At 55.5% G+C, this 115,343-nt stretch carries 101 protein-coding genes (2 of these 101 running past the window's edge); 26 read left to right on the forward strand and 75 right to left on the reverse strand.

Annotated features, from left to right (window positions below; genetic code table 11):
- The 7 genes from ACFFSY_RS31580 to ACFFSY_RS31610 all read right to left on the reverse strand — a co-directional run.
- On the reverse strand, window positions 1–97 hold the start of the coding sequence (locus ACFFSY_RS31580; RefSeq protein WP_377501790.1) for a carbohydrate ABC transporter permease. It extends 740 nt beyond the left edge of the window; only the first 97 of its 837 coding nucleotides appear in the window; it begins with the start codon at window positions 95–97; its stop codon lies off the left edge, out of view.
- A gap of 4 nt (window positions 98–101) precedes the next feature.
- Window positions 102–995, reverse strand: a complete 894-nt coding sequence (locus ACFFSY_RS31585; RefSeq protein WP_377501792.1) for a carbohydrate ABC transporter permease — start codon at window positions 993–995, stop codon at window positions 102–104.
- A gap of 120 nt (window positions 996–1,115) precedes the next feature.
- The gene (locus ACFFSY_RS31590; protein ID WP_377501794.1) at window positions 1,116–2,435 is read right to left on the reverse strand and encodes an ABC transporter substrate-binding protein; all 1,320 of its coding nucleotides are present in this window, start codon (window positions 2,433–2,435) and stop codon (window positions 1,116–1,118) included.
- Between the two features lie 142 nt (window positions 2,436–2,577).
- The gene (locus ACFFSY_RS31595; RefSeq protein WP_377501796.1) at window positions 2,578–4,143 is read right to left on the reverse strand and encodes a response regulator transcription factor; all 1,566 of its coding nucleotides are present in this window, start codon (window positions 4,141–4,143) and stop codon (window positions 2,578–2,580) included.
- Window positions 4,136–5,896: a cache domain-containing sensor histidine kinase gene (locus tag ACFFSY_RS31600; RefSeq protein WP_377501798.1), complete on the reverse strand. Its 1,761-nt coding sequence runs from the start codon at window positions 5,894–5,896 to the stop codon at window positions 4,136–4,138. The genes ACFFSY_RS31595 and ACFFSY_RS31600 overlap by 8 nt, the downstream gene beginning before the upstream one ends.
- Window positions 5,897–6,344: 448 nt before the next feature.
- Window positions 6,345–7,835, reverse strand: a complete 1,491-nt coding sequence (gene araA / locus ACFFSY_RS31605) for an L-arabinose isomerase (protein ID WP_377501800.1) — start codon at window positions 7,833–7,835, stop codon at window positions 6,345–6,347.
- A 225-nt stretch (window positions 7,836–8,060) separates the two neighbouring features.
- Entirely contained in the window at window positions 8,061–8,252 is a 192-nt protein-coding gene (locus tag ACFFSY_RS31610) for a hypothetical protein (protein ID WP_377501802.1), read from the reverse strand.
- 148 nt (window positions 8,253–8,400) lie between these two features.
- On the opposite strand from ACFFSY_RS31610, the gene ACFFSY_RS31615 reads away from it, so the two are divergent.
- A complete protein-coding gene (locus ACFFSY_RS31615) occupies window positions 8,401–8,727 on the forward strand; it encodes a helix-turn-helix domain-containing protein (RefSeq protein WP_377501804.1) in 327 nt (108 codons plus the stop codon).
- A gap of 3 nt (window positions 8,728–8,730) precedes the next feature.
- Here the strand turns inward: ACFFSY_RS31615 and ACFFSY_RS31620 are convergent, their stop codons facing one another.
- Window positions 8,731–10,842 (reverse strand): sensor histidine kinase, encoded by a 2,112-nt coding sequence (locus tag ACFFSY_RS31620; RefSeq protein ID WP_377501806.1) that lies wholly within the window; start codon window positions 10,840–10,842, stop codon window positions 8,731–8,733.
- Window positions 10,843–10,956: 114 nt separating this feature from the next.
- Between ACFFSY_RS31620 and ACFFSY_RS31625 the strand changes: the two genes are divergently transcribed.
- The 4 genes from ACFFSY_RS31625 to ACFFSY_RS31640 are packed head-to-tail and all read left to right on the forward strand — an operon-like array spanning window position 10,957 to window position 14,703.
- Complete coding sequence (locus ACFFSY_RS31625; RefSeq protein WP_377501808.1) at window positions 10,957–11,682, forward strand: response regulator; 726 nt, start codon at window positions 10,957–10,959, stop codon at window positions 11,680–11,682.
- Window positions 11,669–12,535 carry a class I SAM-dependent methyltransferase gene (locus tag ACFFSY_RS31630; protein ID WP_377501810.1) on the forward strand — a complete coding sequence of 289 codons (867 nt, stop codon included), beginning with the start codon at window positions 11,669–11,671 and terminating at the stop codon, window positions 12,533–12,535. Before ACFFSY_RS31625 ends, ACFFSY_RS31630 begins: the two co-directional genes overlap by 14 nt.
- Entirely contained in the window at window positions 12,536–13,297 is a 762-nt protein-coding gene (locus tag ACFFSY_RS31635; RefSeq protein ID WP_377501812.1) for an RluA family pseudouridine synthase, read from the forward strand.
- On the forward strand, window positions 13,291–14,703 hold the full coding sequence (locus ACFFSY_RS31640; RefSeq protein ID WP_377501814.1) for a CapA family protein: 1,413 nt from the start codon (window positions 13,291–13,293) through the stop codon (window positions 14,701–14,703). The genes ACFFSY_RS31635 and ACFFSY_RS31640 overlap by 7 nt, the downstream gene beginning before the upstream one ends.
- 100 nt (window positions 14,704–14,803) lie before the next feature.
- Here the strand turns inward: ACFFSY_RS31640 and ACFFSY_RS31645 are convergent, their stop codons facing one another.
- Window positions 14,804–15,565, reverse strand: a complete 762-nt coding sequence (locus ACFFSY_RS31645) for a DUF3891 family protein (RefSeq protein WP_377501815.1) — start codon at window positions 15,563–15,565, stop codon at window positions 14,804–14,806.
- A gap of 225 nt (window positions 15,566–15,790) precedes the next feature.
- Complete coding sequence (locus ACFFSY_RS31650) at window positions 15,791–16,195, reverse strand: MarR family winged helix-turn-helix transcriptional regulator (protein ID WP_377502140.1); 405 nt, start codon at window positions 16,193–16,195, stop codon at window positions 15,791–15,793.
- A 214-nt stretch (window positions 16,196–16,409) separates the two neighbouring features.
- Here ACFFSY_RS31650 and ACFFSY_RS31655 point away from each other — a divergent pair, with 214 nt between their 5' ends.
- Complete coding sequence (locus tag ACFFSY_RS31655; protein WP_377501817.1) at window positions 16,410–16,577, forward strand: hypothetical protein; 168 nt, start codon at window positions 16,410–16,412, stop codon at window positions 16,575–16,577.
- A 13-nt stretch (window positions 16,578–16,590) separates the two neighbouring features.
- Here ACFFSY_RS31655 and gyrA read toward each other — a convergent pair whose 3' ends face one another.
- From gyrA to leuC, 16 genes are all read right to left on the reverse strand, one after another.
- Complete coding sequence (gene gyrA, locus ACFFSY_RS31660) at window positions 16,591–19,032, reverse strand: DNA gyrase subunit A (RefSeq protein ID WP_377501819.1); 2,442 nt, start codon at window positions 19,030–19,032, stop codon at window positions 16,591–16,593.
- A gap of 38 nt (window positions 19,033–19,070) precedes the next feature.
- Window positions 19,071–21,047, reverse strand: coding sequence for a DNA topoisomerase IV subunit B (parE, locus tag ACFFSY_RS31665; protein ID WP_377501821.1), 1,977 nt, complete (start codon window positions 21,045–21,047; stop codon window positions 19,071–19,073).
- A gap of 172 nt (window positions 21,048–21,219) precedes the next feature.
- Window positions 21,220–22,206 (reverse strand): ABC transporter permease, encoded by a 987-nt coding sequence (locus ACFFSY_RS31670; RefSeq protein WP_377501823.1) that lies wholly within the window; start codon window positions 22,204–22,206, stop codon window positions 21,220–21,222.
- A complete protein-coding gene (locus ACFFSY_RS31675) occupies window positions 22,199–23,215 on the reverse strand; it encodes an ABC transporter ATP-binding protein (RefSeq protein WP_377501825.1) in 1,017 nt (338 codons plus the stop codon). The genes ACFFSY_RS31670 and ACFFSY_RS31675 overlap by 8 nt, the downstream gene beginning before the upstream one ends.
- A gap of 44 nt (window positions 23,216–23,259) precedes the next feature.
- Entirely contained in the window at window positions 23,260–24,096 is an 837-nt protein-coding gene (locus ACFFSY_RS31680) for a GDSL-type esterase/lipase family protein (protein ID WP_377501827.1), read from the reverse strand.
- A 283-nt stretch (window positions 24,097–24,379) separates the two neighbouring features.
- Window positions 24,380–25,558: a formate-dependent phosphoribosylglycinamide formyltransferase gene (gene purT, locus ACFFSY_RS31685; RefSeq protein ID WP_377501829.1), complete on the reverse strand. Its 1,179-nt coding sequence runs from the start codon at window positions 25,556–25,558 to the stop codon at window positions 24,380–24,382.
- A gap of 109 nt (window positions 25,559–25,667) precedes the next feature.
- Window positions 25,668–27,500, reverse strand: coding sequence for an ABC transporter ATP-binding protein (locus tag ACFFSY_RS31690; RefSeq protein ID WP_377501831.1), 1,833 nt, complete (start codon window positions 27,498–27,500; stop codon window positions 25,668–25,670).
- Window positions 27,497–29,272 (reverse strand): ABC transporter ATP-binding protein, encoded by a 1,776-nt coding sequence (locus tag ACFFSY_RS31695; RefSeq protein WP_377501833.1) that lies wholly within the window; start codon window positions 29,270–29,272, stop codon window positions 27,497–27,499. The genes ACFFSY_RS31690 and ACFFSY_RS31695 overlap by 4 nt, the downstream gene beginning before the upstream one ends.
- 332 nt (window positions 29,273–29,604) lie before the next feature.
- The gene (locus tag ACFFSY_RS31700) at window positions 29,605–33,264 is read right to left on the reverse strand and encodes a dynamin family protein (protein ID WP_377501835.1); all 3,660 of its coding nucleotides are present in this window, start codon (window positions 33,262–33,264) and stop codon (window positions 29,605–29,607) included.
- 54 nt (window positions 33,265–33,318) lie between these two features.
- A complete protein-coding gene (locus tag ACFFSY_RS31705; protein ID WP_377501837.1) occupies window positions 33,319–33,588 on the reverse strand; it encodes an NAD/NADP transhydrogenase alpha subunit in 270 nt (89 codons plus the stop codon).
- 7 nt (window positions 33,589–33,595) lie between these two features.
- Window positions 33,596–34,273: an endonuclease III gene (gene nth / locus ACFFSY_RS31710; protein ID WP_377502143.1), complete on the reverse strand. Its 678-nt coding sequence runs from the start codon at window positions 34,271–34,273 to the stop codon at window positions 33,596–33,598.
- A gap of 163 nt (window positions 34,274–34,436) precedes the next feature.
- Complete coding sequence (locus tag ACFFSY_RS31715; RefSeq protein WP_377501839.1) at window positions 34,437–37,187, reverse strand: S-layer homology domain-containing protein; 2,751 nt, start codon at window positions 37,185–37,187, stop codon at window positions 34,437–34,439.
- 16 nt (window positions 37,188–37,203) lie between these two features.
- Entirely contained in the window at window positions 37,204–37,833 is a 630-nt protein-coding gene (locus tag ACFFSY_RS31720) for a GerMN domain-containing protein (RefSeq protein ID WP_377501841.1), read from the reverse strand.
- Window positions 37,834–37,843: 10 nt separating this feature from the next.
- The gene (locus ACFFSY_RS31725) at window positions 37,844–39,367 is read right to left on the reverse strand and encodes an N-acetylmuramoyl-L-alanine amidase (protein WP_377501843.1); all 1,524 of its coding nucleotides are present in this window, start codon (window positions 39,365–39,367) and stop codon (window positions 37,844–37,846) included.
- Between the two features lie 296 nt (window positions 39,368–39,663).
- On the reverse strand, window positions 39,664–40,257 hold the full coding sequence (gene leuD / locus ACFFSY_RS31730) for a 3-isopropylmalate dehydratase small subunit (RefSeq protein ID WP_377501845.1): 594 nt from the start codon (window positions 40,255–40,257) through the stop codon (window positions 39,664–39,666).
- Between the two features lie 33 nt (window positions 40,258–40,290).
- A complete protein-coding gene (gene leuC, locus ACFFSY_RS31735; protein WP_377501847.1) occupies window positions 40,291–41,712 on the reverse strand; it encodes a 3-isopropylmalate dehydratase large subunit in 1,422 nt (473 codons plus the stop codon).
- Window positions 41,713–41,872: 160 nt separating this feature from the next.
- On the opposite strand from leuC, the gene ACFFSY_RS31740 reads away from it, so the two are divergent.
- Window positions 41,873–42,772, forward strand: coding sequence for a LysR family transcriptional regulator (locus ACFFSY_RS31740; protein WP_377501849.1), 900 nt, complete (start codon window positions 41,873–41,875; stop codon window positions 42,770–42,772).
- 23 nt (window positions 42,773–42,795) lie between these two features.
- Here the strand turns inward: ACFFSY_RS31740 and ACFFSY_RS31745 are convergent, their stop codons facing one another.
- Window positions 42,796–43,593, reverse strand: a complete 798-nt coding sequence (locus ACFFSY_RS31745) for a carbon-nitrogen family hydrolase (protein ID WP_377502146.1) — start codon at window positions 43,591–43,593, stop codon at window positions 42,796–42,798.
- Between the two features lie 114 nt (window positions 43,594–43,707).
- Between ACFFSY_RS31745 and ACFFSY_RS31750 the strand changes: the two genes are divergently transcribed.
- The 8 genes from ACFFSY_RS31750 to mtnB all read left to right on the forward strand — a co-directional run bounded on the left by ACFFSY_RS31750 (window position 43,708) and on the right by mtnB (window position 51,724).
- Complete coding sequence (locus ACFFSY_RS31750) at window positions 43,708–44,157, forward strand: hypothetical protein (RefSeq protein ID WP_377501851.1); 450 nt, start codon at window positions 43,708–43,710, stop codon at window positions 44,155–44,157.
- Window positions 44,158–44,288: 131 nt separating this feature from the next.
- Window positions 44,289–45,485 carry a pyridoxal phosphate-dependent aminotransferase gene (locus ACFFSY_RS31755; protein ID WP_377501853.1) on the forward strand — a complete coding sequence of 399 codons (1,197 nt, stop codon included), beginning with the start codon at window positions 44,289–44,291 and terminating at the stop codon, window positions 45,483–45,485.
- A 371-nt stretch (window positions 45,486–45,856) separates the two neighbouring features.
- A complete protein-coding gene (gene proB, locus ACFFSY_RS31760) occupies window positions 45,857–46,957 on the forward strand; it encodes a glutamate 5-kinase (protein ID WP_377501855.1) in 1,101 nt (366 codons plus the stop codon).
- Window positions 46,958–46,998: 41 nt separating this feature from the next.
- Window positions 46,999–48,246, forward strand: a complete 1,248-nt coding sequence (locus tag ACFFSY_RS31765; RefSeq protein WP_377501857.1) for a glutamate-5-semialdehyde dehydrogenase — start codon at window positions 46,999–47,001, stop codon at window positions 48,244–48,246.
- Window positions 48,247–48,265: 19 nt separating this feature from the next.
- Window positions 48,266–49,147 carry a pyrroline-5-carboxylate reductase gene (proC, locus tag ACFFSY_RS31770; protein ID WP_377501859.1) on the forward strand — a complete coding sequence of 294 codons (882 nt, stop codon included), beginning with the start codon at window positions 48,266–48,268 and terminating at the stop codon, window positions 49,145–49,147.
- Complete coding sequence (locus ACFFSY_RS31775) at window positions 49,144–50,379, forward strand: 2,3-diketo-5-methylthiopentyl-1-phosphate enolase (protein ID WP_377501861.1); 1,236 nt, start codon at window positions 49,144–49,146, stop codon at window positions 50,377–50,379. Before proC ends, ACFFSY_RS31775 begins: the two co-directional genes overlap by 4 nt.
- The gene (locus ACFFSY_RS31780; protein ID WP_377501863.1) at window positions 50,376–51,077 is read left to right on the forward strand and encodes a 2-hydroxy-3-keto-5-methylthiopentenyl-1-phosphate phosphatase; all 702 of its coding nucleotides are present in this window, start codon (window positions 50,376–50,378) and stop codon (window positions 51,075–51,077) included. The genes ACFFSY_RS31775 and ACFFSY_RS31780 overlap by 4 nt, the downstream gene beginning before the upstream one ends.
- Entirely contained in the window at window positions 51,074–51,724 is a 651-nt protein-coding gene (gene mtnB / locus ACFFSY_RS31785; protein WP_377501865.1) for a methylthioribulose 1-phosphate dehydratase, read from the forward strand. Before ACFFSY_RS31780 ends, mtnB begins: the two co-directional genes overlap by 4 nt.
- A 183-nt stretch (window positions 51,725–51,907) precedes the next feature.
- Here mtnB and ACFFSY_RS31790 read toward each other — a convergent pair whose 3' ends face one another.
- On the reverse strand, window positions 51,908–53,275 hold the full coding sequence (locus ACFFSY_RS31790) for a DUF2515 family protein (protein WP_377501867.1): 1,368 nt from the start codon (window positions 53,273–53,275) through the stop codon (window positions 51,908–51,910).
- A gap of 192 nt (window positions 53,276–53,467) precedes the next feature.
- On the opposite strand from ACFFSY_RS31790, the gene ACFFSY_RS31795 reads away from it, so the two are divergent.
- Window positions 53,468–54,148: an SOS response-associated peptidase gene (locus ACFFSY_RS31795; RefSeq protein ID WP_377501869.1), complete on the forward strand. Its 681-nt coding sequence runs from the start codon at window positions 53,468–53,470 to the stop codon at window positions 54,146–54,148.
- 97 nt (window positions 54,149–54,245) lie between these two features.
- On the opposite strand, the gene ACFFSY_RS31800 is transcribed toward ACFFSY_RS31795, so the two are convergent.
- The 5 genes from ACFFSY_RS31800 to ACFFSY_RS31820 all read right to left on the reverse strand — a co-directional run bounded on the left by ACFFSY_RS31800 (window position 54,246) and on the right by ACFFSY_RS31820 (window position 59,693).
- Window positions 54,246–54,533 carry a stage VI sporulation protein F gene (locus tag ACFFSY_RS31800; RefSeq protein ID WP_377501871.1) on the reverse strand — a complete coding sequence of 96 codons (288 nt, stop codon included), beginning with the start codon at window positions 54,531–54,533 and terminating at the stop codon, window positions 54,246–54,248.
- Between the two features lie 74 nt (window positions 54,534–54,607).
- Window positions 54,608–56,656, reverse strand: a complete 2,049-nt coding sequence (gene recG / locus ACFFSY_RS31805) for an ATP-dependent DNA helicase RecG (RefSeq protein ID WP_377501873.1) — start codon at window positions 56,654–56,656, stop codon at window positions 54,608–54,610.
- Between the two features lie 5 nt (window positions 56,657–56,661).
- The gene (locus ACFFSY_RS31810; protein ID WP_377501875.1) at window positions 56,662–57,522 is read right to left on the reverse strand and encodes a fatty acid kinase binding subunit FakB; all 861 of its coding nucleotides are present in this window, start codon (window positions 57,520–57,522) and stop codon (window positions 56,662–56,664) included.
- An 11-nt stretch (window positions 57,523–57,533) separates the two neighbouring features.
- Complete coding sequence (fakA, locus tag ACFFSY_RS31815; RefSeq protein ID WP_512699698.1) at window positions 57,534–59,318, reverse strand: fatty acid kinase ATP-binding subunit FakA; 1,785 nt, start codon at window positions 59,316–59,318, stop codon at window positions 57,534–57,536.
- Between the two features lie 15 nt (window positions 59,319–59,333).
- Window positions 59,334–59,693 (reverse strand): Asp23/Gls24 family envelope stress response protein, encoded by a 360-nt coding sequence (locus ACFFSY_RS31820; protein ID WP_377501877.1) that lies wholly within the window; start codon window positions 59,691–59,693, stop codon window positions 59,334–59,336.
- Window positions 59,694–59,891: 198 nt separating this feature from the next.
- Between ACFFSY_RS31820 and rpmB the strand changes: the two genes are divergently transcribed.
- Window positions 59,892–60,080: a 50S ribosomal protein L28 gene (rpmB, locus tag ACFFSY_RS31825; protein ID WP_377501878.1), complete on the forward strand. Its 189-nt coding sequence runs from the start codon at window positions 59,892–59,894 to the stop codon at window positions 60,078–60,080.
- 148 nt (window positions 60,081–60,228) lie between these two features.
- On the opposite strand, the gene spoVM is transcribed toward rpmB, so the two are convergent.
- The 18 genes from spoVM to ACFFSY_RS31915 form a co-directional block, all read right to left on the reverse strand.
- Window positions 60,229–60,309, reverse strand: a complete 81-nt coding sequence (spoVM, locus tag ACFFSY_RS31830) for a stage V sporulation protein SpoVM (protein ID WP_148931365.1) — start codon at window positions 60,307–60,309, stop codon at window positions 60,229–60,231.
- A 202-nt stretch (window positions 60,310–60,511) separates the two neighbouring features.
- Window positions 60,512–60,814: a hypothetical protein gene (locus tag ACFFSY_RS31835; protein ID WP_377501880.1), complete on the reverse strand. Its 303-nt coding sequence runs from the start codon at window positions 60,812–60,814 to the stop codon at window positions 60,512–60,514.
- Between the two features lie 8 nt (window positions 60,815–60,822).
- Window positions 60,823–61,467, reverse strand: coding sequence for a ribulose-phosphate 3-epimerase (gene rpe, locus ACFFSY_RS31840; protein ID WP_377501882.1), 645 nt, complete (start codon window positions 61,465–61,467; stop codon window positions 60,823–60,825).
- A gap of 2 nt (window positions 61,468–61,469) precedes the next feature.
- Entirely contained in the window at window positions 61,470–62,408 is a 939-nt protein-coding gene (gene rsgA, locus ACFFSY_RS31845) for a ribosome small subunit-dependent GTPase A (RefSeq protein WP_377501884.1), read from the reverse strand.
- Window positions 62,389–64,545: a Stk1 family PASTA domain-containing Ser/Thr kinase gene (pknB, locus tag ACFFSY_RS31850; RefSeq protein WP_377501886.1), complete on the reverse strand. Its 2,157-nt coding sequence runs from the start codon at window positions 64,543–64,545 to the stop codon at window positions 62,389–62,391. The genes rsgA and pknB overlap by 20 nt, the downstream gene beginning before the upstream one ends.
- 5 nt (window positions 64,546–64,550) lie before the next feature.
- Window positions 64,551–65,309, reverse strand: coding sequence for a Stp1/IreP family PP2C-type Ser/Thr phosphatase (locus ACFFSY_RS31855; RefSeq protein ID WP_377501888.1), 759 nt, complete (start codon window positions 65,307–65,309; stop codon window positions 64,551–64,553).
- A 7-nt stretch (window positions 65,310–65,316) separates the two neighbouring features.
- Window positions 65,317–66,363 carry a dual-specificity RNA methyltransferase RlmN gene (gene rlmN, locus ACFFSY_RS31860; RefSeq protein WP_377501890.1) on the reverse strand — a complete coding sequence of 349 codons (1,047 nt, stop codon included), beginning with the start codon at window positions 66,361–66,363 and terminating at the stop codon, window positions 65,317–65,319.
- 130 nt (window positions 66,364–66,493) lie between these two features.
- Window positions 66,494–67,993, reverse strand: coding sequence for a 16S rRNA (cytosine(967)-C(5))-methyltransferase RsmB (gene rsmB / locus ACFFSY_RS31865; protein ID WP_377501891.1), 1,500 nt, complete (start codon window positions 67,991–67,993; stop codon window positions 66,494–66,496).
- On the reverse strand, window positions 67,990–68,934 hold the full coding sequence (gene fmt / locus ACFFSY_RS31870) for a methionyl-tRNA formyltransferase (protein WP_377501893.1): 945 nt from the start codon (window positions 68,932–68,934) through the stop codon (window positions 67,990–67,992). Before fmt ends, rsmB begins: the two co-directional genes overlap by 4 nt.
- A gap of 4 nt (window positions 68,935–68,938) precedes the next feature.
- Window positions 68,939–69,424, reverse strand: coding sequence for a peptide deformylase (gene def, locus ACFFSY_RS31875; RefSeq protein ID WP_377501894.1), 486 nt, complete (start codon window positions 69,422–69,424; stop codon window positions 68,939–68,941).
- A gap of 42 nt (window positions 69,425–69,466) precedes the next feature.
- Window positions 69,467–71,959: a primosomal protein N' gene (gene priA / locus ACFFSY_RS31880; RefSeq protein ID WP_377501896.1), complete on the reverse strand. Its 2,493-nt coding sequence runs from the start codon at window positions 71,957–71,959 to the stop codon at window positions 69,467–69,469.
- Window positions 71,956–73,170 carry a bifunctional phosphopantothenoylcysteine decarboxylase/phosphopantothenate--cysteine ligase CoaBC gene (gene coaBC, locus ACFFSY_RS31885; protein ID WP_377501898.1) on the reverse strand — a complete coding sequence of 405 codons (1,215 nt, stop codon included), beginning with the start codon at window positions 73,168–73,170 and terminating at the stop codon, window positions 71,956–71,958. The genes priA and coaBC overlap by 4 nt, the downstream gene beginning before the upstream one ends.
- A 115-nt stretch (window positions 73,171–73,285) precedes the next feature.
- Complete coding sequence (rpoZ, locus tag ACFFSY_RS31890; RefSeq protein WP_377501900.1) at window positions 73,286–73,495, reverse strand: DNA-directed RNA polymerase subunit omega; 210 nt, start codon at window positions 73,493–73,495, stop codon at window positions 73,286–73,288.
- A 13-nt stretch (window positions 73,496–73,508) separates the two neighbouring features.
- The gene (gmk, locus tag ACFFSY_RS31895) at window positions 73,509–74,126 is read right to left on the reverse strand and encodes a guanylate kinase (protein WP_377501902.1); all 618 of its coding nucleotides are present in this window, start codon (window positions 74,124–74,126) and stop codon (window positions 73,509–73,511) included.
- A gap of 14 nt (window positions 74,127–74,140) precedes the next feature.
- The gene (gene remA, locus ACFFSY_RS31900) at window positions 74,141–74,401 is read right to left on the reverse strand and encodes an extracellular matrix/biofilm regulator RemA (RefSeq protein WP_020615370.1); all 261 of its coding nucleotides are present in this window, start codon (window positions 74,399–74,401) and stop codon (window positions 74,141–74,143) included.
- A gap of 309 nt (window positions 74,402–74,710) precedes the next feature.
- Complete coding sequence (locus ACFFSY_RS31905) at window positions 74,711–76,561, reverse strand: bifunctional homocysteine S-methyltransferase/methylenetetrahydrofolate reductase (protein WP_377501905.1); 1,851 nt, start codon at window positions 76,559–76,561, stop codon at window positions 74,711–74,713.
- A gap of 23 nt (window positions 76,562–76,584) precedes the next feature.
- The gene (gene dapF, locus ACFFSY_RS31910; RefSeq protein WP_377501907.1) at window positions 76,585–77,421 is read right to left on the reverse strand and encodes a diaminopimelate epimerase; all 837 of its coding nucleotides are present in this window, start codon (window positions 77,419–77,421) and stop codon (window positions 76,585–76,587) included.
- Between the two features lie 171 nt (window positions 77,422–77,592).
- Window positions 77,593–80,397, reverse strand: coding sequence for a calcium-translocating P-type ATPase, SERCA-type (locus tag ACFFSY_RS31915; protein ID WP_377501909.1), 2,805 nt, complete (start codon window positions 80,395–80,397; stop codon window positions 77,593–77,595).
- Between the two features lie 157 nt (window positions 80,398–80,554).
- On the opposite strand from ACFFSY_RS31915, the gene ACFFSY_RS31920 reads away from it, so the two are divergent.
- Entirely contained in the window at window positions 80,555–82,357 is a 1,803-nt protein-coding gene (locus ACFFSY_RS31920; protein ID WP_377501911.1) for an Rqc2 family fibronectin-binding protein, read from the forward strand.
- Between the two features lie 80 nt (window positions 82,358–82,437).
- Here the strand turns inward: ACFFSY_RS31920 and ACFFSY_RS31925 are convergent, their stop codons facing one another.
- The 9 genes from ACFFSY_RS31925 to ACFFSY_RS31965 form a co-directional block, all read right to left on the reverse strand.
- A complete protein-coding gene (locus tag ACFFSY_RS31925) occupies window positions 82,438–83,289 on the reverse strand; it encodes a PHP domain-containing protein (protein WP_377501913.1) in 852 nt (283 codons plus the stop codon).
- Window positions 83,280–84,191 carry a selenium metabolism-associated LysR family transcriptional regulator gene (locus ACFFSY_RS31930; RefSeq protein WP_377501915.1) on the reverse strand — a complete coding sequence of 304 codons (912 nt, stop codon included), beginning with the start codon at window positions 84,189–84,191 and terminating at the stop codon, window positions 83,280–83,282. The genes ACFFSY_RS31925 and ACFFSY_RS31930 overlap by 10 nt, the downstream gene beginning before the upstream one ends.
- 94 nt (window positions 84,192–84,285) lie before the next feature.
- Window positions 84,286–84,723 (reverse strand): hypothetical protein, encoded by a 438-nt coding sequence (locus tag ACFFSY_RS31935; RefSeq protein WP_377501918.1) that lies wholly within the window; start codon window positions 84,721–84,723, stop codon window positions 84,286–84,288.
- Between the two features lie 196 nt (window positions 84,724–84,919).
- The gene (locus tag ACFFSY_RS31940; RefSeq protein WP_377501921.1) at window positions 84,920–85,186 is read right to left on the reverse strand and encodes a YlbG family protein; all 267 of its coding nucleotides are present in this window, start codon (window positions 85,184–85,186) and stop codon (window positions 84,920–84,922) included.
- Window positions 85,187–85,210: 24 nt separating this feature from the next.
- Entirely contained in the window at window positions 85,211–85,708 is a 498-nt protein-coding gene (locus ACFFSY_RS31945; protein WP_377502152.1) for a YlbF/YmcA family competence regulator, read from the reverse strand.
- 145 nt (window positions 85,709–85,853) lie between these two features.
- A complete protein-coding gene (locus ACFFSY_RS31950; RefSeq protein WP_377501924.1) occupies window positions 85,854–87,500 on the reverse strand; it encodes a helicase-associated domain-containing protein in 1,647 nt (548 codons plus the stop codon).
- Window positions 87,497–89,215 carry a DNA repair helicase XPB gene (locus ACFFSY_RS31955; protein WP_377501927.1) on the reverse strand — a complete coding sequence of 573 codons (1,719 nt, stop codon included), beginning with the start codon at window positions 89,213–89,215 and terminating at the stop codon, window positions 87,497–87,499. The genes ACFFSY_RS31950 and ACFFSY_RS31955 overlap by 4 nt, the downstream gene beginning before the upstream one ends.
- A gap of 172 nt (window positions 89,216–89,387) precedes the next feature.
- Window positions 89,388–89,828 (reverse strand): CBS domain-containing protein, encoded by a 441-nt coding sequence (locus ACFFSY_RS31960; protein ID WP_377501930.1) that lies wholly within the window; start codon window positions 89,826–89,828, stop codon window positions 89,388–89,390.
- A 98-nt stretch (window positions 89,829–89,926) separates the two neighbouring features.
- Window positions 89,927–91,117, reverse strand: coding sequence for a M20 metallopeptidase family protein (locus ACFFSY_RS31965; protein WP_377501933.1), 1,191 nt, complete (start codon window positions 91,115–91,117; stop codon window positions 89,927–89,929).
- A gap of 246 nt (window positions 91,118–91,363) precedes the next feature.
- On the opposite strand from ACFFSY_RS31965, the gene ACFFSY_RS31970 reads away from it, so the two are divergent.
- Both ACFFSY_RS31970 and ftsW read left to right on the forward strand, forming a co-directional pair.
- Window positions 91,364–91,708 (forward strand): YugN family protein, encoded by a 345-nt coding sequence (locus ACFFSY_RS31970; protein ID WP_377501936.1) that lies wholly within the window; start codon window positions 91,364–91,366, stop codon window positions 91,706–91,708.
- Window positions 91,709–91,723: 15 nt separating this feature from the next.
- Window positions 91,724–92,941 carry a putative lipid II flippase FtsW gene (gene ftsW / locus ACFFSY_RS31975; protein WP_377501939.1) on the forward strand — a complete coding sequence of 406 codons (1,218 nt, stop codon included), beginning with the start codon at window positions 91,724–91,726 and terminating at the stop codon, window positions 92,939–92,941.
- Between the two features lie 25 nt (window positions 92,942–92,966).
- Here ftsW and ACFFSY_RS31980 read toward each other — a convergent pair whose 3' ends face one another.
- The gene (locus ACFFSY_RS31980) at window positions 92,967–93,344 is read right to left on the reverse strand and encodes an Asp23/Gls24 family envelope stress response protein (RefSeq protein ID WP_377501942.1); all 378 of its coding nucleotides are present in this window, start codon (window positions 93,342–93,344) and stop codon (window positions 92,967–92,969) included.
- A 157-nt stretch (window positions 93,345–93,501) separates the two neighbouring features.
- Between ACFFSY_RS31980 and cax the strand changes: the two genes are divergently transcribed.
- Window positions 93,502–94,563, forward strand: coding sequence for a calcium/proton exchanger (gene cax / locus ACFFSY_RS31985; RefSeq protein WP_377501945.1), 1,062 nt, complete (start codon window positions 93,502–93,504; stop codon window positions 94,561–94,563).
- Window positions 94,564–94,684: 121 nt separating this feature from the next.
- Here the strand turns inward: cax and ACFFSY_RS31990 are convergent, their stop codons facing one another.
- The 5 genes from ACFFSY_RS31990 to ACFFSY_RS32010 form a co-directional block, all read right to left on the reverse strand.
- Window positions 94,685–94,972 (reverse strand): Fpa/YlaN family protein, encoded by a 288-nt coding sequence (locus ACFFSY_RS31990; RefSeq protein ID WP_377501948.1) that lies wholly within the window; start codon window positions 94,970–94,972, stop codon window positions 94,685–94,687.
- Between the two features lie 136 nt (window positions 94,973–95,108).
- On the reverse strand, window positions 95,109–95,351 hold the full coding sequence (locus ACFFSY_RS31995; RefSeq protein ID WP_377501951.1) for an HPr family phosphocarrier protein: 243 nt from the start codon (window positions 95,349–95,351) through the stop codon (window positions 95,109–95,111).
- Window positions 95,352–95,440: 89 nt separating this feature from the next.
- Window positions 95,441–96,556 (reverse strand): aminopeptidase, encoded by a 1,116-nt coding sequence (locus ACFFSY_RS32000; protein WP_377501954.1) that lies wholly within the window; start codon window positions 96,554–96,556, stop codon window positions 95,441–95,443.
- Between the two features lie 66 nt (window positions 96,557–96,622).
- Complete coding sequence (locus ACFFSY_RS32005; protein ID WP_377501957.1) at window positions 96,623–97,348, reverse strand: hypothetical protein; 726 nt, start codon at window positions 97,346–97,348, stop codon at window positions 96,623–96,625.
- 146 nt (window positions 97,349–97,494) lie between these two features.
- Complete coding sequence (locus tag ACFFSY_RS32010; RefSeq protein WP_377501960.1) at window positions 97,495–99,417, reverse strand: sensor domain-containing diguanylate cyclase; 1,923 nt, start codon at window positions 99,415–99,417, stop codon at window positions 97,495–97,497.
- 344 nt (window positions 99,418–99,761) lie between these two features.
- On the opposite strand from ACFFSY_RS32010, the gene rpsD reads away from it, so the two are divergent.
- Window positions 99,762–100,361: a 30S ribosomal protein S4 gene (gene rpsD / locus ACFFSY_RS32015; RefSeq protein WP_377501963.1), complete on the forward strand. Its 600-nt coding sequence runs from the start codon at window positions 99,762–99,764 to the stop codon at window positions 100,359–100,361.
- Window positions 100,362–100,437: 76 nt separating this feature from the next.
- Here the strand turns inward: rpsD and floT are convergent, their stop codons facing one another.
- Both floT and ACFFSY_RS32025 read right to left on the reverse strand, forming a co-directional pair.
- Entirely contained in the window at window positions 100,438–101,976 is a 1,539-nt protein-coding gene (gene floT, locus ACFFSY_RS32020; RefSeq protein ID WP_377501966.1) for a flotillin lipid rafts scaffold protein FloT, read from the reverse strand.
- Window positions 101,977–102,027: 51 nt separating this feature from the next.
- Entirely contained in the window at window positions 102,028–102,561 is a 534-nt protein-coding gene (locus tag ACFFSY_RS32025; RefSeq protein WP_377501969.1) for an NfeD family membrane protein, read from the reverse strand.
- 222 nt (window positions 102,562–102,783) lie between these two features.
- On the opposite strand from ACFFSY_RS32025, the gene ACFFSY_RS32030 reads away from it, so the two are divergent.
- Window positions 102,784–105,906, forward strand: a complete 3,123-nt coding sequence (locus tag ACFFSY_RS32030; RefSeq protein WP_377501972.1) for a transglycosylase domain-containing protein — start codon at window positions 102,784–102,786, stop codon at window positions 105,904–105,906.
- Window positions 105,907–105,992: 86 nt separating this feature from the next.
- On the opposite strand, the gene acsA is transcribed toward ACFFSY_RS32030, so the two are convergent.
- The gene (acsA, locus tag ACFFSY_RS32035; protein WP_377501975.1) at window positions 105,993–107,717 is read right to left on the reverse strand and encodes an acetate--CoA ligase; all 1,725 of its coding nucleotides are present in this window, start codon (window positions 107,715–107,717) and stop codon (window positions 105,993–105,995) included.
- A 274-nt stretch (window positions 107,718–107,991) separates the two neighbouring features.
- Here acsA and ACFFSY_RS32040 point away from each other — a divergent pair, with 274 nt between their 5' ends.
- Together ACFFSY_RS32040 and ACFFSY_RS32045 are read left to right on the forward strand one after the other, a co-directional pair.
- Entirely contained in the window at window positions 107,992–108,624 is a 633-nt protein-coding gene (locus tag ACFFSY_RS32040; RefSeq protein WP_377501978.1) for a GNAT family N-acetyltransferase, read from the forward strand.
- A 19-nt stretch (window positions 108,625–108,643) separates the two neighbouring features.
- Entirely contained in the window at window positions 108,644–109,822 is a 1,179-nt protein-coding gene (locus tag ACFFSY_RS32045) for an acetoin utilization protein AcuC (RefSeq protein ID WP_377501981.1), read from the forward strand.
- Between the two features lie 62 nt (window positions 109,823–109,884).
- Here the strand turns inward: ACFFSY_RS32045 and ACFFSY_RS32050 are convergent, their stop codons facing one another.
- The 4 genes from ACFFSY_RS32050 to ACFFSY_RS32065 all read right to left on the reverse strand — a co-directional run bounded on the left by ACFFSY_RS32050 (window position 109,885) and on the right by ACFFSY_RS32065 (window position 112,737).
- A complete protein-coding gene (locus ACFFSY_RS32050) occupies window positions 109,885–110,589 on the reverse strand; it encodes a 5'-methylthioadenosine/adenosylhomocysteine nucleosidase (RefSeq protein WP_377501984.1) in 705 nt (234 codons plus the stop codon).
- Complete coding sequence (gene ccpA, locus ACFFSY_RS32055) at window positions 110,589–111,593, reverse strand: catabolite control protein A (protein WP_377501987.1); 1,005 nt, start codon at window positions 111,591–111,593, stop codon at window positions 110,589–110,591. The genes ACFFSY_RS32050 and ccpA overlap by 1 nt, the downstream gene beginning before the upstream one ends.
- A 140-nt stretch (window positions 111,594–111,733) precedes the next feature.
- Window positions 111,734–112,117 carry a hypothetical protein gene (locus ACFFSY_RS32060; RefSeq protein WP_377501990.1) on the reverse strand — a complete coding sequence of 128 codons (384 nt, stop codon included), beginning with the start codon at window positions 112,115–112,117 and terminating at the stop codon, window positions 111,734–111,736.
- 176 nt (window positions 112,118–112,293) lie between these two features.
- Complete coding sequence (locus ACFFSY_RS32065) at window positions 112,294–112,737, reverse strand: VanZ family protein (RefSeq protein ID WP_377501993.1); 444 nt, start codon at window positions 112,735–112,737, stop codon at window positions 112,294–112,296.
- Between the two features lie 154 nt (window positions 112,738–112,891).
- Here ACFFSY_RS32065 and ACFFSY_RS32070 point away from each other — a divergent pair, with 154 nt between their 5' ends.
- The gene (locus ACFFSY_RS32070) at window positions 112,892–113,419 is read left to right on the forward strand and encodes a type 1 glutamine amidotransferase domain-containing protein (protein ID WP_377501996.1); all 528 of its coding nucleotides are present in this window, start codon (window positions 112,892–112,894) and stop codon (window positions 113,417–113,419) included.
- 13 nt (window positions 113,420–113,432) lie between these two features.
- Here ACFFSY_RS32070 and ptsP read toward each other — a convergent pair whose 3' ends face one another.
- Complete coding sequence (gene ptsP, locus ACFFSY_RS32075; RefSeq protein WP_377501999.1) at window positions 113,433–115,187, reverse strand: phosphoenolpyruvate--protein phosphotransferase; 1,755 nt, start codon at window positions 115,185–115,187, stop codon at window positions 113,433–113,435.
- A 2-nt stretch (window positions 115,188–115,189) separates the two neighbouring features.
- Window positions 115,190–115,343: the end of a glucose PTS transporter subunit IIA gene (locus tag ACFFSY_RS32080; protein ID WP_377502002.1), read on the reverse strand. 1,730 nt of this gene lie beyond the right edge of the window; 154 of the gene's 1,884 nt are visible here — the last part of the coding sequence; its start codon lies off the right edge, out of view; it ends in the stop codon at window positions 115,190–115,192.

A 115,343-nucleotide genomic window follows, 5' to 3' on the forward strand; every position in this document is an offset into this window, starting at 1 on the left:
AGCTCATAAGCAGCCAGATAACCGGATAGACCATCAGCAGAGCGCCGCCAGCGACAACGACATGATAGAGGGTCCACTTGAGCGGTTTGTAGCGCATGGCGTTAGCCCTCCTTCGATTCGTAATGAACCCAGAATTTCGAGGTGGCGAACAGAATCGCCGTGAAGATCGCGACGATGATCAGCATCACCCATGCCATCGCGGATGCATAGCCCATATCGAAGTACACGAAGCCTTGACGGAACAGATAGAGCGAATAGAGCAGCGTGCCATCGAGCGGACCGCCCTCGCCTTTGGAGATGATGTATGCCGGCGTGAACGTCAGGAACGCGCCGATCGTCTGCAGGATCGTATTGAAGAGTACAATCGGCGTCAGCATCGGCAGCGTAATGCTGAAGAACCGCCGCACCGGGCCTGCGCCATCGACGCCAGCCGCTTCATAGAGTTCGTTCGGGATATTCTTGAGTCCGGCAAGAAAAATGAGCATCGACGAGCCGAACTGCCAAACGGAAAGCGAGATGAGCATCCACAGCGCCGCGAATGGTTCGGCGAACCAGCGTACGCTGTCCAGGCCGAGGAAATTGAGCAGACCGTTAATGATGCCCTCGTCACCGTAGATATTCCGCCACATGATGGAGACCGCGACGCTGCCGCCGATAATCGATGGCAGATAATAGATGGTGCGATATAAGCCGACCGCCTTGGATGCCGTATTCAGGAGTAATGCGATCGCCAGAGCGAAAGCAAGCCGCAGCGGAACGCCCATGAAAACGTAGATCAGCGTAACCTTCAGCGACTGCCAGTATTTGCTGTCTTCAAAGAACATTTCCTTATAGTTGTCCAGCCCGATCCAACGGGGTGACGTGAACAAATCGTAGCTCGTGAACGAAAGATAGAGCGACGCGCAGGACGGAATGAGAATAAACACGAGAAAACCGATAACGAACGGACTAATAAAGGCATAACCGGTCAGCTGGTTCTTCCAGGCGACGCGCATGCTACCACTCCCAATCCCTGATTCTGACCTTCTCTAACCCGATTTTAAGGTATGGGAAAGAGAGCGGCTCGCCCCGATGACCGGCCGCCCTAACCCCATATATACGGTTTGCTAATTGTGCTATTTGTTCTTCGCCAGAATTGCGTTGGCTTCTTTACGGAACTGCTTCGCCGCGTCTTCCACCGACAGCTTCTGGAAGTCCATTTGCTCGCCCAGGCTGGAGAAGAGCTTGATGATCTCCGCCGTGCCAATCGGGTCTGGCGGGTCCATCGGACTGCTGTTCTCCTGCGCCCATGTGACGTAGTCGAATACTTGCACCTGCGCCGGGTCGAGCGTCGGCTTGATCGCGTCGGCTACCGTGGCGTTGACCGGCACGCCCCGGTCGCCTTTAATCAGCTTGTTCGCTTCCACGTTGTTCACCCAGAAGTCGATGAACTTGGCCGCTTCTTCCTTGTTCTCCGAGTTCTTGGATACCGAGAAGTACATGGATGGCTTCAGGTAGAGGCCTTCCTTGCGGCCCGGTCCCGGCATGTGCGCCATCTCGAGCGGTCGGTTCGCCACCTGCTGAACCGCGACGAATTGATTCGTCCACTGCCAAATGCCGACCTGCTTGTTCTTGACCATCATGTCGTCCTCAAGCCCTTTGATCTGCGCTTTGACATCAGGCGGTGGCGTATGGCCGTCCTTGACGAGCTTCGAGATCGGCCCGAAGAAATCGATGAACAGCTGGTCGTCTTCATAGCCGAGCGCCGTGCCTTCCGCGTTGTACAGATGCTGTCCCTTTGAGCGGAGGTAGTAGCCGAAGAACACTTCCGGACGGAAACCATTGTCGAAATAGAGTCCGGCATCCTTGGCCTTACTCGCCAGCGCGAAGTAATCGTCCCACGTCCAGTCTTCGCCCGGTTTATCGACGCCCAGTTTCTGTAACAGCGCGGGATCGTATTGGAAGTTCATCGTGTTGACGCCGATGTTGAAGCCGTACAATTTGTCGCCAAGCTTGCCGCCGGAGATTGCGTTCTCCGAAATGTTCGTCGTATCAATGCCGTTGCCCAGGTAAGGCGTCAAATCCTCGAGTTGGCCTTTCTGGCCGTATTGCGCGAGGTAAGAGATGTCCATTTGCACAATGTCCGGCAGTTCGTTCGCGGCCGCTTGCGGCGCGAGCTTCTTCCAGTAGTCGTCGAAGTTGGCGTATTCCGGTTCGATCTTCACGTTCGGATGTTCCTTCTGATACATTTCAATGACCTTCAGCGTATAGTCGTGCCGTGGCTGCGATCCCCACCACGCCATCCGAAGCGTGACCTGCTTGGACGAGTCCGCGGCGCCTCCGGCATTCGCCTGATTATCCGCACCGTTGTTCGACCCCGCATTGTTGCCGTTGCCGCAAGCTGCCAATGAAACTACGAGCGTAGCCGCCACCAAGAGCGTCGATAGCTTCTTCATCTAACGATCCCCTTTCATGCATGCGCTTAAATGTTAACCCTTACATTTACAATTGTAGCCGGGCGTAAGCGCTTGCGGAATGCAAAAAACCGCTCCCATTGTTTAAAAAACAGAGGTTTCGACATCGGTTTTTGACATTCGTCTACAGAGGCGAGCGTTTGTATTCCGAAGGGGACACCCCCGTGTATTTTTTGAACACTTGGGAGAAATATTGCGGGTTATCGCCGAAGCCGAGCCGCTCCGCCAGCTCGAATACCCGTACGTCCTCCGCCTCTTCGATTTGCGCGATCGCTTGCTCCATTCTTCTCTTCATGACATAGGAGGAGAATTTGTCGCCAATCTCCTTCTTGAACAGCTTCCCGAGGTAATCCGCGTTCATATAGAGCACTTCGCTGGCCACCCAATGGAGAGACAGCTGCGTATTCGCCAGATTCGTATCGATGACCTCCAGCATGCGCCGGATCATGTCGGAATGCTTGTGCTGGTAGCGTTCGAAATTAAAGCTGCACGCCTCCTTGGCCGCGGCATACATGAACTCGCGCACCGCGTGCAGCGTATCCATGCCTTCGAGCTTGCCGAGCGACGTCAGCCAATCCTTCATCCGATTCGGATCGCCTTGCCGCGCGACCGCGACGTAGACCGGGATCAGGTACGATTTGGTCATCGTCGTATCCATCCGCTGCTGCGCGAGCGAGTCGAAGAGCGCGACTAGCTCGTCCTCCGTCTCGCTCCAGCGTCCGGATTTCACCAGCAGACAAAGCCGTTCCTCGTCATACAGAAACGTCTCCTGCGCCGGCTGCTCTGCGTTAACGGCCAGATCCTGCTTCATGATCAGCGTCCCTTCCCCTACGTAGAACCGGTGCGCAAGACAAGCCAGCGTGTCCCGGTACATGCGCCTTGCGCCCGTAATGTCGCCTGGGTCGCTAAGCGCCGAGGTGACCTCTCTCTTATAGAAGCCTTTGAACGTGCGCGCGATCTCGGCGATATTCGCCTGCAGACGCTCCATGTCACCGAGGCTGGGCACGAGCAGCAGCACCTGCTTGCCGATCGTCGCCCCGAGCAGCGGCGCATCTTCGGTCAGCAGATCCTGCGCGATGTTCAGCAGCGCGAACAAGTGCTCATACTCCACATCCCCCTCAACCTGCATCAGCAGCAGGCGAACGGGCTCGTTCCCCAGCGTCAGGCCGAACAACCGCGCGTATTCGTCCCAGTCCCGCCTGCCGTACGTCTTGTTCGTCACCAGCTCCTTCAGAAACTGCGCCTTGGCATGCGGGATGACCTTGTTCAGCTCCGTCTCCATGCCCGACATGAACTGTTCGCGGTTGCGACGCTTGTCCAGCTCGCGGACGATGTCCTTCAGCGACTGCGCGATCGTCTCTTCGTTGCACGGCTTGACCAAATAATGCTTCACGCCGAAGCGCATCGCCTTGCGCGCATACTCGAAATCTCCGAAGCCGGAGAGGATGATGAAAGCTGGCGAATCTTCCTCGTTCTCCGTCACTTTCTCCACCAGCTGCAGGCCATCCATGCCCGGCATCCGAATGTCGGTAATGACGATGTCCGGCCGGTCGCGCTCAATCGCCGCCAACGCCTCCACGCCGTTGCGCGCCGTGCCGGCCAGCTTTGTGCCTGCGCCCTCCCAGTCCACAATCGAGGAGATTCCTTCCAAAATGATGCGTTCATCGTCCACCAGCAGCACGTTATACATGTTCATCCCTCCGCTCATAAGGCAGCGCCATCGTAACTTTCGTCCCGGCGCCGCGTTCGCTCTCTACTTGTAATCCATACGTTTCGCCGAATAACAGCTTGATCCGGTCGTCAATATTTCGCATGCCGACGCCCGTTCCTTTTGGCCGGATGTCGCCTGCCTTCAATTTGGCCAGCAATCCCGCATCCATCCCCGGCCCGGAATCTTCGACAGCAATCTTCAGCTGACCAGCTTCATGCCAAGCGCGGATGCGGATGCGGCAAGGCTCCAGCATGTGTTCCACGCCGTAATTCACCGCGTTCTCGACAAGCGGCTGCAGCGAGAGCTTCGGAATCATCGTCATCAGGAATTCGGCGGGAACGTCCAATTGAAAATCCAACCGCTCCTCGAAACGGATCTGTTGAATCGTGACATAATGGGACACGATATCCAGCTCGTCCTTCAACCGGATGAGCGGCTCCTTGATATTGATCGAACTGCGCAGCAGGAAGCCCAGCGACTCCACCATTTGCGAGATGGGCCGCTGGCCGTTCATTTTGGCCGTCCAGTTGATCGTCTCCAGCGTGTTGTACAGGAAGTGCGGGTTGATTTGCGCTTGAAGCGCCTTGAACTCGCTCTCCTTGATCGCGAGCTGCTTCACGTAATTCTCCTGGATCAAATCATCGATGCGCTGGACCATCATCCGGAAATTGCGGTGCAGCTGACCGGCTTCGTCCATCGGGATCTGCTTGTCGTCTTCGTCCTCCCAGGCGTCGAAATGGCCGAGCTGCACCCGTTTCATCTTCAGATTCAGCCGTTCGATCGGGCCGGTAATGCCTTTGGAGAATCGGAACGACAGAATAACGGCCATGACGAACAGCCCCCCGAGCAGCAGCAGCACCGCGCGCTTCACCGCGGCAATTCGCTCGAAGATGGTGTCGTACGGAATGAGCGTCATATAGGTCCAATTCGTATTCGAGGACGGCACGTAGGCGACGAAATATCGGTTGCCGTCCTTGCTTGCCGTCGTGTAACCCTGTCTGCCGGTAACGTACCGGCTAAGCTTCCGCTCTTCGCCCGTCTCAAGCGCCGGGAAGATCGAATGGCCGTCCTTCATAATATAAAGCTCCATCTTCTCCAGACCGCCCGCCTTGTTCAAATAATCATGAAACAGCCCTTCCATATCGATGCGAACGGTCATGACGCCAAGCGGCGCAAGCTCCAGCTCCTGGTAGGAGCGGATGAGCCGGGCCGAACTAAGCGTGCGATCTTCTTCATCCGGCAGTATCCACGTGTTGCCTCCTTGGTTGGGCGACGTTTCCTTCTTCAGCATACGGATGCGCTCGGGCGAGGAGGTCACCAGCTTCGTTCCCGCGGCGTACTCTTTGCCGTAATAATCGGACATTTGGATCGAGAGCACGTATTTCTCCATCCCGCCAATCTCCAGCATCCGTGTTTGAATATAGTCGGCGATCACGAAACGATCGTAATCCGTCCCGGCCTGCTTGATTTTGCGCAAATACGATTGCAGCGTGCCGTCGGTCGCGAGCCGGTAAGAGAGCCGCTCCATCTTCTGCAGCTCGCTCTCGATCCCCGCCGCCGTCAACCCTAGCGATTGGGCCGATTGTCGATACAACTCCTCGTCGTATTTATCGAAAGCATATTGCTGCACGATCAGAATCAGCAAGCAGACGAGCAGCATAACAGCCGTAATGAGCACGAATAGCTTGTACTTAATGCGAAGATTCATATAAAGCGCTTTCAACTGAACCAATGAGCCGCCGCCTCTCTGCTTTTAGTCCCGCGCCAGCGAAACATAGTGGGTCCATTATACATGAAATGTACGTACAAGAGGAGTCCCTCTCCCTTCCCCCTCCGCTGAGGGGAACCAAAGGGCTAAGCGTATGCTTCCGGAGCAGTTTTCCTCCGGAAAACCTTTACCTCTGGGCACCCTTTTCGTGCTGATACGGTTGTTCGTGGTCGGCGGTTGGTCTTGAGCGGAGCACGCTTTTGTCCTGGAGGACAAAGCTTCAGTTGGTTTTGAAGTGCGTCCCGAGACATCAATGTGCGTAGGCCAGTCAACTTAGGCCATCCATCATCGTTTCCCCACAATAAAAAAGACGTCCCGGAGAAGACCCGGGACGTGCTAATAATCGCCAGTGCGAGGCTGAAATTGCTTCACATGAAGTTCAAACTGGTCGCGAAGCGGCGAGAATTTCCAACTATTTCATCCGCCAATACATGTCGTTCAGACGAAGTTCGTTGCGGAACGCGTTCACTTGCGTAGCGTTATCAATAATGACGACTTCGACGCCAGCCAGCTCCGCCCAGTCGATGAGCTGCTCGGCCGTAATCGCGTACGAGAGCACCGTATGGTGCGCGCCGCCTGCATGAATCCATGCTTCCGCCGATACGTTAAGCGAAGGCTGCGGCTTCCACAGCACGCGCGCGACCGGAAGCTTCGGCATGTCGCGGTCCGGCTGTACGGCATCGACGACGTTGACGATCAAGCGGAAACGGTGCCCCAAATCGATCAGCGACGCATTCACCGCTTGGCCGCTGCGACCGTCGAAGATCATCCGTGCCGGATCGGCTTTGCCGCCGATTCCGAGCGGGTGAACTTCCAGGCGCGGACGGTTCGCCGCAATCGTCGGACAAACCTCCAGCATATGGGCGCCGAGAATCATTTCGTTGCCCGGCTCGAAGTGGTACGTGTAATCTTCCATGAACGATGTCAGTTTGTTGCCGGCCATCACTTTCATCAAACGCGTCAATGCGGCCGTCTTCCAGTCGCCTTCGCCGCCGAAGCCGTAGCCCTGCTCCATGAGGCGCTGCACCGCGAGACCTGGAAGCTGCTTCATGCCGTGCAGGTCTTCGAAGGTCGTCGTGAACGCCGTGAAGCCGCCCTCTTCGAGGAACGATTTCATGCCCAGCTCGATGCGGGCTTGCTCGCGGATCGATTCCCATCGATCGGCATCATTGCGAATCTCCGGCGCGATATCGTACGACTTCTCGTATTCGGCCGCCAGCGCGTCAACTTCCGCCTCGGAGAACGTCGCCATCCGCGCAACCAGATCGCCGATTCCGTAGCCGTTGATCGACCAGCCGAATTTGATTTGCGCTTCCACCTTGTCGCCTTCGGTAACGGCCACTTGACGCATGTTGTCGCCGAAGCGCGCCACTTTTAGCGAACGGCTCTCGACGGCCGCCACAGCGGTGCGCATCCAGCCCGCGATACGGCTTCTTGCTTCCGCATCTTCCCAATAACCGACGACGACTTTGCGCGCAACGTTCATGCGTGCGCCGATGAAGCCGTATTCACGGTCGCCGTGAGCAGATTGGTTCGTATTCATGAAATCCATGTCGATGCTGTCCCATGGAATATCGCGATTGAATTGAGTATGGAGATGAAGCAGCGGCTTGCGAAGCTGCGCAAGTCCGGCGATCCACATTTTCGCAGGCGAGAACGTATGCATCCATGTGATGATCCCCGCACAGTTTTCGTCGGCGTTCGCGGCCGCGAGCACGCTTGTAATTTCATCCGGCGTCGTCACGACTTGCTTGAATGCGACTTCGAACGGGATCGACTCGTCGCGGTCCAGCCCCTGCGCGATGACTTTCGAATGCTCCGCCACTTCAAGCAGCGTCTCAGGACCGTACAGATGCTGGCTGCCCGTCACGAACCAAAACTGATAAGGTTTTACGGTTAACATGAATATCTCCTCCTATAAGTCCAACTTGTACGAACAATCAAATCATTCATTTGCTGTACACAAGCTAATCGCAGCAATTGGTATTCGCTTCAACAGACAAAAGCTGCCTCGCTCAATTAACTTGTACGTACAACCAGATGAGTTCATTGTACGACTTCATCCATACTTTATCAAGAGAAAACTTCAACCGTTATCCGCCAACCAATAGCGGGTCTTTCGGACTAGTTAGTTACCCGCTTGCAGCCGATACGTCTCTTTACAAAACGTACACGCAAAAACGACGCCGTCTTCGCCGCGGCGCAGCGTCAACCGGTCGTCATCTTCGGATTCCAACCATTGTCTTCCATGTTCATCCCGATCCCCAAACGCATGAAAATCAACGCGATTGCCGCACTCGCACGTAAATACCAGAATCATGGCGTATATCCATCCTTTCTTTACATAATTTCGGCTAACGCACTTGACATTGATACACTCTGTATCATAAATTACTAGTAGTAGAGTATTACGCCCGCAGAAATCACTAGGTCTAGCAGGTCAGTACAGAGCGTAAGGAGCAAATAACATGACGATGGGAGATCGTTTACGAGAGCTGCGGCTGCGAAAGAACATTTCGCAGGAAGAAGTAGCGAAGCAAATCGGCATTACCCGTTCGGCTTACAGTCACTATGAGATCAACAATCGTCAGCCGGTCTACGAAACATTGAAGAAGCTGGCCGCTTTGTTCAATGTTTCGCTCGATTACATTATCGGCGGCGAACAACCGACCAAACCCGACACCCAGATGATGCCGGAAGCGCTTGAAATCATCCGGATCCTCAACAGTATGGATCAAGACAAACGCAAGCAGTCGATTGACCGCATGATGGCCGTCATCCGCCAAGCGGAGTAACCGCTACCAATCCGTCACCGGAAGCGAAAGCCATATCGTCGTTCCAACCCCCGGCTTGCTGTCGGCGCCCATCGTGCCGCTGTGCGCTTCGACGATTTCCTTGGCAATCGCAAGACCGAGACCGCTGCCGCCTTCCGCTGAATTACGCGCGGCATCCTTCTTATAGAACCGGTCGAAGATAAAGGGCAAATGCGTCGCTTCGATGCCTTCTCCCGTATCGGTAACCTTCACGATCGCCTCTTTGGCTAATGGGCTATAAGAAAAGGAAAGCGTTATCTTTCCGCCCGGCGCCGTATACTTGACCGCATTATAAATCAGGTTGGCCATTACCCGCTCCATGCGCTGCTGGTCTAATCGAAGCGTAATGCGGTCCGGATGCACGGAACCGTTCTCCCCGTCCGTCTCTGCGCTCTCTTCATACCGGCATTCAAACCCGATCTTTCTTGTACGTACATCCATCTCGTACTGCTCTCTTAACGATCCCATCCACTCATCCATCGTCACTTCCGTATAATGCAGCTTCAGCTGTCCTGATTCGAGCCGCGTCAGTTCGAACAAATCCTGAATGAGCCGGCTTAATCCTTTGACTTTGCCGAGCATCATGCGCACGTAACGGTTCTGCTGCTCTTCCGTGTTCACGACGCCGTCCCGCATCGCCTCGAGATATCCTTGAAGCAGCGTGATCGGCGTCCGCAGGTCATGGGAGATATTCGTCATTAACTGTCGGCGAGACGCTTCCGACCTTGCGAGCTCCCGGTTGGAGCAGGCCAGCGATTCGTTCGCGCTTCTAAGTTCCTCTGTGCGTTCCGCGATCCGCTCCTCCAAATACATGTTCAGCTCGCGCAGCTCGGCCGAGGCTTGCTCCACCCCACGCAGCGCATTCGAGAACCGGCTCGAAATAATGAACGATTGCATCAGCATAAAGAAGAAGAGACCGATCGGCACTAGCTGGGTATTCGCCAGCATTTCATTATAGAACAAAATGTCGTTCAGAATCGTCCCTACGAATACTGCTACCCCGGCGAGAATGAAACCCGCGCCCTCCCGCTTCCGGAACAGTGCGCGCCAGAGAACGAGAAGTATGTACAGGCTGCCCAAGACGACGAACAGCTGTATGGCTCCAACACTTTTGGAATAGATGATTGCCGGCGTGACAAGCACGAACGCGCATATCGTCACCCCGATGCCGATGACGACAGACCCGACCCGCCGGTGCATATCCTTCGGGAACAAGCCCCCGATATAGAGGATGCCCGTTACCGCGCTAAATCCGAACGATATGTACTCGATCTTCATTGCAGTCTCCCAATTGATCCCCGGAAACATTTGAATGAGATACATGTCGCCCGTCACGCTCGTACGCGCCGCGACGAACAAGCAGAGCAAGCCGAAATACAGCGTAAATTTCTCTTGGCGGCGAAAGGCGTACAAGCCGAGATGAAACAACCCGATAATGACCAGACTGCCCAGAATCGTCATCTCCTGGATGGTCGTCCGCATTTGGTTTTTGGTGATCGCATCGTTCGTCCCCAGCTTCAGGTCCACCCATATGCCGCCTTTCCGATGATGAAAGTTGGACACTTGTACGGTCAGCTGCAATTCGCTGCGGTCTCCATCAAGCGTTATGATGCGCGGCTGCTGGCGCGCTTCCGAATCGGCCCGGTTGCGCCCGACCTCCCCTTCGCGGGCGAGCAATCTGCCGTCGACCCACAGCTTGTACGCACTGAAAATATTCGGAACTCGAATGGCCAGCAGCTTATCGCTTGGCGCGAGCAGCACCTTGAGCCGGTAAGTCGCGTACCCTTCGCCGCTTTGCAGCCCGAACGATTCGGGATAGCTGTTCCACGATTGCGGCACAGTCGCGTATGCGACAGACGATTCTGGCTGATAGGCTGCCTCGACCGGTCCTAACAGCCGATGGCTGAACAATGCCCATTCGCCCGACAGATTGATGTTGCCCTGATCAACGAACGACCACCCGCTTAAGTCGATCACGCCGTTCTTGGCGACGGGCGTCGCTGCGGAAGGCTTGGCGGCACATCCGGATACCAGCGTTTGGGCGATTACGAGAATGAACAAAATAAGACGATAGCGGCGAATAGGTCTTCCCTCCATAAAAATCGTTCGTTGCTAGGTGCTCCTTCCATTCGCTATAATAAACGATGAAGCAGGACTATTGGCGCTAACCAAGCTTGCGCCGGACGCAATGGCCCTGGGGAGGAAACTGGAATGAACGGAAACAGAATATTGGTTGTCGATGACGAGCCGGACATTACCGAGCTGATAACCCTCTATTTGGAGAAAGACGGATTTGACGTAGACTCGGCGGATAACGGAGAAGACGCGCTGCGGCTGGCCCATACGGTCAAGCCGGATTTGATCATTCTCGACATCCAGCTCAAAAGCTTGGACGGCATCGAGGTATGCAGGCGTATTCGGAATGAATCCGGCGTGCCGATTTTGTTCCTGAGCTGTATGAGCGACGATACCGACATTATACACGGTCTGGAAGTCGGCGGCGACGATTATATCACGAAGCCATTCAGCCCGAGCCAGCTTGTGGCGCGGGTGAAAGCGCATTTGCGCCGCCAATCCAATCCGGACTGGCGCCCGGAGCGCAAACAGGGCGAAGTGCTGGCCATGGACGGACTCGTGATCGATATGATGGGCCGTACAGTGCGCGTGCAAGAGTCGGAAGTGAATCTGTCCGCCAAAGAATACGACCTCTTGCTCTGCCTGGCGCAATCGCCGAATAAGGCATTCCCGCTCGACGAACTGTATAATCTCGTCTGGGGTGCAGATAGCATGGGCGACACGCGCACCTTGATGGTGCATGTCAGTAATCTGCGCAAGAAGATCGAGCCGGACCCGGCCAATCCGACCTACATCGTAACCGTGCGTGGCGTCGGATATAAATTTCAACACAAGGAAGGAATTTCGCATGTATATCGCTGATCAATGGACCGACTACGAGCTGCTTGACACTGGGGAAGGAGATAAGCTGGAACGCTGGGGCAACTTCGTCCTCCGCCGTCCGGACCCGCAGGTCATTTGGCCGATCGTCCATGAATCCGCGCGTTGGCGCAATGCCGATGGCCATTACCACCGCAGTTCTGCCGGCGGTGGTCAATGGGAGTTCCGCACGAAGATGCCGGAGCGTTGGACCATCGGATACAAGGAGCTTAAGTTTCATATTCGGCCTACCAGCTTCAAACATACCGGCCTATTCCCCGAACAGGCGGTCAATTGGAGCTGGATGATGGACAAAATCCGCAGCGCGGGCCGTCCGATCCGCGTCCTCAACCTGTTCGCTTATACCGGCGGCGCTACGATTGCGGCAGCCGCCGCCGGCGCGGAAGTATGCCATGTCGACGCGGCCAAAGGCATGGTGCAGTGGGCGAAAGAGAACGCGCAGTTATCGGGTCTTGAGAATCACCCAATCCGTTACATCACGGACGACGTGTTCAAATTCGTGCAGCGCGAACAGCGCCGCGGACGCCAGTACGACGCGATCATCATGGATCCGCCGTCGTACGGACGCGGGCCGAACGGCGAAATGTGGAAGCTCGAAGAGAATCTGTTCCCGTTCCTGGAGTTCTGCACGACGATTTTGTCGCCGAATCCGCTGTTCGTGCTCGTGAACTCGTACACGACGGGCTTGTCTCACTCGGTGCTGCATAATCTGCTTCATCTGACGGTCGGCCGCAAATTCGGGGGGACGATCAACTGCGGCGAGATCGGATTGCCGATCACGGCAAGCGGACTGCATCTGCCGTGCGGGATCCTCGGTCGCTGGGAGGCGAACTAAATGAACGCGGACATGAATCGGGAGGCGGCAACGCCTCTCCTTCCCGTTCTTCACGAAGATAATCATTTGCTGGTCGTACTCAAATCGCCGGGCATTCTATCGCAAGCCGACGATACAGGCGAACCGGACATGGTATCGCTGCTCAAGGATGATTTGAAGGTCCGCTACAACAAGCCCGGCAATGTATTTGTCGGGCTTGTCCATCGTTTAGACAGACCTGTGGGCGGCGTCATGGTGTTCGCCAAGACGTCGAAAGCCGCGTCCAGGTTGTCGGAGTCGGTTCGCTCGCGGAATTTCGAGAAGATGTACGTGGCACTCGTACACGGAACGCCAGCCAGGGCAAGCGCCACGCTCCGTCATTATTTAAGCAAGGATGCGGCGCGCAATATCGTGACGGTCCATGAGCGGCCGACGGCGGATGCCAAGGAGGCCGTTCTCGATTATCAAGTAGCTGCATCGCGAGGTGGACTCTCACTTGTCGTCGTTCGGCTGCATACCGGCAGGCCGCATCAAATCCGGGCGCAGATGGCCCACATCGGTTGCCCCCTCGTGTACGACCGCAAATACGGCGCGCCGCCGGCTAAAGGCGAACGCGACCTTGCGCTCTGGTCCGCTTCGGTCGGCGTCCATCATCCGGTATCCAAAGAATGGATGACCTTCCGTGCTCTGCCGCCTCGGTCCGAGCCATGGAGCCAGTTCGCCGACGACGCATGGCGGCGCGCGGAATCGATGCTCGCGACGGACCAAGGTACAGCATGGTAACGCTGACTCGAGCAGCCGCATGCTTCTTCCTGGTGCTGACGCTGATGCTTTCCGGCTGTTCGTTCGAACAACACTCGCCTATCGACGGCAAGGAAGCGTCTAATCAGAGTCAGTCCGGCAGCTCGGCGACTGCGGGCAACCAAGAACAAGCCGCCCCCCCTTTCTCGAATGAAGGTCCAGCGACTGATCATAGCGCCGGCGGCTCCGGCGAAGATCTAGGCCAGACGGAGAGCGGCAAACTGCCCACCACGGGGAGCGGGGATGCAGCGCCTTCGGACAATCTCGGGGGAAGCGGAAATGAAAGTCCCGGCGCACCGCCTCCTGACGAGCCGGCTGCTCCACCGACCGACGCGACCTGGGTTGCGGTCGGCGATGTGATGATGCATATGCCGCAGCTCCCGGCTTACTATAATGACAAAACCAAGCAGTACGACTTCTCTCCTTACTTCGATGCGGTTCGTCCTCTCATCCGCGAAGGAGATTGGTCGCTCGCCAACCTGGAGACGCCGATCGCCGGCCAATCGCTCGGGTATTCCGGCTTCCCGCGTTTCAATGCGCCGACAGAGCTGGCGGAAGCGCTGCGCGAAGCCGGCTTCTCGATCGTGACGAATGCCAACAACCACTCGCTCGACCGCGGGGCGGAAGGCATCAGCCGCACGCTCGCCGCCTTAGAAGCGCAGCAGCTTGTTACGAAAGGGACGAACCGTTCGCGGTTTGAAGCGGAGAAGCTGACGATCGTGGAGAAGAAGGGAATTCGGATGGGGCTGCTCGCGTATACGTACGGGACGAACGGCATCGCGCTACCTGCCGCGATGCCTTACGCCGTTGACATCGTCGACGAGCAGAAGATGCTAGGCGACATCGCGAAACTGAAGGAAGCGGGAGCCGACTTTATTACGGTCGCTTTGCATTTCGGCACCGAATACCAGACGGTCCCATCGGAAGCGCAGAAGAAGCTGGCGCGCAAGCTTGTCGCAGCCGGTGCGGATATCATTGCCGGCGCGCACCCGCATGTCGTCCAGCCTTACGAAACGGTCGAGGTGACGGAGGTGGACGGCACGATCCGCAATGGACTTATCATCTATTCCATGGGCAACTTCATCTCCAACCAGCGCGGCGGAACGAAAGATTACGGACTGCTAATGAAGGTCGGAATCCGCAAGGACAACGTGACCGGCCAGACGACGATTCGGGATGTCGAGCCGATCCCGACGTGGGTGTATCGGTACAAGGTGGGCAAATTGAACCATTATCGGATCGTCCCTCTCGATGAGACGATCGCTAAGCGCACCATTCCCGAGCTCTCCAGCGCCGAATACGCCGCTCTGACGCGCGGGAAGCAAACCATCGACCAAAGACTCGCTTCGATGTCCGCAGCGCCTGTAACGGTGCCTGCAGCGCCTTAGAGAGGATCTGGCTGATCGGTCAGCAGCCTTGGGTCTCGATTTTTATAGGATATGAATAGCGAACGCCCCTTCCATTGCGGAAAGGGCGTTCGCTGTTTGTCTATGGCGAGACCCCTAGTTGAAGACGAACGCGATGCCGCTTCAACTCGGCCAGCTTGTAAGCTGCCAGGATGCCTTGCTTCTTCGCCTCGCTCTTAACGACTTCCTTGTATGTGATCACCGTATCGGCAGGTCTTGCGAACGGCCCTTCGCTTAATTCCACCACATGATTGCCCTGCCATTGCGCCTTGATCCGCTTCCCTCCGGTGCCGCACGGCTGCGGATGTGCGAATCCGCCTGCAAACCACTCGTATTGCCGAGTGGGCGTCCCCGGCGGTTCCATGCAAAGGAACAGCGACAGCTCGTCACACAACACCAACGCGCCCAAGTGATAATGAAGCGCTTCCAAATTCAAGCCCAATTCGGCTTGCACGCTCGTCTGCCTTCCCCTCTCCCGCGAGGCGAATGCGCGCGATTCCGGCGTATCCGCTTTCTCCGCCAGCATGGTGTACAGCAGGCTCGACAACAGCGCCGCGTATGGATTGACAAGCTCCAGCTCGTCAATTCCGAGCCGGTAGTGTAGAAACCGGATATTGGGCGGATAGTCGCGGAACGAGTACGGCCGCCCTGCCGCATCGTTCCAGATCGGATCCATATCGAGCAGTGTCCAGCTCCGGTCATGTTCATACGCCGCCTGAATGACGTCGGAGACCCGCTCCCCGAGCAGCTCTTCCTGCCAAGCGGCCATCAGATCGCCCGATATTCGCGCGTGGTCCTGCTGCGCAATCAAGATGAATGTCTCCTCTTTCTCGTACACGATCATGCTTTCGCCGCCTTTCTTCCACATCTAGTCTTACGATTATATATACACCTATTCCGAATGAAAAGGTGTAACGGCTGCGCCGACTTTTGAGGCGATGCGTGTTTCATTCCGTAGACATAGAGGATGATGTATAGAGCGAATCCTCTCTTGCCTATATGTGAAAAAAAGAAACACGGCCGCAGCACGACCCATGTTTCTTTCGATTTCACCCCTTGTACGTTCGCTTCAATTCGCCACTTTACCGAGTAAATAAACGAGCAGCTGCTGATTATGCGAGGAGATTTTGTCCAGCGCCTCGGTAATGTACGCATCGCGAAGGGCAAGTCCTCTGCGCGCCTCGGCTTCGCCCTTCTCCGTGACCGTCACCCACACGATCCGGCGATCGCCGTCGTCCCGGCTGCGCGCGACGAGTCCGCCCCGCTCCATCCGGTCGAGCAGCGTCGTGATCGCCGCCGGCGTCGTGGTCAAGTATGCTAGCAAATCGGAAGGCTTCATCGGTTGATGCTGCAGCAGAAGTTCCAGCACGTTCAGCTGCCCCTCCGTCAGCGCAGGAGATAAACCATCTTCCAGATGCGATTTCCAGTCTTTCGAAATCTTCATCCACAGTCTCGCAAATTCTGAAGAAACGATAGGGTCCACCCGCTTTCGATCCGAATTTCTTCTCTATCATCATTATACGAAAATCAATTGTCGAATGTAAGATTAACGAGGTTAATATTTTGTACCCCGAGTCGCTATAATACAGAACCATTTGACACGGTTAGACATAGGTTAATGATGAGGACTGCGAGGCATACTCGAATTCGCCCGAGACTCGAATGACCGGAAGGGGAGCGTGACGACAATGGACGACCGTAAAATCGAACTGGTGCGCAGGCTCAAGGATACCGCAATCGCAAAAGACCCACAATGGCTGGACCGGCTAGACGAACCGGCGCCATTGTGGGTTGTGCTGGACCTTATGCTTAGGCTAATGGAGCGCAGTGACGAGTCCCATATGCCTTTCGATTAACCCTACTTCATTCTCAGACGCCGCATCGTGGGAACACGGTGTGAATGGCGTCTTTTTTATCGACCGGAACGATCGCTTTGCCCGTCCCTCTACGATCTTCGATCGGTGCTTTCTCGGTCGAAGCCGACAGATGGGCGCCGGTTGCCGTCAGCATGACGAGCTCCTGCTCCTCTTTGCAATGGAAGGCGCCGACGATACGATCGCCGTTCGGCTTGACCCGCTTGCCTTCCTTGAATTCGAACGTCGAGACGCCTTTGCCGCCCCGGCCTTGAATCATATAGTCCATCAGCAAGGTGCGTTTCGCATAGCCCAGATCGGTTAATACGAGCACTTCGCCCTCATCGCCGGTCACAAGCTCTGCTGCGACCACCTCGTCTTCGTCCTTCAGCTGCAGGCCGCGCACGCCGCCGGCGACGCGTCCCATCGGATTGACTTCGCCTTCCGGGAACCGGATGCTCATGCCCAGCTTGCTGACGAGCAGCAGTTCCTTCTCGCCGTCGCTTGGAAGCACACGGATGATTTCATCCCCTTCGCTTACCTTCACCGCCGCGATAGCGGTCGAACGCGAGGATTTGTACTCCTTCAGTTCCGTCCGCTTCACTTGCCCCCGCTTGGAGACGAACACGAGCGAGCGGCCCGCTTCTTCGAAGTCCTTGACTGGAATGACGCTGATGATCGCGTCATCCTTCGGCATCGGAACGACGTTGACGACGGCCGTGCCGGTATCTTTCCATTTAAACTCCGGAATCTGATGGACCGGTAGCTGGTAATATTGCCCTTTGCGCGTGAACAGCAGCAGCTGGTCGATCGTATTGACGTCGACGAGGGTGCGGATCACGTCCCCTTCCTTCACGCCTGCGTTATTAAGTTCGCCGCCCGAGCGCGTGAACGACAGCTTGGAAGTCCGCTTAATGTAACCTTCGTGGCTAAGCGTCACGAAGACGTCCTCGGCCGGCACGATGACCTCCAGATTGACCTTCAACTCCTCGACTTCGCCTTGGATGTCCGATCTGCGGTCAATGCCGAATTTGTCCCGAATCTCGGTCAGCTCGTCCTTAATGACGCCGATTAGCTTCTTCTCGCTATCGAGAATGCCGCGCAGGTAAGCGATCCGCTTCATGATATCTTTATGCTCCTTCTCGAGCGTTGTAATCTCGAGATTCGTGAGCCGATACAATTGCAGCGTCAAGATCGCGTCGGCTTGCCGTTCGGTGAACCCGAATTTGGCAACCAAGTTGTTCTGCGCATCCTGGCGGTTCTTCGATGCTTTGATCGTCGCGATGACGTCGTCCAGGATGTTCAGCGCCTTGACGAGCCCTTCGAGCACGTGGGCGCGGTCCTCGGCCTTCTCAAGCTCGAATGTCGTGCGGAATGTGACGACTTCCTTCTGGTGCGCGATATAGGCGCTGAGAATCTCCAGCAGTCCGAGCTGTCTCGGCGCTTTGTTGACGATCGCGACCATGTTGAAGTTGTACGTTACCTGCAGGTCCGTCTTCTTGAAGAGATAGGCCAGAATGCCCTGCGCGTCCGCTTCCTTCTTCAGCTCGACGACGATACGCAGGCCGTTACGCCCGCTCTCGTCGCGCACCTCGGCAATGCCTTCGACCTTCTTCTCCAAGCGGATGTTCTCCATCGCCGTGACGAGCCGCGACTTGACGACTTGATACGGGATTTCGGTCACGACGATCTGTTGGCGTCCGCCCTTCATGTCTTCGATCGCGGTTTTCGACCGGATGTGAATACGGCCTTTGCCCGTCGTATAAGCGTCGCGAATCCCTTCTTCGCCCATGATGAGCCCGCCGGTCGGGAAATCCGGTCCCTTGACGATCGCCATCAGCTGCTCCAGCGTCGTGTTCGGCTGCTGCATGAGCAGAATGCAGGCGTCGATGACCTCGCGCAAGTTGTGCGTCGGAATTTCGGTCGCGAAGCCGGACGAGATGCCGCTCACGCCGTTGACCAGCAAGTTCGGATAACGCGAAGGCAGCACGACTGGTTCTTTCGTCGTATTATCGAAATTGTCTTTGAACAGAACCGTCCGCTTCTCGATATCCCGCAGGAGCTCCATCGCGATTGGCGACAATCTGGCTTCGGTATAACGCATCGCCGCTGCCGGATCGTCGTCTTGGGAGCCCCAGTTGCCGTGCCCGTCTACGAGCACGTGCGCCATTTTCCATGGTTGCGCCATCCGCACCATGCCCTCGTAGATCGAGGAATCCCCATGCGGATGATAATTGCCCATAACGTCGCCGACGGTCTTGGCAGACTTGCGGTATGGTTTATCCGGCGTGTTCCCCGCATCGTACATCGCATACAGAATGCGGCGCTGTACCGGCTTTAAGCCGTCGCGCACATCGGGAATCGCGCGATCTTGAATGATGTATTTGGAATAGCGCCCGAAGCGGTCGCCCACGACCTCCTCCAGAAACGCTGGCAAAAATTGTTCCAGGTTGCTCATGCCGATTCAAACTCCTACCCCTTATTTGCGGTGCTGTCCTACTCCTCGTACTCGGTAAAATCGACGTTCTCGACGATCCAGCGCTTGCGCGGGTCGACCTTGTCGCCCATCAGCGTGGATACGCGGCGTTCTGCCTTGGCAGCGTCTTCGATTTGCACCTGAAGCAGCGTGCGCGTCTCCGGATTCATCGTCGTCTCCCACAGCTGATCGGGATTCATCTCGCCGAGACCTTTGTACCGCTGCAGCTCGAACTGCTTGCCGAATTCCTTCAAATAATTCTGCAGCTGTTCGTCCGTCCACGCGTAACGCACCGTCTCCAACTTGCCCGATTTGCGCGTGATCTTATACAGCGGCGGCTGGGCAATGTAGACCCGCCCCATATCGATGAGCGGCTTCATGTACCGGTAGAAGAAGGTCAGCAGCAGCACCTGAATGTGGGCGCCGTCCGTGTCGGCATCCGTCATGATGATGATTTTATTGTAATTGCACGATTCCGGGTCGAATTCCGATCCTACGCCCGCCCCGATCGTGGCGATGATCGCTTTGTATTCGTCGTTCTTCAAAATATCGATGAGCTTCGCTTTCTCCGGATTCATCGGCTTGCCCTTCAGCGGCAGAATCGCCTGATGCTTGGAGTCTCGCCCTTGCTTGGCCGAGCCGCCTGCGGAATCGCCTTCGACGATGAACAGCTCGTTACGCGTATAATCCTTCGACTGTGCCGGCGTTAGTTTGCCGCCGAGATTGGAGCTCTCGCTCTTCTTCTTGCCGCTGCGGATCTCGTCCCGCGCCTTGCGTGCCGCTTCCCGCGCCCGCGAGGCTTGAATCGCCTTCTTCACCAGCTGCTGCGCGATCTGCGGATTCTCTTCCAGGAACACCTGCATTTTGTCCGATACGACCGCATCCACGGCGCTTCTCGCGTTGGCGCTGCCGAGCTGATCCTTCGTCTGGCCGACGAATTCGACCTCCGCCATCTTGATGTTGATGACCGACATCATGCCTTCGCGCAGGTCATTGCCTTCCAGATTCTTTTCCTTCTCCTTCAGCATCGCGGTCTTGCGCGCATAATCGTTCATGACGCGGGTGAACGCCGTCTTGAAGCCGGTCTCGTGCGTGCCGCCGCCGCGCGTCGGAATCGAGTTCACGAACGAGGCGATCGTCTCGGTATAACCGTCGTTGTACTGCATCGCGATTTCGACTTCGATCTCGTCGCGTTCCGCCGCGAAGTGGATCACGTCGTGCAGCACCGTCTTATCTTCGTTCAGAAACTGGACGAATTGACGTGCGCCGCCTTCATAGTGGAATACTTCTTCTTTGCCGGCACGCTCGTCCTTCACCGTTACTTTAAGTCCGGAGTTCAAGAAGGCAATCTCCTGCAGCCGCTCGGACAACGTATCATAGTTGATCGTCGTGTTGCCGTGGAACACACGCGCATCGGGCTTGAACGTGACTTTGGTGCCCGTCCGATTCGTATTGCCTGTCACGACAAGACCGGTCGTCGGTTCGCCGACGTGTTCCTTGCCCGCGTCGTCCACCCAATACTCGAACCGCTGCTTATGTATCTTGCCGTCCCGGTATATCTCGACTTCCAGCCATTCGGAAAGCGCGTTCGTCACCGATGCGCCGACCCCATGCAAGCCGCCGGATTTCTTATATCCGCCGCCGCCGAACTTACCCCCGGCGTGCAGCATGGTGAATACAACCTGCGGCGTAGGGATGCCGGTCTTGTGCATACCGGTCGGAATCCCCCTGCCGTTATCGCGAACCGTGATGGATTGGTCCTTATGGATCACAACGTCGATGGCGGAGCAAAATTTCGCCAAATGCTCGTCGACCGCATTGTCGACGATCTCCCAGACGAGATGATGCAGCCCCGAGGTGGTCGTACTGCCGATATACATCCCGGGCCGTTTACGGACAGCGGTAAGACCTTCCAGCACCTGAATGTCGCCTTCGTCATAGTTGCGATTGGCCGCAGAAGTCGCCTCCCCCGCAAACGTATTCAACTGCTCTGTCATACACGTCCCCCTTATCTGTTCAAAGCAGACAGGCATACCCCTTTGCGTCGGTGCGAGGACTCTGAGACCTCGATTCACCAAAAGCGCATCCGCGTCCGCTCTGCTTAAATGACGATGGCTGCGCCCGGCTTTCCCGCCTGGCACAGCTGTTCTACCGTCACTTCAAGCTATTTTAATTCAAAATATCCTGTTTCGTAAAGACAAGGAACGAAACGACGACGCTTATGGCCGCCCAAACCACGAGCACCGTTAGCGAAAACGGCAGCGACATCCCCGCGATCGGAGGCGGCGAACCGTTCATATATATCGTCAGATCGAGGTTCACCGAGAAGAAATATTTGGCGCTGTCCCACGACGACGCCATGTTGCCCAGAATCGTGCCCGTGATGACCGCCGCCATCATCGTCACGATGCTCGCGGCCGTGCCGCGCAGCAGCACCGACACCATGAGCGCGAGCAAAGCAACCGTCATCGAGGAGAACCAGATCAAGCCGCTCTGCATGATCATGTACTGCCATTGCGGGATGGCGTGTACGTTCGTGCTGTCAACTTGAGCCCCGGACACGTCGAAACCGGTGAACACGGGCGCATCCCAACCCGTATACCCAAAGAATGCCCCAGATATCAAGTAACAAAGCACAAAACTCGTCACGACAATCAGTGAGACGTAAAGCGTCATGGCCAAGATTTTGCTGAGCAGAATTTTCCACCTTCGGACCGGTCTCGTTAACAGCATCTTGATCGTTCCCGTCGTCCGCTCGCCGGACACGAGATCGGAAGCGATCGCCAACACCAGCAGCGGATAGAACAACGTAACGGATCCCGACATGAACCCTCTCGTGAACGTGATCGCGTCAGGCGTACTCGGATTGACGTCCCGGTCTAGATAATACTGAAGCTGCTGAACGGCGATTCGGCGGTACCGCTTCCATTCTTCCGGTACACTGTCGCTCGCCAGCGTGCTCTGATAATCGTTAATCTGGTTCATGACCTGGTTGCGCCAATCCTTGAAATTCTCGGCATTCGTCTGCGAAATCCGCATTTGGGCATAGGTAAATATCGGAATAAGAATAATTAAGACGAGAACGACGACGTAGAACCTTTTTTTCTTCCAAATCTTGAGCGTCTCGTTCTGCACAAGCGGCAGCAGCCTATCCAATGCTTTCTCCCTCCGTCATCCGCAAAAATAGCTCTTCGAGCGTGGGAGCGACATGCTGCACGGACCGGACGCCTATCCCCCCGCGCACCGCTTTGTCGACCAAATCAGCGATACGTTCGGCCGGCATGGAAGCAATGACGGGCTCCCTCATCGGGGCCAAAATCCCCTCGTCGATCTGATGCTCGTGATCTTCGACCAATCGAACGCCTTCTTCCATCAGCAGCCGTCTTCCCGCTTCGGCCCGTTCGAATTGCCAGACGACATAGCTGCCCGCTTGCTCGACGAGCTCGTCTACCGTTCCAACCGCCCTTACCCGTCCGTGGCTAATAATGGCGACGCGATCGCACATAAGCTGGATTTCGCTCAGAAGATGGCTCGAAATAAACAGGCTCATGCCTTGACCGGCCAACGACCGGATAAATTCGCGAAGCTCCTTAATCCCTTTCGGATCCAGGCCATTCGTCGGTTCGTCCAGAATGAGAAGTTTCGGTCTGCCGAGCAGCGCCTGCGCAATGCCAAGCCGCTGACGCATGCCAAGCGAATACGTCTTCACCTTATCGTGTATGCGCTGATCCAGACCGACGATACCGACGACTTCATCGATGCGGTCTTTCCCGATCCCTGCCTGCATGCGGGCGAAATGCTCGAGATTCTCCCAGCCGCTCATATATGCGTAAACTTCCGGATTTTCCACGATGCAGCCGACGTGCCGAAGCGCTTGCTCCGGATGTTGATGCACATTGTAGCCGCCGATTTCGATATCGCCAGCGGTCGGCTTGATCAGATCGACCAGCATGCGGATTGTCGTCGTTTTGCCAGAGCCGTTGGGCCCAAGAAACCCGAAGATTTCGCCTGCGCGCACGTCGAAGGAAACGTCGTGTATGATCATTTTGCCGCGAATGCTCTTCTTGATGCCTCTTACGGACAGAACCGTCTCCGGCTTGTTGCCGCCGCGGGCTGCCGGCTCGGTTGCGGCTTGATACGGCGGAGCGTCTGTAATGATGGTCATAGGCAGCCTCCTGTCATGAATGAATACGTTACGATGCCCGCCTGCTAGCGAAGCGATTGGACGATTCGCGTTGCAATCTGTTCGTAACCGAGATGATTCGGATGAAAATGATCGGACGAGAGGTAAAGGCTGCTCGCATTCTCGAATAAGTCGTACGTCGGTACGATCGTCATGTTATCGTAACGGTGCAAAATGTCATACACCTGTTGATTCCATTGTTGGATGTATGTGCTTCCGACCCGAAGATCCGCCACCTCATAGAAGGGATTGAATAGCCCTACATACACGACGTGCGCGTTCGGGTTCAGCGCGTGGATCTGCTCAATGACCGCTTCGAACCGTTTGATCCCAGCCGGCATGCCCGCTTTCAGCTTCTCAAGGTCGAACTGCCCCGTCGCTTCGCTTGCCTTCTCGCCGGTCACCGATTGGAACAGATCGTTGCCGCCGATCGTGAACAAGATGAGATTCGCTTGCTGAATCGTATACTGGTAGCCTTTGTTCGTGAGAAGCGATTCGGCCAATTCGTCGGCGCGCAGTCCGTTAACCGCCAGGTTGTTGTTCAGTCTGACCGGGATCCCCCATTTGTCCTTCAGCATGGCCACCACTTGTTTGACGTAACCCTGTCCCTCATCGTCGCCGAAACCCTTGGTCAGCGAATCGCCAACCGCCGTAATCCGGATCTCATTGCTCTCGGACAACGGTTTCTTGGCCGGCAGCTCGGCTTGCGGCGACTTTATTGCGGTCTGCGTCTGCTCCGGCGTCGGCCATACAAGATCCTTGACCGCGTAACCGAAGCCGGCGACAAGCAGCGTCGTCGACAAGATTGCCGCGATGCCTACAACCTTCCACAATTTATCGGAAGACGTTCGCTTATTCCCCATCTCTCTATCCCCCTTATGCCTGCCCCATGAAAAAAACGGTCAAAAAAACGAAAGATATGCCGAAAACAAGCAGTCTTGTCTTCTAAAATAATGCTTTCACAAAAAATTTGCAAATCGTTCCTGTTCAGGAAGGGCGGTTCATACCGCATGAACGGTCTAGGACTGAAAAAATCGCTTCCATGCGCGTTCGCATGACGATAAAGCGATGGCTAACATTGGCGTCGCGTCGAATAAAATAACATGAAAAAACAGAGCCCGCGCGGGACTCTGTCTCACACCTTGCTTATTCGTAAACGATACGGAGCGATTCTGCGGCCTGCTTGGCCGTCTCGCGCGCTTGTTCGGTCGTCGCCGCCGTGCTGAGGGCGACCGCCATCCGACGACCCGGCTTCGTGACCGGCTTACCGAAAACGCGCACCTGCGTGCTCGGCAGAGACAGCGCTTCTTCGAGGCCGGCGATGCGGAAGGTCTCCGAATCACGGTCCGCCTTGAGCGTATGCGATGCGCCTGGCGTCAGCAGCCTCACATTCGGAATCGGGTAACCGAGAATCGCCCTGGCGTGCAGCGCGAATTCCGACAGATCCTGCGTAGCCATCGTCACCATGCCCGTATCATGCGGTCTAGGCGACACTTCGCTGAACAAGACGCCGTCCTGGGTCAAGAACAGCTCGACGCCGTAAATACCATAGCCGCCCAGTTCATCCGTCACCGCTTTGGCGATCGTTTCGGCTTGTCCGACCTGCTCCTGCGTCATCTCATGCGGCTGCCATGACTCGATATAGTCGCCGTCCTTCTGCACATGCCCGATCGGCGCACAGAACGTGGTTCCCGATACCGAGCGAACAGTCAGCAGCGTAATTTCGGACTCGAAATAGACGAAGCCCTCCACGATCACCCGCTGCTTCTTCGCGCGGCCGCCGTCCATCGCATATTGCCAGCAAGCTTCGATGTCCGCCTCCGTCTTGCACACGCTTTGCCCTTTGCCTGAAGAGCTCATGATCGGCTTGATTACGCATGGCGTACCCAGTGCGGCTACCGCATCGCGCAGCTCGTCCAAGGAGTCTGCGAACCGGTATGGTGCGGTCGGCAGCCCAAGCGTCTCCGCCGCGAGGCGGCGAATACCTTCGCGGTCCATCGTCAGCAGCGCGGCGCGCGCGGTCGGCACGACGCGGAAGCCCTCCTTCTCCAGCTCAACGAGCGCGGACGTGGCGATCGCTTCGATCTCCGGCACGATCAAGTCCGGCTTCTCAGTCAGAATAAGATCCCGCAAGGCGGCGGCATCCAGCATGTCGATCACATAATGCCGATGAGCGACCTGCATGGCGGGCGCGTTGTCGTAACGGTCGACGGCGATCGTCTCGACGCCGAGACGCTGCGCTTCGATGACGACTTCCTTGCCGAGCTCGCCGGAGCCAAGCAGCATCATTTTGCGCGCGCGCGGGGAAAGCGGTGATCCGTACATAAAGAGAAGAACCTCCTGGAATGGCGTCCGAGCCGCATGCCTTGGTGGCGCCTGCGTCCCGGACGGCGTTTTCTTCCATTGTGGAGGTTCCCGCTGTAAAAATCAAGAATTATGCCGATAGAAAACGGTACTGCGCTTCAATTAATCCGTTGTACGTGCCGCCTTGTCTCATTAATTCGTCATGGGAGCCCTGCTCGACGATACGGCCATGATCGAGGACGACGATCCGGTCGGCGCCGCGAATCGTCGACAACCGATGCGCGACGATGAACGACGTCCGGCCAGCGAGCAGTTTCTTGAGCGCTTCTTGAATCTTCAGCTCGGTCTCGGTATCGATGCTTGCCGTCGCCTCGTCGAGAATGAGGATGCGCGGATTGGCCAGCAGCGCCCTCGCGAACGACAGCAGCTGACGCTGTCCCATCGACAGTACGTTGCCCCGCTCCTGGACCTCCGTGTCGTAGCCATCGGGAAGACTCATGATGAACGCATGGGCGTCCACCGCCTTCGCTGCTTCCACGACTTCCGCATCCGTCGCGTCAAGGCGGCCGAAGCGGATGTTGTCACGGATGGTGCCCGAGAAAATAAACGTGTCCTGCAGCACGACGCCAACCTGGGAGCGAAGGCTCTCAACCGTGACGCTGCGGATATCGGTACCATCGATTTTGACCGCGCCTTCCACCGGATCGTAGAAGCGCGAGAGCAGGTTCATAATCGTGCTTTTGCCCGAACCGGTATGACCGACAAGCGCGATCGTCTGTCCGGCTTTCACCTCAAGCGAAATGCCTTTCAGCGCGGGACGGCCTTGCTCATACTCGAAGACCAAATTCTCGAAGGAGACGTCGCCGCGAATCGTCGCCAGCTTGCGCGCGCCAGGTTGTTCGCCCACGGTCGGCTTCTCGTCAATATATTCGAATATCCGCTCGGAGGATGCCATCGCGATAAGGAGCTGCGCGTACATTTGGCCGAGCCGGTTGATCGGATCCCAGAAGTTGCCGATGTAGTTGGCGAAGCCGACCAGCACGCCGACGGTGATCGCACCCGACTGAATGAGATGGGAGCCGTACCAGAACAGGATGAGCGTGCCGACCGCAGACGTGACTTCGATGACCGGACCGAACGCCTGGTTAAGCGCAGATGCCTTGTTCCACGCCTTGATGTTGATGCTGTTGATATGGTTGAAGAACGCGAAGTTCGCCTTCTCCTGCGTATAGGCTTGCGTCACGCGCATCCCCTGGATCGACTCGTTCAAGTGGGAATTGATCCGGGACTGCTTCATCCGCACATCTTGCCAGGCGAACCGGATTCGCTTGCGCAGCGACGTGGAGACCATGAACATAAGGGGAACCGTGATCATGATGGCCAAGCCCAGCTTGAAGTTCCAGACGAGCAATATGACGACGATACCCGCCAGCTGCACGCAATCCATCAACAGGTTGACGACGCCGTTGGTGAACAAGTCTTGCAGCGAGTTGACGTCATTGGTTACGCGCACGAGCACGGAACCCGCCGGACGCTTGTCGAAGAAGCGGAACGAGAGCTTCTGAATGTGGCGGAACAAATCCTGACGGAGGTCGTAAATGACCCGCTGTCCGATAATGTTCGTGTACTTGATGCGAAGCGTATTCGCCCCCCACTGGACGATGTAGAGCGCGAGCATGATGCCTGCGTACATATACAGCTTCTGCAGGCTCGGTTCGCCGAACTCTGGGGAGATCGCCTCATCGATCGCCACGATGATGATGGCCGGAATAGCCAGCCTAGTGGCCGTGCCGAGCACCATCATGACGAGCACGAGCGGCAGCATCTGTTTGGCATAGGGCTTCATGTACCGGAATAACCGGGCAATCTGCGCCCAGTTAAACGGTTTCTCGATCGCATCGTCGTCTTTGTAAATAAATCGTTCCCGATTGTCCGACCTTGCGGACTGTTCGCGCGAGCTCAAGGCGCAACCTCCTTCCGGCTGTCCAAACCGGCGTTCCGGTTGGGTCTATCGGCATATTGAATATTGTACGTATCCTGATAAGGTCCCTGTTTGCGGATGAGCTCCTCGTGTTTGCCGCGCTGCACGATTTCCCCGCCGCTTAGGACGAGGATTTCGTCGGCATGGCGCAGGGAGGATATCCGATGGGCAATGATGAAGGTCGTTCTGCCTGCCATGACTTCCTTGAAGCCCGCTTGAATTTCGTGCTCGGTCTCCATGTCGACCGCGCTGGTCGCATCGTCCAGAATAAGGATTCGCGGATTCTTGATCAGCGCGCGGGCGATCGCAATCCGCTGCTTCTGGCCGCCGGATAAGCCCATGCCGCGTTCGCCGACAATCGTGTCATATCCCTCGGGCAGCTCCATGATGAAGTCGTGTGCTTTGGCCAGTTTCGACGCGTGAATGATCTCGTCCATCGTGACGTCTTTCACGCCATAGGCGATGTTGTCCCGTATCGAACAGGAGAACAGGAAGGTTTCCTGGAACACGGTCGCGATTTGCGAACGCAAGCTTTCGAGCTCGAGATGGCGAATGTCCATGCCGTCGATGGAAATCGTACCTTCCTGCGCGTTGTACGCCCGCATCAGCAGCTGGATGATCGTCGACTTGCCCGAACCCGTTCCCCCGAGCAAGCCGATGACCGAACCCGCAGGTGCATCGATGTTGATCTGGCGCACGGCAGGCGCCTTGTCCGCGTAGTGGAACGTGACGTTGTCGAAGCGAACGTGCCCCTTCAACTTGTTATCGCCAAGCACGACCGCCGCCTCCGTATCCTTGATGTGCACGTAGTGGTTAAACAGCTCAATGAGCCGTTCGCCGGAAGCTTTGGACTGCGTATAGTTGTTGATATGAAAACCTAGTCCCCACATCGGGCCGATAATGTACCAGATCATGCTGAAGAACGCGACCAGCTCGCCAAGCGTCAACGAGCCTTGAATGACCATTCGCCCCCCGAGCACGAGCAGAATGACAACGCACAAGCTGGCCAGCAGCTCCATAATCGGGAAGTATCGTCCCCATAAGTTCGAAGCGCCGATCTGATTTTGCTTGTACGCTTCGCTGCGGATCGAGAACTTGTCGATCTCGTGCGTCTCGCGGGCGAACGACTTGACGGTTCGCACGCCGGTTATGTTCTCTTGTACCGCCGTCGTCAGGTTGCTCATCGCCTGCCGCATTTCGCGGAATGCCGGATGAATCAGCTTCTCGAATCGAAGCGCGGTCAGCGCGAGCAGCGGGATCGTGATCATCGTCATGAGCGTCAGCTGCCAGCTGATGGACATCATCATCGCCGCGCCGAAGCCGACCATGAGGAACATATTCAGAATCTGGGCGAACCCGAAGCCGATGAAATTGCGGATCGCCTCGAGATCCGCGGTCAACCGGGACATCAAGTCCCCTGTGCGGGCCGTGTCGTAATATTGAAAAGACAACGTTTGCAGTTTCTCGTACGAAGCGTTCCTTAGCCGGAAAGCGACGCGGTTGCCGAGCCGCCCGCCGAAGAAACCGTGAAGAAACTGTAGACACCCTTTCAGGAAGACGACGCCGACGACGGTCAACGATAACGCTGGAACCCAATCGTATTTTTCCTGCTTAATGACATCGTCGATCAAAATCCGGAGCATGTTCGGGTAAACCAACCCGAGCGCGGTCGCGCACATCAAGCATACGATCGAAGCCAGCAAACTTCTGCGTTCCGCCCAATAATACGGTTTCAATCGCCTAAAAACGTCCAACTTCTCTCCCACTCCCCACTGCCATTATTATGAACATGAGTGAATCTTAACAGCATCATTCCGGCAGGGCAAACAACGAACAAACGCGAATAAATGGCAAAATCCGCTTACTTCCCCATCCTGCAAACGAGAGAGGGGGTATTCTTCGATATCGTCTTAAATCATATCCAACATGCCCGCATTGCTCCGTTTTTGCATATTCATCCCCGATTTTTGCACGATTCCAACACACCCAATTTTAACCTGAAGTGCCTCACTTCTTCCATGTAACAAAAAAGAGCTTTCGCGAGCGGCAACATTGCCTTCACGAAAGCTCTATTGGTATGAATCGATTAAGAAAGATTCGCCAGCGATTCGCCGAGCGCCTTCAAACGGCTGACGTCGGCATCGCCGCTAAGAGAATGCAGCTTGCCTTGCACAAAGACGTCAATGTCGCTGCGCGTCAGTCGTCCGCTGCCTGCCGTCGCCTGCTGCCACAGCTCGCGGTACCGGATCGCCCAAGCCTCCTCGACCACCTGGAACCATTGCGCAAGCGGAGCGGCCAGTTCCGCTTCGAGCGCTTTGCGCAGCTGTGCTTTGCCTTCGCCTTCGAAGAACTGGCGCGGCGACTTGAACCTGCTCCACAGCCACTTGCCCGTCACCGTATCCGCGCGCCATTCCTGCGGCTCATCCGGCGTTGGCGGCGCGAGCGGCTTGTATGCCGAAGGCGCGTAACCTTCCAACAGCTTGCCGATCTCCTCCGCCGTATCCAAATGACGCTTGGCGGCCAACCGATTCAATGCGTTGTCAAGCCGCAAGCTCGTCGCCTGCAGCTCCTGCGAGAGCTCGATCTGAAGCAGTCGCGCAAGCTCCAGCCAAGACGTCCAGATGGCTTTCTTCAAATCGCGTCCATCATCCTGCAGCGTGCTCGGATTGAATGCATAGTTAAAGTGGTCGCCGAAGCGCAAGCCCAGCCGCTGCTGGACGTAGAATAACAGCTCGCGCAGCTCTTGTTCCAACTGCGGATGAAGCCCGTTGTCCGCAAGGGCGTCCGCAAGCCCCAGAGACTTGGCGGCGCTGCTGTCGAGCCGCTGTCGCTCTGCTTCGCGCGAGGCCGCGTCGCCCTGCGCCGAACGGAGCCACTCTTCGATCGTTCGTCTCGCCCGTCGAATTTCTTCCTCCGCCGACTCGATCGCAAGCTTGCCCAGATCTCCCCTTGCGAAAGACAGGAACGATTGCTCAAACGCGGCTATGCCGGATTTGGCAAGCAGCCGATCGCTGCCCGTCTGCTTTGCTTCCAGCGCCAGCAAGCTGGATACCGGGAACATGCGCGGGAACCGGATGCCATGCTGCTGCAGATTGCGCTCGACATGTTCAAGCACGCCTTGCAGCTCTTCGTCGCTTGCAGCCAAATCCGCCGCATTGACGATGAAGAACATTTTGTCCAGCTCGAACTGGTCCTTGACGCGGCCGAGCTGCAGCAGAAATTGGCGGTCTGCCTGCGAGAACGCATGGTTATAGTATGTCACGAATAATATCGCGTCGGCGTTCTTGATATAGTTGAACGCCACGCCCGTATGACGGGCATTAACAGAATCCGCGCCCGGCGTATCTACGAGCACGATCCCTTGCGACGTCAATGGATTGGCATGATGGAGCACGATTTCGCTCACGAAGCAAGAACGGGATTCTTCCGCGACGTATTTGCGATACAGCTCGTTATCGACCGCCAGCTTCGTCCCGAGCAAGCCTTCGTGCTCCTGCCAGCCGCGCGCCGCCGCCTTGAGGAAGCTGTAGTGCGGCCGGCCTCCGGCGTGCACCGCGTCCGGAGACAGCTTGCCGATCGCTTGCAGAATCGCGTTCTCGTCTAGACCGTCCGCAGCTTCGCCAAGCAGCTTCAGCGAATATATCAAATCGCCAAGCATGGCCGCCCGTTCCTTCATGACGACCGTAGCCGTCCCGTGCGGACGCTCTTCGGTAGGCGGCACAATGCGGTTGACTGCCGCCGTCGTCGGATTCGGAGATACCGGCAGTACGGAATCGCCCAGCAAGCCGTTGGCGAGCGACGATTTGCCCGCACTGAACGCTCCGAATAGCGCAATGGTGAATTGGCTGCTGGACAGGCGCTCGGCTTTCTCCCGCATAGTCGCGACCGATGCGGCAAGCGCGGCGTGCGGAGCAAGCAGCTCAGCGGCCGCCAGCAGCCGCTGGGCTGCTTGACGCTGTGGACCGAGCGCATCTGCCCCATCGGCATAGGCCGGCATCGGAGCCCGGGAGGCTTGGACTTGGCCGGCGCCACCTACTTGGACCGCCGGCTCCTTCTTACTTTGAGCTGACTCTTCCAGCTCGGCCGCCTGCGGGTTCACCTTCGATTTCGCCGGTACTGGCAAGACGGGGCGTTCCGGCGCCTTGGGCAGCATCGACGCCAATACCGCTTGCTGCTCATTCTCCTGCCTCGTCAGTGCCGTTAATGCTTCAAGCGCCGACGCTTGGCCGGACAATTCACGCAAGCGCTCATGCAATGGAATCGCTTCAGCTTGGCCGGTCTCTGATGCCTTGGCTGCGAGGTCGTCGATCCATGGCAGAAGCAACCTGCGATACTCCGCCTTTACATCTGTCGCCAATTCACGGCTATAATTCATCGTATATTCGCCGCTGAACACGGCTCCCTGTTGAATGAGCCCGACAAGACGCTCCGCCTTCACCTCGACATGAATCGAATGCTCAAGCCGTTCCTCAAGCGTCGCGTCGCGCCATCCGAGCGCATCCGCCGATTTGCGCAGCAAGTCCTTTAAATGCCACTCGATGTTAGCCTCTACCTTGGCGGCAAAATCATCGCGAAACGCGGCAAGCCGCCGCTCCTGTTCGGCGGCGGTCTTAGCGCCAGCGAACAGCAGTCCCATCTTGAAGCCCGGCTTGCGGCTCTCGAGGAAGGACTGCGCCAAATCTCTGGTCGAAGCGGGCATGACAATTGCATTATCAAGCAAACTTTGCGCCTCGCCGAGCAGCTTCGAGCGGTACATATCCTGCCCCTCCCGAATATCGGCCAATCGGGCGTTCAATGTGTCGATCTCGGTTTTTACTTCCGCCGCTTCTTCTTCTCCGCCAGCCGCCTCCATGAGTGCTTCACGCTCGGCCATATGCTGCTCAGATACCCATTGGGCATGCGCGCGCAGCAGATGGGCAGCCGAATCGTGCACGCTGCACAAAGAAAGCTCGCGCCGCATCGGGGCGAGCTCGGCGAGCAGCTTCTCCAGCTTCTCCCATTCGGAGTGCGGATGATCCGGTTGGCGAAGCGACAAATAAATAATGCCGCTCGGCTCCAAATGCCAGTTGGCGAAGCCTTCTTCAACGCTCTGCCGGTACGCCGCGAACGACAGCTCGCGGTCGCGGTGCTTATCGATCTGATTCACGATTAAATAAAGCGGCTTTCCCCATTCCTTCAGCTGCTTCGCAAACGTGAAATTAATCTCGGACATGACATGGTTGTAGTCCATGACATAGAAGACGACGTCTGCCATGTGGAGCGCCGATTCCGTTGCCATGCGGTGGGCGTCGTCCGTCGAATCGATTCCCGGCGTATCGAGCAATACCGTATGTTCGCCAATACGCGGGATCGGATACGACAGCGCGATTGACCTTACCGCCTCGCCATCCTTGCAATAAGCATCCAGCAATTCCAGTGGCGCCTCTACCGTCTCCGTAATCCCGTCCTTCACGCGTTCGATGACCGCCTTCGGCTCGCCGCTCGTAATCGTGACGACGTTCGCGCTCGTCGGAATCGGACTGGACGGCAGCAAATTCGTGCCGCAAATCCGATTCACGAGCGTCGATTTGCCTGCCGAGAAGTGTCCGCAGAATGCGATGGCCAGCTTCCCATCCGTTAGCTTGCCATCCAAATCCCGCAGTTTGCCCGCGTGCTGGGCATCCCCCGCTTCGGCCATTCGCTGTGCTACCTGCTCAAGCGCGGCGCTCATGGAACCGACGTCCGGCTGAGCAACTTGATTGCTCATTCCTCTCTCTCCCTATCCATGCCTTCTGTTGCCCGTTAGGGCCTATTGTGTGGATTAAGCCGATTCTTCCGTCGTCGGAAGGCAAATCTCGAACACTTCGCCGTGCTGCAAAATCGTCACGTTGCGTTCTTTCTCCCGCATGACGACCACTTCGGGTTTCACTCGCATACGTTCAATATATTGCTCCGGCACTTCACCTGCGCCTGATACCGTCACGCCTTCGATCACTTTCTCTTCGTTCTCAGCTGGCGGCGCCTCCATAATTTCTTCATAGATATCGGAGAACAAACCAAAATCCTTCGTGTATACGGAAATGCATTTCATAGTGTACTCATCCTTTACTTGTTAATTTCTTCTTTTTAGTAACAGGTTTGCCTGTCGCGGCGCTCTTCAACCGTTGCTTGCCTTCTTTGCACACGTCCAGCAGCGGACAGACCGGACATGCCGGATTTTGCGCCTTGCAGTGGTACCGTCCAAAAAAAATAAGGCGATGGTGGGTCTCCGTCCAGAGGTCTCGCGGAACCAGCTTCATCAGCTTCTTCTCGACTTCCAGTACGGAATCGTCGGGCTTGGCAATGCCTAACCGTTTGGAAACGCGCTCCACGTGGGTATCCACCGCGATCGCAGGCACCCCGAATGCATTGGATACGACCACGTTGGCTGTCTTTCGCCCTACGCCCGGAAGTTTCGTCAACTCCTCATGCTCATGTGGGACTTCACCGCCATAATCGTCAATGAGCAGTCGGGATAGCTTCTGAATGTTGGCCGCCTTGTTACGGAATAGACCGATCCGGCGAATATCCCCTTCCAACTCTTCCAAAGGAACCGCCAAATAATCTTCCGGCGTGCGGTACTTCTGAAACAGCGTCGCCGTTACTTTGTTCACCGTCTCGTCGGTACATTGCGCCGAGAGCAATACGGCTATCGTAAGTTCAAACGGGTTGCTGTGATGAAGCTCGCAATGGGCATCCGGAAACATCTCGCCCACTACACGCAAAATATGATTCATTTTCTCCTTTGCGTTCAAGCAGCTCTCTCTCCCCACAATTGGGCTATCGTTTCAAAGTGTAGCGAATAATGTCACAATGCGCAACTGAAAAGAACGCTTACATCGTGATATTTCATAAAAAAAGCTGTTCCGCCACGAAGACGAAACAGCTTTTGGGTCACGATTATGAAACCTTGACAATTTCAAGAACTTTTCCTTGGTAGACATAGATTACAAGCTTGTTATCCGCGGCAAGCGATGACAGCGCGATGACGGCATCGCCCTGCGTCACCTTGGTCGCGGACGTGACCGCAAACGTGTAGTTGTTATCCGACAGCGAAGACAGTCTTGCGTATAACGTTCCCGTAGCCGAGTCGTAACGGTCAAATGTCTTGTTCAGTCCTGTAAGCGCGGTAATCAGAAGCGCGCCGTTCGCGTCCTTGCGGACTTCCACGCGGTCGCCGGCGGCCAGTACCGAAGCGCTGGCTGACGTGGTGCCGTTCTTCACGACGCTATAGCTGCTCGCAAGCGACTCCGTGTTGACCGCGCCGCTGTAGTCGGTGTAGGTAATCTTGTCGGCGGCAACGCTGGTCACTTTGCCTACTTTGACCGATACGAGCTGGGCAGACGCAGGAGTCGTGCCTACATAGGACAAGTTGACGATTTTGCCTGCGGCGAATGCGCTCAGATTCGCGTTCTCACCGGATTCACCCAGCAGCTTCATGGCCGTGGTCGAGACTTCGCTCGTCGTACCGTCATTGGCCTTGATCGTCAGCTTCTTCGCGGAATCCGATGCCGATACGACTTCTCCTTGGACCTGCTTATGCAGGCGAATCGAGAGGAACTGATTCTGCTCCGTGTTCAATACCCCTGTCACTGTATCGCCAACTTTAATGTCAGCGAGCGTGGCGTTCGTCTTGCCCAGGACTTCAACGGTATCGTAGGTGATCGGAAGCGTAAGCGACGAGTTGTTCCCAAGATCGAGTTTGACCTGCTTCGTCGTCGCGTTCACGGACAACACTTTGCCTGAGTATTGCGTGACGAACTGCACGAATACGGCCTTGTCGTTCACGTAGCCGACCGACACTTTGCGATTCTTGACCAGCATCGTCTTGGCCGCCGCAAGCGGAATCGTACTATCGTTAGACGTTACGCGGGTCGTATCGGTCAAATAAACGGACACGAGCGCATTCGTCACGGAATCGCGAACTTGAAGAGCATTGTAATCGGCATCGAAGCTCAGAATCGTCGCGCCGTTGACCACTTTAACGGACCGATTAATCGCCTTGATCGAGGTGACCTTCTGTTGGCCGTTCAACGTCAGTTGGATCTGGTCATCCTTCTGAAGGTCCGCAAGCGTCGCGCCGGTAAGCCCGTCGATTAGAACCTCTACATTATCGGCGACGTATTTCGCCTCCAGCACACCGTTACGCGTATAGTTGATCGTCATACTGGCTGCGTCAGCGCGAACGAAGCTTCCCGTAACACTTAGCGCGGACGTCTGCTGGACCGTAATCTTCGTCGCTTTGCTGTTCTTGACTTCCACCGTGACTGTGTCGCCGTTCTTAATACCGGCCAGCCCTTCAGCCACCAACGATCCTTGCCAGACAATAACGGCGTCGGATGCAACGCTGAATGTTGAAGAAGCATCCGTAGCCGGATCAACGACGGTAATGGTCGAGGTCGAAGCCGACACGCCGCTGACGACACCCTCTACGGTCTTGTTGACCGGAGCCGACTCCACTTCAATCGCTAACGTCTGCTGGGTGGCTCGGAATTTGTCCCGGGTCACGACGACTTTGCTGTCCTTGGCCAAGCTTGCGATCGAGACGACGCTACCGCTGCCATCTTTCACGGTCGTCTTGGCATCGTACGTGATTTTGACCGGTTCATCATTCACCCAGATCCAGACCGTATTGGAGCTTGGAAGCACACGGTCGACAACGCCGGAAACTTTCTCCACTTGCTGCTCATCGTTCATCTGTTCCAAATAAAGGACGTTATTATTGCTGTCCGCAATGACCAAATAATTGGTGTACAACGTTAATTTGTCCAGCGAAGACAATTGCTCGGAATCGTATCTGTAAATAAGCGTGTTCGACGTGATTTGGTATGTTTTCTCATTGCCACCGTCGTACAAAGCAATACCGTCTTTCGACAGCTTCGTGGCAATGCCGCCTGCTTGACCGGCATACTTGACGGTATACTTGGCCTCTGCGCGGCTGAAGATCGTGGCAATCGACGCTCGGGTGATAAAGCCCTTCGGATCGAACTTCTCCGCCGTAACCCCTTTGATGAGCTGCAGCTCAACGCCGGCGTTGACGTACCCCACATAGTTGGAGCCGATCTTAGCGCTATCCTGGAAGCTGGAAGCGGACGAAGCCAGACTTTCGGCGTTCTTTTGTTCATTGATTGCCTTGACGATCAATTTGGTGACCCATTCACGAGAAGCTTTCGCGGATCCCCATGCCGTGTCCGGGTTGTCCTGTGCCAGCTTGAACTCTTCGTCGCGATCAAGCAGACCTAGTTCGAACGCTTTCGTCACGTAAGGCTTAAAATATGTACTGACTTCGAACCCCGCTGCAAACACGACCGCACTGTCCGGATTCACTTCGGATTCTTTCCCAATGAAACGGATGGCCATGACGACCGCTTCTTGATGCGTGATGTTGTCGTTTGGTTTGAACTGGCCGTTAATGCCTTTAACGATGCCTTGCGAAGCGAGCTTGGCAATATGCTTCGCCGCCCAATGCGCAGCGGAAACATCGGAGAATCCTGCAGTGGCGGTTGCTTGGACATTGGCGGCAGTTGTGGATGTGGTGGAAGCCGCAGCCTCCACCTTCGTCACCCCGCCTGTCCATGTGCCTGTCGTCAGTAGCGAGAACGCGGCAGCCGCCGTGATAGTCCGCGTCGTCCATTTGGTCTGTCTCTTCATGCCTGCATGCTCCTCATCATGGTTTTACGATCGGATGATCCAATGTTTCATGTCCCATTAAACTATCTGCCTGCTCGCCGTCGATCAAAATATCAATGGAGGCCACGTCATCGAATTGAAAAAACGTTTTAGTCAAGGATTCGATCGCCAGCGACTCGCCTGGCGCGCCGAATCTCGCTTCGTCAGGGAGATGAATATCGAGTGTTACGGCTTGTCCATCCACGGATACCCGAAGCAGCTCCGCATATTTCCAAAGCGACACCTCGCCGTTATCTCCATCCTGCTGCAGCGCTTTGAACGCGGCTTCGAACTTCGACTTACTATCGCTCGCCTTATACACAAGCTCGCGAGTTCGCTCGGATAGTCCCGTCTGCTCCTCGTCCGTGTAATAGACGTTAACGGCAGCTTTCGCTTCTTCCACTGTCACTTGCGGCGCTTCTTGATCGGATTTGGCCGTCTCCTGCTGCTCTTCGGACTGTTCCTGCGCAGGTTGGGCTTGTTGTTCGTTGGTCGCTTGTTCGTTGCCAGCGGCTGTGACCGCATCAGGCTCGGAACTAACATCGCCCTTGGCTCCGCATGCCGTCAGCAGCAGCGAAGCGGCAAGAATGGTGCAAAGCAGATAGCTGGCGCCCATTTGACGTTTCATGCAAGCCCTCCTAGTTTAATTTCAAATATTCCTTAATTCCTAAGACGATTTCAGCAGCTAGTTGGTTTTGCTTCGCGTCGTTGTATAGAACCGACGAGTCGTTCTTGTTGGACAGATACCCGCACTCCAGCAGAACAGCTGGCATCGTCGTATATTTGATTACGCGGAAATTGGCCGTTCTGACTTTCCGGTCATTCAGACCGGTCCCCTTTACGAGATGCTTGTGCATCACGTCCGCGAAAGCCTTGCTGTTCGCCCGCGTATAATAGGTCTCTGCACCTGATGCGCTCGCGGATGCGGCGCGGTTCGCATGGATGGAAATAAACAAATCCGCTTTGGCGTCATTGGCGATCTTCACCCGGCCGTCGAGTTCGACGAACGTGTCAGTAGAACGCGTCATAATGCCTTTAATTCGCGTTTCTTTATTGAGCAGTGCCATGACCTTCTGCGCAACGGCGAAGTTGAATTCCTTCTCGTGCCTGCCGTTCACGCTTGGGGCGCCTGGGTCTTTGCCGCCGTGTCCAGCATCGATTACGACTTTATATACACCGCTGCCCGTATTCGGGGTCGTGATTGGCGGCGCGATGTCGCCAGGAATTGGATCCAATACGCGGATGACGACGGCTCCTGGTTCTCTTACTACCTCATAATTGGTCGCGGATGTAACATCCAACACGACTCTCACGGTAGCGGGCTTGTCCGAGAACAAGGAAAAGCGAATCTTCTGCAAGGAAACGTGCGTATCCACTGTAACCTCGCCTGTCTGTGACGCTGCATTCGTAAACGGTGTTGTGAAACCCGCATCGAACGCGGTATTCGGCAAGTCGAACACAATTCGCTCCGGACTATGCAGCAGCGTCGTCTTCAACTCTCCCATCGTTCCGTCGTAGGGCAAGTAAATGCTGTTCAAGCCGTCAAAATCGATTGCCTTCAGAAGCGCGTTCACTTGCATGCCGGCTTCAGCTCCGACATTGCTGCCATTAGACGCCGTATCACCTGGGTTCGCAGAACCGTTATCCGTCTGCCCGGATTCATTCGAACTCTCGCTACCTCCCGTCGAGCTTCCCGCGTCGACGCCGTTGCCGGCTCCCGCGTTCGGATCGCTGGTTTGGTACAAATGGACGGATTGCGCTGCTTGATCCCAATCTACGCCGAGCCCCAAATTCTGACTTACGAACCGGAGCGGCACGAAAGTCGTGTTCGACTCCGCGAACGGCGCGGAGTCCAGCTTGATTTCTTGATCATTCACGACGGCCGTGCTGCTGCCCAGCGTGAGAACGATCTTTGACGTACCATTCCCAACCTGAACAGTCGGACTCGTCCAATCGACCTGAAAACCGATTCCTTCTGATACAACCCTGAGCGGCACCATCGTTAGTTGGTTGACGACCTTCGGCGCGACGGACGACTGCAGCTCAATGCCGTTCAGGAACAGTTTGGGTAAAACCGCCGCTGCGGCACCGCTTGCGCCCACGCCCGAAAATACCGAAAAGATTAGCGACAACAGCATGACAGCGGATACTAACTTCTTCATCTTTCACCTCGATGACTGAATTTTGTGCTCCGTAAGCAGCGAGAAACAGATGAAGCGAACGCCTCGCATCCGCTTCATGGGCATGAATGCATACTTGCGAAGGCAACGAATTACGACGTGCATCACTCCGACATTCCGACACTTGTAGACGAATACATAGACGCATTTTGTCATAAAAAGTTGCGTGCGAACAGTTAAATTTGTCCTAGTATGTCTCCCTTTTTGCCCCTTGGCCTGTTCGTCATACAATAAAAAGCCCCTGCTAAAAGCAGAGGCGATTGGGAAAGTGAAATATTCTAGAATGCCACGCGGCTAGCTTCGTACGCGGCGATCTTGTCTTGGTGCTGAAGCGTAAGCCCGATATCGTCCAGACCTTGCAGCAGGAATTGGCGACGGTGCTCATCCAGGTCGAATTGGATCTCCAGCCCGTAGTTGTCGCTCAGCTTCTTGTTCTCGAGGTCGACGTTCAGCTCATAGCCTTCGTTGTTCTGCGTGCGCTGGAACAGTTCCTCGACTTGCTCCTCACTCAGACGAATCGGCAGGATGCCGTTCTTGAAGCAGTTATTGTAGAAAATATCGGCATAGGATGGCGCGATGACGACGCGGAATCCATAGTCCAGAATCGCCCACGGCGCATGCTCACGGGAGGAGCCGCAACCGAAGTTAGCGCGGGACAGCAGCACGGACGACCCTTGGTAACGAGGCTGGTTCAGGCTGAATTCCGGAATAACGTTGCCTTGTTCGTCCCAACGCCATTCGAAGAACAAGAATTGGCCGAATCCGCTGCGCTCGATGCGCTTCAGGAATTGTTTTGGAATGATTGCATCTGTATCGACGTTAACACGGTCTACGGGAGCAACGATACCCGTCAGTTGAGTGAATGCTTGCATAGTTTGGTAACTCCTCTCGATTCCGCCTGGGGCTTAGTTGAATACTTCGGCTTTGATGTTCCAATCGCGTACGTCCGTGAATTTGCCTGTAACGGCAGCCGCAGCCGCCATAGCCGGCGATACAAGGTGCGTACGTCCGCCGCGGCCTTGACGGCCTTCGAAGTTACGGTTGGACGTCGAAGCGCAGCGTTGTCCCGGTTGCAGCACGTCTGGATTCATCGCCAAGCACATCGAGCAGCCCGCGTCGCGCCATTCGAATCCGGCCTCCGTGAAGATTTTGTCCAAGCCTTCCTTCTCGGCTTGAATCTTGACGCGTCCGGAGCCCGGAACGACGATCGCGGTAACTTTATCGCTAACCTTGTAGCCTCTAGCGATTTCGGCCGCGGCACGGAGATCTTCGATCCGTCCGTTCGTGCATGAACCGATGAAGACATAATCGACTTCAATCTCGCTCATTGGCGTACCTGGCGTTAAGCCCATGTATTCAAGCGCCTTCTCGGCTGCTTTGCGTTCATTCTCGGTCGGCAGATCGGATGGATTCGGAACCGAAGCGGTAATATCCGTACCCATGCCAGGGGATGTGCCCCATGTTACTTGCGGAATCAACGAATCAACGTCGAAATCAACAACCGTGTCGTAGGACGCACCTTCATCTGTCGTAAGCTGGCTCCAAACCGCGACCGCTTGGTCGAACTTCTCACCTTGCGGCGCATACTCGCGGCCGCGGAGGTATTCATACGTCGTCTCGTCCGGCGCGATCAAGCCTGCGCGAGCGCCGCCTTCGATCGACATGTTACAAACGGTCATGCGCTCTTCCATAGAGAGCGAGCGAATCGCTTCGCCGGTATATTCGATAACATAGCCGGTCGCAAAGTCAGTTCCGTATTTGGCAATGACGCCGAGAATCAGGTCCTTCGCGGTTACGCCTGGTTTGCGTTGACCCGTGAAGCGGACTTCCATCGTCTTAGGCTTCGCTTGCTGCAAACATTGCGTTGCGAGAACGTGCTCGACCTCGCTTGTGCCAATACCGAACGCCAGAGCGCCGAATGCGCCGTGCGTGGACGTATGGCTGTCGCCGCAGACGATCGTTTTGCCGGGATGCGTAAGTCCTAGCTCAGGACCCATGACGTGAACGACGCCTTGATCAATGCTGTCGAGGTCGTACAGCGTCACGCCGAAGTCTTTGCAGTTCTGAGTCAGCGTATCGATCTGCTGCTTGGAGATGGGGTCGGTAATGTTGAAACGGTCCTTCGTTGGAACGTTGTGGTCCATCGTCGCGAATGTCAGTTCAGGACGGCGCACTTGGCGGCCGGTCATCCGAAGACCTTCGAATGCTTGCGGCGACGTTACTTCGTGCACCAGGTGCAGGTCAATATAAAGGATACTCGGTTTGCCAGCTTCGGAATGAATGACGTGGTTGTCCCAAATCTTCTCAAATAATGTTCTCTTCGTCATGGATAATCACCTCATAAGTTCGTTGAATCGCTCTGTTCATCTAATGAAGTCATCATAGCATTTCCTTCTTCATTGATCTAAGATATAATATCTATAACTGTAATAGCTTCAAACTATGAGTCATTCCACATTCGATTTTCGCAAGGGGTGCCCGCCTACAATGGAATTTCGCCAGCTCCAGTACGTGATCCAAATCGCCAAAGAAAAAAACTTCTCCCGCGCCGCGGAGAAGCTTCATATCGCGCAGCCCTCTCTCAGCCAGCAATTGTCCAAGCTGGAGAAAGAGATCGGCGTGCTGCTGTTCCGGCGCACGACCAACTCCGTCGAGCTGACTCATGCCGGGACCGTATTCGTTGACAAGGCGCAGACGATATTGGACAGCATCGAGCAGCTGAAGCAAGAGCTCGACGATCTGTCCCATATGCGTAAAGGCAAGCTTGTCGTCGGGTGTCTGCCGATGACCGGGTCGCACGTGCTGCCGCTCGTTCTTCCCGTCTTCGCCAAGAAGTACCCAGACATCGAAATCGTGCTCGTCGAAGACACTTCATCGCGGCTCGAGCAGTTAACGGCAAGCGGTCAAACCGACCTCAGCCTGCTTTCGCTGCCAGTAGACCCCACGCTCTCCTACGAAACCGTCATTGAGGAGGAAATTATTCTGGCTGTGCCGCCCGGTCACCGTTTCGCCGGCCGATCGTATCCGGTGCGGCTCCGCGAACTGGCGGAGGAGCCTTTCGTCGTCCTGAAGCAAGGGCAAGGTTTCCGCCAAATCACGCTTGACCTCTGTCAACAGGGCGGGTTCGAACCCCGTATCGTGTTCGAAAGCACGAACATCGAGACCGTCCAATCGCTCGTCGCCACCGGGATGGGGATCGCGTTCGTCCCGAAAATGATGACAAGGGCCAAATGGAGCGACTATACGCCGGTCTATCTCACACTAGGCGACCCTGCTCCGTCACGGACGCTCGTGATGGCCAGCCGCAAGGGGCGGTATCTATCCAAGGCGTCCGAAGCGTTCATCCATACGATGCAGACGACGCTGGAAGAACACTTCGGCGGTTAATTCCACTCCGGCAGTATGAATTGTTAATATAAAGTCGGTCTACGGTCTTCGAACACGGGAATGCGTCCACGCACTTCGTCAACGAGCGCAAGATCGATCTCTACGCTGATGATCGTCTCGGTGTCGTCAGCTTCCGCAATGATTTCGCCCCATGGATCGATTACCATGCTGTGACCGAAGAAGCTCGTCTCCCCGCTCGTGCCGCAGCGGTTGCACGCAATAACGTACATCTGATTCTCGATTGCGCGCGCCGTCAACAGCGTGCGCCAGTGATGCAGTCGCGGGTTGGGCCACTGCGCCGGAACGAACAGGAGCTTAGCGCCAGATAGCGCTAGTCTGCGAGCCAGCTCCGGGAATCGAATATCGTAACAGATCATCATGCCGGCCTTCTCGCCTGCCACGTCCAGCGTTCCGATGGCATTGCCTGCGGTCAGATGCTTTTCTTCTTCCATTAAACGGAACAGGTGAATTTTCGAGTAGTCGGACTGCAATTCGCCCTTCTCATCAAACACGTATATCGTGTTGTATACGCCGTCCGCCCTTTTCTCCGCTACCGATCCGCCGACGATCTGCACGCCATGCTTCCGGCTGAATGCCGAAAGCATGGCTTTCGTCCGTTCTCCGTCTAAATCCGCAATCTCCCCGATTCGTTCCAGCGCATAACCGGTATTCCACATTTCCGGAAACACGATGACATCCGGCTTGTCCTGAACGTCGACCGCTTGTTCGAGAAGTTCGGCCAATTTACGGAAATTCTCATTCGGATGTCCTGCCTCCACATGCATTTGCAGCAGTGCAAGGCGTAATTTACGGGTCGTCATCATGCAAAACTCCCTTGCTCTTCATTCGTTTTCCCTAATGATACCTTCTCATGGTTCGCTGTCAAGATGGGCACCGTAATAGCGCAATCACTTTACTTACGAAGGAGAATGATCATGCCGCAGCTCAAAAGTAAATGGTCCCTGACCGTAGCGCTCTTCGCGGCGCTGCTGCTCCTCCCGTTCGTGACGCCGGCGTACGCCTTGGAGGAAACCAGCGCGCCGATGCGTCCGGTGCAAGTGTTCGACGTCGCGGCAGGCAAAGTCGTCAAATCGGTCCCGAACAGTCCCGAGTACCAGAATATCGCGAGCGCGTGGATCAAAGGAGCCAAAGAGCTGGCGCCTCAGCTTCAGCCAGACGAGAAATGCGGCTATGTATTCCGCATACCGCTTGATGCACCCGCTTCAATTAAGGCTGGGAGCGTGACCGTGCAAGCGACGGACGTCTTCTTATTCTACTGCCCGGATAAGCCGAAGCTGCTCCTTATTTTTGACGAAAATCGCAAGCCTTACTTATTCCAGCTCAACGTTGATGTTAAACCTTTTATGAGCAAAATCGGGCTGTAAACATTCGGCCGACCGTCTTTTCATCTCTCTTCACTCCGCCTTAATCCGAGCTATCGACACGGATTTGGAATCATGTTAAAGTATGTGTAGCTTTCGGGACAGTTAGCATGTAAGCGAATGGAGTGAAGAGAATGAACAAGACACAACCTTTACATACGCGCATTCAACCCGCCGACCGAATGACGGGATTGCCGGCTCAATTCTTTGCCGGATTGGTTCGCAAAGCCAACGCGCAGGCTGCCAAAGGACGAGATGTCATTAATTTGGGGCAAGGCAATCCTGACCAACCGACGCCATCGCATATCGTGGCCAAATTGCAGGCGGAAGCGCCGAATCCCGCTTACCATAAATATCCGCCGTTTAGCGGTTTCGCCTTTCTCAAAGAAGCGGTCGCCAAGCGATATAAAGAAGACTACAATGTCGATCTCGATCCAGAGACGGAGGTCGCAATCTTGTTCGGCGGCAAGACCGGACTGATCGAAATTAGCCAATGTCTGCTCAACCCCGGCGATATTGCGCTCGTGCCCGATCCAGGTTACCCGGATTATTGGTCGGGCGTTGCATTAGCAGGTGGCCGAATGGAATACATGCCGCTCAAGGCGGACAACGCATTCCTCCCGGATTACGGCGCAGTCGCGCCTGCAATTGCCGACCTAGCCAAGCTCATGTTCATCAATTACCCGAACAATCCGACAGGCGCCGTGGCAGACGATTCGTTCTACGCGGATACCGTTGCGTTCGCGGCCAAGCATAATATTGTCGTTGCCAGTGATTTCGCATACGGCGCGCTTGGTTTTGATGGCAATCAACCAGTCAGTTTCCTCCAGACACCTGGCGCCAAAGAAGTTGGCGTCGAGTTCTATACATTGTCCAAAACCTATAATATGGCCGGCTGGCGTGTTGGGTTCGCGCTCGGCAACAAAGAAGTCGTCGGCTTGATTAATCTGATCCAGGATCACTATTACTGCAGCTTATTCGGCGGAATTCAGGCTGCCGCGGCTGAAGCGCTGACCGGCCCTCAGGATTGCGTGGCCCAGCTTCGCCAAACGTACGAGAACCGCCGCAACGCTTTGTTCGGCGCGCTAGGGGAAATCGGCTGGCAAGCAGACAAACCGGGCGGCTCGTTCTTCTGCTGGCTTCCGGTGCCGAAAGGCCATACATCGGCTTCATTCGCCGATCTCGTACTTGAACAAGCCGATGTCGTCGTCGCGCCGGGCATCGGATTCGGCACGCATGGCGAAGGATATGTCCGATTGGGTCTGCTCGCTTCGGAGGAGCGGTTAATTGAGGCCGCCAACCGGATCGGCCGACTCGGATTATTCCGATAATCCCGCACCCTTGTGCCTTTACAGCTTCGCAGCGACCGTGATATGCTATGCACAATTGAACACTTCAACGTGATGATGGGGCCAAGTACACGAGCAGCCGCCGCGCGCAGAGAGTAAATTCATTAGCTGAGAGAATTTACCGCGGCAGGCGTGGAAACCCACCCTTGAACTTCCGGTGACGAGCCGGACAGCGCCTGCTGTTATCAGGCTTGAGATGGATAGTCATGCGCATACTGCGCCCATGCTATCAACAAAGGTGGTACCGCGGAAGTCACACTTTCGTCCTTTATACAAGTAAAGGATGAAAGTGTGTTTTTTTATTTGCCCCGTTTCGCACAGAACAGATCATCGACTCGGAAAGGAATCGGCGTATGACGGAACGTACAGTTGTCAAAATCGGAAGCAGTTCGCTCACTTCCGACGAGGGTGGCATCAACCGGGAACGAATCCGCTTCTTCTCGGATGAATTAGCCTCCTTGCACAAGGCGGGACAGCAAGTGCTGCTCGTCACCTCCGGCGCGGTTGCCGCTGGATTCAAGAGCATCGGTTATGCCGCAAGACCGAAACTGCTGCACGAGAAGCAAGCCGCCGCGGCGGTCGGCCAGGCGCTGCTTATGCAGGCTTATCAGGAAGCGTTCTCTGAGCACGGGATCGGCGTCGCCCAAATTTTGCTGACGCGCGCGGACTTCTCTAACCGCTCCCGGATCGGCAACGCCCAGAAGACGATCGAGGAATTGTTGCGGCAGCGGATGATCCCCATTATCAACGAGAACGATACCGTGGCCACGGATGAGTTAAAATTCGGCGACAACGATACCCTCTCCTCGCTGGTCGGCAACCTGCTTAAAGCGGATCGTCTGCTTATTCTAACCGATACGGACGGCGTCTATATGGAGGATCCGCGCAAAAATCCGAATGCGCTCCGGCTCGACCGGGTCGAGCAAATTTCGGAAGACATCATGCGCATTGCCGGTGGTTCCGGATCTTCCGTCGGCACGGGCGGCATGCGCTCCAAAATCGAGGCGGCGCGAATCGCGATGCGCGGCGGCGTCCCTGCTTTCATCGGCCGGGTGACCGAGAGCGGCGACTTGATGGCAGCCGCGCAAGGAAACGGGAAAGGAACTTATTTTGCCGCTAACCTTCATACGCTTCCGATGAAGAAGCAATGGCTTGGCTTTCATTCCGCGACCCAAGGTCGGATCGTCGTGGACGAAGGGGCCGAATCGGCGCTTACCGAACGGGGCAAAAGCCTGCTGCCAGCCGGGATTCGCGCCATCGACGGCGAATTCCATCCAGGCGACGTCGTCGAGGTCGTCAACCTCGCGCAGCGTACGATTGGCCGTGGCGTCGTCAATTATGAATCTTGGCAAGTGCAAGCCGCCATGGGACTTGGCTCTGACGAAGTCAAAAGACGGATCGACGTGACCCGGATCGAGGTCATTCACCGGGATGAATGGGTTACGTTGAAGTAGCGACATCGAAATAAATGGGGAGAAACAAGGAGGAACGAGAGATGAGTGAAGCTAGACTGAAATCCGCACTTGCTCAGCAAGCAAGCAAAACCCTGAATACGCTGACGACGGAACAAAAGAACGAAGCGCTCCTGCTAATGGCCGACGCACTGATCACGGAGCAAGCTTCCATATTGGACGCGAACATGGCCGATTTGCAGCGGGGCCGGCAGAACGGCACGAGCGAATCGCTGCTGGACCGGATCGCGCTGACCGAAAGCCGGATTGCCGGTATTGCGGAAGGCTTACGGCAGATCGTCGAATTGCCGGATCCGGTCGGACTTATTCAAGAATCATTCGATCGGCCGAACGGCCTGCGCATTGAGAAGATTTCCGTGCCGCTTGGCGTCATCGGCATTATATATGAAGCAAGACCGAATGTTACCGTCGATGCGGCCGGGTTATGTCTGAAGACCGGTAACGCCGTCGTGCTTCGCGGCGGTTCCGCGGCGCTCTCCTCGAACAGCCGCATCGTGGAAGTGCTGCGTGAAGCGCTCTCCCGTTCCGCCCTGCCCGCTGACTCGCTGCAGCTGATCGAAGATCCTAGCCGCGCCTCGGTCGACGAGATGTTGAAGCTGAACGGCTTGCTGGACGTTATTATCCCGCGCGGCGGCGCATCGTTGATCCGCAATGTCGTCGAGAATGCGACCGTTCCCGTCATCGAGACCGGCGCCGGAATCTGTCATACCTTCGTCGATGAAAGCGCAGATCCGTCAATGGCTTCCGACATCGCGTTCAACGCCAAGGTGCAGCGTCCTTCCGTCTGTAACTCCATGGAGACGCTGCTCGTTCACGAGCGGTTTGCTCGCGAACATTTGGCTGCGATCGCGGACCGAATGCAGGCGGCTAAGGTCGAGCTTCGCGGCTGTGAGGCTACCAGAGCGTTAATCCCTAACGCCAAGCAGGCAACGAATGAAGATTACGCAACGGAATATAATGATTATATTTTGAATATCAAAGTCGTCGGCACCTTAGATGAAGCCATCGCGCACATCGGCGAATACGGCACCAAACATTCCGAATGCATCGTCACCGAGAATCCGTCACATGCCAGCCGCTTCCTGCAGGCGATCGACGCCGCGGCGGTCTACCATAACGCGTCGACACGCTTTACGGACGGTTTCGAATTCGGCTTCGGCGCCGAGATCGGGATCAGCACCCAGAAGCTGCACGCGCGCGGCCCTATGGGTTTGCCCGCTCTGACATCGACGAAATATCGCGTTTACGGCAGCGGTCAAATCCGCGGATAATTTTTGGAGGTGCATTCGAATGTCCATACTCTCTTCTTCCGATCAAGCGCCAGTAATCGGTTCGCTTCGCCTTTGCTTCTACGGAGCCGGGTCGATGGCGGAAGCCGTCGTTCGGGGACTTATTAACCAGGAGCTAGCCGAGCCATCCCGCATTGCGATGTTCAATCGAAACAACGCCGATCGCCTCGCCGAACTTCAATCCAAATATAACGTTCGCGTATCATCCGCGCCAGACGACCAGATCGGCATGCTGCGCGACGCGGACGTCATCTTCCTCACGATGAAGCCGAAAGACGCGGCAGAAGCGCTGCGCAAGCTGGGCGGAATCGTGAAGCCGAATCAACTGCTCGTATCCGTCGTCGCCGGTCTATCGCTCCACACGATGGAAATGCTGCTTGGCCAAAAAATGCCGATCGTTCGCACGATGCCGAATACGTCGAGCACGATCGGCCTCGGAGCAACAGGCATGAGCTTCTCCGCGGCATGTACGGAATCGCACCGGCACATCGCGCTGACCATGTTCGAAGCGTTCGGCTTGACTACGGTCGTCGAAGAAACGATGCTCGATGCGGTGACGGGATTGTCCGGCAGCGGTCCGGCTTACATCTATTATATGATGGAAGCCATGATGCAAGCCGGCGAGGAATTGGGACTCAGCACGGCAGCTTCCCGAGATTTGACGATTCAAACGGTACTTGGCGCCGCGCATATGGTAAAATCAACAGGGGATATGCCCGCCGACTTGAGACGCAAAGTGACGTCCCCGAACGGCACGACTCAAGCGGCCATCGAAACGATGAACCAGCACGAATTCACGGAAGGCGTCATTCGCGCCATTAAGCGCGCAGCGGAGCGCGCGGCCGAAATGGGCGCCGAGATTGAAAGGAGCGCACTGCCATGAGCCATGGTAGCGTATGCGTCGCAACCTATCGATGCTACGACGATAAGGCGGATTTTAACAAGAAAGCACTCGGCATCGCTGTCGGCCTGACGGTCGGCAGTTGGACCGATCTTCCCGAAGCCCGCAAAGCCGAAATGGAGAAACACTTGGGGAAAGTAGTCTCCGTTACGGTACACGAACCGGACGGCGCACTGCCGGGCGAGCGATATGCCGATCTGAGAATCGCATACCCCGACGTTAACTTCAGCCGCGACATTCCCGCCCTGCTCGTCACGGTGTTCGGGAAGCTGTCGATGGACGGCCGCATTAAATTGATCGACCTAGAATTCTCTGCGTCGTTCGCATCGGCATTCCCGGGACCGAAATTCGGCATTGCCGGGGTACGCGAGCTGCTCGGGGTTCACGATCGTCCGCTGTTGATGAGCATCTTCAAATCCGTCATCGGCCACGATCTCGAAGGACTGCGCGAGCAGTTCTACAAACAGGCCCTCGGCGGCGTCGACCTCATTAAGGACGACGAAATCTTGTTCGAGAACCCGCTCACGCCGCTGGAGAAACGAGTGGAAACATGCATGGCGGCAGCCCGATTGGCCGAACGCGAGACCGGACAGAAGCTGCTGTATGCCGTTAACTTGACCGGCCCGACCTCACAGCTCGCCGCGAATGCCAAACGCGCAATCGCGGCAGGTGCCAATGCCCTGCTGTTTAACGTGCTTGCTTACGGCTACGACGCCCTGCATATGTTAAGCAGCGATCCTGACATTAACGTGCCGATCGCGGCGCATCCGTCGCTGGCAGGCGCATTCTATCCGTCGCCGCATTACGGCATTGCGGCACCACTCCTGCTCGGCAAATTGATGAGACTTGCCGGCGCAGACTTGGTGCTTTTCCCGTCGCCGTACGGCTCGGTCGTCATGCCGAAGGAAGAGAACCTCGCCGTACAGTCTGCGCTGATCGATCCCGCTCTCCCGGTCCGTGCCAGCATGCCGGTGCCATCGGCAGGTATTCACCCTGGACTCGTTCCGCTCATACTGCGCGATTTCGGCAAGGAAGTCGTGGTCAACGCCGGCGGCGGCATACACGGCCATCCGATGGGCACCGCAGCCGGCGGACAAGCGTTCCGTCAAGCGATCGCGGCCGCCGAGCAAGGCCTCTCCCTTCCGGAAGCGGCCAAACAGCCTGGGAACGAAGCGCTCCAAACCGCAATCGATCTATGGGGGTTTAAGGAATGACCAGTCAGCAAGAACAACTCGCAGCTGCAACAAACAAGAAACAAGTGATTTTCTGCGATTTCGACGGCACGATTACGGTGAACGACAATATTGTCGCGATTATTAAGCATTTCAATCCCAAAGGCTGGGAAACAATCGTCGACGATATTATTGCACAGCGCAAATCGATTGCGGAAGGCGTAGGGGAGCTGTTCCGCCTCCTTCCGACGTCGATGGAGCGCGAAGTCGTCGACTATGCGATCAACAACGTCCGTATTCGCGACGGCTTCCAAGAGCTGCTTGACTATTGCGCGCGCAGCGGGACCGAATTTTTCGTGACGAGCGGCGGGATCGACTTCTTCGTCTATCCCGTCTTGGCACGCTTCGGCATTCCCGCCGATCATATTTACTGCAACGGCAGCGATTTCAGCGGCGAGCGCATCGAGATTACGTGGCCGCATCCGTGCGACGAGCACTGCTCGAACAATTGCGGAATGTGCAAAACGACAATCATGCGCAGGTTCCCGGCCGAGACGCATACCCGTATTCTCATCGGCGACAGCGTGACCGATTTCGAAGGCGCTAAGCTCGCCGACGTCGTCTTCTCGCGCTCGCACTTGACGACCAAATGCCAGGAGCTGGGGCTTCCGCATACCGAATATGGCGACTTTCACGACATCGTGGCCGCCTTGCAGCAGAAGGAGGAAATTCGCCAATGACTTTTGCAAACATCTCGCTTGAAGAGAAACAACGCGCATTAGCCGAACTGACGGAAGTGAAGCAGTTGTTCGCAAGCCGAGGCTGGTTCCCGGGCACAAGCGGCAACTTGTCGGTGCGCGTCGGCGAGTTCGCTTCTGATGACTTCCAGTTCGCCATTACAGCGAGCGGGAAAGACAAATCCAAATCGACGCCAGAGGATTTCCTGTTCGTCGATCAGAGCGGTCAGCCGAGCGAACGCACGAACTTGAAGCCGTCTGCCGAGACGCTGATCCACTGTGAAATTTACCGGTTGACCGGTTGCGGCGCGATCTTCCACGTCCATACCGTCTTCAACAACCTCGTATCGGAGCTGTTCTGGGACCGCAAATCCATCCCGGTCGACGGCGTGGAATTGATCAAAGCATTCAATATCTGGGACGAGGACGCGCATATCGAGATTCCGATCGTCTCTAACTTCGCTCATATTCCTTCGATCGTGCCGGAAGTGACCGACCGGCTCGACCCGCGTATACCGGGCATTATGCTTCGCAAACACGGCATCTATGCTTGGGGCGCCAACGCCTTCGAAGCCAAGCGCCATTTGGAGGCGTTCGAGTTTTTGTTTGAATATGTTTATCGGTGGGAGAATTTGAAGCGCAAGCAATAGCGCTTCAAACTCTCCCGGCATTGTTGCAGAAGTGATAATAGCTTCTGCAAACTATGACCCAATCAGAATTTGAAGCGCAAGCAATAGCGCTTCAAACTCTCCCGGCATTGTTGCAGAAGTGATAATATCTTCTGCAACGATGACCCAACCCAAAAAGACTGATCCCGCCGGATCAGTCTTTTCTCATTCCTTCGCGCCGAGCTTCAAGCTAAGCCGTTCGGCCGCTTGCACCGCTGCTTCGATTTTATTCAACCCCAAGCAATGCTCCTCTGTGATGGCGAAAGTACCTGGAATCGTAAGGCCGCCGAAGTACGCTTTGACTTCTTCCGCATCCGTAAACCAATCTCCCGGCTCGACTGGTTCGATCGGCTGGTCCGGCCATACCTGAGTCAGTTCCGGACTATACAAAGGCGTCCTGCCCCGGATTAGTCTGCAGCCGTCCAGCTTCTGCTTATAACGCGGCTGAGTGTGCTCGGGACGCTTAGACGTGAACAAATGCGGCGCATAATCCATACGCGAACCGGTATGGCGGACCGCCTTCATATACAGATGGACACCTCGCCCGACTTGCGGCACGCCGAACAGCATTGCATACAACCGTTTGCCGAACTCGATCCGTTCTTCGAGATTTCGAAAATCCTCCAGCACGATCCCCGCCAGCTGCATCTCCCCATCCGTAAGCGCCCCGTACGGCATGAACACCGCGTTCAGCTGAAGTGGAGCTTGAAGGAGGAAGGATACGGTGTCCAGTACATGCTGCCGATAATAAGGGTTCTGCACGATGCGCCCTTCAATGAAGTGCTGCTCATTCACAATGAGCGCTACCGTCAAAATCGCCGACTCCCGACGCTGCCAGAATTGCTCCCAGACCGGTTCCATAAACCGGCTAACGCCGAACGCCGGTAGCAAATACGACAGATCCTTGCCTTCCTTACACGACAAGTCGTAAAGCAGCAGCTGCGGAAACGCATCTCCGAAAATAAGTGCGTTCGCACGCTCCAACATGGCGAATATCGCCTCGCGCTGCTCCGCGTTCAGCAGCCTGGGCAGCAACTCGCCCTGCAAGTCTGTCATGTTATAGCCGCCATTGCGGGAGACGAGATGGGCAAGCAGTGCCCAATGAAGCTCCGGACGCCGCAAGTAGAGTAGCCGATAAGCTTCGGTACGAGTGACATTATTGCGATTAGCCAGGGCCGTCTCATGTTCGATTCGATGGATGAATCGCCGATCCTGATCACTCCAAGAACGGCTTGCCCACCGAACATTACCCGCGTTCAAGCGCCCACCCTCCGCTTCGCCATCCTCCTTCGTCCCTATGCTCCCCTGTAGTTGTCCTTCGTCTGCGAGCGCAGACCATCTGGCAAACAGAGGGCGAAGCAGCGAATCCCTTAGTTTTGGCGGACGCGCGGTTTCGGTCATTTGAGCGGATAGGTCACGCGCGCGCCACTTCGATCGTACGACCGCGAATAACGTAACTAGCAGCCGAATGAACCGCGCAGCTATTCGGTACCACTTCTCCCGCATGGTCGGCTTTACCCAGTTTGAATTCAATCTCCCGCCCCGCTTCCAACGTATATACGTCTCAGTATGGGCAAACGACAAGACCGCTAGCCCTCTCGACTCTCGCACATCGCAAGAAATACCATTGGAGCAAGAAGAATCAGTTCCCGCTTTTGCAACCACACATGGACAAGTATAATAGGCAATATAGGATCGGCTCGAATAGGAAGGAGTCAGAACGCCATGTGCGGACGCTTCACGATTACGGTGACGCTCGAAGAACTTATGCTTCGCTATTGGATCGGCGACGCTACGGTACCGTTCCATACCCCCAAATACAATGTCGCGCCAGGACAGCAAGTGCTGGCCATTATCCATGACGGCCAACAAAACCGGCTAGGCGAGCTCAAATGGGGACTGGTCCCCTCGTGGTCCAACGACCCGAAGATCGGCAACAAGCTGTTGAACGCTCGCTCCGAGACCATCCATGAGAAGCCGGCATTCAAGCAACTAGTCGGCCGCAAACGCTGCATTGTGCCGGCAGACGGCTTCTATGAGTGGCAGAAAACCGCTACAGGGAAACAGCCGATGCGGATCGTTCTGCGCAGCCGCAATGTATTCAGCATGGCTGGCTTGTACGATATTTGGGTAAGTCCTGACGGCACAAGGGTGAGCACCTGCACGATCTTGACCACAGCTCCGAACGAGCTGATGGCCCCCATTCACGACCGGATGCCCGTCATTCTACAGCCCGAGGACGAAGCGCTATGGCTGGATCGCAGCGTTCAGAATCCGAACGAGTTCAAACGTCTTTACGTACCTTACCCAGCGGATGAGCTTGAAGCTTACCCTGTTCACTCTTCAGTCGGCAGCGTGAAGGTGGACGAGCCCTCGTGCATCGAGCCGCTTGCCGCCTTGAGTTGAAGCACTCCCCCGCTGAACGACGCAGAAAGGCCATCCTCGCGGACTCCATAGAGCCCACATGAGGATGGCCTTTCTCACTTGGCTGAACCATCGACGCTTAGCGAAACATCGTCCACAGCTTCAACAGATGAAGCGTATTGTTCGGGTCGATCTTTTGGGCAAGCACGAAAGCGACGATTTGCTCCTCCTGCGTCTCGTTGAGCGGCTCGTTCAGCACGCCGGATGCCTGCCTGACGAGACGGCGCACTTTGACGCGATCCTGCAGATCGTATTTCGTCAAACCGTTGAGCACTTGTTTGATACGTTCCTTGACGACCGGATTTTTCATTTTGACCTTGACGCGTTCGACGAACTCGGGACGAATTCCAAATTTCGTATAACTCATATGCGGCAATAGCACCTCCGTCCGGCTTTTCAGCCCTTCGTCCCTACTATATGCCGCAGCAATCCCGAAGATATCTAGTCCAGCAAATCCCCTTCAAAAAGCTGATCCTGTTTTAAGATATTGTGCAGCCGGGCAAGCGTCGCATCGGTCCAGAAATCATCCCGCCGCGCCAAATCGGCCGCATCGTCGCGCGCTTCTTCCAGCACCGCGAAGTCCGTGTCCAAATTGGCCAGCTTGAACTCCGGTACGCCGCTCTGCTTCGTCCCGAAAAAGTCGCCAGGTCCGCGTAAATCCAAATCTCTGCGCGCCACCTCGAAACCATCGTCGGTCTCCGTCATCACCTTCATGCGCTCACGCCCCACTTCGGACTTCGGATCCGCGATCAAGACGCAATGCGACTGATGTTCGCCCCGACCGACGCGTCCGCGCAGCTGATGCAATTGAGACAACCCGAACCGCTCCGCGTCCATGATGATCATGAGCGTGGCGTTCGGGACATCGACCCCAACCTCGACGACGGTCGTGGCCACCAGCACTTGGGCTTCGTTGCGGCCGAACGCGGCCATGGATGCATCCTTCTCCGCCGGCGTCATTCTTCCGTGAAGCAAGCCGATTTGGAGATCCGGGAACGCCTGCTGCAATTGAATGTGAAGATCAATCGCATTCTGTACATCCAGCTTCTCGGATTCCTCGATAAGCGGGCAAATAAAGTACGCTTGCCGCCCGAGATCGGTCTCCTGCCGGATAAAACCGAGCACTCGGTCGAGCATGCTATGTTTGACCCAATAGGTTTTGATCGGTTTGCGCCCCTTTGGACGTTCGTTCAACGTGGAGACATCCATATCTCCGAAAGCAGTGATGGCGAGCGTGCGCGGAATCGGCGTAGCCGTCATCGTCAGCACATCCGGGTTCAACCCTTTGCGGCGGAGCACGCTTCGTTGATTGACGCCGAATCGATGCTGCTCGTCCGTGACGACAAGACCGAGGCTTTGAAAATGTACGGTGTCTTGGATAAGCGCATGCGTGCCCACGATAATTTGAATAAGTCCCATTTGAAGACCGGCCAGCACGTCGCGTTTGCGACGATCGGTCATGCTTCCGGTCAGCAAGCCGACTTCGATGCCAACCGGGGCAAACAGCTTTTGCAGCGATCGATAGTGCTGCTCCGCCAAAATTTCTGTCGGCACCATTAATGCGCCTTGATGTCCCGCCGTCACGGTCGCGAATAAAGCTACTGCCGCGACGACCGTTTTGCCTGCCCCGACGTCTCCTTGAAGCAGCCGGTTCATGCACCCGCTCGAGCGCATATCGATCAAAATTTCGTTCACGACCTTCTTTTGCGAGTCGGTTAGCTCGAATGGAAGGGTTGCCGCGAATTGACGAATTGCCTCTGCGCCTACGACATGGGCGATTCCTTGTGTCTTCTCCCTGGTCAATGCCCGGTAAGCCTGCAGTTTAAGTTGAAAGAGGAACAACTCTTCGTACACGAGTCTTCGGCGGGCGGCTTGTCCACGCTCAGCATCCTCCGGCTGGTGAACGCCTGCGACGGCATCCTTACGAGCCATCAGCTGATGTTTCTCGATTAAGGCATACGGCAGCACTTCTTCGATCAAACTGCCGTATTGCGTCAGTGCTTGCTGGATCGTCTTGCGTATCCACGATTGCGTGATGCTGCCGCCAACCGAATAGACCGGCTGAACTGAGCCTGAGCGCGATGAACCTCGATCGGGGAACTCGGACTCGGCCACCGTAATTTGCAGCCTGCGCTGCTCCCACTTGCCTGTCATCACGATCTCTCTGCCAGCCGTTAAGCTCTCCTTCAAGAAGTGACGGTTGAACCAGACCGCATGAACCAACACGCCGTCTACCATCACCCGGCAGTTCAATCGGGACTTCCCTTTCCCGAAACGCGACAGTATGGCATCGCTCATAATTTTGCCCTGAATGGTGACTTTCTCCCCATCCTTGGCTTCGCCTAATCCGCGAATCCGGTAATCTTCATAACGAAATGGAAAATAGTTCAGCAAATCAGCCACGGTATGGACGCCAAAGGCGTGAAGCTCCTGTTCCTTCTGAGCACTCACGCCTTTGATTTGCCGGACTGAAAGTTCATCCAGCTTCATGATGGTTAACCTCTCACTCGATTAATGAAAATCGCCGCTGCGCCGGGACCGACGTGAGCCCCGATGACAGGGCCAATCCAGGTATAATGGACGGTACGGACATCCAGCTTCTCTTGCACAAGCCGGCCCAGCTCTACTGCGAGATCTTTGACGTTCGTCCATGCGATCGTCAGCTCGACCGGATCACGTCCGAAATCGCGCTCTACCATCTCCAGAATTCGGGCGACTGCTTTCTTCTGCCCACGCACCTTATCGATAGCTGTAACTTCACCTTCGGTATCGATGCTCAGGATCGGCTTAATATTCAGAATAGAGCCAATGACTGCGGAGGCTTTGCCGATACGCCCGCCTTTCTGCAAATATTCGAGCGTATCGACGATAAAATATAGCTTCTTATCTTGATTCAGCTGTTCAATCTCAATTAGAATCTCGGCCTTCGACTTCCCTGCTTGCGCCAGCTTCGCGGCATGCACGACAAGCAGGCCGATGCCGTAAGTCGCGGATTTGGAGTCATAGACCGAAATATCTGCGTCGCGCTCCAGCATCGATTGGCCGATCATGGCAGATTGGAACGTGCCGCTGAATTTGGCCGATAGATGGATCGAGATGATCGACGCTTCCGGATCTTCATTCAGAATCCGTTCGTACGTCTCCATAAATTCGATCGGTGAAGGCTGCGACGTCGTCGGCAGTGCTTGCGCGCGCTGAAGCTTTTCATAGAATTGTTCCGGGCTTAGCGTAATGCCGTCCAGATACGTTTCCTCACCGAAAATGACTTTGAGCGGAACAAGCTCTATGCCTAATTGCTCGCGCATCTCGGCTGGAATATCGGACGTGCTGTCTGTTACGATTCGAACTTTGCTCACAACGCCACCCCCTATTCTACAGCAAACAAATATGGATACAGCGGTTGTCCGCCGGCGTGCACTTCCAGTTCCGCATCCGGATATTGTTCCATGATCCAGTCAGAGAGCGCTTCGGTCTGGGCGAGCTCCGCTTGTTCGCCGGTCAGAATGGTAACGAGCTCTCCCCCGTCTTCCATCATACGCGCCAGCAGCGCTTGACAGGCCGCGGTCAAATCTGGCAGCGCCGTGACGATGGATTTCTCGAGAATGCCGATGTAGTCGCCCTCGCGAATATCGATGCCGTCGATCGACGTATCGCGGACGGCGTGCGTTACTTGGCCCGAGAGAACCTGCTTCGCCGCCTGCTGCATGGCTTCCGCATTCGCCTCGGATGTCTCTTCATCACGAAAAGCGAGGACGGCAGCGAGTCCTTGCGGGATTGTCTTCGTCGGTATAACGGTAACGCTGCGCTCGCTAAGCTCCGCCGCTTGCTGAGCCGCGAGAACGATATTGCCGTTATTCGGGAGCAAATAGATATGTTCCGCAGCTAACGAATCGATCGCTTTCACGAAATCTTCCGTACTAGGGTTCATCGTCTGACCGCCCGAGAGGACGACATCAACGTTATTGTCCAGGAAAATATTCCGGATGCCATCCCCCATCGCGACCGCGATTATGCCGAAAGCAGCCCATTCATGCGCTTGCGAAACGGAAATCGAGTCAATCGAGGCGCCGGTCAAAACTTCCGGCACTACCTTGCCGAGCTCTTCATCCGCCACGCTGCCGAATCCGCCGTGCGATTCTTCCTCCAGAATATCGCGGTGCTGCTCACGCATGTTCAGAATATGCATGTCCGTTAATTCGCCATATGGCAGCGCCAAATTGAAAACATCGCCTGGTCTGCGGGAATGGACGTGCACCTTGATGATATCGTCGTCCGCGATAACGAGAATCGAGTCTCCGTCCTTCGCGAGCGCCTTCTTGAACGCTTCTTCGTCGAATGGTATCGTTTTGCCTCCGCCGAGCTTGCGATTAATGAAAAACTCCATATCGTACAAAAACTCGATCGCTTCCGTGGAAAGACGGGATTGCGCGCTCGATGGCTGTGCTGGAACGATCGGCTTTACCACGTTGTGCTGCGCGCCGACTTCTTCCGGTCTTGCGGCTTCGCTCGCCCCCCATGCCCCTTCGGTAACGCTAGCGTTCGAGAGGGCCCGTGCAAAGCCTTCATAGATGAACACGAGTCCTTGACCGCCCGAGTCGACAACGCCCACTTGCTTGAGCACGGGCAGCAGATCCGGCGTCCGCTGAAGCGCTTCGTGCGCTTTCGCATGCACCTCGCTCATAAACTCCGTAACGTCCGGTGTTCTGCGCGCGATGGCTACGGCGTGTTTGGCCGCTTCCTTGGCTACCGTCAAGATGGTACCTTCCACCGGTTTGACGACCGCCTTATAGGCCGCGTCCACGCCATGCTGGAAAGCAGCAGCGAGTTGCATCGAGTTAATCTCTTCCGCACCTGCGACGCTCTTGGAGAAGCCTCGGAACAATTGGGATAAAATAACGCCCGAATTGCCTCTGGCTCCCATCAACAGACCTTTCGAAAGCGCTTCCGCAACTTTGCCGACCGCTGGCGACGGTTTGCTTCGAAGCTCCTGTACCCCCGATGTCATGGTCAAATTCATGTTCGTACCCGTATCGCCATCCGGCACCGGAAATACATTCAAAGCATTAACGTGGTCCACGTTGCGATGCAAGCAATCGGCCCCCATATTCACCATGCCCGCAAAGTCTGAACCGTTTATATAACGTTTACTCAACGTTGATTCCCCTTCCTACCGAGATACCCGTACGCCCTGGACAAGAATATTGACGTCATCTACCTGTAGGCCGATGACATCGTTCAGCACATATTTTACTTTCGTCTGAATGTTATGCGCGACTTCGGATATTTTTGTTCCATAGCTAACGATGATGTACAAGTCTATAAGCAAGCGTTCGTTCTCCCGGCGCACTTCCACTCCACGCGTCAAATTATCGCGTCCGAGAAGTTCCGTAATCCCATCTTTCAGCTGCTTGCGAGAAGCCATTCCGACTAGCCCATAACATTCCAGTGCCGCTGAGCCGGCAAGTACGGCGATGACGTGATCGGTAATGATGATGGTTCCTTGTTCCGATTTAAGCTGCAGAGGCATGGAAATCCACTCCTTCGTTTATGTATTATGGACTAAACAACATTGTACTATAAATATTGCAGATATTGAAGCCCGTTCGTCGAATTTCGCCGATTTTCATCTCATTTCGCCCCTTTTGCATGTCTTGATTCGTTGGGCGAACTATGTTATTATGTTTGAGTATGTTTATTTGCAACGGTTTTCAAGGAGGTGTATTCCATGTCTCGCAAATGTTACATCACGGGCAAAAGCCCAAGCACTGGCAACCATGTTTCTCACGCTAACAACAAAAACCGTCGTTCTTGGGGCGTCAACGTCCAGAAGGTTCGCATTCTGGTTGACGGCAAACCAAAACGCGTATACGTCAGCACTCGTGCACTGAAATCCGGTAAAGTTACGCGCGTGTAGTAACGTTCACCATGGACAAAAGCACCTGATCCCATCAGGTGCTTTTTTTCATATGCCCGCGAATATAGCCGTCCACGTCCTCCGCAGGCGGCTGTGTTCCCGTGGCGGGATATGCGCTTTCGAAGAGACTTCGGCACCGCGGCTAGCTTTAACTTTTTTGAAAGGTGTTCAAAATCGCTTTGACAACCCCGCCCAAAAATTTTGGAAGCTTAATCGTATAAAACTTCATCCTCCACCCCTCCTACGCATGCTCGACATCGCTCCGTCCGTGTATTATACGTGATACCTTCCGCATTGTGCGCATTAAAGCGTTAGCGGTCCTGCCAGCTCTTTTTGCAGATTGCTGGCAAACAAAAAAGGCTACAGGAACCTTCGTTCATGTAACCATCCTATGCGCAGGCCAACCCGCGTATTCCAAGCAAGGGAGCCCATTAAATGATGTTTTGCAGGATCAGGGAAGCAGCGGCGGCCGCCTCATCCTGCTGTTGTCTAGCATACTCCGCGACAGCCATTGTGATCACGCCCATGAAATAAAAGAAAATGGCGAGCGCGATGAACGCGATCCGATGGCCGAGCTTGTGAAATTTCTTGAAGAACAATACGCCGAGCACGATCGCCCCGATCGAGAACAACGTGCTGACGGGGAAACCAAAGAATGAGAACAGCGACAGTAAGGTGCCGCTGCCCCAGCTAAAGAGCAGCAGCAGCAGCAATCGTTTGATTCGTCCTCCCATGGACGATCCTAGCGGAGCGCCGTAATGGCGGCTGCCCGATCCTGCTCGGTGAAGATCGCGTTGCCCGCCACGAGGACGTTCGCGCCCGCTTCGCGCACGAGAGGCGCCGTTACGGCGTTGATGCCCCCGTCGACCTGCACATGCATGCCGTTCAAGCCGCGCTGCTCCAGTAGGCTTCGAAGCGCTTGAAGCTTCTGAATGGAGCCAGGGATGAACTTCTGTCCGCCGAAGCCCGGGTTCACGGTCATGATTAGCACCAAATCCAGATCGTCCAGCACATGCTCGAGCACCGAGATCGGCGTAGCCGGATTCAGTGCGACGCCTGCTGGCAAGCCCGCTTCCTTGATGAGATGAACGACCCTGTGCAAATGCACGCATGCTTCAGCATGAATCGTAATGCGATCCGCGCCGGCTTTGATGAACGCCGGAATATATTGCTCCGGCTTCTCAATCATCAGATGAACGTCGAATGGCAGCTTCGTGGCCGAACGAACAGCTTCCACGATGAGCGGACCGAACGTTAAGTTCGGGACGAAATGGCCGTCCATCACATCAATATGGATCCAGTCGGCCCCCGCGCGCTCTACATCCCGGATATCGTCAGCTAATGCGGCAAAGTCTGCCGAAAGAATAGATGGTGCGATGATCGACATAATCAGTACCTCCGCTTTTTCTCTTTCATCTCCGCCATGAACAGCTTGTAGTGCTCATAACGGGTTGGTTCGATATTCCCTTCTGCCAGCGCCTCCAGAACCGCGCATTCCGGCTCGTGAAGATGCGTGCAACCCCGGAATTTGCAGCTGCCAGCCAGCTCCCGCATTTCCCTGAAACAGCTGCCCAACTCTTCGATCCCGAGTTCAACGAAATCAAGCTGGCTGAATCCCGGCGTATCAGCCACGAACCCCCCGCCGACCTGGATTAATTCGACGTGACGGGTCGTGTGTTTGCCGCGGCCCAGCCGGTTGCTGATGGCGCTCGTCTCCAGTTCAAGGCCAGGCACTAACGCATTAAGCAAGGAAGATTTACCCACGCCCGACTGGCCGGCGAATACCGCCAGATGCCCTTGAAGTCTCGCTCGAAGCGACTCGATCCCCCCGCTTTGGCGCGAGCTCGTCGTAAACACGGCATATCCGAGCGGTTCGTAGATCCGCTTAACCGCGTCCATGGCTACTTGCGCTTCGGCCGAATCCGGTCCTTCATCCGCGAGATCCGATTTGCTCAGACAGAGAACGGTCGGTATGCCGGCGTGTTCAATATGGACGAGGAATTTATCCAGCAGTTGAAGATTAAGCGTCGGCTCCGTAACGGAGAAGACCAGTACGGCCAGATCGATGTTGGCGACCGGCGGCCGGATTAGCTCCGAGCTGCGAGGGAGGATCGCGTCTACGGTCCCCTCCCCGTTCTCCGTTACGCCGTAGCGTACGCGGTCTCCAACAAGCGGCGATTCCCCGCGTTTCTTGAAGATGCCTCTCGCCCTGCACTGAATCGGCGTAAACGAAGCATTCGTCTCTTGTCCTTCCGGAACGACGTAATAAAAACCGCTAAGTGCTTTGACGATTCGGCCGACCGTGTCGTTATGGTTGTTCTCCTGCATTCGCGCCCCCGTTGTCGTTTGCCGTGCCTTCTGCCTGCTGTTCTTCCGTGCTCTGCCCGTTGCCCGAATTTGGCTGCCCGTCCGGATTGTCCGCCGGTTCTTCCGACGGCGGGTCCGTTCCCGGAACCGTCTCCGGCGATGAATCCGTCCCGTTCTTCGCATCGTCGTACGTCTTCGAGAACGAATCGGCAAACTCGTTATCGCGGTAAATCTTAACGATCGCTTCGGTATTCGGTCCAAGGACGACCTTAACCTGGAAGTTCACCGTTTCGCGGATCGTCTTCTGACCCCATTCTTGATCTTCGCCGCGCGCATCGGTGTAGACGATGCGGATTTTGCTGGACTTGCCCGCTACCGCAGGCGAGATTTGAATGTTAAATGGATATTCGATCGCTTCTTCCGGCAGCCCGTCGCTGATCGTCAAGATGACCTTTGCGCCTTTCGCGACCGGATCTTTCGGATTATACGGATACTGTTCGATGACTTTGCCCTTCTCGCCGTAGCTCGGCTTCCGTACCGTGTTCGCCGCATCGACGACAAGCCCTTTGGCCTGCAGCTCCTTGATGGCCTCCGACTCCGTGTAACCGATCAAATTCGGCATCGGGAACGTTTCTTGCCCCTTGCTGACGACAAAACGGAACGTCTCCTTGTTCGGATCGAAGTCTGTGTTCGGCGCCGGCGTCTGCTCTAAGATCGTCCCGGCCGGTTCGTCACTGAACTCTGGGACGGAAGTGATTCGCGTGTCGGATACTCCGAGGTCGGTAAGCGCCGTCTTGGCCTCTTCGAACGTCCTGCCCTTGAAGTCGTTCATTTTCTCCAATTCCGGCCCGTTGCTAACGTATAGCACGATAAGCGAACCGACTTTCACCCGCTGATTGGTCGGCGACTGGTTGTATACCTGGCCTTTCGGTACCTCTTGATCCACCTTGTAAATGATCGGGTCTTTGACCTTCAGACCTAGCCCTTCGATCTCTTTGATAGCCGCGGTCTCGTCCTTGCCGACGACGTACGGAACGTCGACTTCTTCGATCTCGAACCAGCTGAGCACGGTACTGGCTCCCCAATAGACGAGTCCGATTATAATCAAGGTTGACAGCACCACGATCAAAGGCTTGACCCACTTGCGTTTGGGCGGATCTTGAAGCCCTTTGCCGTTCCACCGGTCGGACTTCTCCTCTTGTGCCTGGTCACGCCCAGCGGCAGGCGCCGCGCCAATGGTGTCGCCCGCAATGCTGCCGCGAATGGCCGGCATCACCCGCGTCTCTTCGAAATCAGCCGCATGATCGCTCGCGAACGAGATTTTGGGCTCGTTGAGACGCTCCGGCTTTAAGCATGTCTCCAGATCCCGCAGCATCTCGGTCGCGCTGGAATAACGATCGGCCGGATTTTTGCGCATCGCCTTCAAGATGATGTTCTCGACGCTTTGCGGGATGTACGGATTGACCACGCGCGGTTCCTCGAACGTTTCTTGCAGATGCTTGAGCGCTACGCTGATCGGGCTTTCGCCCAAAAAGGGAAGCTTGCCGGTCAGGGTCTGATAGAGCACGATCCCTAACGAGTAGAGATCGGACTTCTCGCCCGTGCTTACGCCTTTCGCATGCTCGGGAGAGAAGTAATGCACGGAGCCCAGCACCGATCCCGTCTGCGTAATGGTCGAGGAGGTTACCGCTCTGGCGATCCCGAAATCGGTTACCTTCACACGACCATTCTTGCCGATCAAAATATTGTGCGGCTTGATATCGCGGTGAATGATTTGATTATGATGAGCGTGCTCGAGCGCATCGCAAATTTGAACGGCGATATGCACCGCCTCCTCCACCTGAAGGGGCGCACGTTCTTGAATAATTTCATTGAGATTATGGCCTTCGATATATTCCATGACGATATATTGCGTGTCGCCCTCTTCCCCAACATCGTAGATGCTGACGACATTCGGGTGCGATAAGGCTGCCGCAGACTGTGCTTCGCGCCGGAACCGGCGAATAAATTCCTCGTCGTGCGTATATTGCTGGCGAAGCACTTTAACAGCCACCTTGCGGTTTAGCAAAATGTCGTGGGCTTTGTAGACGAGCGCCATGCCACCGCCGCCGATGCGGGTGATGATTTCATAGCGTCCGCCCAATTCGTGTCCAATCATGTCGCTCACCCCTCTTGCTCCGTGTTACCCGCATGGTGCAGCAGGACGACCGTAATATTGTCATCCCCGCCGGCTTGAAGCGCTAATTCGACGAGCTGCTCGGCTTTCGCTTCCAAATCGCGCTCGTCACGCTCCAGCACCGCGCTCATCTCATCATCCGATACCATCGTGCTTAGCCCGTCGCTGCACAGCAACAGCAAGTCGTCAGGCGCCCAATCGAAGCCGATCAGGTCCACCTCGACCTGCTCGTCCGTTCCAAGCGCTCTGGTCAGCACATTGCGGCGCGGATGATTCGCAGCCTCTTCCTGGCTAATCTGTCCATGCTTGGCCAATTCGTTAACTAGCGTGTGATCCTCGGTCAACTGTTCGAAACTTCCCTTACTCCATATGTATACGCGGCTATCGCCAATATGTCCGATTACACCGCTCTCTTGTCCCGCAATTACCGCCACAACAGTCGTCCCCATATTGTGATACTGGTCGTTGCGCGACGCCATATCGTATACGACTTCGTTCGCTTGCAAAATGGCGCTGTGCACCAATGACCGCCGCTCTTCAAGACTCAGCGCCGTCAGTTCCTTGCCATTTAGCGATTCGCGAAACGTATCCACGGCCAATTGGCTGGCGACTTCGCCAGCCAAATGACCGCCCATGCCGTCCGCCACGATGGCGACGGCACAGCCGTTATCTTGATTTTGCGCCCATGCGCGGTCTTCGTTCACAAGTCGGATTCGCCCGATATCGCTGCGAAACGCGATTTTCATTCAACAATCACCCCGTCGTAGACTCCATATGTTTGGCCCGAAGCTGTCCGCACGCTGCCGCGATATCATGTCCTTGTTCTCTGCGGATTGTTGCATTTATGTTGTTGCGTTCCAGAATGCGTTGGAATTCGAAAATTTGGTCGCGAGGTGTCCGGACGTACCGGCGTTCCGGTACGTGGTTAACCGGAATCAAGTTCACGTGGCACAACATGTCCTTCAATACGCTGGCTAGCTCTTCCGCATGCTCGTTCTGGTCGTTCACGCCGCCGATCAGCGCGTATTCGAACGTAATGCGGCGACCAGTCTTCGCAAGATAATAACGGCAGGCTTCAATGACTTCCTCGAACGGGAAGCGGCGGTTAACCGGCATCAGCTTCGAGCGAAGCGCATCGTTCGGCGCATGAATGGAAATCGCCAGGTTGATCTGCGTATTCTCCTCCGCGAATTTATACATGCTTGGCACGATGCCGCTCGTGGATACGGTGATATGACGCTGCCCGATGTTCAATCCCTTCTCATGGATCATCGTCCGCAAGAACGTCATGGTCGCGTCGTAATTCTCGAACGGTTCGCCGGAGCCCATGATAACAATGCTGGAGACGCGCTCGTTCGTCGCGTCAAGCATCTGCTGCGCCACGACGACCTGCGCGGTAATCTCGCCGGCGGTCAAGTTGCGCTTCAACCCGCCGAGCGTGGAGGCGCAGAACGTGCAGCCGATCCGGCAGCCGACCTGCGTCGTGACGCAGATGCTATTGCCGTAGCTGTGACGCATGATAACCGTCTCGATCGCGTGGTTGTCGTGCAAGCCGAACAGAAACTTGACCGTGCCGTCTTTCGATTCGAAGCGCGTGATTTCACTAAGCGTGACGAATTGGAATTGGTCATTGAGCTTCTCGCGCAGCGGCTTCGGGAGGTTCGTCATCTCCTCGAAGTTGGTGACGCGTTTCACATACAGCCAGTCGAACAGCTGACCGCCGCGGAAGGTAGGCTCGCCGTTTTCTTTCATCCAATCCTGGAGTTGCTCGAGCGTATAGTCGTAGATGAATGGTTTCATCGAATTCACACCTGTTTCTTTACTTTTTTAATGGCCGCATGGCCCGCGGCCGCTATCGTTCTATATTACCACAAACGCCCATGACCAGGCTACAAAGCCGGCACGGGCGCTGCGTGGACTGGTTATCGTTTTACTTGCGCTTCAGCTTGGCGATGTAAAAGCCGTCGCTGCCAAAATGCTGGGGCAGCAGTTGAAGCTCGCCGCGGAACGCGTCGCCAATGGCGCCAGCCTCGCGCAAGGCGGTCACGATGCCAGGCGGCCACTGCGGATCAAGCTCGAAATCGGGCTGCTCCGCCAAAAAAGCAGCCACCTGGTCCTCGTTCTCTTGCCGGGCGATCGTGCACGTGCTATAGACGAGCGTGCCTCCGGACTTGACCAGCTTGGCAGCCTCGCGCAGCAAACGCCGCTGCACGCCGGCTATCTCACCGACGTCGCCCGGCGATTTGGTCCACTTGATCTCGGGTTTGCGCCGTATAACGCCCAGACCCGAGCAAGGAGCGTCCAACAGTACCGTGTCGAACGAAGCCGGCTCGTAACGCTCCGCTAGCTGTCCGGCGTCCCCCGTCACCGGCTGCACCGATTGAAGGCCCAACCGGCTGGCTTGTTCTCCGATCAACTGCCGTTTATGCTCATGCACATCGTTGGCGACGACATCGCCCTGATCGCCCATAAGTTCCGCCAAGTGCGTCGTCTTGCCGCCCGGCGCGGCGCAGCAGTCGATCACGCGACTTCTCGGCTGCGGCTCGCAAACCTCGGCTACAAGCATGGAGCTTTCGTCCTGCATCGACCACAATCCCGCCGCGTATCCGTCCGTCCGCGCAAGATTGCCTCCACCACGGACGACGATCCCCGCCGGGGCAAGCTTGGACGGCTCGGCTTCGAAGCCTTGCTCGGCCAAGATTCGCAAGGACTCATCTCGTGTCCCTTTGACGGTGTTCACACGAATGCTCGCATGGGGCGGCTCGTTGCCGGCTGCGCAGATGGACTCGGCGACCTCCGCCCCGTAGACGTCGATCCAACGTTGGACGATCCAATCCGGATACGATTGGCGAATGCCGATATCCGCCGCGGTATCACCCGAGGCAACTTGCTGCATGAGCTCGTCCTTGCGGCGAAGCAAGTTGCGCAGCACCCCGTTGACCATGCCGGAGATGCCGGCGTGTCCGCGTCGCTTGGCGATCGTCACCGCTTCATTAACGGCAGCATGAGGAGGGACCCGGTCGAGATAGCAAATTTGATAGGCGCTCATCCGGAGCAATTGAAGCACCCATGGCGCGAGTTTGCTCCATCCTTTGGACACCAGCCGCATCAGCACGTCGTCCAACGTCCGTTGACGCTGGATCGTGCCGTATACGAGCTCCGTCGCAAGACCCGCGTCCGGCCGGGACAATCCCGCCTCCAGCAGAGCACGATTCAGCTGCAAATTGCTGTAAGCGCCCGACTCGGCCACGCGGACAAGCGTATCCAGCGCGACTTCCCGCGAAGATAGCTGCCGCTTTGGTTTCGCTTGCGGCGCGTTTTTGACCGCATTGCCGTGCGTCTTGCGTGCCGCAGCTGACGGTCTATTCGCTTGTCGGCCCGCCTTCGCGCTCCCCGTTCGGTTGCCGCTGCCTTGTTGATTGCCGCTCATGCTTGGTCACCGCCGAATGCCGTGCCCTGCGCAAGTTTCGCGCCCTTCAGCCACTCGGAAGCCGCCATCGCCTTCTTGCCTGCCGGCTGAATGGTGGTCAACAGCAGTACGCCGTCACCCGTCGCGACTTTGATCCCTTGCTCGTCCGCTGCAATGACCGTACCCGGTGCGGCATGGCCGCTCGCTGCCGGGTGCGGCTGGCACGTCCATACTTTGAACGTCTCGCCTTCCAGCAAGGTGAATGCGCCTGCCATCGGGGACAAGCCTCTCACCTGATTGAATATTTCCCGTGCGCTGCGGTTCCAGTCGATTCGCTCGTCTTCCCGCTTCAAGTTCGGCGCATAGGTCGCCTCGGCGTCGTTCTGCTTCTCCGCTTGCGCTTCGCCCGCCTCGATCGCCGGCAGGGTGCGCATGAGCAGATCGGCGCCAAGTACGCTTAATTGGCTGAAGATTGTCCCCGCGTCGTCCTCATCCGTAATCGGAAGCTCTACCTTGCTGATCATATCGCCGGTATCCAAGCCTTCGGCCATGTACATGATCGTCACGCCGGTCACCGGCTCGCCGTTCATGATCGAGCGTTGAATCGGGGCACCTCCCCGGTATTTCGGCAGCAAGGATCCATGCACGTTAATGCAGCCCAGGCGCGGAACGTCCAGTACCGCTTTCGGCAAGATTTGTCCGAAGGCCGCCGTTACGATCAGATCCGGCTGCAGACGAGCGATCTCCTCTGCCGTCTCCGAGCCGCGAAGGCGCTCCGGCTGATGCACGGTTAGTCCGCGCAGAAGCGCCGCTTCCTTGACCGGAGGCGGCGTCAGCGTCTTCTTGCGTCCTTTCGGACGATCAGGCTGCGTCACGACGGCCACGATCTCGTGGCCTGCCGCGATCAGCGCTTCCAGTGACGGCACGGCGAAATCCGGCGTGCCCATGAATACGATGCGCATGAGATCACTCTCCGCGTCCGCGCGTACGCTGCGAAATGTCGTAGATCGAGTCCGCGATATCCGTGAACAGCACGCCGTTCAGATGATCGACCTCATGTTGGAACGCGCGAGCGAGGTAATCATCGGCCACGAGCTCGAACGGGTTGCCGTTGCGGTCTTGGCCTTTCAACTTGATGCGCTGCGATCTTCTTACTTCGCCGTTCAAGTTCGGGATGCTCAAGCAGCCTTCCGGTCCGAGCTGTTCTCCGCTGCGTTCAACGATCTCGGGGTTGACCATCTCGATCAGTCCCTTCTCATCCCCGACGTCGACCACGATCACGCGTTTGGAGATGCCCACTTGCGGGGCGGCCAAGCCTACGCCTTCCGCGTCATACATCGTTTGCGCCATATCGTCGAGCAGTTTATGCAAATTAGCGTTGAATTTCGTTACTTCGATCGCGCGTTCGCGAAGAACCGGATCGGGATCTTTCACAATAATACGAATAGCCATCTGTTGTTCCCTCCTGAATATGAAAACGCGTCTATCGCCGATTTATAAAATGACTTGCGGATCGACGTCGACGCTAATTTGGACGCCAGCCTTATCCTGCGGGCGCGCAACGGCCGCGACCGCCTCTCTCACAATGCCGACAGCATCGACATTTCCACGATATTTTACCATACATTGAAACCGATAGCGATCTTTGATCCGCGGGATCGACGACGCAACCGGGCCAAGAACTTCGATGAATCGATTACCTCCATGCAGCCCTGCGCCATGCATGCCGGCCTCGTCGGCGGAATGCCGCAGCAGCGCCGCCAGCTTGTCGCCCGCGTTGATGACCTGCGGCAGCTGCTCGTGCGACAGCGTAATCAGAATGAGACGGCAATAAGGCGGATACGCCATCTGGCGCCGGTGACCGAGCTCTTCTTTGACGAATGCGTCGTAGTCGTGATGTTGAGCGGTCGTAATCGCATAATGTTCGGGATTGTAGGTCTGGATAATCACTTCGCCCGGCAATTGATGGCGTCCTGCGCGTCCGGCGACTTGGGTAAGAAGCTGGAATGTCTTCTCCGCGGCACGGAAGTCCGGCAAATGAAGCGATGTGTCGGCGGCGATGACGCCAACTAGCGTCACGTACGGAAAATCGAGCCCTTTGGCGACCATCTGCGTACCGAGCAGCACGTCGGCTTTGCGTTCACCGAACATCGTCAGCCACTTCTCGTGCGACCCTTTCTCGGTTGTCGTGTCTACGTCCATCCGAATGACGCGGATACCCGGAAACAGCTTCGCCAGTTCTTCCTCCACACGCTGCGTGCCCGTCCCGAAGAAACGGATATGCTCGCTCTCGCAGCTTGGGCATGCGGAAGGCGAACCTTCGGCGTGCCCGCAGTAATGACACCGCAGCACTCGCGACTTCTGATGATACGTAAGCGCGATATCGCAGTGAGGGCATTGCGCGGTATACCCGCAGGCCCGGCACATAACGAAGGTGGAATACCCTCTGCGGTTCAACAGCAGAACCGACTGTTCGCCCCGCTCCAATCGCTTCTTCAATCCTTCGTAGAGCGGACGGCTGAACATCGCGCGATTACCGCCGCGAAGCTCCTCCCGCATATCGACGATCGTCACCGGCGGCATCGGCTTGCCGCCCACGCGTTCGGGCATCGGCAGCAATGCCGCTCCTCTGCCCGGGTTGCCCGATGCAGGCGTCATGGCTGCCGCGGTGTAGCTCTCGAGCGACGGCGTCGCCGAACCGAGCACGACGGCAGCGCCATGCTGCTTGGCGCGCCTTACCGCAACGTCCCTCGCATGGTACTTCGGACTTTCCTCCTGTTTATAGGAAGATTCGTGCTCTTCATCGATAATAATCAAGCCAAGCCGTTCGAAAGGCGCGAAGATCGCAGAACGCGCGCCTACCGCAACTTTGGCTCGCTTCTCCCGGATTTTACGCCATTCGTCATAGCGTTCCCCGCCTGACAGCCGGCTGTGCAGCACGGCGACTTCATGACCGAAACGACCTTTGAACCGTTCGACCATCTGGGGGGTAAGCGAAATTTCCGGTACGAGCACGATCGCCTGCCTGCCTAAATTCAGACAATGCTCGATCGCTTGCAAATAGACCTCGGTCTTCCCGCTCCCTGTCACACCGTGAAGCAGAAACACTTGAGACTCGCCAGCATCCAGCGCGTCGGCAATCTGATCGTACACCTGCTGCTGACCTTCCATCAGCGGGAGCGGCTCGGTTCGGCGAAATGCGCGCCCGGCGTAAGGATCGCGGTCTAGCTCGACCTCCCGGATGACGAGCAACCCCTTCTCCTCCAGCGCTCGCACGGTGGAAGAGGTCGTCGACAGCGTCTCGAGAAGCACTTGCAGCTGAATCGGGTCTTCCTGCCCGATCATAAATCGAAGCACTTCGCGCTGTTTGGCCGCGCGGGCTGGGATGGCCGTTAGCGCGAGCTCCGCCGATTCCCGGTCGGCAGGCGGAAATACGGTCAACACTTTGCGCACCGACAACCGGTCGCGAATCGCCGCCCGTTCAGTCAAATCGCCCAGTGTAATCGCGGCTTTCACGTCGCGGGCCGCATCCGGGTATTTCGCTTGCAGCGACGCTAGCTTCACTTCTCCGCCCTGCTGCCGAATGAACATCATCCAGTCCGGCTCGAACAACGCGTCGCTCGCCTGATCTTGCGCGATCGCCACGAACGATTCCGCTTTGCCTTTGAGGGCGGATGGGATCATCGCTTGCAGCGCGACGGTCAGCGGACAGCAATATTTCTCGCTAATCCAATGCCCTAGCTCGATTAAGTCGGGCGACAGCGGCGGCAGATGATCCAGCAATTCGGCGATAGGCTTCAGCTTGGAGCGGTCTACATCCGCGTTATCCGCGATCGCAATCACGAAACCTTGGACGACGCGGCCGCCGAACGGCACGCCAACCCGGCTCCCCGGCTCGATCCAGCCTGCCAGCTCGCCTGGCACCTCATAGTCGAAAGGCCTGTCGGTCTGCCGGCTTGGCACATCGACGATGACCCTGGCAATCATGCCTGTTCCCCCTTGCCGCCTGTCCGTGCTACGATATGGTCGATGATCCGCTCGGCAACCGCACGTTTGGCGGATACGGGCAGTTGATCGACGAGCCCTTCCGGGCCGTAGATGGCCACGACGTTCGTATCGACGTTAAACCCTGCGCCCTCTTGCGTCACGTCATTCGCCACGATCAAATCCAACCGCTTGCGCTTCAGCTTGTCCATCGCATAATGCGCGACATTGTCCGTCTCTGCCGCGAATCCGACCAAAAATTGTCCGTTCTTCTGCGCTCCCAGCGTGGCGAGAATATCCGTCGTGCGCTCTAACTCCAACGTCAACTGCTCGCCTTTCTTCTTGATCTTCGATTCAGATCGGTGAACTGGACGATAATCCGCTACCGCAGCCGCTTTCACTACGATATCCGCATCCGGATAGCGGGCCGTTACTTCGCGCAGCATATCCTCGGCCGACTCAACCCGAACGAGCCGAATGCCGTTATCCTTCAACTCCGCGGTCGTCCGTCCGGCGATGAGCGTAACATCCGCGCCTTCCGCCCGGGCGGCTTCCGCGATGGCGAATCCCATTTTGCCGGACGAGTCGTTCGTCAAATAACGAACCGGATCCAGCCGCTCGATTGTGCCGCCGGCCGTGACGAGGACGCGCTTACCGGCAAGCCTCGGCTTACGACTGAACCAAGTCTCCACCGCATGCACGATATCTTCCGGTTCGGCCAATCGGCCTTTGCCGACGTATCCGCACGCCAGCTGCCCCGTTCCCGGCTCGATGAACCGCACCCCCCGCTCGGCTAGCACTTCCATATTGCGCTCTACCGCAGGATGCGCATACATATGTACATTCATGGCAGGCGCCGCCAGAATCGGAGCCGTCGTCGCGAGCAGCGTCGTGCTTAGCATATCATCCGCGAGTCCAGCTGCCAGCTTGGCCAAAATATTCGCGGTCGCCGGTGCGATGACCACCAAATCAGCGCTGTCCGCCAAGTGGATATGCGAGACCACCTCCGGCTCGAATTCGTCGAACGTATCGAGATAGACCGGATGGCGCGATAAGGTCTGAAGCGTGAGCGGCGTAATAAACTTCGTCGCCGATTCCGTCATAATCACGCGCACGTGCGCGCCGGCTTGTACGAGCTTGCTGCATATCGATGCTGCTTTGTATGCGGCGATGCCGCCCGAAATGCCAAGTACTATCGTTTTTCCCCTTAACATCACATTTCGTCCCCTTCCGTTTGGAGATGAATCTGCCGATGAGCTGATAAATGCTTAGAATTCAAAAAAATAACAACCGCGGCGGGTTGTTATTGGTCTTGCACATATCCAGCTTTTACTCTTCTTTCTCCGGGACGTTCTCCACTTGCACGTGATCGCTGTAAATCTCTTCAAGGGCTACGCCGACTTGCTTGTGGGAGCGAGCTCCGCGAAGTTCGGACTTGACGCCGTCGCGCAGCATGCGCGCGCGGCGGGAGGCCGCCACGACCAAGGAATATTTGCTATCGACTTTCTTCATCAATTCGTCAATGGACGGATATAGCATTACTTCACCTCATTCATGCTTTCTCGGACGTTGTCTGCATCTCCTCGAGCCCGGCCAAGAACCGGTCCTTCCGGCAATGCTCCGCCGTAATGATACTCTGTATACGATGACAAGCAGCGTCAATCTCATCGTTGACGACCGCGTAATCATAATAACGAATCAAACTCATCTCTTGCTCGGCGACCGTCATCCGATGATCGATTACCTCGGCGTTCTCGGTGCCGCGGCCAACGATCCGCTGCTTGAGTTCGTCGAGCGATGGAGGAAGCAGGAAGATAAATACGCCTTCCGGGAACTTCTCTTTCACCTTAAGCGCGCCTTGCACCTCGATCTCCAAGATGACATCTTTGCCGGTGGCTAACGTGCGATCGACGAAATCGCGAGGCGTGCCGTAGAAGTTGCCGACGTATTCGGCATGTTCGAGCAGCGCGTCACGGGCGATCATATCCTGGAATTGCTCCCGCGTCTTGAAAAAATAATTGATGCCGTCGATTTCCCCTTGCCGCGGAGAGCGCGTCGTAGCGGACACGGAATACACCAGATCGCTTTGCTTTTGGCGCAGAACGGAACATACGGTTCCTTTGCCGACCCCGGATGGGCCGGATAATACGATTAACAATCCCTTATTCATAATACTCCCCGTCGCTATTCGTCGTGATCGTCGTCCTTGGTGGACAACCGATGCGCAACCGTCTCCGGCTGTACAGCGGATAAGATGACATGATCGCTATCTGTAATGATAACCGCCCGCGTACGGCGGCCGTAAGTTGCGTCAATCAGCATGTGGCGGTCGCGCGCCTCTTGAATGATACGCTTGATCGGCGCCGATTCCGGACTCACTATCGAAATGATACGGTTGGCGGACACGATGTTCCCGAAGCCGATGTTGATCAATTTAATCGCCATGTCAGGTTCCCCCTCCGGTCTTCCTCCAGCATATTGGCTGCAAAGAAATAATAAAGATACGCAAGAATGAGCCGCGGCGAATCTGCCATATGATAGAAAAAGCAGAACCATTGCACTATTCTTGACGAAAAAAGTCCGGAGCATACGTTCGACCTTCCGGCTTATGGCGCAGCCCGCAAACGGACCGTTTGCCTGTCCAGGGCATAGCTATCCCCCGGAAGCGAGTGCATTCATTGCTCTATCATAATTCATTTTCGGATGTTGAACAAGTGTAAAAGCGTATGAAGGAGAAAAAACGAGCTCGCGCGATTAGCGGCCCGTTCTCTCCCATATATACGATGTCAGCTGCACGCTCATGTCATAGAACATGAACGGCGTCATAATATAGATCCCGTTGAAATGCTCGATTGCCTCATCCAGCAGCTCCTTCGCGATCTGTACGCCCATCGCGCGCCCCGCTTCGCCCTCCAATCCCGCCATGCGCGCCCGAACCTCGTCGGACAGCTGTATGCCAGGAACTTCGTTGTGCAAATATTCCGCGTTGCGGCCGCTTGCCAGCGGCATGATGCCGATGAAGACCGGCACGCTCAGATGCTTGGTAGCCTCTGCAATCCGCGCGATCAACCCTGTGTCGTAGACGGGCTGCGTCATGATGTAATCGGCGCCAGATTCGATCTTCTTCTCCAGCCGCGCGACGGCCTTGTCCAAATGCTTCACATTCGGATTAAACGCCGCGCCTACGACGAAGTTCGCCTTTTGCTTCAGCGGTTTGCCGGAGAACGCCACGCCCTCGTTCAGCTGTTTCGTCATGCGAATCATCTCGAAGGAAGTCATGTCGTACACCGAGCTGGAATCCGGCAGATCGCCGAACCGGGCGGGATCGCCCGTGACGGCAAGCACATGATCGATGCCCAGCGCGTCCAATCCCATAAGATGCGATTGCGTTCCGATCAGATTCCGGTCGCGGGCGGCGAGATGAATGAGCGGCCGAATGCCGATCCGCTGCTGAACGAGCGCCGCAAGCGCCATGTTGCTCATCCGCGTCACCGCGAGCGAATTGTCCGCCATGGTCACGGCGTCCACCTTCGCCTTGTGGAGCGCCTCGGCCCCGAGCATGAACTTGCCGATATCCAGATCCCGTGGCGGATCCAGCTCGACGATGACGGTGTGGCGTTCCTTGACCAGCTCCACGATGTTCGGTTGTTTCGGCTCGGCGCTAGCCGGCTGCGATATTACTTCGAACTGCTCCCGCTTCCGAGGAGCGGCAGCTTCTTCCCTCTCGTACGGTTGAGGCTGATAGCCTTCCAGTGCGGCGGCAATCGCGGCGATATGTTCAGGCGTCGTGCCGCAGCATCCGCCGAGAATGCGCGCGCCCCGATCGGCGAATTTCAGCGCGCTCTGCGCGAAATAGTCCGGCGTCGCGGTGTACGTATATTTGCCGTCCACGTAATCCGGGATACCCGCGTTCGGGAATACCGAGAGCGGCAGTGGCGCATCGGCGCCGATTGCGTCGATCGCGCGCAGAATGCCGTTCGGCCCGCTCCGGCAGTTAAACCCGACGACGTCCGCCCCTTCGTCCTTCAGCTGCTCGAACGCCGCGGCCAGCGGAACGCCATCTTGCGTTACCGCGTCCTTCTCCACGGCGAACTGGCAAATGACCGGCAAGTCCGTCAGCTTGCGGGCGGCGCGAAGCGCAAGAAGCGTCTCGTCCAAATCGTAAAACGTCTCCAGCAGAAGACCGTCGACGCCGCCGTCCAGAAGCGCCGCCATCTGCTGCGCGAAATAACGGTTCAACTGTTCAGCGCTAATGTTCCGTCTCTTGCCCGCCCGGATTGCGCCGACAGCACCGACGACATAAGCATCAGCGCCAACAGCCGCACGCGCTACCTTCGCGCCTGCCCGGTTGATCGCTTCGACTTCGCCATCCAGCCCGTACTTCGAGAGCGACTCGAAGTTCGCGGAGAACGTATTCGTCTCGATCACCCTCGCGCCGGCCTCGTAATACTTCCGGTGCACCTCTTCGATGACGCCCGGTTTGAGTACATTGAATTCCTCGTAAGAAACGCCGATAGGGAACCCCATCCCGTACAGGTAGGTTCCCATAGCGCCGTCCCCGGTCAAAATGCGGGCGCTCAGCGCCTCGCGCAAATCGGGTCTCATAATCGCGCTGCTCCTTTATATCTTTATCTCGACAGCGTGCCGCGGTACACCTCGGACGCCGGTCCCGTCATATAGACGTGGTTATCCTCTTCGTTCCACTCGATCAGCAGGTCGCCGCCTTTCAGCGAAATAACCGCTTTGCGATCCGTATAGCCGTTGAGCACCGAAGCGACAAGCGTAGCGCAAGCACCCGTACCGCAGGCAAGCGTCGGACCTGCGCCGCGTTCCCAGACGCGCATGTCCGCGTAGTCGCGCGAGCGCACCGTCGTGAACTCGACGTTGATTTTGCGCGGGAACATCGGGTGCGTCTCGAGCTTCGGCCCCCATGTCGCCAAATCGAACGTCAGCGCGTCGTCGACGTAGATCACGCAATGGGGGTTGCCCATCGATACGGCGGTGAAGCGAAACTCGCGGCCGTCGACTTCGATCGCCTGGCCCAGCACCGGGTTGGCATCGACCGTGGTCGGAATCCGCAATCCGTCGAGGATAGGCTGTCCCATGTCGACGCGGACTTGGACAGCCTTGCCGTTCTCCACCGTCAACTGCACCTTCTGTACGCCGGCGCCCAGCGTTTCGACCGTAATTTCGTCTTTATTCGTCAGTCCGTTATCGTACACGTATTTGGCCAAGCAGCGAATCGCGTTGCCGCACTGCTCCGCCTCGCTCCCGTCGGAATTGATAATCCGCATCCGGAAATCGGCGGACTCGGAAGGCAGCACGTACACCAGGCCGTCCGCCCCGATTCCGAAATAGCGGTTGCACAGTTCTTCGGCCAGCGCGGCCGCGTTATCGGGAAGCTCGGTTTCGCCCGCAATGACGATAAAATCGTTGCCGAGTCCATTCATCTTCGTAAAGTCCATTGTTTGCACTCCTTCAGACATGGGCGGTCGCGTTAATTTGCTAATAGCATATCGCAAAGAAAGTCGAAACGCTATTCATAAATTGGCACATTATTTGCATTTTGTTACCACGGCCGACTCGTGGCCGACATAGGAATAGCCGCCCCGCGGACGGGACGGCTGACTTAAAACTTAGGCGGCCGGCTTCGAAGGCGCCAGCGGCCGGTTGTGGTTGCGGTTGTTCTTTTTCTTCTTCTCGGTTGTGCCCAGCACGCTGCCGATGCCCATGAGGAACGTCGGGATACCGGCGGCGACCAGGACGAGGCACCATTCGCGGAATCCGATCGGCACGGTCTTGAAGATCGGTTGGAGCGGCTCGATGTACAGCACGCCGATCATGAGCAGCAGGGACGACAGCACGGCCAGCACGAGATATTTGTTCTGGAAAATGTTGCGGTGGAAAATCGAACGCGAGCTTCTGCAATCGAATACGTGAATCAGCTGCGCCATGACGAGCGTTGCGAACGCGACGGTCTGCGCCTCCACAAGCTTCGCCGGATTGCCCGGATCTTCGCGCAGCGTCAGCCAGAACGCGCCGAGCGTGCAGACGCCGATGAGAATGCCGCGGCTGATAATCTTCCATCCAAGCCTTCTGGCGAATATATTCTCCTTGGCCGAGCGCGGCTTGTGCTGCATGAGATCCTTCTCCGCCTGATCGACGCCGAGCGCCATCGCAGGCAGCCCGTCCGTGACGAGATTGACCCACAGAATTTGGATCGGCACGAGAGGAAGCGGGAGTCCGGCCATCATGGCCAAAAACATCGTCAGAATTTCGCCAACATTGGAAGCGAGCAAATAGCGGATGAATTTGCGGATATTCTCGTAGATGCCGCGTCCTTCTTCGATCGCGGAGACGATCGTCGCGAAATTGTCGTCGCTCAGCACGAGCGATGACGCTTCCTTCGAGACATCCGTGCCGGTAATGCCCATCGCGATGCCGATATCGGCAGCCTTGATCGCCGGGGCGTCATTGACGCCGTCCCCGGTCATGGCCACAACATGCCCCTTGCGCTGCAATGCCTTGACGATGCGCAGTTTATGCTCCGGTGATACGCGCGCATAAACGTAGACGTTGTCCACAACGCTATCAAGCTTCTCTTCGTCCATCGCCGCAAGCTGCTGGCCGCTGAGCGTCAGGCCGCCGCGAGGAATAATGCCGAGCTGCCCTGCGATCGCTTCAGCCGTCAGCTGGTGATCGCCCGTGATCATGACCGTCTTGATGCCGGCTCTGCGGCAGGTCGCGATCGAATCCCGGACCTCTTTGCGCGGCGGATCGATCATGCCCGTCAATCCGACGAATATCAGCTGGCACTCAACATCATCTTCCGACTCGTAGCGGTCGGTTTGACGCAAATCCCGGTAGGCGAATCCGAGCACGCGAAGCGCCTGCTGCGCCATGGCTTCGCCTGCGGCGTTCACTTTCTGCTTCAGCGTGGGCGTGAACGGGACGACTTTGCCATCCCACAGCACATAGCTGCACTGTTCCATCAACACGTCCGGCGCGCCCTTCGTGCAAACCAGACGCCCGCCTTGATGGGTGACGAGGACCGACATCCGTTTGCGCTCGGAATCGAAGGAGAACTCCTTCTCGCGCTTGTACAGGCTCTCGAGCGACTTGGCCGACACGCCTAGCTTCGCCGCCAGCACGGTCAGCGCGCCTTCTGTCGGATCGCCTTTCAGCGTCCATTCTTCGGCTTGCACCACAGGCTGGCCTTTCTTGCCGCGTTTACTCTCGCCTTCCGGCTCGCTCTGAATCAGTTGAGCGTTGTTGCACAAGGCCGCGACCTGGAGCAGACGTCGGAGCGACTGGTCCTGCTTCACATCGACCGGCTTGCCTGCTTCGAATACCGCCCCTTGCGGCTCGTAGCCCTCGCCCGTCACGTCCAACTCTCTGCCGCCGATCCATATCCTGGTGACCGTCATTTTGTTTTGCGTCAGCGTGCCCGTCTTATCCGAACAAATGACCGATGCGCAGCCGAGCGTCTCGACGGACGGCAGCTTGCGCACGATCGCCCGACGCTTGATCATCCGCTGCACGCCGAGCGCCAGCGCGATCGTCACGATCGCCGGCAAGCCTTCCGGTATTGCGGCGACGGCAAGGCTTACGCCCGCCAGGAACATCTCGTAAGGCGGCTGTCCATGCAGGATGCCCGCCACGACGACCATCACCGTCAACCCGAGGGCGACGACGATAAGAATCTTGCCTAGCTGCTCCAAACGGTGCTGCAGCGGGGTATCCATCGTTTCAGTCTGCTGGATGAGCTCCGCGATTTTGCCCATTTCCGTGGCCATGCCGGTCCGGATGACGATCCCTTTAGCAGAGCCTCTCGTGATCATCGTTCCCATGAAGCCCGTGTTCTTCTGATCGCCAAGCGGGATGTCTTCGGCGGAGATCGGCTGGCAGTGTTTCCCTACAGGCACGGATTCACCAGTGAGTGCGGATTCTTCTGCATAGCAGCTGCTTGTCTCGATCAAGCGCAGGTCGGCGGGGATGCGGTCTCCGCTCTCAAGCAAGACGATATCGCCCGGCACGAGCTCGCTCGCCGGTATTGCCTTTACGACGCCATCGCGAAGCACTTTGGCTGCTGGCGCGGACAGCTCCTTGAGCGCACGGAGCGACTTCTCGGCGCGAAACTCCTGAACAAAACCGAGAATCGCGTTAATGACAATGATCGCTACGATCGTGATGGCGTCCAAATATTCGCCAAGCAAGCCGGACACCAGCGTGGCGCCGAGCAGCACCAGCACCATGAAATCCTTGAACTGATTGAAAAACAATGCTACCGGCGAAACCTTCTTCCCTTCAGAAAGCTCGTTACGCCCGCCGCTGACAAGCCGCTCCGCCGCTTCGGCCTGCGAAAGCCCGGAGTCCAGCGAAGCTCGCAGCGACTGCGCAAGCTCTTCTGTCCCCATTTGATGCCACTTCCGTTGTTCCATGCCGCGTCTCCCTCCCGTTACTTGCCGCCGCTAGGACAGCCTTCATGCCTAAATCTATTCGGACAACCCGGAAAATATCCCAGCTTGGCCTTAAGTTTTTGGTTCATCTATGGCATGATAGAGAGATGACATATGGTTAAAGGAGAATTCAATCGCCATGGCACTAGACGGAATCGTAACCCGTGCCGTCGTACACGAGCTGCAAACGCTCGTCGGCACGCGCATTCATAAAATACATCAACCGACCGAGCACGATCTCGTGTTTCAAATCCGAGGCGGACAAACGCCCGGGAAACTGCTGATCTCGGCCAACCCGACCTACCCGCGCATGCATTGGACGAACCAGTCGTTCATGAACCCGCTGGAAGCGCCCATGTTCTGCATGCTGCTGCGCAAGCATTGCGAAGGCGGCCAGATCGAAGAAGTGCTGCAGGTCGGCACCGAGCGTGTCATTCATATCCGGGTTCGCCAGCGCGACGAACTTGGAGATATCGCCCTCAAGACGATCGTCGTCGAGCTGATGGGCCGTCACAGCAATATCATCCTGCTCGACCATGCGACGGGCACGATCCACGACGGCATCCATCATGTCACCCCGGCTATCTCCAGTTACCGGATTGTCATGCCGGGAGCGGCCTATACGGCCCCGCCGGAGCAAGGGAAGACTGATCCGTTCGCGGCATTAGACGAATCGTCCTTCCTCAAGGCGCTGCAGAAGCCGCTCGCAGCGACAGAGGACGAAGAAGATGCACCGAAACCGCCTGCAACTGTGGAGCAGCTGCTGGTAGCGGCGTTCAGCGGGCTGAGCCCGTTGCTCGCAAGAGAGATCGTTCACCGCGCCGGGGCGGACGTCCGGCCGGACGACTTTGGAGAGGCGAACGTCAAGCCTGTCGGACTAGCTTTCCTTGCGATGATGTCCGAATTCGCCGCTCATCGGTACGAGCCGAACATTGTGGAGCCTGGCATGAGCGGTCAACCGCGCAAATCCGCCTTCTCTGTCGCGCGGCTAACGCATCTATCCTCCGGGACCGCGCAGTCGTTCGATTCGATCAGCATTTGCCTGGAAGCTTACTACGGGGACAAAGCGGAGCGGGACACCGTAAAGCAGCGGGTCTCCGATTTGATCCGCTTCCTGCAGAATGAGCGGAACAAGAACGCCAAGAAGATCGAGAAGCTGCAAGAAACGTTGGAAGAGGCGAGCGGGGCGGACAAATACCGGATTCTCGGCGAATTGCTGACCACCTATATGCATCAATACCAGCGCGGCGATGCTTCGGTCGACGTCATCAATTATTACGACGAGGAGCAGAAGACCGTCACGATCGTGCTCGATCCGCAGCTTACGCCCTCGGAGAACGCCCAGCGCTACTTTAAGCGGTATACGAAACACAAAAATTCCTTGGAAGCCGTCGCGATCCAAATGGAGCAAGCCCGCGAGGAGATCGTCTACCTCGACGCTCTGCTTCAGCAGCTGGAGAGCGCATCGCTCGCGGACATCGACGAAATTCGCGAAGAGCTAGTCGAGCAAGGCTATCTGCGCGACCGTGCCAAACGCGGCGCCAAGAAACGCAAGAACGCCAAGCCCTCCCTGCTTTGTTATACATCGAGCGAGGGCATCCCGATCTACGTCGGCAAGAACAACACGCAGAACGACTTCTTGACCAATAAGACGGCTGGTCCGAACGAAACGTGGTTGCATACCAAAGACATTCCGGGTTCGCACGTCGTCATCCGCGCTGCCGAATTCGGGAACGCGACGCTTGAAGAAGCGGCCATGCTCGCCGCGCATTACAGCCAAGCCCGTTCCTCATCTCTCGTCCCGGTCGACTACACGCTCATTCGTTATGTCAAGAAACCAAGCGGCGCTAAGCCCGGTTTCGTCATCTACGATCATCAAAAAACGTTGTTCATCACACCGGATGAGCAGCGGATCAAGTCCTGGCCGTCTGTAATTAAGTAATCGATCGACGCTTCGCTTAGATATGAAATAAGGCTTCCGCATCCCTTATCCGGGACGTGGAAGCCTTATTTCGTTAATGCCTAAATTCGCCAAGCTGGGTTGAGCTGCTTCAGCACGGCTGCATCAACCGTTCGGTAGCCGATCGGGCCGTGGAAGACGTCTTCGCCCTCGCGAACGCCGTGGAAGTCGGAGCCGCCGGTGACGATAAGCCCGTGCTGCCGCGCAAGCTCGCCGTACTTCAACTCGTCAGTTAGGGTATGGTCGGAATGATAAACTTCGATCCCTTCCGCTCCAGCGCGAACAATCGCTTGGACGAGATCGTCGTTCCCATAGATGCCTGGATGCGCGATCACGCTCGTGCCGCCAGCCTCCCGGATCCATTCCAGCGCTTCGAATGGCGACAAGCGAGGTGCGCTCGCGTATGCTTTCCCGCCGGACCCCAAATAAATATCGAATGCCTCCTGCATCGAACCAACCACGCCTCGGGCCAGCAGCACGGCGGCAATATGCGGCCGTCCGATCGTTCCGCCGTCCTTTCCCGTGCGGCGCGCTTCAGCGAGCACTTCCGGCATCGTTATCGGAATGCCAAGCTTGTCCAGCTTCTCCAGAATCAACTCGTTGCGGCGATTGCGCCCGTTCAGAAGGGTCCTGAGCTTATCCTGCCAACGATCGCTGCGCCAATCCGTATAGTAGCCGAGAATATGGATGTCGCAGCCTTCGGCGAACGTGCTAATCTCGACCCCCGGGACTACTGAGATGCCGAGCCGCTCCCCTTCGTTCATCGCCTCTTCGATGCCATCTACCGTATCATGGTCCGATATGCCGATAGCCGCGAGCCCTGCGGCTTTTGCCATCCGCACGTTATCCGCAGGGCGCTGCAGGCCGTCCGATGCGGTCGTATGCGTATGCAGATCCGCCAATTTCACAGCCATTGCTTCAGATCCCTCTCCCTCAAAAAAGTCAAAAACGTTACGGCCGAAATCGGAAGCAGCGCCGACTTCAAGTAGATCGAATAGAACTGCCGCTTGAACTGAATATCTGTGAGCGGAATCGTCCGGATCAGCCCAAGCGCGACCTCGTGCTTGACCGAAGAGGCCGACAGGAAGGATATGCCAAGCCCCGCTTCGACGGCCGACTTGACCGCCCCGGTGCTGCCAAGCTCCATGACGATCTTCAATTTCGACGGATCGATATCGTGGCTGCGCATCTGTTCCTCCATGACCAGTCGCGTGCCCGAGCCCTGTTCGCGCAGTACGAACGGATACGCGATCACGTCGGTGATCGACACCTCGTCGGCTTGCGCCAACGGATGCGATTTATCGACGACAAGAAGCAGCTCGTCGCTCATGACTGCTTCTGTGTGAATATCCGGATGATGGACAGGCGCTTCGACGATTCCGAAATTAAGCTGATGCCCCAAGATGTCATCCATAATTTGAGAAGTATTCATGATTTTCATACTGATGGCAATATGCGGATATTCTTGACCGAAGGGGCCGAGCAGCCGCGGAAGGATATATTCGCCGATAGTCAGACTGGACCCAAGCTGGAGCCGGCCTTTCAGCTGTTTGGTGAATTTGGACATATGCGCGTCAGTCTCCCGGATCAGCTCGATGCTTCTTAGCGCGAAGGGCATCAGCGCCCGTCCGGCTTCCGTCAGATCGATCCGTTTGGTTGATCGTTGCAGCAGCTTCGTGCCGAAATAGTCTTCCAGCGATTGGACCTGCATCGTAACGGCCGGCTGGGTCATGTGCAGCGCCTGCGCGGCCGCGGAGAAGCTCCCCCGCTCGGCGACGGTGTAAAAGATATGCAGCTGGTGAAAATTAAGGGCCATCGATGCTACCTTCCTTCCTATCATTGCCCTCTATTATACAGGTTGACCGGAAAGTAAAAAAGCATGCGCCATGAATTGAACGCATGCTTGTCCGTTATTTCCGTTTTCGGCTATTCTTGATCAGTGTCATTCTTCTAGAATGGCGAAGCCACGAGTAATAGGATTTGAGATCCCGCAGTTCAATCGTCTCGGACATGCGTCCAAGAAACGTCACGATGATCATCTTGTGCAGCGGGTTGCCGGCAATGTCCGTTTCCTTCTCCAACGTGGTGAATTCCGCGACGAACACCAGGTCATCATCAATCAAATATACGTCCTGCTCGTTCCGGTAATACGGCTCAATTCTACCTTGTTTCAGGCATTGCCACAGAAAGCCGGCAATATCCTCGAATCCCGTCTTCTCGCTTTCAACACGGTCGGCCCAACGGCTCTTGGCATGGTTCGTGATGACAATATCTGCAACTTTCTTGTCGCCGAGAACGACGTGAAAAGGTTCGTACGTGCTCCATCTTTCCGTCATCTTATCTTTCATCGCGATCCACCCCTCCTTAAGAAGCAGGCCTTATTATCTATATTTATACACGTTTTCATTTTAACATGCCTGTCCAAGATTTCAACTCAAAAATAAAGTTAAACCAATATTGTAATAATATGGAACAGGAAGGAAAAATAAACTTCCGCGTCCATACGAGGGCAGCGGAAGTCTATCTTATAGGCTGCTATCGGACTTACAGGCTGTAAAACCGGGTCTTGTCCGGAACGCCTTGCGTGTATTCGGTCTTGATCTCATTGCGATAAGAACGCTCAATTCTTCTAACGAATGATAAGCGCTGCATGTTGCGGACAGTTTCTTCCGCGCGGTCAGCGTTCATATACATGACCACATAATGCATCTTACGGGACATATAATGGACGCTTCCATATTTCTCAAGTGTACGAGCAGCTTTCAAATCGCTGACCCATACGATATAACCGACTCGCTCTGAAAACTGCATTCTCTTCCCCCCATGTTACCCGTCTTAACCGCAGCCTCCCGAGCCGCAGCTGCAAGATCCGCCGCTGCCGCAACCGCCGCCTGCCTTCTCGTTGCCTGGAACTTTGATCGTATCCGAGATCGAGCCGGCCAACTGCGCAGCCACTTCGTGCAGCAGCTCGTCCAATGCTTGCTCAGCAGCCTTGAAGCGACTCACGCTCGGTATAGCGTCCAGCTCACGCTGAATCGCTTTGACCTTGTCTTTCGCGGCGTGATAATCCGGATGAAACCGGCCGAATCGCTCCGTCTCTTCAAAGGCTTCCTTCGCTTTTGCGAATCGCTTCGTCTCGCGCTGGATGGTCTCGTCCTTCTCAACCAAGGTTTTCCAATATAAATATTCAGCCATTTCGGCCGATTGGTTAATCATATCGCCAAGCTCATAAGCATCGAGCATCATGCGTCCCATGTCGTATGCTTCAACGCGGGAACCGGCATCGTAGAATGGCTCGCTCCATGCCAGTTGCGTTTGCTCATCCGTTGACATTGCTTGCACGTCCCGTCCACTCCCTTCCTCGCTGCCTCCGGATTCGACTATAGTCCGGGGCAACCGAACGTTATCGTACGTTTACAATACGATAAACTTCTATCATCATACCATAGGTCTGATAAAGAGCGGAAGCATCCCTGCCTCAATGTTTGGTAAACTCCGGGATTAAAAGCATCATTTCGTCCCACATATGAGGCGTAAGCTGCGTTCGTTCCACTTGACCATCCCAGCGGAGATCGCCGCTGACGCACCAGCCGCCCTCGTCTTCAACGAGCTTGTCCGGTATAAACGGTACGACTTCCCCTCTTATAGTAAGCTTAACCGCCGTACGCCAACTTAAAGCGCGCTCCACCAATTCCCTGCGTGTAGAAGGGTGATATGCCCGCATCTGGCTTCGCCACGATACCGGCAAGCTGTCCAGTCCTTGGAAATGAATAGCTGGGTCGGCTGGCTTCAACTCCGTCATCCCATTCGTATCATGCGGAAGCAAGACCGGCCTGCCCCCCGGTGTGGGAGTCGCCGGACTTGGTTCAATTTCGTCACGCATGAGGTCGGACAGCGACACCGCGAAGCCATGTGATTTTCCCTTCTCGCGTATCGACCCTGCAGCTTCGCTGATCCACCCCTCGATGGCAACAGCTAAAGCAGCGGGCACTTCTTCGCCGGAGACCGCAGTTAAAAAATCGAAAACCTGTTTGCTCGAGACGCCCGATTCAATCGCCTTACGTACCGAATCCGACTCTAGCCGATATACGACGACGAAGTCGGACGTCGCACGCCGGGCGATCAGCTCCAGGCCAAATGAAGCGATCTGCGACGCTTCCCGAGGAACGAATATATCCCCATCGGGCGCAATACGCGCATACAGTGTTTCAGCAGGCTCGGCAATATCCTCGTTTAAGTCAACGGTCCATCGATAGACCTGTTGACCGTCGAAGAGTGCCGCCTCCTCCATCCAACCCAGATTGGCCATTAAACGGCACCATGCGGTAATGGACTTCACCAGCGCGTGATCAGACACAGCGACGACAGCCGGCGAATACCAACGGTCGCAAGGCCATTCCGCGACGAACGCAGCTGCTTTCGCAAGCGAAGGTTCAGCGGCGGAATACGTCTCCGTCCAGAAGATCGCCAAGGTGCGATCCCGATCCGCTTGCGTTCGTTTAAGCCATAGAAGGAGCCGACGTACGTCCAACCGATATTCGCGTCCTTCCTGCACGAGCCACCCCTCGCAAACGGCAAAATCGAGAAAAAGCGCAAATGGCAGCGGGCATCCCGGTTCCCGTGCGGCCAGATGGAGCGGGTCAAGCTCGTCTTCCTTCATCGCCAGCGCACGAACAACCCTCTCGACCGTACGTTTGGGCCAACTGCCCTTCGCCGTCTGCGCAAGCCCGCATTTCGCCACCTCCGCCAGCCCGTGCATGAGCCGCTCGCCGAACGGAATAGGCGCCTCCTCGTTACTCAAGTTGTACAGTACCATGCTTTCGTCTATAGCATCCGGTGCTTCTATTCGAGACACAGCTTGCCAACAGCCTCGGAACTGCCGCGGGGGGATAAGGTATACCTTATCCCCCCATCCTTTGCGATAGCCCTTTACCAGTCCAGCCAGTTCCAACTCCAGCATGCCCAGCCGATATTCCGCTCCCGAGTAGCCCGGGTGGACATACCGAAGCAGCTGCTCGTCATGAAACGGCAGCATCCCGAATTGCTCAATTACAGTTTGCAGTGTCTGTCTTCCGCTCAGACTTAACCTCTCGACGCTCTTCCTTGCTTCATCGATCGCATTCAATTCGATTCCACTCCCTTAGACTCAACACCGGCCCCCTCGAAGACTGGCTTCTCCCATTTCGTCACCTCGTAGCGGTATCCTTGCTCCAATAAGAATAGCTGGCGTCTGCGGGCGAAGTGCGTCTCCTTGGTGCCTTCGCTCACAAGCGTATAGAACCAAGCGGCGTTCTCGCCTGACTTCGGCCGCAGAATCCGTCCGATTCGCTGCGCTTCCTCTTGACGCGAACCATAACTGCCCGATACCTGAATGGCTACTGCGGCATCCGGAAGATCCACCGCAAAATTGGCGACTTTAGACACGACTAGAACGGGTATATCTCCCGACTTAAAGCCGGCATATAATCGTTCGCGTTCAACGTGAGAAAGTTCGCCGCTTAGTACTGGCGCATTCAGTCGCTCACCAATCTCGTGCAGCTGGCGCAAGTATTGACCGATGACTAGTGCCGGCTTGCCCTTATGGCGCTCCAGCAGCTGGGGCACCGCTTCTATCTTCGCTTTGTTCTCCGCCGCGATGCGGAGTTTCTCCACGCCTGCTGCCTCTTCATAGGTACACTTCTCGTTATCAGGCAGCGGAAGCCGGATTTCTGCGCAGGTCACTTCCGCGATCCACTGCTGCTCCTCGAGTGATTTCCAAGGCATATCGTACCGTTTTGGACCGATCAACGAGAAGACGTCCGTCTCTCTACCGTCCTCACGGACCAACGTGGCGGTAAGCCCTAATCTTCGCGTGGCTTGAAGATCCGCCGTCATGCGGAATACGGGAGCGGGCAGCAAATGTACTTCGTCATAAATTATAAGTCCCCAGTTGCGCTCATTAAAAAGACGCATATGCTCGAATTCATCCGACTTTTGCTTGCGGTGCGTCAGAATTTGGTATGTCGCGATCGTAACCGGCCTTACTTCCTTTGCCTTGCCTGCATATTCGCCGATATGCTCCTCTTTGAGCGTCGTTTTATCCAGCAGCTCTTGCCGCCATTGCTTGACGGAAGTAACGTTGGACGTCAGAATGAGCGTATCGCAATGCAGCCGGCTCAGCGCCCCAATTCCGATCAGCGTCTTACCCGCGCCACAGGGCAGGACGAGCACGCCGCTGCCGCCATCCATCCTTTCCTCGCAGTAGAACATGTCCACCGCCCGCTTCTGGTAATCCCGCAGTTCGAACGGTCTGCCTCCAAGCGTCTCCAATCGCATCCGCACGTTCAACGATTCCCCGTGACGGTACCCTGCCAAATCGATGACGGGGTATCCAATTCTCGCCAGCTCCTGCTTCAGCGCACCGCGCATCTCCGGCTTTGCAACGCGCTCGCCCTCACAGGAGACGTCCAATATCTGCGACAACGAGGGCAGGGCCGATAGCTGATTCAACAGCTTTTCATCCCCGCGCAGCCGAAGCAGGCCATCTTCACTGCGCACAAGCTTCAGCTGACCATATCTGCCCATCAACGTTCGAGTGTGCGCCGTTACCTTCGGTGGCAGATCGTAACAGTTATAACGAGCAAGCTCGTCTATGACCTCATCCGCCGTCATACCGGCTACCGCCGCATTCCACAGGGATAAGGGCGTGATCCGATACGTATGTACGTGACCCGGCCTCTTGGTCAGATCGGCAAATCGGGTTAGCGACAAGCGTGCCGCTTCCGCATCGCGATGCCGCTCATCCAACAGGACGGTCGAATCCGATTGCACGATCAACGGCCGGTCTTCGCGCTTTAGCACGGGTTTATGCACTCCTTTGCACACTTTCTCGCTTCATGCTTTTCTAGTCAGTATGAAATGATCCGTTCGAATTTATTCCTCCTTCTTGCAGGTGAGCATACAAAAAAACGCATGCCCTTCTCGCGGCATGCGTTGCTTGCTGATTGTTTAATTGCACAGTTGTTGATTCCGACTATCGGGAACGCGCAGGCTCGCGATGTTGATCCTCGGAAATGCTGCTGAGCGCCTCGCCGGCCTCGTTGACGAAAATTTCGCGCACCGCCAAGTCGCCGATCGACACGATGCCAAGCAAATTGCCATTCTCTACGACGGGCAGTCTGCGAATTTGGCTTGATGCCATGATTTTGGCCGCGTCGTCGACCGAGATATCCGGCTGAATCGTCCGAATGTCCGTCGTAATGACTTCTGACACAGCCGTCGAACCGGAATGTTTCGCGGCGTAACCGCGGATCACGAGATCCCGGTCAGTCACGACCCCGATCAGCTTCTCGCCTTCAACAACAGGGACGAAGCCGATATCGTGATTCTTCATCAGCACGGCCAATTCATAAATATTATCTTTGGTCGTCGCGGTTACGACGTCTTTGGACATAATTTCCCGGACCTTCTTCATCGTGGATCTTCCCCCTCGTCAGCAGGTGGCATGCTTCTGCCCCGAACGTTAGCTTGATCCGCCAGGACAACCGTCATGCATCGAGGGAGTTGGGAGTTTTAAGCTGGATGCGAGCTCGCATAGTCCTCTGCCATCGCAATCATTAATCGCGCGGATGTAAGCATGGCCCTTTCGTCCACATTGAACTTCGGATGATGATGAGGGAACACAGCCCCCGCCTCTTCATTACCTGCGCCAACGAACATGAAACAGCCTTTGGTTTGCTTCACATAATACGCGAAATCTTCGCCTGCCATAATTAAGGAAGACTCCCGAACGGCTTCTTCACCAAACTGCTCGGCCGCAACGCGAAAGAACCGCTTCGTCTCCCCCTCGTCGTTCACGACTGGCGGGTAGCCCATGCGATAATCTGTCTCCGATTTCGCGCCGTACAGGTCTGCTGTCCGTGCCACGACTTCCTCCAATCGCTCACGGATACTTATGCGTGCTTCTTCCGTAAAGCTCCGCACCGTCCCCTTCAGATGGCAGCGCTCGGCGATTACGTTCGCGGTCGTGCCCGCTTGAATGGATCCGACGGTTACGACGGCGGGCTCAAGCGGATCGACATTGCGGCTGACAATCGACTGCAGCGCTTGAACAAGCGCCGAACCGACGACGACCGTATCGACTGTCTCATGCGGAAGTCCGCCATGTCCGCCTCGCCCGATCAATTCGATATCAAATTCGTCTGCCGATGCCATTAGCGGACCGCTGCGCGTGGCCAAGGTTCCGAATGGGAAAGGCGTCCATAAATGAACGCCGTAGATGACGTCCACTTCTTCCAGCGCCCCGTCCCTGATCATATCCAGCGCACCACCTGGCGTCACTTCTTCTGCAGGTTGGAACAGCAGTCTCCGCTCGCCCGCGAAATCGCCTTCAAGCGACGCGTAATAGGACGCTATACCTAACATGGCCGCCGTATGAGCATCATGGCCACAGGCGTGCATAATACCCGGTACGGACGAAGCATAGTCACAGGTTTTCTCGTCTTGAATCGGCAGGGCATCGATATCCGCTCGAAGCGCGACGACCGGGCCGCCCCGATTGCCCCGAAAGTAGGCCACGACGCCATACCCGCCGACGCCTTCCTTGTACTCGCAGCCAATTGCGCGCAGCTGCTCCGCGATCCATGCCGACGTTCCGCTCTCTTGGAATGACAGCTCGGGATGACGATGCAGGTAGCGGCGCCATGCTACAATATCGGAATAGATGGTTTGCAGATAGTTCTCCACCGAATTAATGTCGTTCATGCCTACAAACCTCCTCGCCTAGTCTTGCGTTTGTACCCTATTGTACCAGAAGCCTGTTCGCTCTCGAAAGTTGTTTTCAGGCGATCCCGTTCCATTTTTCGTTAAACTGTCACTTTTGCCTTATTTCACGCGTTCCCGCAAGGCTTGCACTGGAAAAGGAAACATACTATCATGGATAAAGAAACCTGCCCTGAAGCCGGAAACCGCTTCACAGCGCTCTTGGCTTAACTTTAAGGAGGATCATCCATGATTATCGAGAATACAGGACTTAATGGCCTGACTAGCGACCTAGCCCACCTTGATGAATCCGCGGAGAAAGTCGGGTTTGTCCGTTGGCAATGGGAATATTATCGCGCTACATACGACTTGAAGCTGGAAGACCGCGCTAATCACGCCGAATACTATCTGCGGATCAGCACCCGCGCAATTGAAGGCAAACTGGAATCGCCGCACGCGGTGCTGCAGCTGGAATCCGTATATATCGGACGAGCTACTTTCCCGCATGGTCTGGAATACGAATCCCCGGTTCCGCAACAAATTCTGAACGCGGCAACGCAGCGTTTGCAAGAACTGAAGAAGCTGCTTGCATAGCTAAGAGGCAACCTTATGAAGACAAAAACGAACGGCCTGCGCGGCAGGCCGGATTTTTTGCTTCTCGTCCTCATTTTTGTGCTCGTTGGGTTTGGACTGGTTATGGTGTTCAGTGCCAGCTCTAACATGGCACTGATCAATTATAACGACCCCTTTACTTTCGTGAGGATGCAGTTCTTATGGGCTGTCATCGGCACGTTCATGATGCTCTTTATCATGAATATCCCCTACGTTGCATTCAAGAAAGGCTTCTTGTTGTATTTCATTCCCGCGATTATCATGCTGATTTTAGTTGCGATACCCGGAATCGGCGAAGTTCGGAACGGCGCGCGAAGCTGGTTCGGCATCGGGGGTCTCGGGGTGCAGCCGACCGAGTTCATCAAACTGGGACTCATTTTGTACTTAGGAGCTTTGATTGCAAAGAAAGGCGAGAAGATCCGAGATCTCAAAAAAGGACTCTTCCCCATCTTCGTCATCGTCGGGGCAATCTGCGGATTGATCATGCTTCAGCCCGACTTGGGCGGCTGCATTGTTATTGCCGGCACTTCGCTGTTAATCATCGTGGCCGGCGGGGCGAACCTGAAGCAGCTTATATTCGCGCTCACCATCATACTGCTGTTCGTAGCGGTCGTGGTCAGTATTTCGATGATGAGCAACCCTGATGCCTGGCAGTACCGGATCGATCGTTTTACTGCTTTCCTCGATCCGACGTCGGACGAGCAGTACACCACGTTTCATCTGTCGCGTTCCTTGCAAGCATTGGGTCACGGGGGATTGACGGGGACGGGATTCGGACATAGCGTGCAAAAGCTCACCTATCTGCCCTATGCTTACAGCGATTTTATATTCTCCATTATTGCCGAAGAGTTCGGTTTTATCGGAAGCACGCTGTTCCTCCTCGTCTATCTGCTGTTCATCTGGCGAGGGCTCATTGTTGCGGTACGCTGCCAAGATTCCTATGGGACGATCGTCGGTGTCGGCATCGTCAGTCTCATTGCCATTCAAGCCATTGTCAATATCGGCGGCGTTACCGGCGCAATGCCGTTGACCGGCGTCACCCTGCCGTTCATCAGTCACGGAGGTTCGTCCCTCCTCGTCACGCTCATCTCAATGGGTGTGCTGCTGAGCATATCCCGTGATCATAATAAGCCGGATCGGCAAACGAAGCGAACGACCAAAACTTCACGCACGACCGATGCCGCATCGCAACGAAAAAACCTCCGTCCTTTATAGGATCGGAGGTTTTCTTCGTTCTTGCTTATTTTACCCGGTTCAACTCGTCAAGCTCGTCGTCTTTGAACACGACGCCTTCGACTTTCACATTCACTTCGACGACGTTCAGGCCGGTCATGTTCTCGACCGCTTCGCGAACGTTATCTTGCAAGACGCGGCATACTTCATGAATAGGAATGCCGTATTGCACAATAATACGCAGATCGATCGCAGCTTCCAACTGACCTACTTCCACGGATACGCCTTTCTGTACGTTCTTCCCGCTAATCCGCTTGGCAAGCCCTTCGGAGATCCCGCCCGACATGGCGGCGATTCCCGGTGTTTCCAGCGCTGCAAGTCCCGCGATGGTGGCGACTACGTCATCTGAAATACGAATAATGCCCGTCTGAAGATCCTCTGTCATGCCACACACTCCTCTTTCACCTTATGTTTCCATTGTAATGGAATGAGGGAGCCGGAAGCAAGCGGGGCTACAACCGAAATGGAAGAGTTTACATGCCAATTAATTTTGGTTATAGTTAAAAAGGTTTTCCTCATTACTGGAACGGGGTGTTTCAAACGTGAACCAAAAAATGTTTTTCACAGCGCTCATAGCTCTATTCGTCCTGAGCGGGGTGAGCCACTATGGGCATTGGGGAACGATTCCGGAGTTTGTTCTATCCGCTCTGGCTATATTGTTCGTTGCCGGATTCTTAGGCAAAGCGACGGAGAGCGTGGCTCATTACGCGGGTCAACGGTTGGGCGGGTTTCTCAACGCGACATTCGGTAACGCCGCCGAGCTGATCATCGCGATTTTCCTCGTGCGCGCGGGCGAGTTCGATATGGTCAAAGCAAGCATCACCGGCTCGATTATCGGTAATCTGCTGCTCGTTCTCGGATTAAGCGTCCTGCTTGGCGGCTTGAAGTACAAAGAACAGACGTTTAACGTCCAGTTGGCCGGCCATAATTCGTCGCTCATGATTCTGGCAGTTATCGCACTGTTTATTCCGGCGATCTTCGTGTCCGCCGAACATTTCACGATTGATCAGGACCGCACGCTGAGCATTTCGATCGCAGCCATCTTGATCATCGCGTACATCCTGTGGCTTATCTTCTCGATGATCACCCACAAGTCTATCTTGGCTGATGAAGAAGTGACATCGCCGGACCACGGCGAAGAACCATCCTGGTCGAAGACCACGTCCATTCTATTCCTCGTCGTCGCGACGATCATGACCGCGCTTGTCAGCGAATGGCTTGTCCATACGCTGGATTCGTTCAGCGAGCGCTTCAGCCTGTCAGCGATCTTCGTCGGCGCTTTCCTGGTCGCGATTGTCGGCAATGCGGCCGAACACAGCGCAGCCATCATGCTCGCGTTGAAGAACAAAATCGGCGCGGCCGTCGAAATCGCCGTCGGCAGCAGCCTGCAAATTGCATTATTCGTCGCTCCCGTCCTTGTATTCGTCAGCATGCTGTTCGGAGAGACGATGGATCTCGTGTTTACAACGATCGAGCTGGCCGCCATCGGCGTAGCGGTATTCATCGCTACCTCGATTTCACGCGACGGACGGACGAATTGGTACGAGGGTGCGCTGTTGTTATGCGTATATGTCATCCTTGGTTTTGCGTTCTACCTCGTGTAAGATACCGAAAATGCCAAAGCCGTTCCTATAGGAACGGCTTTTCGTATCCAAAAATAAAAAAAGCAGTTCTAGCAAGAAGAGTACTGTAACCGGCTGGTTTGCAGTACTCTTTCTGCAAGAACTACCCTTTATTGTTCAGCGCCTCATAGAGGACCGCCAAGTTCCGCTCGAGCTTGCTGATGATTTCTTTTCCTTCTGTTTCTCCGACCAATCCGGCACGAACCGCAAAATCGACTTCACGTGAAAACCCATACATTTGGGTGTCCAGTACTTCCTCGTACAACGGACATTTGCGCGTTGCCAAGTTTTCCATTTGGACTTCAATCAGCTTTTCGATTTTATAGGCATCTTCCTGAAGGAGACTGAGCGCTTTTTGGTTCAAATGGATGATTACTTCGGATGAAGACATCGTACTCCCCCTTGTGCATTATTGCTCGCCGTCTTCTATATCTTTTATATTAAACAAAAAGTACCTTTTGCACAAGGACAAAACAAACAAAGCGCCCGGCAATGGTTCTGCCGGGCGCCGCATGTAGGCAAAAAAATTATTCCGAAACGACCGTTACGTTCAAGTTATGCTTAGCGAACACTTCGGCCATGGCAGCTTTTGCTTCTTCCGCATCCGGACCGTGAACATGAAGTTCATAAGCATGATTGCCGACCAGGGTCGTGAACAGACCGAGGATGCTTTTCACATCGATATACTTATTCTCCGCTTGGAGTACGATGGATGACCGGAATTTATTAGCCGTTTGGGAAATGTCTACGATCGCTGCATTATTGGACATGCGAATCCCTCCATGAGTTAGATACTAAAATACAAACGCTTTCTTTCACTATACCCTTATTCTGGATTCCGTTCAAGAGGGCCTTGAAATTACTTCAAACTTTCTGGATTCAGCCCTTCCAGCTCGGGAACGACGAAAATGCCGTCTTTGCGGATGAGACGATCGTCGAAGTAAACTTCGCCGCCACCGTATTCCGGACGCTGAATCAATACCAAGTCCCAGTGGACAGCCGAACGGTTGCCGTTATCCGTCTCCTCATAGGCTTGCCCCGGCGTAAAATGCAGACTGCCCGCGATTTTTTCATCGAACAAAATATCTTTCATTGGATGCAAAATATGCGGATTAAACCCGAGGCTAAATTCGCCGATATATCGAGCGCCTTCGTCGGTGTCGAGAATCTCGTTCAGCTTGGCCGTATCATTCGCCGTTGCCTCAACGATCTTGCCGTTCTCGAACGTGAACGAGACATTCTCGAACGTCACACCCGAATAAACGGACGGTGTATTGTATGTAATTGTTCCTTGCACGCTGCCGCGCACCGGGCAGCTGAACACTTCGCCATCCGGGATGTTCCGATGACCGGAGCATTTCTTCGCGCCGATTCCTTGGATTGAGAACGTCAGGTCAGTGCCCGGCGATACAATCCGCACCTTATCGGTCTTCGACATGAGCTCGGCTAGCGGATCCATCGCTTTGTCCATTTTGGCATAATCTAGATTGCACACGTCGAAATAAAAATCCTCGAACGCCTCCGTGCTCATATTCGCAAGCTGCGCCATGGACGCGTTCGGGTACCGAAGGACAACCCATTTCGTATGCTTCACGCGCTGTTCCGAATGAACGGGATGCCGGTATAACTTCTCGTATAGCTGCATATTCTCGCCCGGTACATCGGAGAGTTCGTTCGCGTTCTCTCCGGAGCGGATCGCGATATAGCCCTGCATGTTCTCCATCCGCTTTAGATCGAAGGAAGCCCATAGTTCGATTTGTTCTTTCGTCGCATGCTTCAGCAGCGTACGGAGCACCGAACGGTCGCTCGTCTCCACGAACGGCCTGCCGCCGCGCTTCGCCACTTCTTCGATAAGCAGTTTGGCAAGCTCCCGCTCCGAACCAATCATATCAATCAATACATTGTCCCCCGGCTGCACATCAATGGAATATCCCGCCAGGTTCGATGCGAGTACCTGTAACCGTTTGTCGCGCATAGAAGTCCACATCCTTATCCAACAATTTAACTTCTATATCCTATCACGTTTGATAACTGGATGCACTTAACTGCGCAGATCCGGTTTAATTTCCAGCGTGAGTTGGCGTGATTCCGAGTATGGCCTGCCAGCTCGCTTATAATGAAGGACCGTATTCTCGGTTAGCTTCCCCGGCAGCAGTTTCTTGCGGTCAATGACCAGCCGGTAGGTTGTATCGACCGATAAGGATTGGACCATCTCCTCCAGCAGATTGCGCGAGGCGCGAATTTCCACATCCTTCTTACCTGGTAATGAGTGGCTGACCTGGTTCTTGTCCAACTTCTTCGCGCCGAATTGTCCGGTATCCTCCCATTTGGCCGAGAGCGTACGGACCCACCGGTTGCGTGCTAGCTCTGGATCGGCATGAATAAGAAGCACCGTCGAACGCGTATTGGACTCCACCTGCTCCAGCTCGGTCCTTTGCGCTTCAGCCTGGACCTGCTTGAGATAAGCCATTGGATCGCGAACGGCGTATTGCTCGATCTGGCGAGCCGAAGCCGCTTCCAGCCGAATTTGATCGTGGTGCTCGACCTGCCCTCCGAAACGGACAACTTCCTTCATGCTTCCTCCGTCTTTCACCCCGCTTTCACCGCTGAACCGGTACACGTCAATTCCGGCTAAACCCGATACCGATAAACGCAGCAATTCCTTCGGTTCCTTCACCATCAGCGGTTGCCCCCCGCAGCCTGCTTGTGAAATCCCAGTCAACCATAACCCGAACGCCACCATGGCAACTCGCCGTCTGCTCCCCATTCGCATGTCCCCTTCCTGTCGGATGCCTAATCAGACATAGCGTCTGTATCCAACTGGTTCCTTATGCGGCGGGTCGAGCGCCCCCTTCAGAAAGCCCCTTAAAAACACAAAAACACGGGTTCTCGTCCGTGTTTATCGAAGTCTGACTATGAGGCGACTATTATCCGGTTTCTTCCGCTGTTCTTCGCTTCGTACAAGGCCATATCCGCCTTATAGAATAGCGATTCCACGCTAATTTTATCATCCTCGAACGTCCATTCCGAAATCCCGCACGAGACGGTCACGCTTGGGTGCGTTCCCTGTTCCACTCTCGTCCGGATGCGTTCGGCAATCCGATAAGCCTGCTCAGAACGGATCTGGGGCAAATACACCGCCAATTCTTCCCCGCCCCATCTTGCCGCAATATCGCTTTCCCGGATACAGGAGCGAATCACGTCGCTAACACCGATCAGAATTTGATCGCCAACCAGATGGCCATAGGTGTCGTTGACTTGCTTGAAGTGGTCAATATCTACGACGACGAGCGAGCCGCAAGGGTCTTTCCGCTGCTTCGATTGAATACGTTCATTCAAATAATGCCGCGCATGAAGTCCGGTCAAATTATCCGTGATGACCATCCGCCTTACCTCGGCGTGAAGCGATGCGTTCGATATGGCAAGACCGATATGCGTGGTCAAAACCTGCAGCAGCTTATAATTATCGTATGAGAAGAAATTCGGCGACTTGTGAGTCACGATAATAACACCGACGATCGAGGCCCCATCCATGATTGGAGCTGCGATAATCGAACGAGATCCGGTTTCGTCCATTAGTTTGGAGGCCACCTGCCTCGTATTCCAATAATCAGACGTAATGACCGGTTCCTTCGTTCTGTGTACAATGCCGGCATACCCGTAATCAAGAGGTACCATATCTTTCGTCAAAAACGGCAAATTACTCGCCACATACTGAAAGACGTCTTTCTCCCGGTTGAGTTGAAGCACACAGCAGTGGTCCGCTTTGAAAATATGAAGCAGTTCGTTCATCGTGAATTCGAAAATCTCGCTCAGCCGAAGCGATTGGTTCAAACGCTTGGTCAGTTCATTGATCATTTGCAGCTCCGTAATGAGCACATTGGATTGCTCGTACAATTTCGCGTTCTCGAAGGCAGAACCCGCCGTAGAAGCGATGAGCGTAAATGCTTTGAACTCCGATTCATCCCAATGCCTGCCGCTGAAACTTACGCCGAGAACGCCGTATACCGCTTGTTTGCCGCTCATCGGAATCGCTAATCGAACGCTGCCGCTCTTCAATTGATCCTTCTGGGGCACCCCTTCGAGAAAAGCGCGGGAATAAAGATCGTCCGGGTCGCCCCGCATCTGCAGCGGCTTGATTCTAGAGTCTCCGTTCACGAAATCCTGCGAAAGATAGAGGTTGAAATCCGCGTAAGGCGTGTAGGTCTCGATATATGCAAGGAGCTCACGGATAACCGATGAAACGTCGTTCTGGTCATGCAGCCGCTTCCCAATCTCCAGCATCGCTTCGCGCCTAGTCGCCTCCGTCTCCGCTGCATGCTGTTTGTACAGCGCCTCTTTCATGCGGACATGGTCAAAGCGAGCTTCCAAAATGGAACGGAGATGAAAAACGGAGGACCGGAACATGCCCTGCTGCATCGAGCCCGGATCGTCCTGACCGTATATCGAAGACCATACGAGTATGGCTAACAATCCGTCGTCGTTCCGGCTTCTCAACGGTTCGGCTGTACAAATCTGTCCTGTTTGCCTTTGCCCCGTTGCCGATACTATGGCCGCAAGCCGACTTAGTTCCTCCGGTGCTGTCCAATCCTCGTGCGTGCAGACGACGAAGCGACCATCCGTATCGTACAGTGCCACCCGAACCTTCCCCACTACATAATCGCCCGCTTCGCTCATCCATTGTTCGAAGCTATCCAGCATGATCTCCGCCGCTGCCGGAGCATCCATTCCCGACGCCGTCAAGGCATTCGCCTTCATGGACGTCTGAACTTCGCTCGACGGGCTGGCTATTGGACGATGAGCCTCCGTCCGTCCAGATGGCATCGATTTATTCATAGTCGCAGCACCCGCCTGAATATCATGTCTTTGGTTCTATGAGTATCATAGCTCAAATTGGGAAAATGTGCACTAGAATAGTCATATAATACTAGTAAACGATCGCAAATTTTAACTATTTTAGGTTTTGTTCGCGCAAGGGATTATACTTGACAATGCCCTGTGAATTCAATAAACTTTATAGATGAATATTGGTTCGGTTTTGTGTCACCCTCACGGAGGCTGTCGCTGTCAGGTCAGCGGCTGAACTTACCTGCCAGATGAATCTCGGATGGTTCTTCTCGACAGCACTCGGCGAAACTCCAATTTTCGAACATAACATTGAAGAAGGAGTGTCACGACACATGGCACGCTATACAGGTCCTAAATTTAGATTGAGCCGCCGTCTGGGTATTTCCCTGAGCGGTACTGGCAAAGAATTGAAACGCGCTTTCCCTCCAGGTCAACACGGCCCTAACCAACGCAAAAAGTTGAGCGGTTACGGCGTACAATTGATGGAGAAACAAAAGCTGCGTCACATGTACGGCGTAAACGAAAAACCTTTCCGCAACCTGTTCGACAAGGCTGCTAAAATGAAAGGTAAATCCGGCGAAAACTTCATGGTTCTCCTTGAAAGCCGTCTGGACAACCTCGTTTACCGTCTTGGCTTCGCGGGTTCCCGCGCTGGCGCACGTCAGCTCGTTTCCCACGGCCACGTTACTGTGAACGGCAAAAAAGTCGACATCGCTTCCTACTCCGTAGCAGTAGGCGACGTAATCGGTCTTCGCGAGCGCAGCCGCGGTCTGAAGTCGGTTAAAGAAGCACTGGAAGGCCGCAACTTCCTTCCAAACTACCTGGAATTCAACGATGCAGCAGTAGAAGGCAAGTATGTTCGCCTTCCTGAGCGCGCTGAACTTCCACAAGAAATCGACGAGAAACAAATCGTCGAGTTCTACAGCCGTTAATAAGTCGGGGCTGTCCCCCGCATTCGTTCGCGAATGCGGAAGGACAGCCCCTTCTTTATGGCCATTTTCGGCAATGCTAATCGTTTTCTTCTTCCGCAGTCGAAGCTTGCGTATGTGGAGCAAGCGGGAGCACTTGCGCCTGTGGCGTTGGTGTACTCGCGGCAGGAATTCTGCTTTTCGTCAAACCTTGAATGAGCGCATTCACATCCAAGCCCGATACGCTCTTCAGCATCTCTGGCGCGGTCGCCATGAGCGAGGTCACGTAATTGCTGACTCTCGCGGCGCCTTCCCCATGCCCGGTATCGACAACCGTTAGCTTATCGATGCCTTTGATTGGCTCTGCCACTTTACCCGCCAGCTCAGGCAGCATTTTGACGACAATATCGAGTACGGCCGCCTCGCCGAATTTCTCGAACGCCTGGGCCAGCTTCTCTTTCGCTTCCGCCTCCGCCAGACCACGCAGTCGGATGACTTCGGCTTCTGCGGTTCCCTTCGCCTTCTCCGCCTCCGCGATCGCAAGACCCTCCAGTCGTTTCTGCTCGGCATTTGCCCGCGCTTCTGCTTCAATGCGATACTGCATGGCATCGGCCTCACGCAGCCGTTTCGCCTTATCCGCCTCAGCCGCTTGCTCGACCGCATAACGCTCAGCGTCCGCTTTCTTCTTCACTTCCGCATCGTACTGCTTCTCGCGGCGGAGAATCTCTTTTGCTTCCAAATCAATTTCGCGTTCCTTCCGCACAAGCTCGACGCGCATTTGCTCTTCCACGACAGACTGCTTGGCGCGCGCCTCTTGAATGGCATAGGCTTGGTCTGCTTCCGCCTTGGCCGTATCCTGTTCCCGTTTGAAGGAGGCGACCTTCAGCTCCTTGTCTTTATCCGCTTCGGCGATGTTCGTATCCCGCAGCAGCTCCGCCTTCTGCCCTTCCTCTTCGGCTCTGGCCTTCTGAATTCTCGAATCGCGAATCGCTTCCGCTTCGGCAATGTCGGCATCCCTCTTCACCGCCGCGATGCGCGGTTTGCCGAGCGCTTCCAGGTAGCCGTGTTTGTCGCGAACATCTTTGATCGTGAAGGATACAATCAATAGCCCCATTTTCTTCAAATCGCGAGCGGCCACGCCTTGCACTTCTTGGGCGAATCTATCCCGGTTCCGATATACTTCTTCCACCGTCATCGAACCAAGAATCGCGCGCAGATGCCCTTCGAGCACTTCCTGCGCTTCAGACTTCAACGACTCGATCGGCTTGCCCATGAACTGTTCGGCCGCAGTCGCCACATCCTCGATGGAACCACCGATTTTGATAATGGCAACGCCATCCGCCAGCACCGGAACACCTTGTTCTGTATACACTTCCGGCGTAGAGACGTCCAGCTTATGGGAGAGCAGCGACAAAAACTCGGCCCGCTGGAAGATCGGGAGAATGAACGCTCCCCCGCCGCGCACGATTTTGATTCTGCGGCCGGATTCGTCCGAAGCCACGTTCGAACTGCCGAGGAACGAACCGGTAACGATCATGGCTTCGTCCGGTCCCACCGTTTTGTAGCGCGCCCAGAATGCAAGACCTAGCACCACGATAACGCCAACGACGATCGAAGGAATTAATAGAAAATCTGGCATGATGAACTTCCACCCTTCTCATTCAAGCTGTAAATTATGGGACGAAACGAACTAGAAATCGACTTTCGATACGAGCAGCGTGCCCTCTTGCGCGTTGACCTCAATCACGACGACTTTGGCGCCTGCCGGGATGGATTCTCCTTCGTAGCCCGATGCGATATGATGGGTAACCCCTCCACCGATTCTGAGCGTGATTTCTCCGTATCCTCCTGCAGGGACGGGTACTAGCACCTCCGCGAGCCTGCCGTTAAGATCGCGAATCGAATACCCTACCGAGCTCTCACTACGTTCCATAGGACGAATGTAGAGAAAATACATGCCGACCGCGGCAACGATCGCTATGAGGATCGCCAGTATCACGGTTGACGTCGGACTCGTACCCGTGTACCGATGAAGCAGCAGACCTGCACCGCCGAATACGGTAATGCCGCTGACGATCGCCGTTGGCTGAAACACCTTGTGACCGTCCATCGAAAGAAAGTCAAGAGCGCCGTCGAGCGCCAAGCTTAACCAATCTCCGAGAATGACGCTCACGAGCGCGAACAAAACTCCCCCTGCCAGACAAGACCAGAATAACGCCTCCATATGCCCTCCCATCGATCCAATTATTTGAAGCGGTTCCTGATTTTTATTACGCGCAACCTCCCCCCAAAGTTGCGTTTCAGCACGAAATATTTTAGCGATAAAAGAAAATAAAGGGCAGGCAGCACCCTATGTTTTCGTTAATTTTCGGCAGCGCTTCCTGATTTCCACCGTCGATCTATGCTATAATTACTACTGTTAATCGGAGGAGGAATCGATCGAAAGATGGATGAAGACCGTCAGCAGAATGCGAAGGGTTACAGCGGATGGCGGACGTTCGGCGTCGTAACGCTCATTACGTTAAAATGGCTATTCATTTTCGGATTATTAATTGGATTATTGGTCGGCGGGGCCGTGACGGGGTATGTCGCCGCGCTTGTCAAAGACGATCCCGTACGCTCGCGCGCGGAGATCGAAGCGCAAGTCAACGAGAATGCGATCACCGGCTTTGCTTATTTCAACGATGGGCAGACCCCGATCGGCCAGCTTCGAACCGAAGAAGACCGTCGGTTAATCGAAGAGAAAGATATACCGCAAGTCATTATCGACGCGGTGCTGGCCACGGAGGACAACAACTTCTACGAGCATATCGGGGTCGATATTAACGGTCTTGGCCGCGCGGTCAAGCAGAAGGTGTTGAACGAAGACGTGCAGACCGGCGGCAGTACGCTGACCCAGCAGCTGGCAAGGCGCGTATTTTTGAACTTGGACAAGACGGACAGCCGCAAGGTGAAAGAGATTTTTCTCTCGCTTCGGCTGGAGCGTTTCTTGACCAAACCGCAAATCTTAACGGCGTACCTGAACAAGGTCCCATTCGGAACGGGCGCGAACGGCTATAATTTATACGGCATTAAAGCCGCTTCCAAAGGGATCTTCAATATTGCCGACCTGAATAAGCTCAATATTGCCCAAGCCGCTTACTTGGCTGGTCTCCCGCAGCGGCCGTCGGCGTATACCGCGTTCACGAGCAAAGGCACGTTCAACGAGAAGAACTTCAAGCTCGCGATGGATCGCCAGAAGATCGTACTCGCGCGCATGCTGGAGACGAAGCGCATTACGCAGGCGCAGTACGACGAAGCGATCGCATTTGACATCAAAGGCTCACTGGCGCCTCTCACGAAGAAAGCCTATTCCACGTTCCCTTATCTCATGCTGGAAACAGAGCGGCAAGCTGCGGAAATTCTGCTTATGCAGAAAGATCCGAACCTGACTTTGACCGACGTTCGCAAGAAAGAGAACGCCACGCTCGTTGAAGAAGCCAGACAAGAGCTGCTCCGCAACGGGTACCGGATCTATACGACGATCGACAAAAAGGTTTACAACCTGATGCATGCGATCGGGTCGAATCCGGACAATTTCTCGCCGGACAGCAAAGAGAAAGGCGTCGAGCAGATTGCCGCCATTATGATCGATCACAAGACAGGCGCGATTTTGGGCATGCTCGAAGGCCGCGATTTTTACGAAGAACAGATGAACCACGCCACGCAAATGACGCGTCAGCCAGGGTCGACGATGAAGCCGATTGCCGCTTATTTGCCGGCCATCGATAAAGGCCTTGTCCAGCCGGGCAGTATCCTGGACGACGCTCCCGTCGTATTCAAAGACGGCGTCAAAGGGTTCCATATTCCGAAAAACTCGGATAATAAGTATCATGGTCTCGTAACTGCCCGGGAAGCGCTCAACCGATCGCTTAACTTGCCTGCGCTGAAAGTATTCAACGATAAAGTCACGATCGGCGAAGCTTGGAATTTCGCGCGTAAGCTCGGGATTACCACGCTCCAGCCGGAAGACGAATACGCGCAAACCGGTGTTATTGGGGGATTAAGCGTCGGGGTGTCCGTCGAGGAATTAACGAATGCCTACGGGGCTATCGCCAACAACGGCGTATTCAACGACGCCTACATGATCAGCCGCATTACCGACTCGGAAGGCCATACGGTCTACGAGCATAAGGCGAAGCCGCAGCGCGTCTTCTCCGAGCAATCGGCGTTCCTCATGACCGACATGCTCCGTACGGTCATCTCGGACGGCAGCGGCACAGGCCACAAGCTCATGAACGAGTACAAGAATTACAAGACTATCCCGATCGTCGGCAAAACAGGCTCGACACAGAGCTATGGCGATGTATGGTTCGAAGGCTACACACCGGACATTACGCTTGGCGTATGGGCCGGCTACGAGAAGCAGATCAACACCTTATCCAAGGCCGGCCGAACACGCGCTAGGCAAATCTGGGCAAAGATCATGAACGACGTAACAGAAGCTAGACCTGATCTGTTCCCGACCAAAGAGTTCACCAAACCAGACAATATCGTAAAAGCAACCGTATCGAGCGTCAGCGGCAAAAAGCCGACGGAGTTAACGCGGTCGATGGGCATGCTCGTAACGGATTGGTTCAACAAACTTTACTTGCCGAAAGAGTCAGATGACGCCTTGATCAAGATGGCTTACATTCCCTATAACGGCGTCAACTATGTCCCGCAAACAACCACGCCGGCGGATATGGTTCGCGAGCAGGTCGTCGTGAAACGGGAGAAACCGCTTGACGTGCTCATGGCGGAGATCGAGAAGGCGCAAGCCAAACTCCCGTCAGATAGCAGACGTCCGATGAGCTTCTTCCTGCCGATGGATGCGAAACTCGATGCACCGTCGAAGTCTGATCCCCGCGTGGATGACGGTGGCGCACCTTCCCCGCCGAGTAATGTACGGCTCGAGCTGGTTCAGGGCAACAGCGCGTTCCGCATTACATTTGCGGCTTCGCCGGAGAAGGATGTCGTCGGTTACCGTTTATATCGTTCCGCGAGCGGATCCGCGTTTACACGAAGCGGCAGTCCGGTATTAACCGGTGAAGAAACGCGATTCGTCGATTACATTACGGCCGGCGTTCATTACCAATATTACGTCACTGCTGTTGACGTGGGCGGACATGAATCCGCGCCAAGCGTCATTACCACGTCGAACGGTCAGCAGATTGGCGGACCACCTGCGAATTCTACCGAAGGTACGGAGCAGGCAAGCGAGGGCGAAGGCACTGTCCTGCCGAACGAAGGCAGCAGTACCGCAGGAACAGACATTCCGACAAGTCCGGCGCCGCCGACCGGTCTGAAAGCTATAACAACCTCTCTCGGCGTAAGAATCGAGTGGCAGCCAAACGCGGATGCCGAACAAGTGACAGCTTACAACGTGTATTACAGTGCTGGTAGCGACGGCAATTATCAGAAACTCACCACCGTCGCGGATACCAAATTTGATTACATCGTCTCCAACGTGAACGGTATGTATTTCATTACCGCCGTCAACGCCGCTGGAGAATCCGATGGTTCTGCAACTATAACGGTAGGTCCGTGATAAAATACCAACCCGAAAAACCAAAAAGCTTCCATCCCCTTCGAGGGATGGAAGCTTTTTGTCATGATCAATATGGATGATCGCCGTTAATCTTCGATCGTCGACAAGTCGCCGGTCGGCAGATTCAATTCCCAAGCCTTGAGTACCCGGCGCATGATTTTACCGCTGCGGGTCTTCGGCAGTTTGTCTTTGAACTCGATCTCGCGCGGTGCGGCATGAGCGGATAGACCGTCTTTTACGAACTTGGCAATTTCGGCTTTCAGTTCATCGGATGGCGAGAAGCCTTCGCGCAGCGCGATGAAAGCTTTGATAATCTCGCCGCGCATCGGATCCGGCTTCCCGATTACGCCAGCTTCGGCTACAGCGGGATGTTCGACGAGCTTGCTCTCGACTTCGAACGGTCCTACACGCTCGCCCGCCGTGTTGATCACATCGTCTATGCGGCCTTGGAACCAAAAGTAACCATCTTCATCTTGATATGCGGAGTCACCGGAAATATACCAGCCAGGAATGCGGAAGTATTCCTCATATTTTGCTGGATTATTCCAAATTTGGCGCATCATCGAAGGCCATGGTGTCTTAATCGCCAAATTCCCCATCCGATACGGCGGGAGCTTATTGCCGGCATCGTCAATGATGGCTGCTTCCACGCCTGGCAGCGGTTTGCCCATCGAGCCCGGTTTGATGTCCATGCACGGATAATTGCAGATCAATTGTCCACCCGTTTCGGTCATCCACCATGTATCGTGAATACGCTGGTTGTATACCTTCTGCCCCCAACGCACCACTTCCGGATTAAGCGGCTCACCAACGCTCAGCACATGCCGCAGACTGCTCAGATCGTATTGGTTCACAACGTCGTCTCCCGCGCCCATCAGCATACGGAACGCGGTCGGCGCGCTGTACCAAACGGTAACGTTGTACTTCTGCAGCGTTGTATACCAATCTTGCGGACTGAAACGGCCGCCGCGGATAACATTCGTCGCGCCATTGAGCCATGGAGCAAAGATACCATAGGAGGTTCCTGTGACCCAACCTGGATCGGCCGTGCACCAGTAGATATCGTCCGGCTGCAGATCAAGTACCACGCGGCCCGTGAAGTAGTGTTGGATCATGGCGTTCTGGACGTGGAGCACGCCCTTCGGCTTGCCAGTCGAGCCAGACGTATAATGGATAATGAGACCGTCTTCGCGTCCGAGCCACTCGATCTCCGCTGCTTCGGAAGCATTCGCCATATGGGCATGATAGTCCACGATGCCCTCTTCTTCCTGCACGTCGTCGCCAACGACGATAATATGCTTCAACTCCGGAAGCTCGCTGCGAAGGATTCGCGGCAGGAGCGCAGGCGTCGTGACGATTGCAACCGCGGCGCTATCCTGCAGCCTGTCGCGGACAGCCGTTTCCATAAACGCCTCGAACAATGGGCCAACGATCGCGCCGACTTTCAATATCCCGAGCAAGCTTGTGTACAGCTCCGGTGTGCGCGGCATGAAGATAAACACACGCTCGCCCTTACCTATGCCAAGTCCGCGCAGCACGTTCGCGAATTTGTTGGATTTTTTCGAAATTTGCTCGTACGTGTAAGATTCGTCGCGCTTCGCATCGCTGTAATATAACGCTACTTTCCCCCCTCTGCCTTCTTCGACATGGCGGTCGACCGCTTCGTAAGCCATGTTCACCTTGCCGGTAGCGTGCCATGAAAACTGCTGTTCCACCTGCTCGAAATTAAACTGCTTGTACGTTTCTTCATAACTTGCCATGTTGGAGCCGGAAGCCGTCGCCGGGATCCGTTCTTGATGCATGTTTACCATACTCATCATCCTCCCAAACATTATAAAGGCAGTCGCCTGAACGCATCCCTGTCATGACGGGACACATTCGATTTGAAGCAGCGAAATAACGCGACTTTACACGTATCTAGTCGAGCGTTCGCGGAAGAAATAAGAATGCGCTTTCACGATTATACCACAACCGCTGGTCAATCATCCATTCTTTTCATAAATCCGAAACCATGTTATAAGTGTAAATAGCAGTTGCTTGCCTGATTCTAAATCGGACAAGGTTGGGTGAAAGGAGCTATGACAGTTGGAACATCGCAAGGTGAGGCATGCGGAGCGTCTCCCCTATCAGAACCGCGACATCGTCATCGAGGGACCGGTACCTGCTGCGGAACTCGCGCATTACACGCTGCACTCGGATCTCGACGCATTCCGAAGGCCGCCCGAACAGCATAAGGCGCTTATTGAGATCGCCGAACTGATCGAAGGACGAATCATAATCGCACGCGATGCCGAGACGATCGTCGGTTACGTGACCTTCCACTATCCGGACGAGCTGGAGCGCTGGTCGGAAGGCGGCATGGAGGATTTAATCGAGCTCGGCGCCATCGAGGTCGCGGACAGTTATCGCTCGCTTGGTCTGGGCAAACGCATGATCCAGACAGCATTCGAGGGTGAACAGTTGGAGAACGCCATTGTATATACGACCGAATATTATTGGCATTGGGATTTGGAAGGAACCAAGTTAAACGTTTGGGATTACCGTTCGATGATGGAGAAGCTGATGCAGTCCGTCGGTATGGTCTGGTTTGCCACTGACGATCCGGAAATCTGCGCGCATCCGGCCAATTGCTTGATGGTTCGTATAGGCAAGGACGTACCGCTCTCCTCGGTTGAACAATTCGACCGCGTTCGATTCCGGCAGCGGTTCATGTATTAATGAGGAGGACGATGGGACGATGACGGCGAATGCCGTATTTATACATCATCCGGGCGCTGCCCGATATCAATTCCATGACGATCACCCTTTTCACCCCAAACGGCTTCCGCTCGCGGCGGACTTGTTGAGGGAATCCTCTGCGCTGCAAGATGAAGATCTGCTGACGGCCGCTAGCGCGGAGGACAGCGATCTTGCGCTTGTTCACCGGCAGGACTATATCCAAGCGGTGCGCGAATTAAGTAAGGCCAATCCTTCGCCGACTTGGATCGAACAGGCTGAACGGTACGGTCTGCGCTCCGAAGACACCCCCTACTTCAAAGGTATGCATGCGGCAGCCGCGGCTATTGCCGGTGGATCGATCAAAGCCGCTGAAGTGGTCGCCTCCGGTCAGGCGCTTCATGCTTATCATATGGCAGGCGGACTGCATCATGCCTTCCCTGAACGGGGTGCTGGCTTCTGCGTCTATAACGATGCCGCCGTTGCGATTGCGGCCGTTCGGCAGAAATACGGCATGCGTATTTTGTATGTCGATACAGACGTGCATCACGGAGACGGCGTACAATGGGTGTTCTACAACGATCCGGATGTCTGCACGTATTCCATCCATGAGACGGGCAAGTATCTCTTCCCTGGCACGGGCTTTGTCCATGAACGCGGGAGCGAGCTCGGTTTCGGAACGAGCTTCAATATTCCCGTCGAACCTTACACGGAGGATGACTCCTGGCTGGAGAGCTTCCGCCAATCGCTCGAAAAAGTAACCGCTTCCTTTAAGCCCGATATGATCATCAGTCAGCACGGTTGTGATGCCCATGCGCTGGACCCGCTCTCTCACGTCCACTGCAGCATGCGAATCTATCAAGCCATGCCTGCTATTATTCACGATCTGGCTCACCGTTATTGCTCAGGCAGATGGGTAGCCATCGGAGGCGGCGGATATGATATCTGGCGCGTTGTACCGCGTGCATGGTCGCTTGTATGGATGGAGATGACGAATCACCCTATTAGCGCCAAACTCGCCGCAGACGGCCATAACGAGCCTCTTCCAGCTTCCTGGATTGAGCGCTGGGCAGCCGAAAGCCCGGAGACGCTGCCGACGCACTGGCTTGACGATGTCGCTGAATGGGCACCGATGCCGCGTCGAACGGAAATCACCGAACGCAATCGAACTACCGTTCAAATCGCCATTCAGCATCTTTAGTCGCCCACAAGAAAAGGCTAGCCGCTGCACTCCCAAGGAGTCCATACGGCTAGCCTAATGTCTTATATATGCTGAATCATATCGTCGATGATTCGATGAGAGTTGACGGACGCTTCTACTGTAAATTCTGCGAAATTGACATGTGCCGAGCCATCGGCCTTGTCCGACATCGCACGAATGACAACGAACGGAACCTCATTCATCGCGCACACTTGAGCAAGTGCAGCTCCTTCCATCTCCGCGCAGGCACCACCGAGCTCCTCGAATAACGAACGCACCGTATCACGCGATGCAATGAACTGGTCTCCGGAGAGTACCTTCCCCTTCACGCTGCGTCCTGGGAAATGACGCTCGCTGGCGGCGATCGCAAGCTCCATAAGCGCTTCATCTGCACGCCACTCCGAAACATCCTGGAATGGAATTTGACCGCGAGCGAAACCAAGCGGCGTTACATCCATATCGTGCTGCAAGCAGCTGGACGAGACGACGATATCGCCGATGTTCAATGCCGGATCTACGGCTCCCGCAACACCCGTGAACAACACGCAGTCAACGCCTGCGTCGATCAGCAGCTGCGTGCATACCGCAGCATTCACTTTGCCGACGCCGGATTTGCAGAACACGACATCACGCCCATGGAATTTGCCTTCCACGTAAGTAATGCCTGCCTTGGTGAAGGAACCTGTCTTCTCCACATGTTGATGAAGCAGTTCGATTTCTTCCACCATCGCTCCGATAATGCCGATTTTCTTGAAATTGTTAGTCATTATTTTGCGCTTACCGATTGACGCTTGACGATCTCGTGCGGGAGCACGACTTTCGCATGGTCAACGTTTTCCTTCTTCATTAATTTGGTGAGCAGACGCATGGAGACGGCTCCGATATCGTACATCGGCTGCGCGACAGCTGTCAGCTGAGGACGCACCATGGATGCCATCCGGCTGTTATCTACAGAAATGACCGATATATCCTGCGGAACCTTCAAGCCGGAGTCTTGAATGCTATGAATGGCGCCGATCGCCATCTCGTCCGTCGCTGCGAATACGGCCGTTGGATGGTTCTCAAGTCCAAGGAAATACTTCATCGCTTCCGTTCCAGATTCATACCGATAGTTGCCAATACGCACCAAGTCTTCGTCGTAGGTAATGCCTGCGGTCTCAAGTGCACGCTTGTACCCTTGGAAACGCGCGAAACCGTTAGCCGGATCTTGCAGCGTTCCGCTGATCATGCTGATCCGGGTATGGCCTTCGTTGATCAAGGCTTGTACCGCATCGAATGCAGCCGCTTCGTGATCGATGTCAACGGACGGAATCAGACCGTTCTCGTCCGTCGTCGCGCAAAGGACAATCGGCACGTTCGCGGTCTTGAACGCCTGCAAGTGCTCGTCCGTCACAGCGCCGCCCATGAACAGCAGGCCATCGACCTGCTTCTCTAGGAGCGTGTTGATCACTCGGATTTCTTTCTCTTTGCGCTTATCCGCATTGCAAAGAATGATATTGTAGTGATACATATTCGCTATGTCTTCGATTCCGCGCGCCACTTCCGCGAAAATCGCGTTCGAAATATCCGGAATGACGACACCGACGGTTGTCGTCTTCTTGCTGGCCAGACCGCGCGCAACGGCATTCGGCCGATATCCGAGCCTCTCAATGGCTTCGAATACTTTCTTGCGAGTCTGCGGCTTCACGTTCGGGTTGTTGTTCACCACCCGCGAAACAGTCGCCATCGAAACGCCAGCTTCTCTTGCTACATCATAAATGGTTACTGTCACGGTCCTTCTCTCCATTAGTTCAAATTTTCAGCTCTCGCTCCGCATTACTTTACCGTAATGATACGACAAAATATTACTTTTCGCAATGATTCAGCATGATGTTGATCTAATGGCGAGGAGGTAATATTGTCTGTTTGTCGTTAGGTTTGCAGAATGCCTCGGCTCAGCTGTTTCAGCCGTTTTTGAATGTCCGCAACCCACGCTTCGTCTCCGGTCGAACGCGCAACCGCATACAAGTCGAGCAGCATGTTGATCCGCTCTTCCGTCATCGGCTTCACGACCGCCGGGTCCGTGCTCTTGCGCGCTTGATACGCTTCCACGAGCAGATCGGCCAGTTCATTCACTTCATTGAATAAGTAGGTTTGTTTCTCAGGCTTTGCCCCCAGCTGACCGATAAGGCCGGTCAAATCAGGCTTCACCTCGGAAAACACTTCACTGCGGTTACACGAAGGACATGTATAGATCGGGACATTGTCGATTTCAACCTTCCCCGAATAAATGACGGTTCGCAGCTTCATAGGCATGACATCGCCGCATTGACAATGCTTTTGCAAATTGGCCAACTCCTTCTCGTCTTAAGCTGCCGGTAATCCCCCGCTAGCTCCAGTTCTTGACGATAAGGTATTCGACCGGATACGTATAAAGTCCTGCATTTCGGAATTTTGTAATATTTTCATGCCCTCGTACAAGAAGCATACGATTAATAGGCCCATTTTCTCCATCTGCGGCGGACGAACGGAATGGCGAGGCAGATCACCGCAAGCGCCGCCCCAATCGTATCGTTGCGTAAATCATGAATATCCGGCGAACGGCCCCCTACGAAAGATTGATGAAATTCGTCCGTTATGCCGTATAACAGGCATAGAAATACGATTAGCGCTTTGACGATCAGGCGGTCGCCGCTGCGGCCGAAGCCGTAATCGAACGTAAGCGCAAGAACGAAATAGGCGACGAAATGCCCCCAATCAAAGCTGCTCATCGCCGGAAAGATCGCTTGGAACCACGGTAGAAACGTGTTCATCTCATCCCCGGTGCGCGATGAAAGCGCAAAGATGATCCCCATCCACAGCAGCGCGGGTACCAATCGTATGAACCTGCGGCCGCGCTCGAAATCCGCTTTCCCCTGTCGATCGGCCGTTTGCATGGCAGGTCTCACCTCCGTTACAATATGGTACAGGTGAAACGGCTATAACGCGTTTCATTCCGGTGAAATACAGGATGATTGATAGACGTGCGACTTATCAATGCTTGTATTTGAACTAATCGCTTGCCATTCCTAATAAGGAGGTACTTAATCAATGATTTTGCAAGGAAAAACCGTTATTTCCCTGCTCGATGACGAATTCGAAGATTTGGAATTGTGGTATCCCGTCTATCGTGTCCGCGAAGAAGGCGCCACCGTCCTGTTCGCCGGTCCCGAGAAGGGAAAAACCCACATCGGGAAATATGGCGTTCCAGCAACCGCTGACCTGTCCTTCGACGAAATCGACAGCGCGCAAATCGCTGGTATTCTCGTGCCGGGCGGCTGGGCGCCGGATAAGCTGCGCCGCTACCCGAAAGTTCTTCAGGTCGTGCAGGAGCTCGACCAAGCCGGCAAGCCGATCGGACAGATTTGCCATGCCGGTTGGGTGCTGATCTCCGCCAAAATATTACAAGGCCGTAAAGTCACGTCGACACCTGGCATTCGCGACGATATGGAGAATGCCGGCGCAACGTGGATTGACGAGCCGGTCGTCGTCGACGGGCATCTTATCTCTGCTCGCCGCCCGCCGGATCTCCCGCCGTACGCGAAGGCGTTCGTCGACGCGCTCATCGCCGTCAAATAACGACTTCGTTCTTCTACGTGGAATGCTGACCAGTGGTCGCCTCGCGTTCCACCGATTGGTTGAAATCGTGAAGCAGCTGCTTCACGGCTTCACTGGTCCGGCAAGCCATGATATCGTCGAACAATCTGCGGCTGTTTTGCTGTTTCATGCAAAGCAGCCGTTCTTTGATGGGCAGGATCGAATTCGCGGACATGCTTAATTCGTCCACGTCGAGTGCCAGCCAAATCGGCAGCGCACGGATGTCGCCGGCTAGTTCGCCGCACACACCTACATGAATGCCGCCCCTCTTGGCCGCTTCCACCGTTGTCTTCAACATGCGCAGCACCGCGGGATGGTACGGTTCGTAGAGATGGGAAATTTGATCATTCATCCGGTCTACGGCCAGCGTGAATTGAACCAAATCGTTCGTTCCGATACTAAAAAAATCGACTTCGTCCGCCAGCATGTCCGCGATCATGACCGCAGCTGGCAGCTCGATCATGATCCCGACCTCGATATCGCTGCGGTGCGGTAAGCCTTCCGCTACCAACTCCCGCTTGGCCTCTTCCAGCAGCGCATTCGCGCTCTGCACTTCCTCGACCGACGAAATAAGCGGATACATGATTTTGACGTCACCGTAAGCGCTCGCCCGAAGGATCGCTCTTAGCTGAGTTTTGAACAACTCCGTCTTATCAAGGCATATCCGGATCGCGCGATAGCCAAGAAACGGGTTCTCCTCTTCCGGCAACTCGAAATAATCAAGCTGTTTGTCGCCGCCGATGTCGAGCGTGCGAATTATGAGCGGACGCCCGGCGAGCTTCTCCGCCACGCTCCGGTACACGTCGAACTGCTCTTCTTCTTTCGGCAGCCGGTGACGATCCATGTACAGAAATTCCGTACGGAACAATCCGACCCCGTACGTCCCGCTGCCGAGCGCGATATCGAGCTCCTTAAGCGAGCTGATATTGGCCGACAGCTCCACCTCTTTGCCGTCCGGGGTGACCGGCCGGACCGATGCAATGCCTTTCAGCCGGTGTTTCGCTTCCTGCTGTCTGAGCTGCAGTTCGGTATACCGTTCCGTCAATTCCTCATCCGGCTCCAGATGAATGATGCCGGTGCCACCATCGATAATGAGCGTATCACCCGTTTGGATGGGTTCCTCTAATTTGGATTCCAGGCCGACAACGAGTGGGATGCCTAGTGCTCGCGCCATAATCGACGAATGCGACGTCATGCTGCCTGCCATCGTCGCGATCCCGAGCACATGGTTGGGGTTCAAATGCGCCAGCTGCGAAGGCGAAAGTTCCTTTGCAACCAAGATGAACGGCTGGGTATCCATCGGCAGCGTAATCTCCGGCGCGCCGAGAAGATGTTTGAGAAGCCTGTTGCCGACGTCCTTAATATCGAGCGCCCGCTCTTTCATATACTCGTCGTCGAGCAAATCGAACATCGTGACGAAATGGTCGATCGCTTCTTTGACCGCTACTTCTGCCGCTTTGTACTGCCGCTGAATGATCCCCTGGATTTCATTCATGAACACCGGATCTTCCAGAATGGCCAAATGCGCGTCGAATATATAGCTTTCCTCGGTGCCGACTACTTCCCGAAGCTCGTCTTTCATCTGCTCGATTTCGCTCTTCGACGTGCGGATTCCTTCATATAACCGTTCGAATTCCCTCGCCAAATCGGCGACATCTATTTTTTGTTCCGGCAGCTCCCATTCCCAGTTCGGCAGCACGAACGACTTGCCGATCGCGATGCCGGGGGAAGCTCCTATCCCTTGTATCACAGTTAATCCCCTCCACTGCTACTGCTTCTCTCTTTCAGGACGACCGACATGACCGACGCCTGTCCGCGCTTCACGCTCTTGAACGGGGCGTAACTCCAGGAGCTGACCCGGTCCGCGTTCGTAATCACCATCGGCGTGGCAAGCGACTTCGCATGT

This window comes from Paenibacillus aurantiacus (genome assembly GCF_042431225.1).
GTDB lineage: Bacteria > Bacillota > Bacilli > Paenibacillales > Paenibacillaceae > Paenibacillus_Z > Paenibacillus_Z aurantiacus.

Excerpts from the sequence above, each read along its gene's own strand:
- ACFFSY_RS31780 (WP_377501863.1), top strand. The coding sequence starts at position 50,376 with ATGACCAGTCAGCAAGAACAACTCGCAGCTGCAACAAACAAGAAACAA.
- ACFFSY_RS31720 (WP_377501841.1), bottom strand. The coding sequence starts at position 37,833 with ATGAAACGTCAAATGGGCGCCAGCTATCTGCTTTGCACCATTCTTGCC.
- ACFFSY_RS31625 (WP_377501808.1), top strand. The coding sequence starts at position 10,957 with ATGAACGGAAACAGAATATTGGTTGTCGATGACGAGCCGGACATTACC.
- ACFFSY_RS31775 (WP_377501861.1), top strand. The coding sequence starts at position 49,144 with ATGAGCCATGGTAGCGTATGCGTCGCAACCTATCGATGCTACGACGAT.
- ACFFSY_RS31905 (WP_377501905.1), bottom strand. The coding sequence starts at position 76,561 with ATGAGACCCGATTTGCGCGAGGCGCTGAGCGCCCGCATTTTGACCGGG.
- ACFFSY_RS31635 (WP_377501812.1), top strand. The coding sequence starts at position 12,536 with ATGAACGCGGACATGAATCGGGAGGCGGCAACGCCTCTCCTTCCCGTT.
- leuC (WP_377501847.1), bottom strand. The coding sequence starts at position 41,712 with ATGACGAAGAGAACATTATTTGAGAAGATTTGGGACAACCACGTCATT.
- ACFFSY_RS31925 (WP_377501913.1), bottom strand. The coding sequence starts at position 83,289 with ATGGCTGTGAAATTGGCGGATCTGCATACGCATACGACCGCATCGGAC.
- ACFFSY_RS31715 (WP_377501839.1), bottom strand. The coding sequence starts at position 37,187 with ATGAAGAGACAGACCAAATGGACGACGCGGACTATCACGGCGGCTGCC.
- ACFFSY_RS31960 (WP_377501930.1), bottom strand. The coding sequence starts at position 89,828 with ATGAAGAAGGTCCGGGAAATTATGTCCAAAGACGTCGTAACCGCGACG.
- ACFFSY_RS32025 (WP_377501969.1), bottom strand. The coding sequence starts at position 102,561 with ATGGAGGCGTTATTCTGGTCTTGTCTGGCAGGGGGAGTTTTGTTCGCG.
- rpsD (WP_377501963.1), top strand. The coding sequence starts at position 99,762 with ATGGCACGCTATACAGGTCCTAAATTTAGATTGAGCCGCCGTCTGGGT.
- ACFFSY_RS31640 (WP_377501814.1), top strand. The coding sequence starts at position 13,291 with ATGGTAACGCTGACTCGAGCAGCCGCATGCTTCTTCCTGGTGCTGACG.
- ACFFSY_RS31745 (WP_377502146.1), bottom strand. The coding sequence starts at position 43,593 with ATGACGACCCGTAAATTACGCCTTGCACTGCTGCAAATGCATGTGGAG.
- def (WP_377501894.1), bottom strand. The coding sequence starts at position 69,424 with ATGGCTATTCGTATTATTGTGAAAGATCCCGATCCGGTTCTTCGCGAA.
- ACFFSY_RS32045 (WP_377501981.1), top strand. The coding sequence starts at position 108,644 with ATGACGGCGAATGCCGTATTTATACATCATCCGGGCGCTGCCCGATAT.
- proB (WP_377501855.1), top strand. The coding sequence starts at position 45,857 with ATGACGGAACGTACAGTTGTCAAAATCGGAAGCAGTTCGCTCACTTCC.
- leuD (WP_377501845.1), bottom strand. The coding sequence starts at position 40,257 with ATGCAAGCATTCACTCAACTGACGGGTATCGTTGCTCCCGTAGACCGT.
- ACFFSY_RS31755 (WP_377501853.1), top strand. The coding sequence starts at position 44,289 with ATGAACAAGACACAACCTTTACATACGCGCATTCAACCCGCCGACCGA.
- ACFFSY_RS31680 (WP_377501827.1), bottom strand. The coding sequence starts at position 24,096 with ATGGGGAATAAGCGAACGTCTTCCGATAAATTGTGGAAGGTTGTAGGC.
- rpoZ (WP_377501900.1), bottom strand. The coding sequence starts at position 73,495 with ATGCTATATCCGTCCATTGACGAATTGATGAAGAAAGTCGATAGCAAA.
- ACFFSY_RS31855 (WP_377501888.1), bottom strand. The coding sequence starts at position 65,309 with ATGAAAATCGCGTTTCGCAGCGATATCGGGCGAATCCGACTTGTGAAC.
- ACFFSY_RS31705 (WP_377501837.1), bottom strand. The coding sequence starts at position 33,588 with ATGAAATGCATTTCCGTATACACGAAGGATTTTGGTTTGTTCTCCGAT.
- ACFFSY_RS31620 (WP_377501806.1), bottom strand. The coding sequence starts at position 10,842 with ATGGAGGGAAGACCTATTCGCCGCTATCGTCTTATTTTGTTCATTCTC.
- ACFFSY_RS31980 (WP_377501942.1), bottom strand. The coding sequence starts at position 93,344 with ATGACAGAGGATCTTCAGACGGGCATTATTCGTATTTCAGATGACGTA.
- mtnB (WP_377501865.1), top strand. The coding sequence starts at position 51,074 with ATGACTTTTGCAAACATCTCGCTTGAAGAGAAACAACGCGCATTAGCC.
- ACFFSY_RS32000 (WP_377501954.1), bottom strand. The coding sequence starts at position 96,556 with ATGCGCGACAAACGGTTACAGGTACTCGCATCGAACCTGGCGGGATAT.
- gyrA (WP_377501819.1), bottom strand. The coding sequence starts at position 19,032 with ATGAGCAACCTGGAACAATTTTTGCCAGCGTTTCTGGAGGAGGTCGTG.
- parE (WP_377501821.1), bottom strand. The coding sequence starts at position 21,047 with ATGACAGAGCAGTTGAATACGTTTGCGGGGGAGGCGACTTCTGCGGCC.
- floT (WP_377501966.1), bottom strand. The coding sequence starts at position 101,976 with ATGCCAGATTTTCTATTAATTCCTTCGATCGTCGTTGGCGTTATCGTG.
- gmk (WP_377501902.1), bottom strand. The coding sequence starts at position 74,126 with ATGAATAAGGGATTGTTAATCGTATTATCCGGCCCATCCGGGGTCGGC.
- ACFFSY_RS31940 (WP_377501921.1), bottom strand. The coding sequence starts at position 85,186 with ATGCAGTTTTCAGAGCGAGTCGGTTATATCGTATGGGTCAGCGATTTG.
- proC (WP_377501859.1), top strand. The coding sequence starts at position 48,266 with ATGTCCATACTCTCTTCTTCCGATCAAGCGCCAGTAATCGGTTCGCTT.
- priA (WP_377501896.1), bottom strand. The coding sequence starts at position 71,959 with ATGATTGCCAGGGTCATCGTCGATGTGCCAAGCCGGCAGACCGACAGG.
- ACFFSY_RS31750 (WP_377501851.1), top strand. The coding sequence starts at position 43,708 with ATGCCGCAGCTCAAAAGTAAATGGTCCCTGACCGTAGCGCTCTTCGCG.
- ACFFSY_RS31930 (WP_377501915.1), bottom strand. The coding sequence starts at position 84,191 with ATGGCCCTTAATTTTCACCAGCTGCATATCTTTTACACCGTCGCCGAG.
- ACFFSY_RS31990 (WP_377501948.1), bottom strand. The coding sequence starts at position 94,972 with ATGTCTTCATCCGAAGTAATCATCCATTTGAACCAAAAAGCGCTCAGT.
- rpmB (WP_377501878.1), top strand. The coding sequence starts at position 59,892 with ATGTCTCGCAAATGTTACATCACGGGCAAAAGCCCAAGCACTGGCAAC.
- ftsW (WP_377501939.1), top strand. The coding sequence starts at position 91,724 with ATGAAGACAAAAACGAACGGCCTGCGCGGCAGGCCGGATTTTTTGCTT.
- pknB (WP_377501886.1), bottom strand. The coding sequence starts at position 64,545 with ATGATTGGACACGAATTGGGCGGACGCTATGAAATCATCACCCGCATC.
- ACFFSY_RS31590 (WP_377501794.1), bottom strand. The coding sequence starts at position 2,435 with ATGAAGAAGCTATCGACGCTCTTGGTGGCGGCTACGCTCGTAGTTTCA.
- ACFFSY_RS32060 (WP_377501990.1), bottom strand. The coding sequence starts at position 112,117 with ATGCCTATGAAGCTGCGAACCGTCATTTATTCGGGGAAGGTTGAAATC.
- ACFFSY_RS31920 (WP_377501911.1), top strand. The coding sequence starts at position 80,555 with ATGGCACTAGACGGAATCGTAACCCGTGCCGTCGTACACGAGCTGCAA.
- acsA (WP_377501975.1), bottom strand. The coding sequence starts at position 107,717 with ATGGTAAACATGCATCAAGAACGGATCCCGGCGACGGCTTCCGGCTCC.
- ACFFSY_RS31645 (WP_377501815.1), bottom strand. The coding sequence starts at position 15,565 with ATGATCGTGTACGAGAAAGAGGAGACATTCATCTTGATTGCGCAGCAG.
- spoVM (WP_148931365.1), bottom strand. The coding sequence starts at position 60,309 with ATGAAGTTTTATACGATTAAGCTTCCAAAATTTTTGGGCGGGGTTGTC.
- rpe (WP_377501882.1), bottom strand. The coding sequence starts at position 61,467 with ATGTCGATCATCGCACCATCTATTCTTTCGGCAGACTTTGCCGCATTA.
- rlmN (WP_377501890.1), bottom strand. The coding sequence starts at position 66,363 with ATGAAACCATTCATCTACGACTATACGCTCGAGCAACTCCAGGATTGG.
- ACFFSY_RS31675 (WP_377501825.1), bottom strand. The coding sequence starts at position 23,215 with ATGACCATCATTACAGACGCTCCGCCGTATCAAGCCGCAACCGAGCCG.
- ACFFSY_RS31915 (WP_377501909.1), bottom strand. The coding sequence starts at position 80,397 with ATGGAACAACGGAAGTGGCATCAAATGGGGACAGAAGAGCTTGCGCAG.
- remA (WP_020615370.1), bottom strand. The coding sequence starts at position 74,401 with ATGGCGATTAAATTGATCAACATCGGCTTCGGGAACATCGTGTCCGCC.
- ACFFSY_RS32030 (WP_377501972.1), top strand. The coding sequence starts at position 102,784 with ATGGATGAAGACCGTCAGCAGAATGCGAAGGGTTACAGCGGATGGCGG.
- rsmB (WP_377501891.1), bottom strand. The coding sequence starts at position 67,993 with ATGAGCGGCAATCAACAAGGCAGCGGCAACCGAACGGGGAGCGCGAAG.
- ACFFSY_RS31630 (WP_377501810.1), top strand. The coding sequence starts at position 11,669 with ATGTATATCGCTGATCAATGGACCGACTACGAGCTGCTTGACACTGGG.
- ACFFSY_RS31585 (WP_377501792.1), bottom strand. The coding sequence starts at position 995 with ATGCGCGTCGCCTGGAAGAACCAGCTGACCGGTTATGCCTTTATTAGT.
- purT (WP_377501829.1), bottom strand. The coding sequence starts at position 25,558 with ATGTACGGATCACCGCTTTCCCCGCGCGCGCGCAAAATGATGCTGCTT.
- fmt (WP_377501893.1), bottom strand. The coding sequence starts at position 68,934 with ATGCGCATCGTATTCATGGGCACGCCGGATTTCGCCGTGCCGTCACTG.
- coaBC (WP_377501898.1), bottom strand. The coding sequence starts at position 73,170 with ATGTTAAGGGGAAAAACGATAGTACTTGGCATTTCGGGCGGCATCGCC.
- ACFFSY_RS31655 (WP_377501817.1), top strand. The coding sequence starts at position 16,410 with ATGGACGACCGTAAAATCGAACTGGTGCGCAGGCTCAAGGATACCGCA.
- ACFFSY_RS31595 (WP_377501796.1), bottom strand. The coding sequence starts at position 4,143 with ATGTATAACGTGCTGCTGGTGGACGATGAACGCATCATTTTGGAAGGA.
- ACFFSY_RS31740 (WP_377501849.1), top strand. The coding sequence starts at position 41,873 with ATGGAATTTCGCCAGCTCCAGTACGTGATCCAAATCGCCAAAGAAAAA.
- ACFFSY_RS31765 (WP_377501857.1), top strand. The coding sequence starts at position 46,999 with ATGAGTGAAGCTAGACTGAAATCCGCACTTGCTCAGCAAGCAAGCAAA.
- ACFFSY_RS32005 (WP_377501957.1), bottom strand. The coding sequence starts at position 97,348 with ATGGGGAGCAGACGGCGAGTTGCCATGGTGGCGTTCGGGTTATGGTTG.
- ACFFSY_RS31835 (WP_377501880.1), bottom strand. The coding sequence starts at position 60,814 with ATGGGAGGACGAATCAAACGATTGCTGCTGCTGCTGCTCTTTAGCTGG.
- ACFFSY_RS32065 (WP_377501993.1), bottom strand. The coding sequence starts at position 112,737 with ATGCAAACGGCCGATCGACAGGGGAAAGCGGATTTCGAGCGCGGCCGC.
- ACFFSY_RS31800 (WP_377501871.1), bottom strand. The coding sequence starts at position 54,533 with ATGAGTTATACGAAATTTGGAATTCGTCCCGAGTTCGTCGAACGCGTC.
- nth (WP_377502143.1), bottom strand. The coding sequence starts at position 34,273 with ATGAATCATATTTTGCGTGTAGTGGGCGAGATGTTTCCGGATGCCCAT.
- ACFFSY_RS31995 (WP_377501951.1), bottom strand. The coding sequence starts at position 95,351 with ATGTCCAATAATGCAGCGATCGTAGACATTTCCCAAACGGCTAATAAA.
- ACFFSY_RS31935 (WP_377501918.1), bottom strand. The coding sequence starts at position 84,723 with ATGAAAGATAAGATGACGGAAAGATGGAGCACGTACGAACCTTTTCAC.
- dapF (WP_377501907.1), bottom strand. The coding sequence starts at position 77,421 with ATGGACTTTACGAAGATGAATGGACTCGGCAACGATTTTATCGTCATT.
- ACFFSY_RS32070 (WP_377501996.1), top strand. The coding sequence starts at position 112,892 with ATGATTTTGCAAGGAAAAACCGTTATTTCCCTGCTCGATGACGAATTC.
- ACFFSY_RS31795 (WP_377501869.1), top strand. The coding sequence starts at position 53,468 with ATGTGCGGACGCTTCACGATTACGGTGACGCTCGAAGAACTTATGCTT.
- ACFFSY_RS31615 (WP_377501804.1), top strand. The coding sequence starts at position 8,401 with ATGACGATGGGAGATCGTTTACGAGAGCTGCGGCTGCGAAAGAACATT.
- ACFFSY_RS31970 (WP_377501936.1), top strand. The coding sequence starts at position 91,364 with ATGATTATCGAGAATACAGGACTTAATGGCCTGACTAGCGACCTAGCC.
- ACFFSY_RS31965 (WP_377501933.1), bottom strand. The coding sequence starts at position 91,117 with ATGAACGACATTAATTCGGTGGAGAACTATCTGCAAACCATCTATTCC.
- araA (WP_377501800.1), bottom strand. The coding sequence starts at position 7,835 with ATGTTAACCGTAAAACCTTATCAGTTTTGGTTCGTGACGGGCAGCCAG.
- ACFFSY_RS31610 (WP_377501802.1), bottom strand. The coding sequence starts at position 8,252 with ATGATTCTGGTATTTACGTGCGAGTGCGGCAATCGCGTTGATTTTCAT.
- rsgA (WP_377501884.1), bottom strand. The coding sequence starts at position 62,408 with ATGCAGGAGAACAACCATAACGACACGGTCGGCCGAATCGTCAAAGCA.
- ACFFSY_RS31700 (WP_377501835.1), bottom strand. The coding sequence starts at position 33,264 with ATGAGCAATCAAGTTGCTCAGCCGGACGTCGGTTCCATGAGCGCCGCG.
- ACFFSY_RS32050 (WP_377501984.1), bottom strand. The coding sequence starts at position 110,589 with ATGACTAACAATTTCAAGAAAATCGGCATTATCGGAGCGATGGTGGAA.
- ACFFSY_RS31725 (WP_377501843.1), bottom strand. The coding sequence starts at position 39,367 with ATGAAGAAGTTAGTATCCGCTGTCATGCTGTTGTCGCTAATCTTTTCG.
- ACFFSY_RS31820 (WP_377501877.1), bottom strand. The coding sequence starts at position 59,693 with ATGCCTCTGCAGCTTAAATCGGAACAAGGAACCATCATCATTACCGAT.
- ACFFSY_RS32010 (WP_377501960.1), bottom strand. The coding sequence starts at position 99,417 with ATGAATAAATCGATGCCATCTGGACGGACGGAGGCTCATCGTCCAATA.
- recG (WP_377501873.1), bottom strand. The coding sequence starts at position 56,656 with ATGAAGCTGGATGAACTTTCAGTCCGGCAAATCAAAGGCGTGAGTGCT.
- ACFFSY_RS31945 (WP_377502152.1), bottom strand. The coding sequence starts at position 85,708 with ATGTCAACGGATGAGCAAACGCAACTGGCATGGAGCGAGCCATTCTAC.